General features: G+C 38.3%; 126 protein-coding genes, 1 other RNA gene, 2 pseudogenes and 1 riboswitch. Of the genes and pseudogenes, 108 read left to right on the plus strand and 21 right to left on the minus strand.

Features of this window, described 5'->3' with window-relative positions:
- The first annotated feature begins 438 nt into the window (after positions 1–438).
- From sigX to ACIQXV_RS05030, 4 genes are all read left to right on the plus strand, one after another.
- Positions 439–990 (plus strand): RNA polymerase sigma factor SigX, encoded by a 552-nt coding sequence (gene sigX, locus ACIQXV_RS05015; RefSeq protein ID WP_402957132.1) that lies wholly within the window; start codon positions 439–441, stop codon positions 988–990.
- On the plus strand, positions 965–2,155 hold the full coding sequence (locus ACIQXV_RS05020) for a hypothetical protein (RefSeq protein WP_402956610.1): 1,191 nt from the start codon (positions 965–967) through the stop codon (positions 2,153–2,155). The genes sigX and ACIQXV_RS05020 overlap by 26 nt, the downstream gene beginning before the upstream one ends.
- 176 nt (positions 2,156–2,331) lie before the next feature.
- Entirely contained in the window at positions 2,332–3,078 is a 747-nt protein-coding gene (locus tag ACIQXV_RS05025) for a peptidoglycan DD-metalloendopeptidase family protein (protein ID WP_402956612.1), read from the plus strand.
- 111 nt (positions 3,079–3,189) lie between these two features.
- Positions 3,190–3,322, plus strand: a riboswitch (FMN riboswitch).
- Between the two features lie 159 nt (positions 3,323–3,481).
- Positions 3,482–4,066, plus strand: coding sequence for an ECF transporter S component (locus ACIQXV_RS05030; RefSeq protein ID WP_402956614.1), 585 nt, complete (start codon positions 3,482–3,484; stop codon positions 4,064–4,066).
- A gap of 115 nt (positions 4,067–4,181) precedes the next feature.
- On the opposite strand, the gene ACIQXV_RS05035 is transcribed toward ACIQXV_RS05030, so the two are convergent.
- Complete coding sequence (locus ACIQXV_RS05035) at positions 4,182–4,430, minus strand: ferredoxin (protein ID WP_024030326.1); 249 nt, start codon at positions 4,428–4,430, stop codon at positions 4,182–4,184.
- A gap of 261 nt (positions 4,431–4,691) precedes the next feature.
- Here ACIQXV_RS05035 and ACIQXV_RS05040 point away from each other — a divergent pair, with 261 nt between their 5' ends.
- The 5 genes from ACIQXV_RS05040 (at position 4,692) to ACIQXV_RS05060 (ending at position 9,116) form a co-directional block, all read left to right on the plus strand.
- Positions 4,692–5,729: a YpbB family protein gene (locus ACIQXV_RS05040; protein ID WP_402956616.1), complete on the plus strand. Its 1,038-nt coding sequence runs from the start codon at positions 4,692–4,694 to the stop codon at positions 5,727–5,729.
- Complete coding sequence (locus ACIQXV_RS05045; protein WP_402956618.1) at positions 5,729–7,237, plus strand: RecQ family ATP-dependent DNA helicase; 1,509 nt, start codon at positions 5,729–5,731, stop codon at positions 7,235–7,237. The genes ACIQXV_RS05040 and ACIQXV_RS05045 overlap by 1 nt, the downstream gene beginning before the upstream one ends.
- Entirely contained in the window at positions 7,234–7,842 is a 609-nt protein-coding gene (locus tag ACIQXV_RS05050) for a CPBP family intramembrane glutamic endopeptidase (protein WP_402956620.1), read from the plus strand. The genes ACIQXV_RS05045 and ACIQXV_RS05050 overlap by 4 nt, the downstream gene beginning before the upstream one ends.
- A complete protein-coding gene (locus tag ACIQXV_RS05055; RefSeq protein ID WP_402956622.1) occupies positions 7,835–8,569 on the plus strand; it encodes a LysM peptidoglycan-binding domain-containing protein in 735 nt (244 codons plus the stop codon). The genes ACIQXV_RS05050 and ACIQXV_RS05055 overlap by 8 nt, the downstream gene beginning before the upstream one ends.
- A 91-nt stretch (positions 8,570–8,660) precedes the next feature.
- Complete coding sequence (locus ACIQXV_RS05060; protein ID WP_402956624.1) at positions 8,661–9,116, plus strand: DUF2663 family protein; 456 nt, start codon at positions 8,661–8,663, stop codon at positions 9,114–9,116.
- A 31-nt stretch (positions 9,117–9,147) separates the two neighbouring features.
- Here the strand turns inward: ACIQXV_RS05060 and cotJC are convergent, their stop codons facing one another.
- Genes cotJC through ACIQXV_RS05075 form a run of 3 tightly spaced genes read right to left on the minus strand, consistent with a single transcriptional unit; the run spans position 9,148 to position 10,265 of the window.
- Positions 9,148–9,717 (minus strand): spore coat protein CotJC, encoded by a 570-nt coding sequence (gene cotJC, locus ACIQXV_RS05065; protein WP_402956625.1) that lies wholly within the window; start codon positions 9,715–9,717, stop codon positions 9,148–9,150.
- 60 nt (positions 9,718–9,777) lie between these two features.
- On the minus strand, positions 9,778–10,038 hold the full coding sequence (locus ACIQXV_RS05070) for a spore coat protein CotJB (protein WP_402956627.1): 261 nt from the start codon (positions 10,036–10,038) through the stop codon (positions 9,778–9,780).
- On the minus strand, positions 10,035–10,265 hold the full coding sequence (locus ACIQXV_RS05075) for a spore coat associated protein CotJA (RefSeq protein WP_402956629.1): 231 nt from the start codon (positions 10,263–10,265) through the stop codon (positions 10,035–10,037). The genes ACIQXV_RS05070 and ACIQXV_RS05075 overlap by 4 nt, the downstream gene beginning before the upstream one ends.
- A 147-nt stretch (positions 10,266–10,412) precedes the next feature.
- On the opposite strand from ACIQXV_RS05075, the gene ACIQXV_RS05080 reads away from it, so the two are divergent.
- From ACIQXV_RS05080 to fni, 15 genes are all read left to right on the plus strand, one after another.
- Positions 10,413–11,048, plus strand: a complete 636-nt coding sequence (locus ACIQXV_RS05080) for a CBS domain-containing protein (protein ID WP_402956631.1) — start codon at positions 10,413–10,415, stop codon at positions 11,046–11,048.
- A gap of 56 nt (positions 11,049–11,104) precedes the next feature.
- The gene (locus tag ACIQXV_RS05085; RefSeq protein WP_402956633.1) at positions 11,105–11,473 is read left to right on the plus strand and encodes a hypothetical protein; all 369 of its coding nucleotides are present in this window, start codon (positions 11,105–11,107) and stop codon (positions 11,471–11,473) included.
- A gap of 23 nt (positions 11,474–11,496) precedes the next feature.
- Positions 11,497–12,285 (plus strand): metallophosphoesterase, encoded by a 789-nt coding sequence (locus ACIQXV_RS05090; protein WP_402956635.1) that lies wholly within the window; start codon positions 11,497–11,499, stop codon positions 12,283–12,285.
- A gap of 75 nt (positions 12,286–12,360) precedes the next feature.
- Positions 12,361–12,945, plus strand: coding sequence for a genetic competence negative regulator (locus ACIQXV_RS05095; protein ID WP_402956637.1), 585 nt, complete (start codon positions 12,361–12,363; stop codon positions 12,943–12,945).
- Between the two features lie 218 nt (positions 12,946–13,163).
- Positions 13,164–14,441, plus strand: a complete 1,278-nt coding sequence (locus ACIQXV_RS05100; RefSeq protein WP_402956639.1) for a Glu/Leu/Phe/Val family dehydrogenase — start codon at positions 13,164–13,166, stop codon at positions 14,439–14,441.
- A 90-nt stretch (positions 14,442–14,531) separates the two neighbouring features.
- Entirely contained in the window at positions 14,532–15,503 is a 972-nt protein-coding gene (locus ACIQXV_RS05105; RefSeq protein WP_402956641.1) for a YpdA family putative bacillithiol disulfide reductase, read from the plus strand.
- 6 nt (positions 15,504–15,509) lie between these two features.
- Positions 15,510–16,466, plus strand: coding sequence for an asparaginase (locus ACIQXV_RS05110; protein ID WP_402956643.1), 957 nt, complete (start codon positions 15,510–15,512; stop codon positions 16,464–16,466).
- 139 nt (positions 16,467–16,605) lie between these two features.
- Positions 16,606–17,295 (plus strand): glutamic-type intramembrane protease PrsW, encoded by a 690-nt coding sequence (gene prsW / locus ACIQXV_RS05115; RefSeq protein WP_402956645.1) that lies wholly within the window; start codon positions 16,606–16,608, stop codon positions 17,293–17,295.
- 112 nt (positions 17,296–17,407) lie between these two features.
- Positions 17,408–18,289 (plus strand): spore cortex-lytic enzyme, encoded by an 882-nt coding sequence (gene sleB, locus ACIQXV_RS05120; RefSeq protein ID WP_402956647.1) that lies wholly within the window; start codon positions 17,408–17,410, stop codon positions 18,287–18,289.
- A gap of 14 nt (positions 18,290–18,303) precedes the next feature.
- A complete protein-coding gene (gene ypeB, locus ACIQXV_RS05125) occupies positions 18,304–19,653 on the plus strand; it encodes a germination protein YpeB (RefSeq protein WP_402956649.1) in 1,350 nt (449 codons plus the stop codon).
- Between the two features lie 95 nt (positions 19,654–19,748).
- On the plus strand, positions 19,749–19,931 hold the full coding sequence (locus ACIQXV_RS05130) for a YpfB family protein (RefSeq protein WP_402956651.1): 183 nt from the start codon (positions 19,749–19,751) through the stop codon (positions 19,929–19,931).
- A 122-nt stretch (positions 19,932–20,053) separates the two neighbouring features.
- Positions 20,054–20,734 (plus strand): (d)CMP kinase, encoded by a 681-nt coding sequence (gene cmk / locus ACIQXV_RS05135; protein ID WP_402956653.1) that lies wholly within the window; start codon positions 20,054–20,056, stop codon positions 20,732–20,734.
- On the plus strand, positions 20,731–21,312 hold the full coding sequence (locus tag ACIQXV_RS05140) for a lysophospholipid acyltransferase family protein (protein WP_402956655.1): 582 nt from the start codon (positions 20,731–20,733) through the stop codon (positions 21,310–21,312). The genes cmk and ACIQXV_RS05140 overlap by 4 nt, the downstream gene beginning before the upstream one ends.
- Positions 21,313–21,474: 162 nt before the next feature.
- Positions 21,475–22,614, plus strand: coding sequence for a 30S ribosomal protein S1 (rpsA, locus tag ACIQXV_RS05145; protein ID WP_402956657.1), 1,140 nt, complete (start codon positions 21,475–21,477; stop codon positions 22,612–22,614).
- 11 nt (positions 22,615–22,625) lie between these two features.
- Positions 22,626–23,684, plus strand: coding sequence for a type 2 isopentenyl-diphosphate Delta-isomerase (gene fni / locus ACIQXV_RS05150; RefSeq protein WP_402956659.1), 1,059 nt, complete (start codon positions 22,626–22,628; stop codon positions 23,682–23,684).
- A gap of 38 nt (positions 23,685–23,722) precedes the next feature.
- Here fni and ACIQXV_RS05155 read toward each other — a convergent pair whose 3' ends face one another.
- Positions 23,723–23,863 (minus strand): YpzI family protein, encoded by a 141-nt coding sequence (locus tag ACIQXV_RS05155; RefSeq protein ID WP_402956661.1) that lies wholly within the window; start codon positions 23,861–23,863, stop codon positions 23,723–23,725.
- Positions 23,864–23,971: 108 nt separating this feature from the next.
- On the opposite strand from ACIQXV_RS05155, the gene ACIQXV_RS05160 reads away from it, so the two are divergent.
- The 29 genes from ACIQXV_RS05160 to ACIQXV_RS05300 all read left to right on the plus strand — a co-directional run bounded on the left by ACIQXV_RS05160 (position 23,972) and on the right by ACIQXV_RS05300 (position 49,341).
- Positions 23,972–24,580: a YphA family membrane protein gene (locus ACIQXV_RS05160; protein WP_402956662.1), complete on the plus strand. Its 609-nt coding sequence runs from the start codon at positions 23,972–23,974 to the stop codon at positions 24,578–24,580.
- 169 nt (positions 24,581–24,749) lie between these two features.
- Positions 24,750–26,060 carry a ribosome biogenesis GTPase Der gene (der, locus tag ACIQXV_RS05165; protein ID WP_402956664.1) on the plus strand — a complete coding sequence of 437 codons (1,311 nt, stop codon included), beginning with the start codon at positions 24,750–24,752 and terminating at the stop codon, positions 26,058–26,060.
- Positions 26,061–26,082: 22 nt separating this feature from the next.
- Positions 26,083–27,138, plus strand: coding sequence for an NAD(P)H-dependent glycerol-3-phosphate dehydrogenase (locus ACIQXV_RS05170; protein WP_402956666.1), 1,056 nt, complete (start codon positions 26,083–26,085; stop codon positions 27,136–27,138).
- A 237-nt stretch (positions 27,139–27,375) separates the two neighbouring features.
- Complete coding sequence (locus ACIQXV_RS05175) at positions 27,376–27,561, plus strand: DUF2768 domain-containing protein (RefSeq protein ID WP_402956668.1); 186 nt, start codon at positions 27,376–27,378, stop codon at positions 27,559–27,561.
- A gap of 31 nt (positions 27,562–27,592) precedes the next feature.
- Positions 27,593–28,303 (plus strand): hypothetical protein, encoded by a 711-nt coding sequence (locus ACIQXV_RS05180; protein WP_402956670.1) that lies wholly within the window; start codon positions 27,593–27,595, stop codon positions 28,301–28,303.
- 305 nt (positions 28,304–28,608) lie between these two features.
- Positions 28,609–30,087 carry a stage IV sporulation protein A gene (gene spoIVA / locus ACIQXV_RS05185; protein ID WP_402956672.1) on the plus strand — a complete coding sequence of 493 codons (1,479 nt, stop codon included), beginning with the start codon at positions 28,609–28,611 and terminating at the stop codon, positions 30,085–30,087.
- Between the two features lie 360 nt (positions 30,088–30,447).
- On the plus strand, positions 30,448–30,720 hold the full coding sequence (locus ACIQXV_RS05190) for an HU family DNA-binding protein (RefSeq protein WP_007084878.1): 273 nt from the start codon (positions 30,448–30,450) through the stop codon (positions 30,718–30,720).
- 152 nt (positions 30,721–30,872) lie between these two features.
- The gene (gene folE / locus ACIQXV_RS05195) at positions 30,873–31,439 is read left to right on the plus strand and encodes a GTP cyclohydrolase I FolE (protein ID WP_024030637.1); all 567 of its coding nucleotides are present in this window, start codon (positions 30,873–30,875) and stop codon (positions 31,437–31,439) included.
- Between the two features lie 35 nt (positions 31,440–31,474).
- Complete coding sequence (gene mtrB / locus ACIQXV_RS05200; protein ID WP_402956675.1) at positions 31,475–31,711, plus strand: trp RNA-binding attenuation protein MtrB; 237 nt, start codon at positions 31,475–31,477, stop codon at positions 31,709–31,711.
- Positions 31,712–31,931: 220 nt separating this feature from the next.
- Complete coding sequence (locus ACIQXV_RS05205; protein ID WP_402956677.1) at positions 31,932–32,753, plus strand: heptaprenyl diphosphate synthase component 1; 822 nt, start codon at positions 31,932–31,934, stop codon at positions 32,751–32,753.
- A 3-nt stretch (positions 32,754–32,756) separates the two neighbouring features.
- Complete coding sequence (locus tag ACIQXV_RS05210) at positions 32,757–33,458, plus strand: demethylmenaquinone methyltransferase (protein WP_402956679.1); 702 nt, start codon at positions 32,757–32,759, stop codon at positions 33,456–33,458.
- Positions 33,459–33,505: 47 nt separating this feature from the next.
- Positions 33,506–34,468 carry a heptaprenyl diphosphate synthase component II gene (gene hepT / locus ACIQXV_RS05215; RefSeq protein ID WP_402956681.1) on the plus strand — a complete coding sequence of 321 codons (963 nt, stop codon included), beginning with the start codon at positions 33,506–33,508 and terminating at the stop codon, positions 34,466–34,468.
- Positions 34,469–34,597: 129 nt separating this feature from the next.
- Entirely contained in the window at positions 34,598–35,044 is a 447-nt protein-coding gene (ndk, locus tag ACIQXV_RS05220; protein WP_402956683.1) for a nucleoside-diphosphate kinase, read from the plus strand.
- Positions 35,045–35,200: 156 nt separating this feature from the next.
- A complete protein-coding gene (gene aroC, locus ACIQXV_RS05225; RefSeq protein ID WP_402957134.1) occupies positions 35,201–36,373 on the plus strand; it encodes a chorismate synthase in 1,173 nt (390 codons plus the stop codon).
- The gene (gene aroB / locus ACIQXV_RS05230) at positions 36,373–37,443 is read left to right on the plus strand and encodes a 3-dehydroquinate synthase (RefSeq protein ID WP_402956685.1); all 1,071 of its coding nucleotides are present in this window, start codon (positions 36,373–36,375) and stop codon (positions 37,441–37,443) included. Before aroC ends, aroB begins: the two co-directional genes overlap by 1 nt.
- Positions 37,444–37,460: 17 nt before the next feature.
- Positions 37,461–37,832 carry a chorismate mutase gene (aroH, locus tag ACIQXV_RS05235; protein ID WP_402956687.1) on the plus strand — a complete coding sequence of 124 codons (372 nt, stop codon included), beginning with the start codon at positions 37,461–37,463 and terminating at the stop codon, positions 37,830–37,832.
- 38 nt (positions 37,833–37,870) lie between these two features.
- Positions 37,871–38,959, plus strand: coding sequence for a histidinol-phosphate transaminase (gene hisC, locus ACIQXV_RS05240; protein WP_402956689.1), 1,089 nt, complete (start codon positions 37,871–37,873; stop codon positions 38,957–38,959).
- Between the two features lie 37 nt (positions 38,960–38,996).
- Positions 38,997–40,103, plus strand: coding sequence for a prephenate dehydrogenase (locus ACIQXV_RS05245; protein ID WP_402956691.1), 1,107 nt, complete (start codon positions 38,997–38,999; stop codon positions 40,101–40,103).
- A 21-nt stretch (positions 40,104–40,124) separates the two neighbouring features.
- A complete protein-coding gene (gene aroA / locus ACIQXV_RS05250; protein ID WP_402956693.1) occupies positions 40,125–41,414 on the plus strand; it encodes a 3-phosphoshikimate 1-carboxyvinyltransferase in 1,290 nt (429 codons plus the stop codon).
- A gap of 119 nt (positions 41,415–41,533) precedes the next feature.
- The gene (locus tag ACIQXV_RS05255) at positions 41,534–42,430 is read left to right on the plus strand and encodes a hypothetical protein (RefSeq protein WP_402956695.1); all 897 of its coding nucleotides are present in this window, start codon (positions 41,534–41,536) and stop codon (positions 42,428–42,430) included.
- 27 nt (positions 42,431–42,457) lie between these two features.
- The gene (locus ACIQXV_RS05260) at positions 42,458–43,711 is read left to right on the plus strand and encodes a tetratricopeptide repeat protein (RefSeq protein ID WP_402956697.1); all 1,254 of its coding nucleotides are present in this window, start codon (positions 42,458–42,460) and stop codon (positions 43,709–43,711) included.
- 43 nt (positions 43,712–43,754) lie between these two features.
- Positions 43,755–44,321, plus strand: a complete 567-nt coding sequence (locus tag ACIQXV_RS05265) for a ReoY family proteolytic degradation factor (RefSeq protein ID WP_402956699.1) — start codon at positions 43,755–43,757, stop codon at positions 44,319–44,321.
- A 115-nt stretch (positions 44,322–44,436) separates the two neighbouring features.
- A complete protein-coding gene (locus ACIQXV_RS05270; protein WP_402956701.1) occupies positions 44,437–44,901 on the plus strand; it encodes a YpiF family protein in 465 nt (154 codons plus the stop codon).
- A 141-nt stretch (positions 44,902–45,042) separates the two neighbouring features.
- Positions 45,043–45,552: a QcrA and Rieske domain-containing protein gene (locus tag ACIQXV_RS05275; protein ID WP_402956703.1), complete on the plus strand. Its 510-nt coding sequence runs from the start codon at positions 45,043–45,045 to the stop codon at positions 45,550–45,552.
- A gap of 3 nt (positions 45,553–45,555) precedes the next feature.
- Positions 45,556–46,230 (plus strand): menaquinol-cytochrome c reductase cytochrome b subunit, encoded by a 675-nt coding sequence (gene qcrB / locus ACIQXV_RS05280; RefSeq protein ID WP_098530418.1) that lies wholly within the window; start codon positions 45,556–45,558, stop codon positions 46,228–46,230.
- A 58-nt stretch (positions 46,231–46,288) separates the two neighbouring features.
- Positions 46,289–47,062 carry a menaquinol-cytochrome c reductase cytochrome b/c subunit gene (locus ACIQXV_RS05285; protein WP_402956705.1) on the plus strand — a complete coding sequence of 258 codons (774 nt, stop codon included), beginning with the start codon at positions 46,289–46,291 and terminating at the stop codon, positions 47,060–47,062.
- An 83-nt stretch (positions 47,063–47,145) separates the two neighbouring features.
- Complete coding sequence (gene lhaT / locus ACIQXV_RS05290; protein WP_402956707.1) at positions 47,146–47,742, plus strand: lipoprotein heptaprenylglyceryl N-acetyltransferase LhaT; 597 nt, start codon at positions 47,146–47,148, stop codon at positions 47,740–47,742.
- A gap of 62 nt (positions 47,743–47,804) precedes the next feature.
- Positions 47,805–48,590 carry a sporulation protein YpjB gene (gene ypjB, locus ACIQXV_RS05295; RefSeq protein ID WP_402956709.1) on the plus strand — a complete coding sequence of 262 codons (786 nt, stop codon included), beginning with the start codon at positions 47,805–47,807 and terminating at the stop codon, positions 48,588–48,590.
- 70 nt (positions 48,591–48,660) lie between these two features.
- Complete coding sequence (locus tag ACIQXV_RS05300) at positions 48,661–49,341, plus strand: zinc metallopeptidase (protein WP_402956711.1); 681 nt, start codon at positions 48,661–48,663, stop codon at positions 49,339–49,341.
- Between the two features lie 28 nt (positions 49,342–49,369).
- On the opposite strand, the gene ACIQXV_RS05305 is transcribed toward ACIQXV_RS05300, so the two are convergent.
- Positions 49,370–50,239 carry a YitT family protein gene (locus tag ACIQXV_RS05305; RefSeq protein ID WP_402956713.1) on the minus strand — a complete coding sequence of 290 codons (870 nt, stop codon included), beginning with the start codon at positions 50,237–50,239 and terminating at the stop codon, positions 49,370–49,372.
- Between the two features lie 197 nt (positions 50,240–50,436).
- Between ACIQXV_RS05305 and ACIQXV_RS05310 the strand changes: the two are divergent.
- From ACIQXV_RS05310 to ACIQXV_RS05395, 18 genes and pseudogenes are all read left to right on the plus strand, one after another.
- Positions 50,437–50,633, plus strand: a pseudogene (locus ACIQXV_RS05310) (nucleoside triphosphate pyrophosphohydrolase family protein).
- A 5-nt stretch (positions 50,634–50,638) separates the two neighbouring features.
- Positions 50,639–51,442: a 4-hydroxy-tetrahydrodipicolinate reductase gene (gene dapB / locus ACIQXV_RS05315; protein WP_402956715.1), complete on the plus strand. Its 804-nt coding sequence runs from the start codon at positions 50,639–50,641 to the stop codon at positions 51,440–51,442.
- Between the two features lie 11 nt (positions 51,443–51,453).
- Positions 51,454–51,873, plus strand: a complete 420-nt coding sequence (mgsA, locus tag ACIQXV_RS05320) for a methylglyoxal synthase (protein WP_402956717.1) — start codon at positions 51,454–51,456, stop codon at positions 51,871–51,873.
- On the plus strand, positions 51,863–52,573 hold the full coding sequence (bshB1, locus tag ACIQXV_RS05325; protein WP_402957135.1) for a bacillithiol biosynthesis deacetylase BshB1: 711 nt from the start codon (positions 51,863–51,865) through the stop codon (positions 52,571–52,573). Before mgsA ends, bshB1 begins: the two co-directional genes overlap by 11 nt.
- Before the next feature lie 2 nt (positions 52,574–52,575).
- Entirely contained in the window at positions 52,576–53,703 is a 1,128-nt protein-coding gene (bshA, locus tag ACIQXV_RS05330; protein WP_402956718.1) for an N-acetyl-alpha-D-glucosaminyl L-malate synthase BshA, read from the plus strand.
- A 10-nt stretch (positions 53,704–53,713) separates the two neighbouring features.
- Complete coding sequence (locus ACIQXV_RS05335; RefSeq protein ID WP_402956720.1) at positions 53,714–54,913, plus strand: CCA tRNA nucleotidyltransferase; 1,200 nt, start codon at positions 53,714–53,716, stop codon at positions 54,911–54,913.
- On the plus strand, positions 54,898–55,875 hold the full coding sequence (locus ACIQXV_RS05340) for a biotin--[acetyl-CoA-carboxylase] ligase (protein ID WP_402956721.1): 978 nt from the start codon (positions 54,898–54,900) through the stop codon (positions 55,873–55,875). The genes ACIQXV_RS05335 and ACIQXV_RS05340 overlap by 16 nt, the downstream gene beginning before the upstream one ends.
- A 244-nt stretch (positions 55,876–56,119) precedes the next feature.
- Positions 56,120–56,956, plus strand: a complete 837-nt coding sequence (panB, locus tag ACIQXV_RS05345; RefSeq protein WP_402957136.1) for a 3-methyl-2-oxobutanoate hydroxymethyltransferase — start codon at positions 56,120–56,122, stop codon at positions 56,954–56,956.
- The gene (gene panC / locus ACIQXV_RS05350) at positions 56,953–57,801 is read left to right on the plus strand and encodes a pantoate--beta-alanine ligase (protein ID WP_402956723.1); all 849 of its coding nucleotides are present in this window, start codon (positions 56,953–56,955) and stop codon (positions 57,799–57,801) included. Before panB ends, panC begins: the two co-directional genes overlap by 4 nt.
- 35 nt (positions 57,802–57,836) lie before the next feature.
- Positions 57,837–58,220, plus strand: coding sequence for an aspartate 1-decarboxylase (gene panD, locus ACIQXV_RS05355; RefSeq protein WP_402956725.1), 384 nt, complete (start codon positions 57,837–57,839; stop codon positions 58,218–58,220).
- 167 nt (positions 58,221–58,387) lie between these two features.
- A complete protein-coding gene (dinG, locus tag ACIQXV_RS05360) occupies positions 58,388–61,189 on the plus strand; it encodes an ATP-dependent DNA helicase DinG (protein ID WP_402956727.1) in 2,802 nt (933 codons plus the stop codon).
- Positions 61,190–61,235: 46 nt separating this feature from the next.
- Positions 61,236–62,087 carry a ComEC/Rec2 family competence protein gene (locus ACIQXV_RS05365; protein ID WP_402956729.1) on the plus strand — a complete coding sequence of 284 codons (852 nt, stop codon included), beginning with the start codon at positions 61,236–61,238 and terminating at the stop codon, positions 62,085–62,087.
- A gap of 126 nt (positions 62,088–62,213) precedes the next feature.
- On the plus strand, positions 62,214–62,384 hold the full coding sequence (locus ACIQXV_RS05370; RefSeq protein ID WP_402956731.1) for a YpmA family protein: 171 nt from the start codon (positions 62,214–62,216) through the stop codon (positions 62,382–62,384).
- A 14-nt stretch (positions 62,385–62,398) separates the two neighbouring features.
- Entirely contained in the window at positions 62,399–62,872 is a 474-nt protein-coding gene (locus tag ACIQXV_RS05375) for a cell wall elongation regulator TseB-like domain-containing protein (RefSeq protein WP_402956732.1), read from the plus strand.
- A gap of 32 nt (positions 62,873–62,904) precedes the next feature.
- Positions 62,905–64,092, plus strand: coding sequence for a pyridoxal phosphate-dependent aminotransferase (locus tag ACIQXV_RS05380; RefSeq protein WP_402957138.1), 1,188 nt, complete (start codon positions 62,905–62,907; stop codon positions 64,090–64,092).
- Between the two features lie 141 nt (positions 64,093–64,233).
- On the plus strand, positions 64,234–64,932 hold the full coding sequence (locus ACIQXV_RS05385; protein WP_402956733.1) for a DnaD domain-containing protein: 699 nt from the start codon (positions 64,234–64,236) through the stop codon (positions 64,930–64,932).
- A 58-nt stretch (positions 64,933–64,990) separates the two neighbouring features.
- Positions 64,991–65,653 carry an endonuclease III gene (gene nth / locus ACIQXV_RS05390; RefSeq protein ID WP_402956735.1) on the plus strand — a complete coding sequence of 221 codons (663 nt, stop codon included), beginning with the start codon at positions 64,991–64,993 and terminating at the stop codon, positions 65,651–65,653.
- Positions 65,646–66,002, plus strand: coding sequence for a YpoC family protein (locus tag ACIQXV_RS05395; protein WP_402956736.1), 357 nt, complete (start codon positions 65,646–65,648; stop codon positions 66,000–66,002). Before nth ends, ACIQXV_RS05395 begins: the two co-directional genes overlap by 8 nt.
- A gap of 32 nt (positions 66,003–66,034) precedes the next feature.
- Here ACIQXV_RS05395 and ACIQXV_RS05400 read toward each other — a convergent pair whose 3' ends face one another.
- Both ACIQXV_RS05400 and recU read right to left on the minus strand, forming a co-directional pair.
- Positions 66,035–68,587: a transglycosylase domain-containing protein gene (locus tag ACIQXV_RS05400; protein WP_402956738.1), complete on the minus strand. Its 2,553-nt coding sequence runs from the start codon at positions 68,585–68,587 to the stop codon at positions 66,035–66,037.
- 47 nt (positions 68,588–68,634) lie between these two features.
- Positions 68,635–69,237 (minus strand): Holliday junction resolvase RecU, encoded by a 603-nt coding sequence (gene recU / locus ACIQXV_RS05405; protein WP_402956740.1) that lies wholly within the window; start codon positions 69,235–69,237, stop codon positions 68,635–68,637.
- 196 nt (positions 69,238–69,433) lie between these two features.
- Here recU and ACIQXV_RS05410 point away from each other — a divergent pair, with 196 nt between their 5' ends.
- The 3 genes from ACIQXV_RS05410 to ACIQXV_RS05420 all read left to right on the plus strand — a co-directional run bounded on the left by ACIQXV_RS05410 (position 69,434) and on the right by ACIQXV_RS05420 (position 71,472).
- Positions 69,434–70,411 (plus strand): DUF2515 domain-containing protein, encoded by a 978-nt coding sequence (locus ACIQXV_RS05410; protein ID WP_402957139.1) that lies wholly within the window; start codon positions 69,434–69,436, stop codon positions 70,409–70,411.
- A gap of 349 nt (positions 70,412–70,760) precedes the next feature.
- The gene (locus tag ACIQXV_RS05415) at positions 70,761–71,030 is read left to right on the plus strand and encodes a hypothetical protein (RefSeq protein WP_402956742.1); all 270 of its coding nucleotides are present in this window, start codon (positions 70,761–70,763) and stop codon (positions 71,028–71,030) included.
- Positions 71,031–71,112: 82 nt separating this feature from the next.
- Positions 71,113–71,472: a DUF1798 family protein gene (locus ACIQXV_RS05420; protein WP_402956744.1), complete on the plus strand. Its 360-nt coding sequence runs from the start codon at positions 71,113–71,115 to the stop codon at positions 71,470–71,472.
- 36 nt (positions 71,473–71,508) lie between these two features.
- On the opposite strand, the gene yppF is transcribed toward ACIQXV_RS05420, so the two are convergent.
- Positions 71,509–71,718, minus strand: a complete 210-nt coding sequence (yppF, locus tag ACIQXV_RS05425) for a YppF family protein (protein ID WP_402956746.1) — start codon at positions 71,716–71,718, stop codon at positions 71,509–71,511.
- A gap of 187 nt (positions 71,719–71,905) precedes the next feature.
- Between yppF and ACIQXV_RS05430 the strand changes: the two genes are divergently transcribed.
- Positions 71,906–72,463 carry a YppG family protein gene (locus ACIQXV_RS05430; RefSeq protein WP_402956748.1) on the plus strand — a complete coding sequence of 186 codons (558 nt, stop codon included), beginning with the start codon at positions 71,906–71,908 and terminating at the stop codon, positions 72,461–72,463.
- Between the two features lie 54 nt (positions 72,464–72,517).
- Here the strand turns inward: ACIQXV_RS05430 and ACIQXV_RS05435 are convergent, their stop codons facing one another.
- A complete protein-coding gene (locus tag ACIQXV_RS05435) occupies positions 72,518–73,003 on the minus strand; it encodes an Hsp20/alpha crystallin family protein (protein ID WP_402956750.1) in 486 nt (161 codons plus the stop codon).
- A 112-nt stretch (positions 73,004–73,115) separates the two neighbouring features.
- Positions 73,116–73,814 carry a Crp/Fnr family transcriptional regulator gene (locus ACIQXV_RS05440; RefSeq protein ID WP_402956752.1) on the minus strand — a complete coding sequence of 233 codons (699 nt, stop codon included), beginning with the start codon at positions 73,812–73,814 and terminating at the stop codon, positions 73,116–73,118.
- Positions 73,815–74,006: 192 nt separating this feature from the next.
- Here ACIQXV_RS05440 and ACIQXV_RS05445 point away from each other — a divergent pair, with 192 nt between their 5' ends.
- The 8 genes from ACIQXV_RS05445 (at position 74,007) to ACIQXV_RS05480 (ending at position 83,295) form a co-directional block, all read left to right on the plus strand.
- Complete coding sequence (locus tag ACIQXV_RS05445) at positions 74,007–76,310, plus strand: DEAD/DEAH box helicase (protein WP_402956754.1); 2,304 nt, start codon at positions 74,007–74,009, stop codon at positions 76,308–76,310.
- Entirely contained in the window at positions 76,301–77,566 is a 1,266-nt protein-coding gene (locus tag ACIQXV_RS05450; RefSeq protein ID WP_402956756.1) for a ribonuclease H-like domain-containing protein, read from the plus strand. Before ACIQXV_RS05445 ends, ACIQXV_RS05450 begins: the two co-directional genes overlap by 10 nt.
- A 412-nt stretch (positions 77,567–77,978) precedes the next feature.
- A complete protein-coding gene (locus tag ACIQXV_RS05455; protein ID WP_402956758.1) occupies positions 77,979–78,368 on the plus strand; it encodes a CotD family spore coat protein in 390 nt (129 codons plus the stop codon).
- Between the two features lie 127 nt (positions 78,369–78,495).
- On the plus strand, positions 78,496–79,053 hold the full coding sequence (locus ACIQXV_RS05460) for an SLOG family protein (RefSeq protein ID WP_402957140.1): 558 nt from the start codon (positions 78,496–78,498) through the stop codon (positions 79,051–79,053).
- Between the two features lie 136 nt (positions 79,054–79,189).
- The gene (gene gpsB, locus ACIQXV_RS05465) at positions 79,190–79,492 is read left to right on the plus strand and encodes a cell division regulator GpsB (protein WP_402956760.1); all 303 of its coding nucleotides are present in this window, start codon (positions 79,190–79,192) and stop codon (positions 79,490–79,492) included.
- A 79-nt stretch (positions 79,493–79,571) separates the two neighbouring features.
- Positions 79,572–79,972, plus strand: an RNA gene (rnpB, locus tag ACIQXV_RS05470) — RNase P RNA component class B.
- Between the two features lie 175 nt (positions 79,973–80,147).
- Positions 80,148–81,296: a THUMP domain-containing class I SAM-dependent RNA methyltransferase gene (locus ACIQXV_RS05475; RefSeq protein WP_402956762.1), complete on the plus strand. Its 1,149-nt coding sequence runs from the start codon at positions 80,148–80,150 to the stop codon at positions 81,294–81,296.
- A gap of 73 nt (positions 81,297–81,369) precedes the next feature.
- Positions 81,370–83,295, plus strand: a complete 1,926-nt coding sequence (locus ACIQXV_RS05480; RefSeq protein ID WP_402956764.1) for an ATP-dependent DNA helicase — start codon at positions 81,370–81,372, stop codon at positions 83,293–83,295.
- A 50-nt stretch (positions 83,296–83,345) separates the two neighbouring features.
- Here ACIQXV_RS05480 and ACIQXV_RS05485 read toward each other — a convergent pair whose 3' ends face one another.
- Together ACIQXV_RS05485 and ACIQXV_RS05490 are read right to left on the minus strand one after the other, a co-directional pair.
- Positions 83,346–83,648: a metal-sulfur cluster assembly factor gene (locus tag ACIQXV_RS05485; protein WP_402956766.1), complete on the minus strand. Its 303-nt coding sequence runs from the start codon at positions 83,646–83,648 to the stop codon at positions 83,346–83,348.
- Between the two features lie 13 nt (positions 83,649–83,661).
- Complete coding sequence (locus ACIQXV_RS05490; protein ID WP_402957157.1) at positions 83,662–83,835, minus strand: hypothetical protein; 174 nt, start codon at positions 83,833–83,835, stop codon at positions 83,662–83,664.
- Between the two features lie 19 nt (positions 83,836–83,854).
- Here ACIQXV_RS05490 and ACIQXV_RS05495 point away from each other — a divergent pair.
- The 3 genes and pseudogenes from ACIQXV_RS05495 to ACIQXV_RS05505 form a co-directional block, all read left to right on the plus strand.
- Positions 83,855–83,983: pseudogene (locus tag ACIQXV_RS05495) on the plus strand (DUF2249 domain-containing protein); the annotation flags it as partial.
- Positions 83,984–84,207: 224 nt separating this feature from the next.
- Positions 84,208–85,710: a carboxypeptidase M32 gene (locus ACIQXV_RS05500; protein ID WP_402956768.1), complete on the plus strand. Its 1,503-nt coding sequence runs from the start codon at positions 84,208–84,210 to the stop codon at positions 85,708–85,710.
- Positions 85,707–86,618, plus strand: coding sequence for a DMT family transporter (locus tag ACIQXV_RS05505; protein WP_402956770.1), 912 nt, complete (start codon positions 85,707–85,709; stop codon positions 86,616–86,618). Before ACIQXV_RS05500 ends, ACIQXV_RS05505 begins: the two co-directional genes overlap by 4 nt.
- Before the next feature lie 73 nt (positions 86,619–86,691).
- On the opposite strand, the gene ACIQXV_RS05510 is transcribed toward ACIQXV_RS05505, so the two are convergent.
- Genes ACIQXV_RS05510 through ACIQXV_RS05520 form a run of 3 tightly spaced genes read right to left on the minus strand, consistent with a single transcriptional unit; the run spans position 86,692 to position 89,006 of the window.
- Positions 86,692–88,359, minus strand: a complete 1,668-nt coding sequence (locus ACIQXV_RS05510) for a b(o/a)3-type cytochrome-c oxidase subunit 1 (RefSeq protein WP_402956771.1) — start codon at positions 88,357–88,359, stop codon at positions 86,692–86,694.
- Positions 88,359–88,835 carry a cytochrome c oxidase subunit II gene (locus tag ACIQXV_RS05515; RefSeq protein ID WP_402956773.1) on the minus strand — a complete coding sequence of 159 codons (477 nt, stop codon included), beginning with the start codon at positions 88,833–88,835 and terminating at the stop codon, positions 88,359–88,361. The genes ACIQXV_RS05510 and ACIQXV_RS05515 overlap by 1 nt, the downstream gene beginning before the upstream one ends.
- A 21-nt stretch (positions 88,836–88,856) precedes the next feature.
- A complete protein-coding gene (locus tag ACIQXV_RS05520; RefSeq protein ID WP_402956775.1) occupies positions 88,857–89,006 on the minus strand; it encodes a cytochrome c oxidase subunit 2A in 150 nt (49 codons plus the stop codon).
- A gap of 645 nt (positions 89,007–89,651) precedes the next feature.
- On the opposite strand from ACIQXV_RS05520, the gene ACIQXV_RS05525 reads away from it, so the two are divergent.
- The 6 genes from ACIQXV_RS05525 to ACIQXV_RS05550 all read left to right on the plus strand — a co-directional run bounded on the left by ACIQXV_RS05525 (position 89,652) and on the right by ACIQXV_RS05550 (position 98,460).
- The gene (locus ACIQXV_RS05525) at positions 89,652–90,740 is read left to right on the plus strand and encodes a type III polyketide synthase (protein WP_402957142.1); all 1,089 of its coding nucleotides are present in this window, start codon (positions 89,652–89,654) and stop codon (positions 90,738–90,740) included.
- Positions 90,741–91,310, plus strand: a complete 570-nt coding sequence (locus ACIQXV_RS05530) for an isoprenylcysteine carboxyl methyltransferase family protein (protein ID WP_402956777.1) — start codon at positions 90,741–90,743, stop codon at positions 91,308–91,310.
- A gap of 341 nt (positions 91,311–91,651) precedes the next feature.
- Entirely contained in the window at positions 91,652–95,323 is a 3,672-nt protein-coding gene (locus ACIQXV_RS05535) for a dynamin family protein (RefSeq protein ID WP_402956779.1), read from the plus strand.
- Between the two features lie 14 nt (positions 95,324–95,337).
- Complete coding sequence (locus ACIQXV_RS05540) at positions 95,338–96,159, plus strand: sulfurtransferase (protein WP_402956781.1); 822 nt, start codon at positions 95,338–95,340, stop codon at positions 96,157–96,159.
- Positions 96,160–96,248: 89 nt separating this feature from the next.
- Positions 96,249–97,118 (plus strand): 5'-3' exonuclease, encoded by an 870-nt coding sequence (locus ACIQXV_RS05545; protein ID WP_402957143.1) that lies wholly within the window; start codon positions 96,249–96,251, stop codon positions 97,116–97,118.
- Positions 97,119–97,236: 118 nt separating this feature from the next.
- Positions 97,237–98,460, plus strand: coding sequence for an ATP-grasp domain-containing protein (locus tag ACIQXV_RS05550; protein ID WP_402956783.1), 1,224 nt, complete (start codon positions 97,237–97,239; stop codon positions 98,458–98,460).
- Between the two features lie 58 nt (positions 98,461–98,518).
- Here ACIQXV_RS05550 and sspL read toward each other — a convergent pair whose 3' ends face one another.
- Entirely contained in the window at positions 98,519–98,653 is a 135-nt protein-coding gene (gene sspL, locus ACIQXV_RS05555) for a small, acid-soluble spore protein L (protein WP_402956785.1), read from the minus strand.
- An 88-nt stretch (positions 98,654–98,741) separates the two neighbouring features.
- On the opposite strand from sspL, the gene ACIQXV_RS05560 reads away from it, so the two are divergent.
- Both ACIQXV_RS05560 and ACIQXV_RS05565 read left to right on the plus strand, forming a co-directional pair.
- Positions 98,742–99,233: a divergent PAP2 family protein gene (locus tag ACIQXV_RS05560; RefSeq protein WP_402956787.1), complete on the plus strand. Its 492-nt coding sequence runs from the start codon at positions 98,742–98,744 to the stop codon at positions 99,231–99,233.
- 44 nt (positions 99,234–99,277) lie between these two features.
- Entirely contained in the window at positions 99,278–99,547 is a 270-nt protein-coding gene (locus ACIQXV_RS05565; RefSeq protein ID WP_402957144.1) for a DUF6123 family protein, read from the plus strand.
- A gap of 85 nt (positions 99,548–99,632) precedes the next feature.
- Here the strand turns inward: ACIQXV_RS05565 and ACIQXV_RS05570 are convergent, their stop codons facing one another.
- A complete protein-coding gene (locus tag ACIQXV_RS05570) occupies positions 99,633–100,052 on the minus strand; it encodes a reverse transcriptase-like protein (RefSeq protein WP_402956789.1) in 420 nt (139 codons plus the stop codon).
- A 173-nt stretch (positions 100,053–100,225) separates the two neighbouring features.
- Here ACIQXV_RS05570 and ACIQXV_RS05575 point away from each other — a divergent pair, with 173 nt between their 5' ends.
- Positions 100,226–100,882: a reverse transcriptase-like protein gene (locus tag ACIQXV_RS05575; RefSeq protein WP_402956791.1), complete on the plus strand. Its 657-nt coding sequence runs from the start codon at positions 100,226–100,228 to the stop codon at positions 100,880–100,882.
- Positions 100,883–100,902: 20 nt separating this feature from the next.
- The gene (locus ACIQXV_RS05580; RefSeq protein ID WP_402956793.1) at positions 100,903–101,088 is read left to right on the plus strand and encodes a zinc-finger domain-containing protein; all 186 of its coding nucleotides are present in this window, start codon (positions 100,903–100,905) and stop codon (positions 101,086–101,088) included.
- 61 nt (positions 101,089–101,149) lie between these two features.
- On the opposite strand, the gene cspD is transcribed toward ACIQXV_RS05580, so the two are convergent.
- Positions 101,150–101,350, minus strand: a complete 201-nt coding sequence (gene cspD, locus ACIQXV_RS05585) for a cold-shock protein CspD (protein ID WP_402956795.1) — start codon at positions 101,348–101,350, stop codon at positions 101,150–101,152.
- A 279-nt stretch (positions 101,351–101,629) separates the two neighbouring features.
- On the opposite strand from cspD, the gene ACIQXV_RS05590 reads away from it, so the two are divergent.
- The 3 genes from ACIQXV_RS05590 (at position 101,630) to mntR (ending at position 104,837) form a co-directional block, all read left to right on the plus strand.
- Positions 101,630–101,911, plus strand: coding sequence for a hypothetical protein (locus ACIQXV_RS05590; protein ID WP_402956797.1), 282 nt, complete (start codon positions 101,630–101,632; stop codon positions 101,909–101,911).
- A gap of 240 nt (positions 101,912–102,151) precedes the next feature.
- A complete protein-coding gene (locus ACIQXV_RS05595) occupies positions 102,152–104,320 on the plus strand; it encodes a DNA topoisomerase III (protein WP_402956798.1) in 2,169 nt (722 codons plus the stop codon).
- A 94-nt stretch (positions 104,321–104,414) separates the two neighbouring features.
- The gene (gene mntR / locus ACIQXV_RS05600) at positions 104,415–104,837 is read left to right on the plus strand and encodes a transcriptional regulator MntR (protein ID WP_402956800.1); all 423 of its coding nucleotides are present in this window, start codon (positions 104,415–104,417) and stop codon (positions 104,835–104,837) included.
- 35 nt (positions 104,838–104,872) lie between these two features.
- Here mntR and ACIQXV_RS05605 read toward each other — a convergent pair whose 3' ends face one another.
- Both ACIQXV_RS05605 and metA read right to left on the minus strand, forming a co-directional pair.
- A complete protein-coding gene (locus ACIQXV_RS05605) occupies positions 104,873–105,085 on the minus strand; it encodes a DUF3892 domain-containing protein (protein WP_402956802.1) in 213 nt (70 codons plus the stop codon).
- A gap of 115 nt (positions 105,086–105,200) precedes the next feature.
- Entirely contained in the window at positions 105,201–106,109 is a 909-nt protein-coding gene (gene metA / locus ACIQXV_RS05610; RefSeq protein ID WP_402956804.1) for a homoserine O-acetyltransferase MetA, read from the minus strand.
- Between the two features lie 154 nt (positions 106,110–106,263).
- Here metA and ACIQXV_RS05615 point away from each other — a divergent pair, with 154 nt between their 5' ends.
- From ACIQXV_RS05615 to ACIQXV_RS05655, 9 genes are all read left to right on the plus strand, one after another.
- Positions 106,264–107,946 carry a formate--tetrahydrofolate ligase gene (locus ACIQXV_RS05615; RefSeq protein WP_402956805.1) on the plus strand — a complete coding sequence of 561 codons (1,683 nt, stop codon included), beginning with the start codon at positions 106,264–106,266 and terminating at the stop codon, positions 107,944–107,946.
- Positions 107,947–107,963: 17 nt separating this feature from the next.
- Positions 107,964–108,494: a hypothetical protein gene (locus tag ACIQXV_RS05620; protein WP_402956807.1), complete on the plus strand. Its 531-nt coding sequence runs from the start codon at positions 107,964–107,966 to the stop codon at positions 108,492–108,494.
- Between the two features lie 120 nt (positions 108,495–108,614).
- Positions 108,615–109,463: a DegV family protein gene (locus ACIQXV_RS05625; protein WP_402956809.1), complete on the plus strand. Its 849-nt coding sequence runs from the start codon at positions 108,615–108,617 to the stop codon at positions 109,461–109,463.
- Between the two features lie 92 nt (positions 109,464–109,555).
- Positions 109,556–110,206 carry an HD domain-containing protein gene (locus tag ACIQXV_RS05630; protein ID WP_402956811.1) on the plus strand — a complete coding sequence of 217 codons (651 nt, stop codon included), beginning with the start codon at positions 109,556–109,558 and terminating at the stop codon, positions 110,204–110,206.
- On the plus strand, positions 110,203–112,092 hold the full coding sequence (locus ACIQXV_RS05635; protein ID WP_402956813.1) for an ABC-F family ATP-binding cassette domain-containing protein: 1,890 nt from the start codon (positions 110,203–110,205) through the stop codon (positions 112,090–112,092). Before ACIQXV_RS05630 ends, ACIQXV_RS05635 begins: the two co-directional genes overlap by 4 nt.
- An 83-nt stretch (positions 112,093–112,175) precedes the next feature.
- Positions 112,176–113,309 (plus strand): conserved virulence factor C family protein, encoded by a 1,134-nt coding sequence (locus ACIQXV_RS05640; RefSeq protein WP_402956815.1) that lies wholly within the window; start codon positions 112,176–112,178, stop codon positions 113,307–113,309.
- A gap of 56 nt (positions 113,310–113,365) precedes the next feature.
- Positions 113,366–113,800, plus strand: coding sequence for a BrxA/BrxB family bacilliredoxin (locus tag ACIQXV_RS05645; protein ID WP_402957145.1), 435 nt, complete (start codon positions 113,366–113,368; stop codon positions 113,798–113,800).
- Positions 113,801–114,041: 241 nt separating this feature from the next.
- Positions 114,042–114,632 carry a YpjP family protein gene (locus ACIQXV_RS05650; RefSeq protein WP_402956817.1) on the plus strand — a complete coding sequence of 197 codons (591 nt, stop codon included), beginning with the start codon at positions 114,042–114,044 and terminating at the stop codon, positions 114,630–114,632.
- A gap of 107 nt (positions 114,633–114,739) precedes the next feature.
- Entirely contained in the window at positions 114,740–115,321 is a 582-nt protein-coding gene (locus ACIQXV_RS05655; protein ID WP_402956819.1) for a TerD family protein, read from the plus strand.
- Positions 115,322–115,343 lie beyond the last annotated feature (22 nt).

Consider the following 115,343-nt stretch of genomic DNA (forward strand, 5'->3'; position numbering starts at 1 on the left):
GACAGGCATACTACGAGCCGGCGAGAAGGTTGTTCTTTAACCTTCTTGACGGATTGGCTTATGACCCCGAGCCCCTAGACGCTGCAGCTGGATACATTTAAAAGCGAAAGCGTCTTGCCCAGGGGCGACAGGCATAAGACGAGCCGGCGAGAAGGTTGTTCTTTAACCTTCTTGACGGATTGGCTTATGACCCCGAGCCCCTAGACGCTGCAGCTGGATACAATTAAAAACGAAAGCGTCTTGCCCAGGGATATAAAAGCTCATCCATCATTGGATGAGCTTTTTCAGGTATTTAGGACTTAAATGGATTTCCAGCAAATACCTTCCTTTTTGGTCCCAAAAAGGCTATATTTAATAGTATGGTGCGGACGGTAGAAAATGGATGAAACTTTTTATACATATACATCGACTAATATTAATGAACGGGGAGGGGAATTGATGGACTCCGTTTTCGATGAACTATATCAAAAATATCATCATGACGTTTTTCAATTTCTATTTTATATGGTTAGAAACAAAGAACAAGCCGAGGACCTGGTTCAAGAAGTCTATATTCGAGTATTTAAGTCCTATCATCGTTTTGAAGGGAAAAGTAGTGAAAAAACATGGCTATTTTCGATTGCTAGAAATGTTGCCATCGACTTTTTCCGGAAACAAAAGGGTTGGAAAGAAAGAATGCTCGAAAAATTTGATTGGACAACGAATCAAGTAAAGGATGAATATCCGATACCGGAAGAAATTACTGTACAAAAGGAAGAAATCAGATGGATATACAAATGCCTCGAGTATTGCACGCTGGACCAACGGTCTGTTATTATTTTGCGCTATTTACAGGATTTGTCTATTGCTGAAACAGCCCAGGCTTTAGGGTGGACGGAAAGTAAGGTTAAAACAACACAACACCGCTCCTTGAAGGTTTTGAAGAAGCATATGGAAATGTTTTTTGAAAAGGAGGGATTAATTAGTGAAAAAGTCAGAGTGGAGCGATAGAGAGCTCGAAGAATTATTAAGGCAAATGCCAAAAATGCAAGATCATCGCGATCCTCGTGACATTTACCAAAATCTTTCTTTAAAAAAGCGCAAAACAAAACCATGGCTGTTACCGGGCATCGCTGCTGCAGCTGCCTTGCTTCTTTTTTTCATCTTAGCTCCTAAATTAATGGATGGGACAAATTTCACCTATGATCAAGCACGAGAAGAAAAATCATCAGCAAACAAGGAAACGCAGCTTGCTGATAGAGATTCAGCAGTTGATTTGAAGAAAGAGGATGCTTCATCAAAGGAACAAACTTATTCGGGAACAGCAAAGACAGACTTAATGAAAGCTGAAAGCATAAAAACGGCTGTTTATGACGATGATGTGGCAGGTGGAACCGTATTTACCTATTGGATACCAGATCCACAAGCGCAAATACTTATTCCTGTTTCCACAATCATTCATGATACCCAAGATCAATCATGGCTTACACTATATACGAAGAACATGGCAAATTTAAAAGAAGTGGAATGGGGATTATCGGATTTATACCCTTTAAATGTGACAATGGAGCTCGATAAAAATAATAGCAGTGTTATGGTGGATGTTCCTTCTGACCATCAGTACGGACAAGGGTCAGCCAATGAAACTAGTTTTATAAATGTATTAAAAAAGGATATATCCTCCAATAGTAATATTAAGAAAATAAAGTTTTCGACGAAAGGTGTACCAGGAATCGAATTGGGGAATTATGGTCATTTAGAAGAAGCGGATGTTGTTCTCGAGAAAAAACATGCCTTTTTATTTTATTATCCCGAAGGCAGTGACATTCCTTTTCTAACACCATCAGTAGAAACATTTAACGACATTAATACGGCATTAGAGGCAATGAAGACCGATAATGCCGAATTGGGTCTAAAAAGTTCTCTGCTGCCCTTAATGCCGTTACATGATGTGTCAGTCTCTGACAAAACATTAATTTTATCATTAAAAGGAAATTCAAGTGTGCAAAATAACCAGCAGACTTCTTCTTCTATTGAAGCATTGCTTTTAACAGCGAAGGAATTCGGACTAGAAAAAATGGTCGTTAAGGATTCTGCTATACCAACCATCGGTCCTTTCGATTTATCAAATGAAATCAAGGTGCCGATAGCGCCAAATTTCCGAAATATACAATGAATATTTCCAATCAACCCATAGTGGTTGATTTTTTTTTGAATAAAATTGCTGAAGACTCCAAATTATAACAAGTATGCTCAGAGTCACTCTCCAAAAGCAGCGAATGTTCTAAACGTGAACTAACGAACATATGGTGTGGAGGAGAGGACAAGATCTATAAGGAGGAAAATGAAAGAATGCGTGACTACATAAAGAGATTATTAATTGCCGTTATTATGGCGCTTTGTGTCAGTTTATTATTTTTAGGCGGCAAACATTCTGAAGCGGCGGGTATAAAGGAACATAAAGAAATGAATGATCACTGGATATGGCCCGCAGACGGTGTCATTTCCGATACATACGGAACGAGGCATGGACAACATAAAGGTATTGATATTGCGGGAAAATTGGACACTCCTGTTCTGGCCGTTGATGACGGCGTGATAGTTAAGTCCTATTATTCTAATACATACGGTAATGTAGTTTTTATGAAACACCCTAGTAATTTTGTAAGCGTTTATGCCCATTTAAACAAGCGGACAGTATCGGTTGGCCAAACAATTAAACAAGGTGATGTAATCGGGAACATGGGAAGAACAGGACAAGCTACTGGAACACATCTTCATTTTGAAACCCACCAATTAGAGTGGAGATATGATAAGAAATATGCAATGGACCCAGAAAAGTTGTTGGGTAAGGCTGATGTTGGCGAATCGGTACAAGGTGGCATCGCAAGTGCCGGTGATAATGTGTTAGTGGTAAGTTCCCACCCGCAAACGGATGAAGGTACATCAGAATCGAACAAAGAAAAATATATCGTTAATCAAGGGGACACATTGTTCTCGATTGCACTGCAAAAAAACGTTTCTGTAGATAGGATAAAAGCAATAAACAACCTTACGTCTGATCTTATTAAACCAAACCAAATCTTAACAGTTCCGTAATACACTGGAAACCCGCTGAAGATTGTCAGCGGGTATTTGTATTTACTAAAAAAACCTTTTACTTAACAAAAAGGAATTTCTTTAGTATAATAAAGTTGTAATTTAATATCGATCTATCTTCGGGGCAGGGTGAAATTCCCGATCGGCGGTATTAGAGCAATGCTCTTGAGCCCGCGAGCCTTTTTAGGCAGGATTTGGTGCGATTCCAAAGCCGACAGTATAGTCTGGATGGGAGAAGATGGAGGTTCTGCAAACGTTCAAAAAATGCTGGTGCATTGGACGTTTATTAAGCGTGCCTTGTAAGCTCCCTCAAGTAATTTATCTTGAGGGATTTTTATTTATCGGGCCGTCTAGTGCTGAACCTCTCTTCCTTACGCGATGGATCAAAAAAGGAGAGAGGAAGATGAAGGAAATGAAGAAAACAAAGAAAATATCGGTAAAGGCTTACGTCACAATTGGAATGCTGAGCAGTATAGCATATCTTTTAATGCTATTAAATTTCCCGCTGCCGCTATTCCCAAATTTCTTATTTGTCGATTTTAGTGACATCCCAGCATTAATTGCCGCTTTAATTTTTGGGCCGATTGCAGGAGTATTAGTTGAACTTTTTAAAAATGTTTTAAATTATATTGCGACAGGAAGCCAAACAGGAATTCCGGTTGGCCATATTGCCAATTTCCTTGCGGGTATAGTGTTTATCCTGCCAACGTATTTTGTATATAACAGACTCAAAACTAGAAAGGGTATGACAATGGCGTTAATTGCCGGCACTGTCACAATGGCTGTTGTAATGAGTATTTTAAATTACTTCTTCATTTTACCGGCCTATACAGTCCTTATGGGTTTTCCTGATATGCGCAACCTAGTTGTACCTGCTGTCTTACCGTTTAACATACTAAAAGGAGTAATCATGTCTGCAATCTTTATGCTGCTGTTTATTCGGATGCAGGCTTGGATTAATAAATTGTCCACCGTAAAAGGTGCATAAAAAGCAGCAGGAGCAGCTTCATAAAGGCTCCTGCTGTTTTTTATTATATAAAAATAAAAAACCCCGCTTGTAAAAAGACGGGGTAGTAGCTTAAAAATATTTTATTGACAAAATATTATTCGAATTTTGTTGGATTACCATCAAATGCTTCGTCGGCAACTTTGATTGAATCTGTTGGACAGCCTTCAAATGCATCCATCATGTCATCGATTAATACATCTGGAATTTCAACGATTCCCTCGTTGTCGTCAAGTGTTACAAATGCAATACCTTCATCATCATAATCATAAATATCTGGCGCTGCTGCGCCGCATGCACCACATGCAATGCAAGTTTCCTTATCAACAATCGTGTACTTTGCCATGAAAAAAAACCTCCCAGTAAAATAACAAATATTATTCAAACTCGTTTCCCATTATAAAAATGGAAACGCATTACTCATATCTATTGTAAAACTGTATGGTCAACTTTTCAATAGAAAAATACTATTAAAACTGTGGTTTGTATATTTGATTTTCTTAAACTTCCACATTTATGGGCAACAAGAACCCCCATTTCATGTTAAAATAAAAACAGAAAAAACGGAGAATTTGTCGATGTTATGTAGAAAAGTGGTGGACCATATATGTTGAAATTAGAAGCCATCATTCTTTATTGTTTAAAACAAATTAATCGTGAACGGACGATCTATTCCATCTATCACCTTTTAAATGGAAAAAAGTCATCACAAACCATCCAAGATGCTCATTTATTTTCTTTAAAGAATTATTTTGGGATTTACGAACCTTTAACAAGAGAATCCTTTGATGAAATCATTCATTCAATGTTCGAGGAAAAGTGGATCGACCATTGCGGTGAACAACAGTACCTTTTAACGGAATTGGGAAAATCAAAATTAGAAAACAATCCACTCCCAACGTATATAAATGGATGGAGCTATCATCCATTTACCTCATTGTTTTGGGAAAGACTGTCGTTATTTATTCAAGTAACTTCGAATCTTGTTTTTGGCGAAACAAGCTATCTTCCTATTCAAAAAAATAAAGATGTTCATCTGTGGTTGAAATCTGCTTTAAAGGAAATCAAGGTACCAAGGAAAGAGATAGGGAGCATTGTAAACTCTGAATTGATAGAATGTTTCAATGAGACTAAGGAAATCGATCCCTCCGTTTTGGTGTTTCGGTTAACTGGTTTTCAGCAAATTGGCCTAACTCCAATACAGATCGTAAAGAAATTAAATATGAATATCCACGATTACCATATCGGATGTATTCATACACTTCATTATTTGATAAATATGATTATGCAAAATCCGAACCGTTTTAGCCTGTTAACAATTCTTACCCAAGACTTTCATCAACAAGATGAATTAACACATTCATCTAGGAAAACATGGAAGCTATTAATGCAGGGTTATTCTCCTGATATGATTGCTAAGTTCAGGCATTTGAAATTGAGTACAATAGAAGACCATCTTGTTGAATTTGCTTTACATGTCGATCATTTCTCAATAGATCCTTATGTGGATAAAGAATTACAGGTGAAGATAGCAGGAATTTCTCGGAGTACCGGAACGAAGCAGCTTAAGCTGATAAAGGACAAATTGACGGCAGCAACTTATTTTCAAATAAGGTTAGTGTTGGCAAAGAATGGTGATAGATAATGGAATTAGAAACACTTTTACAAAAACATTTTGGGTTTGAATCATTTAAAACAGGTCAGAAAGAAGTCATTTCATCGATTCTTGCCGGACAGCATACATTGGCCATGCTCCCCACAGGAACTGGGAAATCCTTGTGCTATCAACTTCCGGGGTTAATCTTAAAAGGGCATATTTTGATCATTTCTCCGCTTCTTTCCTTAATGCAGGATCAAGTCGAGCAGTTTAAACGGTTTGGTGAGAAAAGGGTCATTGCATTGAATTCATTTCTTTCACCGGCAGAAAGAAATAATGTACTCCTTCATTTAAAGGAGTATAAGTTCATCTTTATTTCTCCTGAAATGCTGAGGATTCCTTTTATCATGAGGATGCTGAAGCAATTAACCATTTCGTTATTTGTGGTCGATGAAGCTCATTGTATATCACAGTGGGGATTTGATTTTCGCCCGGATTATTCTAAGTTAGGTGACATTCGTGGAAAGTTAGGGAATCCCTTAACACTTGCACTTACTGCGACCGCTACTAGAAAGGTACGCCAGGACATTATCGATTCGCTTGGATTTGAAGAAATGGTAAAAATAGAATCATCTACTGATCGGCCGAATATTGCTTTTTATGTTGAAAAATTACAAAATTACCACGATAAACAAAACCGGGTAATTGAACTTGTTTCAAGGCTCCAAAAGCCAGGAATTATTTATTTCTCAAGTAAAAAGGCTGCTGAACAAATGGCGGTCATGCTAGAAGAAAATGGAATCTGTCGGGCGATGGCATATCACGGCGGATTGGATCAAAATACAAGAATATTAATTCAGCAGCAGTTTATTCATGACCAGCTGGATGTCATTTGTGCCACGAGTGCCTTTGGGATGGGCATAAACAAAGAAAATATTCGTTTTATTATTCACTATCATATGCCGATGCAAATAGAATCCTATCTTCAGGAAATCGGCAGGGCAGGCCGTGATGGCAACCCAAGTGTAGCTATTACTTTATCCTCACCAGGTGATGAACAGCTTCCCATTCAGCTAGCAGAAGGGGAGTTGCCATCGGAACAGCAGATTGATTGGTTATTTGCAAAAGTGAAGGATGAGGGGTTACTAAGGGATGGCAGGATAGAATTAACTAATCGATTAAGAGAGCTGGGCGGTTTTACAGAGATTCAGTGGAGAATGATCGAGGACTTAGTTATGAATTCACCCCAAAAGGTTCGTTCCCCTGAAATGCTTAAGTCGACCATTAAGGAATTTGTTAACGAAAGATTAGAAATAAAAATCAAAAATATTTTTCGAATGAAAAAATGGTTGGAATGTACCACATGCAGACGAGAATTTATCTTACGATATTTTGATGAAATATTGCTAAACAAGCATTCTTCATGCTGCGACCGTTGTGGACTGCAATTAACTGATTATCTATCTACCGTAAAAACATCGCTGTTTAAAAGAAGTGAAGAGAAGTGGAAGGATTATCTTGCCAAAATTCTAATCAATAGTGAGTTGAGTGAATGAAGAAGAAGTATAATGAATTAATCGCAAGTTTAACGGATAAAGAGCTCCTTTATCATCTATATTTAACACAAATCATTCTTTTAGCCATCTCGTTTATTTTAGGTTTTCTGTTATATGACCATTTCTCGTATTTAAATTATATTCACTTAGATGACATAGATCTTGTTACAATTGGTATACCTGCAGGTGTTGCTGTTGTTATCATGGATATTGGATTAATGAAATGGCTTCCAGCTTCCTTTTATGATGACGGGGGATTGAACGAAAGAATTTTTAAAAATAGACATGTGATTCACATCCTTGTAATTGCTCTATTTGTTGCCTTTAGTGAGGAATTACTTTTTCGAGGAATCATTCAAACAAAAGTGGGACTCATCCTAGCCAGCATCATTTTTGCTATTATCCATTATCGTTATCTTTTTAATTGGTTTTTATTTTTAAATATTGTTTTACTAAGCTTTTTTATTGGGCTTGTTTACGAATGCACTGGAAATTTAGCTGTAACCATAATGATGCATTTTGTTATTGATTTTCTTTTAGGTATGTATATAAAATTTAAACGTTCAACAATTGACAATGAACAGGAGGGAGAGCTCCGTGAATAAAGAAGAACCATACAGGGACCAAGCGGAAAGATTAAAGCAGCGAATTCAAAAAATAAATGATAGCGTTGAGGACGGTGATAGTGACAAATTACCTCCGAGAGAGCGCGTGCACCGTCAAAAGAAAAAGAAAACGAAATGGAAGCTAAAATATCCAATCATTCGGCTATTAGTCTTGTGCTTTATCCTCCTTCCCATCATTATTTTTAGTGTGATTTCCTATCGTGATAGCGGGAAAAAAATCAATGGGACGGAAAAGACTTCCGGAAATTCAGTGGGATATGAAACAATTAATATTGAAAAGACGCAACAAGAAGACGAAAACATTTCTGAGGAACAAAAAGAAACCAATCAGGAGAACATTGATTTGAGTGAAACTGAGGAAAAAAGCAGCGAGTCTAAGGAGGCAGCAGTACAACCTGTTACAAGCAATCATTCCGATACATCCGTTCAATCACCCAGTTCAAATAACGACTCTGCCAATAAGCAGGTTCCTGATAAAAACAGTCAGCAACAAACCACGGATGTAAAAAGTGAAACAAATACAAATTCTACCGCACAAACAAGGAAGATAATCTATCATACGGTTAAACCACAAGAAACACTTTTTAAGCTAGCGAATAAGTATTACCAATCCCAAAAAGGGATCGATATTATAAAGAAAGAGAATAAACTTCAGAGTGAAAATATTTATGCTGGTCAAGTCTTAAAAATACCTCTAAACAACTAGCCGATCTCAAGATCGGTTTTTTGTTGATCTTAAAAACATAATTTGTGGGACAAGGTCATAAATATATAAGGAGAAATGGAGGCGATAATAAATGGATTCTCCAATCCAATTACTTGAACATACAGATCAAGCAACGAAACAAATGTTAGAAAATGTAAGGAAGAGGAAGGACAAGTTCGATAACCTGAAAAAATGGCATTATATTTCAATCTATTTAACACTATTTTTTGCCTTTATTTTCTTCGTGTATTTCTATTTCAACATTGCTGGACACCATTCTTATTCATTTTTAGCGATTATTTCTGTTGCATTAAATGATACATTCAATATGTTTGTGTTAACCATGACTCTTATTGGATTAGGTGCAATGAATTTGTTAAAACAACAAAAGGAGAAAAAGGAAAAGGAATATCAGGAATTAAGGTGCGAAATTGTCGACCGCAGTAAGGATTTATGGAAAAGGGAAGAGGAATGGAAGAACCGCCACATTGTTTTTGAAATCATGAAAAAACAGTATGATATTAACCTTTATCACGAAAAGAAATAAGAAGCAGGATTCAGGCTGCTTCTTATTTCCTTTAAAAGATTTTCTTTTTGCCGCGTTCATCTTTTAAAATTTCCACGGCTTCTCGGAATCTAAGTGAGTGGATAATTTCGCGTTCGCGTAAAAATCGAAGGCTATCATTGATATCAGGATCATCACTTAAGTTAATCAACCACTGATAAGTAGCCCTAGCTTTTTCTTCTGCTGCAATGTCTTCATATAAATCGGCAATCGGATCCCCTTTTGCGGTAATATAGGTAGCTGTGAAAGGTGCTCCTGCAGCATTATGGTAGTATAAGGCACTATCATGGTCTGCATAATGAGCCCCGAGCCCTGCCGCTTTTAATTGCTCTGGAGTGGCATCCTTCGTTAATTTATACACCATTGTAGCAATCATTTCGAGGTGGGCAAATTCTTCTGTGCCAATGTCTGTCAGAAGCCCAATTACTTTATCGGGAATCGTATATCTTTGGTTTAAATACCTCAGTGCAGCCGCAAGCTCTCCATCAGCACCGCCATATTGCTCAATTAAGTATTTTGCCAGTGTTGGGTTACATGTACTTACGCGTACAGGATATTGTAATTTTTTTTCATAAACCCACATATACCTCGGATCCCTCCTTTTTTACTTCAATAACTGTCCAGCTCCAAGGCGCTTCCGTTATTAAACTTGCCACGGCCATGGGGTATCATCCCAATTCCAAGGATAACCGGAGTAACTATTGCCAAATTGCATTAATGGGCCAAATTGACTTTCAAATTCCTTTTTTAACCGTTTTCTTTCTTTGGCATAATGGTTAAATTGATGGATGGCCTCAAGGTCATCATTATGTGTATCTAAGTATAGGGTTAACTCGACTAAAACAAAGTCGACGGTTTGAAGCTGCTCCATTAATTGATAATATTCCGCAGGCACCTGTTTCATGTCGGCTCCCCCCCTTGGGCTTTTTCAAAAGGGGTGTAGTAAGGATCATAAAGGTCTTTCCAAAGCGTACCTGCTCTGAGTGCTTCTAGTGGTGTGAATTGTGGAAGATTCGGTGGTTGAAACCCCATATATAAATGAGGCGGGGTAGAAAAGGTTTTTGTGGTAATTGGATTACAAGGGTCAAACGGACTCACATAAGGATGATACGATTTATGATGAGTATTCATAGTAGCCCTCCCTATATTTTAGCATCCATTAATCATATGATATTTTTCGTGTAACATGACATAAATCTTTAATATATTAAAGGATTTTTTGAGGTATTGTCGAAGTATAATGAAGAAGTAAGGATTATTACTATGAGGTGATGGGAATTGTTCGTAAAAAATATCATGATACCCAAGCATGAATGTTTTACAGCACAAGCTGATATAACACTAAAAGCTGCTTTGGAATTATTAGAAACGTATCAAATTGATGGATTACCCGTTTTACAAGGAGATAAGTACGTAGGAGTTGCGACAAGATATAACATTTATGAAAGTTATTTTCTTTCGAATCAACAAAAAGATGAATATCTGGCATCTACCTGCGTTAAAGAAGTTGCTACACATCAAGATAAGTTTTTACAAGGTGGAGAATTATTCGAAAGAACACTTCTAGATTTGAAGGATTTCCCTTTATTAGCTGTTGTGGATGAGCACAAAAATTTCCTTGGGGTTGTCACACGTTCTGATGTAATCAGTTCATTCGAAAGTGCGTTTGGAGTTAACCGTCCAGGAGTTAGAATTGCCTTTACATCGGTTGAAACGGAAGGAAGAATTGCCCGCCTTTCGGAAATTGCCCATCAATTCCATGAACATATCATTTCTCTTGTAACCTTTGATGAAACAGATAAACTTGTACGTAGAATTGTGATGAAAATTGAAAAGAAAGATAATATTGACCGGTTTACTAAGAAGCTTGAGGATCATGGATTCCGTATTTTAAGTATTCAAGAGGACGAATAAATGAATTAGGGAAAGATTGAATTTCCTTCTCATACATTGTATGGGAGGGGTTTTTTATGTTTAAAAGATTAGGGATGCTCTTTATTGTCTTTATATGCGGATATTTACTAATCGAATGGATAGCGATTACACATCCATTTGTGCTTTCCGAATTTTTTATTTCCTTTATAGTTAATCCATTAAAATTTTTTGCAGCTTCAACAGCATTTTTTATTGGGGTTCTCTGCAATGGTAAACTCATTCGAGAATTAATACATAAGCTCGGAAAAGCATGGAAGAAGCACATTCAAGGGGGGGTTCAACTATTTTTGGAGTGTATTGGACTATTTATCGTCTTTATCTTCCTTTTCCAATTGGGCTGGGTGCACACACTTGTCTTTTTTAGTTTAAGCATGCTTTATGGTATGATTTCCGTAGAACTTTAGTTAGGAAAAGGGGAAAAGAGAATATGAGTTTGTTCTGGGTTGGTCTATTCATATTAGCGGGGGGGCTCCTCTTGCTTTTATATATGGTACGAGAAGCATTTTTAAATAAAGTGATAGAACATGAATTATTCTTTTCAGACTTTCCAACCTCATTTGGCAAGGTGACGATTTTCTTTATTTCGGATATTCATAGGCGGACCATTTCAGATAAGGTTATTAATGGTGTAAAGGGAAAGGCAGATTTCGTCGTCATTGGAGGGGATTTAACGGAGAAAGGTGTTCCGTTTGAAAAGGTGAAAACAAATTTATTGAAATTAAAGCAAATTGGTCCAGTTTATTTTGTGTGGGGTAACAATGATTATGAAGTAGATTTTCATAAATTGGATGCCATTATGCTTGAGTTAGGTGTAAAGGTTTTAGATAATACTGCGGTGACTTTCGAGTCAGGAATCGGGGAAAAATTATGCTTACTTGGTGTAGATGACATGGGTCAGAACCGCGATCGGCTGGATTTAGCGCTTTTCGATGCGGAAGAGAAAAGTTTCAAAATATTAGCCAGCCATTTTCCAAAAATCACGAAAAAAACTCTTTCTGAGCACGAAATTCGCTTAGTGATAAGCGGACACACTCATGGGGGGCAAATACATATCTTGGGTTATAGTCCACATAAAAGAGGCGGAATTGAAAAAATAGGAAATACAATACTTTTGATTAGCAATGGTTATGGAACTACGGCCCTGCCTTTAAGGCTGGGGGCGCCTGCTGAATCACACCTCATTACCCTTAAGAATGGAACAGAAGTGTTAGGATAATGTAGACAATTCACCAATAGAACCCTTAGGCATACACTGAAAACAAGAGTCATGTCACGGCAGGGGGCAAAATGCATGCGCTTAGAACGCTTAACGGCCAATAAAATAAAAATTTTTTTAACCTCTGATGATTTGTTTGAAAGAGGGCTTTCCAAAGAAGATATTTGGAAGGATTCAAGTAAATGGAATCAACTCTTTCATGACATGCTAGAAGAGGCAAGCGAGGAATTCGATGTTGATATCCAGGGTTCTGTAGCAGTTGAAATTTTCTCCCTTCAGGCACAAGGGATGATCTTGATTATTACGGTTGACGAAGTAAAAGATGATGATGAATTGCTCTATGATGGATACATTGAAATGCAGGTAAGGGTTGAAGGCTGTGAGGAACTCTTATATGAGTTTGAAGAATTTGAGGATATTATTGACCTTTCAAAAAGGCTATCCTGTATAGATATATTTGGTGGGAGCCTATATTCACTCCAGAACTGCTATTACCTTTTGATGGACCAAGTAGACGCTGCTAAAAAAGAAAGGGCAGCCTGCATCTTATCTGAATTTGGGAACCCTTCGATTCTAAGCCCCTATGTGCTTGCAGAATATGGGAAACCAATTATTGAGCATAAAACAGTGGAAACCATATTGCATTTTTTTAATAAGTAATCGTAGATTTCAGAAGGGGCCAGAGCCCCTTTATGTTTTTTTAGGGCGGCTATATGAATATTATATATTTTGTGAAAATCAGACTGGCAGCGTTTACATATTTACTCCGAAATTTAACTAAATGTGTGGTTTTCATCTTGCATAAATCAATTAAACGTGTATACTTGTGACTGAAAGCGGACAACATTCGTAAAAGAGATTTCTTAGGAGGATTACAAATGGTAGCCGAAAATAGTACAGATAAGACTAATCAAGTGGAAAAGAATGATGTGTTGAAATCAACACAAACAGTTATTCATAAAGCCCTTGAGAAGTTAGGTTATCCTGAAGAGGTATACGAGCTCTTGAAAGAGCCGTTACGTATGATGACAGTGAAAATTCCAATTAGAATGGATGACGGATCTACAAAAATATTTACGGGATACCGTGCACAGCATAATGATTCAGTAGGGCCAACAAAGGGCGGAATTCGTTTTCACCCAGGGGTAACTGAAACAGAAGTGAAAGCCCTTTCGATTTGGATGAGCTTGAAATGCGGCATCGTCGATCTTCCGTATGGCGGTGGTAAGGGTGGTATCGTTTGTGATCCGCGTGATATGTCCTTTAGAGAGCTTGAAAGATTAAGCCGTGGATACGTAAGGGCAATCAGCCAAATTGTAGGACCAACGAAGGATATTCCAGCACCAGACGTGTTTACAAATTCACAAATCATGGCCTGGATGATGGATGAATATAGCCGAATCGACGAATTTAATTCTCCTGGTTTTATAACAGGAAAGCCGCTTGTCTTAGGAGGTTCACACGGACGTGAATCAGCAACAGCCAAAGGTGTGACAATCTGTATCCGCGAAGCTGCAATAAAGAAGGGCATTCAAATTGAGGGTGCAAGGGTTGTAGTTCAAGGTTTCGGTAACGCCGGCAGCTATTTATCAAAATTCATGCACGATGCCGGGGCAAAAGTAATCGGTATTTCCGATGCCTACGGTGCATTACACGATCCAAATGGTCTTGATATTGATTATCTTTTAGATAGACGAGACAGCTTTGGAACAGTGACAAAATTATTTAATAATACAATAACAAATAAAGAATTGCTTGAACTTGATTGCGATATTCTCGTTCCAGCTGCGATTGAAAATCAAATTACAGCTGAAAATGCTCATAATATTCGCGCCAGCATTGTTGTAGAAGCAGCAAATGGTCCAACCACTTTAGAGGCTACTGAAATTTTAACGGAACGTGGCGTCCTGCTTGTTCCGGATGTATTAGCATCAGCAGGCGGTGTAACAGTTTCTTACTTTGAGTGGGTCCAAAATAATCAAGGTTATTATTGGACTGAAGAAGAAGTGGAAGAGAAGCTTGAAAAAATATTAGTTAAGTCTTTTAAGAATATTTATGATACTGCTCAAACACGACGTGTTGATATGCGGCTTGCTGCCTATATGGTCGGGGTAAGAAAAATGGCAGAAGCAAGCCGCTTCAGAGGCTGGATTTAAGTACTTTCCATTGAATTATAATAAAAAAACTCCTATCATATACAAGGTAGGAGTTTTTTATTTGTAATCCTAATAAGGAGTGTAACTAGCGTGCAATCAGAAAACATTATTATAATTGGCGGCGGTCCTTGTGGTTTAGCTGCTGCTATTTCATTACAGGAAATGGGGAAAAAGCCTTTAATCATAGAAAAGGGGAATGTGGTTAATTCCATTTATCATTATCCAACACATCAAACCTTTTTTAGTACTAGTGAAAAATTAGAAATTGGCGGGATGCCATTTGTAACCGATAGTTATAAGCCGAAAAGAAACCAGGCACTTGTCTATTATCGGGAAGTAGCGAAGCGAAAGCAGCTTCGTATAAACGCATTTGAAACAGTCATAAAAGTGATAAAACAGAATCAACAGTTTGATGTTTATACCGATAAAAATACGTATTGTGCAAATTATTTAGTCATCGCAACAGGTTATTATGATCATCCGAACTTTATGGGCGTTCCCGGTGAAGAGTTACCAAAGGTTTTCCATTATTTTAAAGAAGCCCATCCTTATTATGATAAGGATGTATGTGTAATCGGAGGGAAAAATTCCAGTGTCGATGCCGCACTTGAACTTATTAAGGCGGGAGCACGGGTAACTGTTTTGTATCGCGGTGAGGAATATTCTCAAAGCATCAAACCATGGATCCTTCCTGAATTCGATTCTTTAGTGAAAAATGGTACTATAAGCATGGAGTTTCGTGCAAATGTTAAAGAAATAACGGAAAATCAGGTTGTTTATGTAAAGGACGGAGAACAAAAAACAATTAAGAATGACTTTGTTTTTGCTATGACCGGCTATCATCCCGACCATCAATTTTTAAACAAAATGGGTATAGGAATCGATGAAGAAACGGGAAGGCCGCTATTTAATCCAGAGACAATGGAGACGAATGTTAAGGGGATTTATATCGCGGGTGTCATTGCGGCTGGAAACAATGCGAATGAAATCTTCATTGAAAATGGCCGCTTTCATGGCGGACAAATTGCGAGTTCGATTAAAGAAAAAGAAGCAAAAGGATGATTATGGATGAAAAAGGTTGTGCTTTTAACAACAGGCGGTACGATTGCAAGTAAACCAAATAAGGATTCTGGAAAATTAGCCTCAGGGGCCATAACAGGTGAAGAGCTTGCGGCAATGTGTAATCTGCCAAAAGACATTGAAGTGATTGTAGATTCCGTTTTTCAGAAAGCAAGCATTCATATTACTTTTGAGGATTTAGTTTTTTTAAAAAACAAAATTGAGGATTACTTTAAAGATGAAGCAGTTTCCGGTGTCGTTGTTACCCATGGTACTGACACGATGGAAGAAACAGCATATTTCCTGGATTTAACGATTAATGATTATAGACCAGTGGTGGTAACGGGCTCGCAGCGGTCTCCAGAAGATTTAGGAAGCGATGTATATATAAACTTAAGGCACGCTATTTATTCGGCTTGTTCAAGTGATTTAGAGATGTCAGGGACTGTCGTTGTCTTTAATGAACGTATATTTGCGGCCAGATATGTAAAAAAAGAACATGCATCCAATATTCAAGGCTTTAATGCATTTGGATTTGGCTACCTTGGTATTATTGATAATGATCGTGTCCATGTCTTTCAGAAACCTATTAAAAGAGAACATTATGAATTAAAATCATCTATCCCGCAAGTTGAAATTATTAAATGCTATATCGGCGCAGATGGGAAATTTATCAAAGCAGCAATTGAAGCAGGCGTTGGTGGGATTGTCTTAGAAGGAGTAGGAAGAGGCCAGGTGGCTCCTAAGATGATGGAAGAAATTGAAAAGGCTATTAAAAAAGGAATAAAACTTGTTATTACAACAAGTGCAGAAGAAGGTTCAGTTTACACAACCTATGATTACGAGGGAAGTGCCTATGATCTTTATAAGAAGGGCGTTATCCTCGGCAGTGACAATGACTCGAAAAAGGCAAGAATCAAATTAGCTGTAGCAATGGCAAGTGGTATGGAGAAGATCAGCTTTTAAATTTCAAGCCGCTTCTTTATTAATCAATTTCATATGGAAGATATGATCTAGGTAACATATTATATGGAATGAATCTTTCATTTTCTTTATGTTGTTTCCATGTTACGATAAAGGAAAAGGATTGGAAAAGAGGTTCATCATGCTGGGAATTTTATCTGCCGGAGTTGCCCCCGGTCTGGCTTTACTAAGTTATTTTTATTTAAAAGATGAATACGAACCAGAGCCAATTTCCTTTGTTTTTCGGACGTTTATTTACGGAGCGCTCTTGGTATTTCCAATCATGTTTATCCAGCATGTCCTTGAAATAGAGCATTTGCTCAAATCGGATCTTTTTGATGCGTTTCTTAGCTCTAGCCTTCTTGAAGAATTTTTTAAATGGTTCATTCTTTTTTATGCTGTTTATCAGCATGTAGAGTTTGATGAACCATTTGATGGAATTGTATATGGAGTAGCTGTTTCCCTTGGTTTTGCCACAGTTGAAAATATCTTTTATCTAATAGCAAACGGGATTGAACATGCGATGACACGTGCGTTATTGCCGGTTTCAAGCCATGCCCTTTTCGGAGTAATTATGGGCTTTTATCTTGGAAAAGCCAAGTTCACCGATGGAAATAAAGAAAAATGGATTATATTCTCTCTGCTTTTACCAATTATTTTACATGGCTCTTATGATTATATCTTAATTTCACAAGAAAATTGGCTGTTTATTATTTTTCCGTTTATGATTTTTCTTTGGTGGTTTGGCCTAAGAAAAGTGAAGAAAGCGAAAATAATGAGTGCCAATCATTTTAAAAAACAATATCCAGTACAAAAAACCCTTCATTCCTGATTATTCCTGATGAAGGGTTTTTTTATTTAATCTTCTTTAAATGGAATAAAAACACCAATTAAACAAAAAATAGGGTTACTGCTAAAAAGATTCAAATGGGGGTTATAATTCCATGATAAAGAAAAACATCCTAATCAAATACTTCATTCTCTTCTTTCTCTGTACTGTGCCAATATCTTTTTTGGAGGGTCATGAGGTACATGCCTTCTCCAAGCAGATAATCCAAAAGGGAGCTGTTGGTGATGATGTCATTGAGCTGCAATCCAGACTCCAATATCTCGGCTTCTATAACGGGAAAATTGATGGAGTTTTTGGATGGGGTACGTATTGGGCTCTTCGAAACTTTCAATATGAATTTGGGCTGCCAATTGATGGGCTGGCAGGTGCGACAACAAAAGCCAAACTAGCCAAAGCCAGCAAATACAATGAGCAGTTTGTAAAAAAGCAAATTAATGCCGGTAACAAGTTTACTCATTATGGCGGAGTCGATCAAAACAAGCAGAGTGCCCCAAGTCCTAAGGCGCCAGCAAACAAAGCACCAGTAAATAAAGCGCCGGCAAACAATGCAGCACCTAAGCCGGCGGCACCGAAGAGTCCTGCACCAAAAAAGCCAACGGCAGCAAACACGCCTAACGGTTATACGCAAAATGATATCCGCTTAATGGCGAACGCTGTTCATGGAGAGTCAAGGGGTGAACCGTATATAGGCCAAGTTGCGGTCGCAGCGGTTATTTTGAACCGAGTAAATAGCGCATCATTTCCTAACACCGTTTCTGGGGTAATATTTGAACCAGGAGCCTTTACAGCCGTTGCAGATGGGCAGATTTGGCTGACACCGGATGAATCTTCAAAAAAAGCGGTATTAGATGCCATTAATGGATGGGATCCAACAGGTGAGGCAATTTACTATTTTAATCCTAATACAGCCACTAGCGGTTGGATATGGGGAAGGCCCCAAATCAAACGTATTGGTCAGCATATTTTTTGCAAGTAGAGAGGTGACTAGAATTGATTAGAGGAATATTAATAGGTGTATTAGCTGTGGGTGTCGCGGGAACAGCTTACTGGGGCTACCAGGAGCACCAAGAAAAAAATGCAATACTTTTAAATGCAGAAAACAACTATCAACGGGCATTTCATAACCTGTCCTACCGAACGGATATCTTACACGATAAAATTGGGACAACCCTTGCCATGAATTCTAAGGATACCCTGTCACCATCATTAATTGAAGTATGGAGGCTTACATCGCAGGCACATGGTGATGTTGGACAACTGCCATTAACATTATTACCGTTTAACAAGACAGAGGAATTTTTGGCGAATATTGGAAACTTCAGCTACCGTACCGCCGTCAGAGATTTAGGGAAAGAGCCATTAACGGATAAGGAATATGATACATTAAAAGTACTGTATAAGCAGTCGGGTGACATTCAGAACGAACTCCGAAATGTTCAGCATATGGTATTAAAAAATAACTTGCGCTGGATGGATGTCGAGTTAGCACTTGCATCCGGTAAAGAAACAACCGACAACACCATCATTGATGGCTTCAAAACAGTTGAAAAAACAGTTTCCGGCTATGAGGAAACCGACTTTGGGCCTACATTTACAAATATGCAAAAAAAGGATGAAAATTTTAAGAAAATAAAAGGAAAAACCATTTCACGCCAAGAAGCCACCCAGATAGCAAAAAAATATATGAAGTTTGATGGAAATGCACAGGTGAAAATCACAGAAAACGGAAAAGGCTCTGACTATGGTTTTTACAGTGTTTCAATCAAAAATAAACAAACTGGCCAAGAATCAAGCATGGATATTACTAAAAAGGCCGGACATCCGATTTGGTTTATTAAAAACCGTGAAATAACGAAACAAAATCTCAGTCTAAATGAAGCTGACATTAAAGCTGCTGCTTTTTTACAGGAAACAGGCTTCAAAGATTTAGAGGTTTTTGAGAGCACACAATACGATAATATTGGCGTATTCAATTTTGTTACGAATATAAACGGGGTTAGAATTTATCCTGAAGCAGTGAAGGTAAAAGTAGCGCTGGACAATGGAGATATTATCGGGGTATCTGCTGAGGAGTATCTAACTTCTTTCCAAACTCGAACAATTGATAAACCGGCGATTACACTGGAACAAGCGCGTGCAAAGGTAAATCCTAACTTAAAAGTGATGGAAGACCGTCAAGCAATGATTATGAACGATTTAAATGAAGAGGTATTATGTTATGAGTTCCTTGGGACAATAAACCATGATACCTATAGAATTTTCATTAACGCAAAAACTGGATTTGAAGAAAAGGTAGAAAAGCTGAAAAATGCTGAGGCTATTTACGAGGATGTTCTGTAAGGAAAAGCAAACTGCTTTTCCTTTTTTACTTCAGATTAGAATAAAAAAAGCAATGGCTCGGATACTATATCTATATAGTAGGTGGAGTGATGAGTATGAAAAGAGTTGAAAGGTTTCTAATTAAGGTGGTAATTGTACAGTTTGCATTTCTATTTTTATCCCAATTATTTTTTCATCAACTGGATGTCTTTCCACAAATAAAACAACTGACTAAATATGAAGGTGTTAATGAAAATATATTTACTGAAATTCTCCAAACCTTTCAAGGGGGAGAGTAATAAAGCAGGACTTCCTGCTTTTTTTTATTGATTAGAATGTTAAAAAGAGGAGGCATTTTGATAACTTGTGGTAAAATAAAAGAAGACAACAAATGAGACAACCATACGTATTAGGAGGATTTATGGAAAAGAAATTATCAATAGCAATTGACGGCCCTGCTGCAGCCGGAAAGAGCACAGTTGCAAAAATTGTGGCAGAGAAACTTTCTTATGTGTATATCGATACGGGTGCAATGTATCGGGCTTTGACATTTAAAGCAATCGGTAACCATCTGAATCTAGAAGAAGAAGCACCACTTTTAGACACACTATTATCTACTGATATTAAACTTCTGCCATCTGATAGAGGCCAATTAGTATTCCTTGACAATAAAGATGTAACAAATGAGATTCGTTCAGCAGAAGTAACCAATTCTGTTTCGTATGTTGCCAAGCTTCAAAAAATCCGCGAAGAAATGGTCAGAAGACAGCAAGCGTTCGCCACAGAAGGCGGTGTTGTGATGGATGGACGGGATATCGGAACACATGTATTGCCGGGTGCAGAAGTAAAGGTATTTTTACTTGCGAGCGTTGAGGAAAGAGCTGAAAGGCGACATATAGAAAATGTAGAAAAAGGATTCCCTTCTGATTTAGAAAAGTTAAAGGAAGAAATTGCACGTAGGGATAAAATTGATTCAGAGAGAAAGGTTGCTCCTTTAAAAAGAGCCGATGATGCAATTGAAATAGACACAACCTCTTTGACCATTCCTGAAGTTGTCGAAAAAATTATGGCTCTGGTGTACGAAAGGATTGGGGAAGTGTGACGTTTTATGATTTTGCAAGGTCAGTGGTTTATACTATTTTTAAACCGTGGTACAGAGTAGAGGCTATTGGGGTAGAAAATATTCCAAAAGAAGGCGGAGTACTTCTTTGTTCCAATCATATTCATAATTTTGATCCTATAATTGTCGGAATCATGGCACCTCGGCCGATTCATTATATGGCGAAGGAGGAAGTTTTTCGCGTTCCCGTACTTGGCGGTATCGTTAGAAAATGCAACGCCTTCCCTGTAAAAAGGGGCTTTAGCGACAGGGAAGCTCTTAGAACAGGGTTAAAAATCCTTAAAGATGGTAATGTTTTTGGTCTTTTTCCGGAGGGAACAAGAAGTAAAAATGGAGAGTTAGGCAAAGGACTTTCGGGAGCAGGATTTTTTGCCTTAAGAACAGAGGCAGATGTTATCCCTTGCGCAGTTATTGGTCCATATAAAAGTTTCCATAAATTAAAGGTAGTTTATGGAAAACCAATTGATATGGACCAAATGCGAAAAGAAAAAGCATCCGCCGATCAGGTTACTGAATTAATTATGTCAGAAATTCATAAACTAATAAAGGAGCATCAATAGGTTCTGCTTGACAAAATAGACTATTTATAAGAAGTTAATAAAAAGAGATTTTTTTTGAATATTCTTTGCTTTTGAAGTTTGTTTTATATGTAGTGACTGCTGTGCGGCATTCACCAGATCATATATAGATTTTTGGAGTAAATGGATTAAGGAGGAATACATATGTCGGAAGAATTAAATCAAGTAGAAGTGAAAAGCTTTGAAATTGGGGACAAAGTAAACGGACAAGTTACTAAAGTAGAAGAAAAGCAGGTACTGGTATCTGTTCAAGGCAGTAAATTAGATGGGATTATCCCTATTAGTGAATTATCAAGCCTGCATATTGAAAAAGCATCCGATGCAGCATCCGAAGGTGATGTGTTAGAGCTAGAAGTTTTAAAAGTAGAGGAAGATGCATTAATCCTTTCAAAAAGGAAAGTGGATGCAGAAAAGGCTTGGGAGAGCTTAGAACAACAATTCCAAAATGGAGAAGTTTTTGAAACAGAAGTAAAGGACGTTGTTAAAGGCGGACTTGTTGTGGATCTAGGAGTCCGTGGATTTGTTCCAGCATCCCTTGTTGAAGCCCATTTTGTGGAGGACTTCAGCGATTACAAAGGCCGCATGCTTTCCTTTAAGATTGTTGAACTTGATAAAGAAAAAAATCGCCTTATCCTTTCGCATCGTGCAGTGGTGGAAGAAGAAAAAGGCAAGCAAAAACAAAATCTACTTGAAGCACTAAAAGTTGGCCAAGTAATTGATGGTACAGTTCAAAGAATTACCGATTTTGGAGCATTTGTAGATATCGGCGGCATTGATGGTCTAGTTCATATTTCTCAATTATCATATGAACACGTAGATAAGCCATCAGATATTGTTCATGAAGGCCAGCAAGTCAATGTGAAGGTATTAAGTGTGGACCGCGATAGTGAAAGAATTTCTTTATCCATAAAAGAAACACTTCCGGGACCATGGACCAATATTTCTGAAAAAGCACCTAAAGGCAGTATTTTGGATGGAACAGTAAAAAGATTAGTCTCATACGGTGCTTTTGTGGAAGTTTTCCCTGGTGTTGAAGGTCTTGTTCATATTTCTCAAATTGCCAATAAGCACATTGGAACACCGCATGAAGTACTTAAAGAAGGTCAAGTTGTAAAAGTAAAAGTTCTGGAAGCCAATGAACATGATCAACGTCTATCATTAAGCATAAAAGAATTGCTTGAGAAAGAGGAAGAGGAAAACCTCCATTATGAACTTCCTGAAGAATCAAAAGGCTTCCAGCTTGGTGAAGTTATTGGAGATAAATTAAAGAATCTAAGAAAATAATGGTGATTTAAGTGACAAGATCTGAACGAAAATGGGATCATATTCGCTTTGCCATAGAAAATAGGCAAAACCGTTCAACAGTTTTCGATGATATCAAATTTATTCACCAGAGCTTACCGAATATCAGTGTGAATGATGTTCGATTAGATCACTCAATTGGCGAACTTTCTTTAAGTTCGCCAATTTTTATCAATGCGATGACTGGCGGCGGTGGAGAAAAAACGTATCGGATCAACAAAAAGCTAGCTATTGCTGCCAAAAATAAAGGGTTAGCTATGGCTGTAGGTTCGCAAATGTCTGCTTTAAAAGATAAGGGTGAACGCTATACATATGAAGTCGTTCGAAAAGAGAATCCACAAGGGATTATTATTGCCAATTTAGGCAGTGAAGCAACATTGGAGAATGCCAAAATGGCAATTGAAATGATTGCGGCAAATGCCCTTCAACTCCATTTAAATGTGATTCAAGAACTGACCATGCCCGAAGGAGATCGAGATTTTACCGGTGCCTTAAAAAGAATTGAGACCATTGTTACTGGGGTAGATGTTCCCGTAATTGTGAAAGAAGTAGGTTTTGGGATGGGGATGGAAACGGTTGAAGCACTTTCATCCGTGGGTGTCACTGTGGTTGATGTCGGCGGTGCCGGGGGAACAAATTTTGCAGAAATTGAAAATAAGCGCAGCGAAAAAACTTTATCATTTTTTAATGAATGGGGCATTCCTACGCCAATTTCCATCATTGAAGCAGCATCTATTTCTGAAAAAATTTCCATCATTGGCTCGGGTGGTTTTTTGACAGGACATGACATTGCGAAGGGTATCGCTATGGGGGCAAGTGGGATCGGCATGGCAGGAATTTTCTTGCGGATTCTTGTTGAACAAGGATTAGAAGCATTACATAAAGAAATCGACACACTCCATAATGAATTAATTATGATAATGACTGCTTTAGGAGCAAAAACCATTTCTGAATTAGAAAAAGCGCCGCTGATCATATCCGGTGAAACCTATCATTGGCTGAATCAACGCGGCATAGATACAACAAAGTATAGCTGTCGTTCCATTAAATAAAAAGCTCTCGCCATGGCGAGAGCTTTTTATTAACTTTATCATCTTTTCCCGTCATTTAATCCCCTTGCTTCTTCCGGGCTTGAAAGCTTGGTTGCACTAGGGTAGTGCAATGCCTGATCACGATCTGATTCCACTCTTCTACTCGCTTTTAACTTTTTTTCTTGGCGGTCTTTTCCCATTCATCCACACCTCCTCTTAATAAGATGAATCACAGTGGAAATATTATTCAAGGAAGTATGAAAGTACATAAAGATTACCAATAATGAGAACATTAGGAGGTGAGTGAAATGGAAGGGGCAATGTTTTATTGGATTTGTTGGTCACTTTGGGTTTACCTTACATTTTTATTAAATAGGGGAAATCCATATCGGTTTAAACTGTCCGCTATTATTCTTATTCTGTTACTATTATCTAATTTTCAGTTGAAGGTTGGAATCTTTGAAGTACAGGCTGGTGGTTTATTTTTATTAATCACATCTTATTTATTCATTAGCCAGGAAAAACGAGGGGCAATGATCTATTATTTTATTTGTTCATTTATCATATCAATGGCCTATGTGACCTTCCATCTATTCGAAATATTTGATCCTATTTGGATTATCTTTAAAAAGGAATGGATGATGGCAATTGTCTTTGGCTGTCTAGCTATCCTTTTGCAAAAGACATTAAAAGGGCGATTGCTGATTATGATTTGCGGAACCATGCAGGGTGAATTTCTATATGCCTTTATTTTAAATAAATTTCCCTTTCCACATCCAATCGGAGCCTTAGAATACCTGGATGTTTGTTCCTTGATTGCTGCTTTACTAGTTGGATGGAGCTTACTTGAAAATGCTGGGCCAATCATACAAAATCATATTCATTTTTTTGAAAAAGGAAAGCAAAAATCCTCATAAATTTGATTCTTGTTATGCTTTCCATTGCGAGAAAGGATTATCATTGATAAAATAATAAAGTTAGGCCCTTCTCGTTGACAGAAGGGTTTCTTTACTTAATAAGAACTTTAATGGGAAAATGCTAACTAAACAATATGTTTTAATATAAAGAGAAAGGATGGCGATTATAATGGTAAAACCAGTTATTGCCATAGTTGGACGACCCAACGTAGGAAAATCAACGATTTTTAATCGCATTGTCGGTGAACGCATTTCTATCGTTGAGGATATTCCAGGAGTAACCAGAGATCGTATTTATAGTTCAGGTGAGTGGTTGACACATGATTTTAATGTCATCGATACCGGTGGAATTGATATTGGTGATGAACCTTTTCTAGAGCAAATTCGTCAACAGGCAGAAGTGGCGATTGATGAGGCAGATGTGATTATCTTCTTAACAAATGGACGAGAAGGTGTAACTGCTGCGGATGAAGAGGTTGCGAAAATACTATATAAATCTAAAAAGCCGATTGTACTAGGGGTTAATAAAATTGATAACCCCGAAATGCGCGAACAAATTTATGATTTTTATGCTCTTGGTTTTGGCGAGCCCATTCCTGTTTCCGGATCACATGGACTGGGTCTTGGTGATTTATTAGACGAGGCAGCAAAACACTTTCCAAAAAACAAACCATTGGATTATGATGATGATGTGGTCAAGTTCTCTTTAATAGGACGGCCAAATGTCGGAAAGTCATCACTTGTTAACGCGATTCTGGGCGAAGATCGTGTAATCGTCAGCAATATTGCCGGAACCACCCGTGATGCAGTCGATTCACCGTATACGTACAATGGGCAAAAATATGTCATCATTGATACAGCAGGTATAAGAAAAAAAGGAAAAGTGTATGAAACTACAGAAAAATATAGTGTTCTCCGCGCTCTAAGAGCGATTGAACGTTCCGATGTCGTACTTGTGGTCATCAATGCCGAAGAAGGAATCATTGAGCAGGACAAGAAGATTGCCGGATATGCTCACGAGGCGGGGCGCGCCATAGTCATTGTGGTAAATAAATGGGACGCTATCGAAAAAGATGAGAAAACAATGAAAGAGCTAGAACAAAAGATTAGGGAACATTTCTTATTTCTTAGCTATGCTCCAATTGTGTTTTTATCTGCCAAAACGAAAAAGCGGATTCATACCCTTATCCCGATGATTAATACAGCAAGTGAAAATCACTCCATGCGGGTTGAAACAAGTGTGTTAAATGATGTAATTATGGATGCGGTCGCCATGAATCCGACACCAACTGACAAAGGGAGACGCTTGAAAATTTATTATGCTACACAAGTAGCGGTCAAACCCCCTACATTTGTTGTCTTTGTCAATGAACCTGAATTATTGCATTTCTCCTATGAGCGTTTTCTAGAGAATCGAATTAGAGACGCTTTTGGATTCGAGGGAACCCCTATTAAAATTTATGCGCGAGAAAGAAAATAAAGATAAGGCAGGTGTACTTTTCATGCAGGATAAAAATGCAGCCATAGCCGTTGTAGGCGCTGGAAGCTGGGGAACAGCACTAGCCATTGTGCTGGCAGATAATGCTCATGAGGTTCGTCTATGGAGCCATAATGAAGACCAGGTGAAGGAAATCAATGGATTTCATACAAATAAAAAATATTTACCTGAAATTATACTGCCAGAATTAATTGTTGGCTATGCTTCATTAAGTGATGCTTTAGTGGGGGTGGAAACAGTTATTTTAGCTGTTCCTACAAAGGCTATTCGCGAAGTTCTTGGGAAAATCCGTGCAGTACATGGAGATCCCATCTCAATTGCCCATGTTAGTAAAGGAATTGAGCCAGATACCCTGTTACGAATAACCGAAATGATTAAGGAAGAAATGCCCGAAGATCTCTTAAAGGACGTTGTTGTCCTATCAGGTCCAAGTCATGCTGAAGAGGTTAGCCTTAGGCACCCCACAACGGTAACGGTTGCTTCAGAAAATATGGAAGCTGCTGAAAAGATCCAGGATTTATTCATTAACCATAATTTTCGCGTATACACGAATTCTGATGTAATTGGAGTTGAAATCGGCGGGGCCTTAAAGAATATCATCGCGTTAGCTGCAGGCATAACAGATGGGCTTGGTTATGGTGATAACGCCAAGGCAGCCTTAATGACCCGTGGTTTAGCGGAAATAGCCCGTCTTGGCACAAAAATGGGTGCGAATCCGTTAACATTTTCTGGATTAACAGGAATTGGCGATTTAATTGTAACATGTACTAGTGTCCATTCAAGGAACTGGAGAGCTGGTAATTTGCTTGGTAAGGGAAAAACCCTTGATGAAGTTCTAGACAATATGGGCATGGTCGTCGAGGGTGTGAGGACAACTAAGGCGGCTTATCAGCTGGCTAAAAAGTATGACGTTACAATGCCAATCACATCTGCGCTTTATAATGTTTTATTTAACGACAAGAACCCTAAGGACGCAGTGGATGTGTTAATGGCTCGAGGGAAAACCCATGAAATGGAAGATTTGGTGAATGTGCTGGATGAAAAAAATACTGAAGACTAAAAATGTGCTTTTTCATGAATAAATTAGGCGTTCGTATGATACGCTTTTGATATTATTTGCATACAATGCAACGAAGCATCCTGGTAGTATGACGCTGGAGAATGGGTTATTTAGTCCTATTGACTGAAGTAGAGAATTCGCCCCTCTTTACTTCAGTTTTTTTGCTTTTGGTTGATTATTTTTTTGAAATAGGAATACCTGTGTTATAATTAATTTTCGAAAAAGGGGGAATGATGTTTGTCACCAGGTATGGTAAAAATGTGGATATCAATTGCCGGTATGGCTCTTATGTTTCTTGCTATCATAACCATTTATTTAAGCAGGTATAAGTTAAAAGGGGTATTCCGGGTTATAACAGCGATTATTGCTTATGTATTTTTAATTGTGTCTGGATTGACCCTGCTGCTTGTATTCCTCGGATAACTGGATTAATTACATAGATAAAGGTGATTTTATGAAAAAAAAATTGCTGGGCTATTTTCTTGTTTTAACAGCTATGCTGTTATCGGGATGTATGTACCCAAAGGAAGATTTAGCACAGAACCAAATTCCTTATAAAGATCAAATCCAATCAGTTCAAACTGCTGTTGATGATTTTAAGAAGGACAATGGCGGCATCCTGCCAATAAAAACAAAGGAGTTAGGTACGCCTATTTATCAAAAATATCCAATCGAATTTAAAAAAATTGCGCCGCAGTATATAGCTGAGCCTCCAGGAAATGCATTTGAAAGCGGCGGGATTTTTCAATATGTACTTGTTGACGTGGAAACGAATCCAACTGTTAAATTATTTGACTTAAGGATGACAGAAACCATTCGTGATGTTAAATTAAGAATAAAATCAAATGGTTTTCCGCCTTATAAAAAACAAATTGCCAAAAATGTGTTTTCACTGGATTATAAACAATTAGGGTTTGAAAAGCCGCCGTATGTTGTCAGTCCATTTACCAATCAAAACCTCTCAATGGTCATAACAGGCGATGCTGAGGTATACGTAGATTATCGACCAGATCTTTATCAAGCACTAAAGAAAACAAACGCAGTTTTGAAACCGGGTGAAGATATTCGCTCCATTTTAGTGAATGACTCCATGTTTGTTCCTGCATATTCCTTGCCTTACACGGTTGATCCAAAAACGAAAGAGCCTGTATTTTTAGAAGAATAGGCATAACCCTTTTCCTATGAAATATATTGTAGGAGAAGGGTTTTTTATGCTGAAAAATATTACCGTGATATGGCTTTATTTTCTTTTCTTCTCCATATCCGTGACCCATAGTCAGAAACCCTCCATAAAATCAAATTTTCAGCGAAATACAGATATCAGATTCCTCTAAAAAATATCGATAAGGGGGTAAAAAATTTTAGAAAAGTGTCATAACAAGATAGGACAACGTCATAAACATATATTGTCCAAAAATACCAAAATGGATGAATTTATCCCACTTTAGTCTATGATCAGGAGGGGATCACTTGGAAAAGGTTGATATTTTTAAAGATATTGCCGAAAGAACTGGCGGTGATATTTATCTAGGGGTAGTAGGTGCTGTACGAACTGGAAAGTCAACATTTATTAAAAAATTTATGGAGCTTGTTGTTTTACCGAATATAAACAGTGAAGCTGAAAGATCGCGGGCGATTGATGAGCTGCCGCAAAGTGCAGCCGGAAAAACGATCATGACAACCGAACCGAAATTCGTGCCAAATCAGGCAGCCACTGTTCATGTTGATGAGGGTCTAAATGTAAATATTAGACTTGTTGACTGTGTTGGCTACACAGTTCCAGGCGCTAAAGGCTATGAGGACGAGAATGGACCAAGAATGATTAATACACCTTGGTATGAAGAGCCAATTCCCTTTCATGAAGCAGCTGAAATTGGCACAAGAAAAGTAATCCAAGAACATTCCACCATCGGGGTAGTTGTCACAACGGATGGAACAATTGGAGAGATTCCTCGAAGTAACTATATTGAAGCGGAAGAAAGAGTGATTGATGAGCTGAAGGAAGTTGGCAAACCATTTATCATGGTTGTTAACAGTGCTCAACCATACCATCCTAGCACTGAAACACTTAGGTCAAATTTAGCAGACAAATATGATATTCCAGTCATCGCAATGAGTGTAGAAAGCATGCGTGATAGCGATGTCCTCAATGTCCTTCGAGAGGCACTTTACGAGTTCCCAGTACTTGAGGTCAATGTGAACCTTCCGAGCTGGGTAATGGTGCTTAGAGAAAACCATTGGCTCCGTGAAAGCTATCAAGAGGCTGTAAAAGAGACAGTAAAAGATATCAAGAGATTACGAGATGTTGACCATGTTGTCCAGCAGTTTGGTGACTTTGAATTCATTGAGAGAGCTGGATTAGCTGGAATTGAGATGGGTACAGGGGTAGCTGAAATTGATTTAATTGCTCCGGATGAATTATATGATGATATTTTAAAAGAAATCGTAGGGGTAGAAATCAGAGGAAAGGATCATCTTCTTGAACTAATGCAGGATTTTGCCCATGCAAAAGCGGAATATGATCACATCGCCGATGCCTTAAAAATGGTGAAACAAACTGGCTACGGGATAGCCTCGCCAACACTGGCTGATATGAGCCTTGAAGAACCGGAAATCATCCGCCAAGGAGCAAGATTTGGAGTGAGACTTAGAGCGGTGGCTCCATCGATTCATATGATAAAAGTCGATGTAGAGTCGGAATTTGCCCCAATCATTGGCACGGAAAAACAAAGCGAGGAACTAGTCCGCTACCTAATGCAGGACTTCGAGGACGATCCATTATCAATTTGGAATTCTGATATCTTCGGGCGCAGTTTAAGTTCCATTGTCCGAGAGGGGATTCAAGCTAAGCTTTCCCTAATGCCGGAAAATGCAAGATATAAATTAAAAGAAACATTAGAAAGAATCATAAACGAAGGATCAGGCGGTTTAATCGCCATTATCCTATAGGTTGTAGACTCCCATCGGAGTCTTTTTTTTTGCTAAAGCGACAAAATCCCATCCAAAAAGGATAAATTTAGTAGAATTTTGATGAACAAAAGAAAAGATTACCATAATTTCATGAAATCTTCTTGATAAGCTGTATTGATTATGATAATCTTTTAACAGAATTACGTTATAGTGCTTTAAACCTTTATTTCATAGGGTTTTTAATAAAAAATAGATTTATTTCACTGAAGTAGTCAATTTTCATTACTTTGGTAATAAAACCTCGCTATGACGTATAGAAATTAGAAAATTTGTTTAGAAATGTAGATAAGTAATCTTATTTACGAATCTGCAGTCTTTCTTTGGGAGGAGGTGAAAGGCATGAACAAGACAGAACTTATTAATGCAGTTGCTGAAGCTAGCGAGCTTTCAAAAAAGGACGCTACAAAAGCAGTTGATGCTGTTTTTGATGCGATTTTAGATGCTTTAAAAAATGGTGATAAAGTACAATTAATCGGTTTTGGAAACTTTGAAGTACGCGAGCGTGCAGCACGTAAAGGCCGTAACCCGCAAACAGGTGATGAAATCGAAATCGCTGCTAGCAAAGTTCCAGCTTTCAAACCAGGCAAAGCGCTTAAAGACGCAGTAAAATAATTACATAATTTATTGCTTTAAGCGGCAGGCTGAAGCAAAAAGGTCATGGAAAAAGTCCATGGCCTTTTTTCTTTTTTGCCTGTGATGAAAAGATTATGCTAATATGTATTTGTCGTCTATACTTGATAGATCTACTCTAGGAGGAATTCAGTATGTCAGAAGTAAATCGTGCCCAAATCGAAGAGGCGGTACGTTTAATATTAGAAGCAATCGGAGAAGACCCAAATCGTGAAGGTCTCCTTGACACACCAAAAAGAGTGGCAAAAATGTATGAGGAAGTATTCAGTGGATTAAATGAGGATCCAAAACAGCATTTTGAGACTATTTTTAGTGAAGACCATGAAGAGTTAGTGTTGGTTAAGGACATTCCTTTTTATTCGATGTGCGAACATCATCTAGTTCCTTTCTTTGGCAAAGCGCATGTGGCCTATATTCCACAAAACGGTCGTGTTACAGGCTTAAGTAAATTAGCACGGGCAGTTGAAGCAGTTGCCAAAAGACCCCAACTGCAAGAGAGGATCACTTCGACTATTGCAGACAGCATGATGGATAAGCTAGATCCACATGGGGTAATGGTTGTGGTCGAAGCTGAGCATATGTGTATGACCATGCGTGGTGTTAAAAAACCTGGATCAAAAACTGTGACTACTGCAGTTCGGGGCGTTCTTGCAGATGATGCCATTGCCCGTTCGGAAGTGCTTTCGTTAATAAAATATTAGTATCGACTATTTCTAACATATTTGGAGTGATAATATTGGAAAAACGTAATCAGCAAAATAGTGATTATGTGGTCATAAAAGCCATTGACGATGGTGTCAGTGTAATAGGTTTAACCAGAGGTACAGATACAAGATTCCATCATTCAGAAAAGCTTGATAAAGGTGAGGTTCTTATTGCTCAATTTACTGAGCATACTTCAGCAATAAAAATTAGGGGAAACGCAAAAATTCTAACCCAATTTGGTGAACTAGAAAGCGAAATGAAGAAATAAGGTAACCTGCTCTAATCAGCATGGATAAAGCAAAGTCTTAAAGTGATGATTATGATAATTATTTTGTGAATTCCTGCCCATTTGATGCCTTTTATGATATAATGGTGTCTGCCTTGTGTTTAAGATTGAAGGGTTGTTATTTTCTTTAATTCATGGGCATGAAATTTTCTTAAAAATAGAAAATAAAGATACATAAAGATATTACTTCGGGGAAGCAAGGGTGATTAGAGTGCAGGATATTCGACAAAAATTTACAAGCATTAAGGAGCAGATCGATGTAAGGGTTTCTGACTCATACTTGCTCGAATATATTGAAACCCCAATTATTGATGAAGATAAGCTTCTTATCCTCATTTCAATAATGGATCGACTCGAATTGTCATTTAGCGAAATCCAGAACTATGCATTGTCAACCATGTTAATACAAATTGCCCTTGATACCCATGAACATATTTCCAATGACTCTAAAGATGAAAAAAATCGTCAATTAACAGTTCTTGCAGGTGATTATTTTAGCGGCTTATATTATAAACTCCTTGCCGAGTCGGAAGATATTATGATGATTAAATCACTTTCAAAAGGGGTAAAGGAAGTCAACGAAAATAAGATTTTTGTTTATCAAAGTAAACTTGAAGGAATAGAAAAACTCATGGCGTGTATCATGCGGATTGAAAGTTCCTTACTTACCAAACTCTCTGATTATTTTAAAGTAGATTTATGGAATGATTTCCTTGCTAATTTGTTATTATTTAAACGGTTACTAAATGAAAAAAAACAATACTTTCATTCTGAAAGCTCGGTATTATTTGAATCATTGAAGAAAATGATCTTTCCCAGTAATGAATCGAAATTGGAAGAATTAACCGCTGACCAACGGGATCATTTAGTACAAATTTGCGACCACTATCTGGAACTTTCGAAACAAGTGATTGAAAAAGGTTTAAAACAGATTCCTTACTTAAATGACTTACTTGAGAAAAGGATAAAGTTGTTGTTGAATCAATATCAGCCATATGCAAAAACTTTTGTGGAAGAAGGGTAAAACATGCAGCAATCGAAAGAACAGCGCGTTCACAATGTGTTTGAAAAGATATCTGATAACTATGATAAAATGAATTCAGTTATTAGTTTTCAGCAGCACATCAAGTGGCGGAAGGACACCATGAAAAAAATGAATGTTCAGCCTGGTTCAAAAGCTCTCGATGTATGCTGCGGAACGGCCGATTGGACAATTGCCCTAGCTGAAGCAGTAGGTTCAAATGGTGAAGTAACTGGGTTAGACTTTAGCCAAAACATGTTAAATGTCGGAATTGAAAAGGTTAAAGGTCTGGGCCTTCAGCAGGTTAAATTAATCCATGGCAACGCAATGGAACTTCCCTTTCCTGATAATAGTTTTGATTATGTTACGATTGGCTTTGGCTTAAGGAATGTCCCAGATTACCTGCAGGTATTGAAAGAAATGTATCGGGTTGTAAAGCCGGGTGGTATTGCTGTCTGCCTTGAGACATCACAGCCTACTCTAATCGGATATAAACAGCTTTATTACTTTTACTTTCGTTTCATTATGCCGCTATTCGGAAAATTGCTAGCCAAGAGCTATAGAGAATATGCATGGCTTCACGAATCAGCACGTGATTTTCCGGGTATGAGGGAGCTTGCCAAAATGTTTGAAAAAGCTGGCTTCAAGGATGTGAAATACAAATCGTATAGCGGTGGTGCGGCTGCTGTTCATATTGGCAAAAAATAATTAAATCATTGAAACTGAAGACAGGATGAAAAGCTGGGTGAATACAAATGAAATTAAAAATGATGTATTCATTTTTGAATTCGGATATTAACATAATTGAAAAAGAGTTGGAAGAGACAATCCAACCTGAGTCTCTTCTTTTGAAACAAGCATCCATGCATACATTACAAGCCGGAGGAAAAAGAATTCGTCCTGTTTTTGTTTTGCTTGCGGGTAAATTTGGTCAATATGATATACATGTAATGAAAAATGTTGCCGTTGCCCTCGAACTTATTCATATGGCGTCACTTGTCCATGATGATGTAATCGATGATGCTGATCTTCGCAGGGGTCAGCCAACAGTCAAATCAAAATGGGATAATAAAATCGCGATGTATACCGGCGACTTTGTTTTTGCCCTTGCTTTGGAATTAATGACAAATATTGAAAAATCTGCTGCACATAAAATATTAGCAAATACAATTGTTGAAGTGACTGTAGGGGAAATTCAGCAAATAAAGGACAAATTCCGTTTTAATCAAAACCTTCGGGATTATCTTCGCAGAATCAAAAGAAAAACGGCCTTGTTAATTGCTGTCAGCTGCCAATTAGGTGCAATTGCTGCAGGGGTTGACGAGTTTTTCCATAAGAAGCTTTTCCGTTTTGGATATTACGTGGGAATGTCCTATCAAGTTATCGATGATATTTTGGATTTCACCTCTACCGAAAAAGCACTTGGGAAGCCGGCCGGAAGTGATCTTTTACAAGGAAATATTACGGCCCCAGCCCTTTATGCGATGGAAAATGATGTGGTCCGAGCGGAAATTGAAAAGGTTCATGAGAATATGGTTCCTGAGGAAGTCTTAAAAATAATTTCCCTTATAAAACAATCAGGCGCTATCGAAAGATCATATGCTTTGAGTGATCGCTATTTAGAAAAAGCTCTAGCTGTATTAGAAGAATTACCAGAAAATAAAGCTAAAAAAACACTTCGTGATATTGCGAAATATATTGGCAGACGAAAATTCTAGCATACATAGGTCCGTACCAAGGACTTTAGATATTCCATGTTGCTAAATATTCAAAAAAGTGATAACATTTTCCATGGATTGCTCTCGAGGGCAACAATCAATATACATAATCAATTAGGAGTGGAATTCATGGAAAAAACTTTTTTAATGGTAAAGCCTGACGGCGTACAGCGTAATTTAATCGGTGAAATCGTTGCACGATTTGAAAGAAAGGGCTTCCAATTAGTTGGAGCTAAATTAATGAATATTCCAACTGAACTCGCTGAAGAACATTATGGTGAGCATAAGGAACGTCCATTTTTTGGTGAATTAGTAGATTTCATTACATCCGGTCCAGTATTCGCAATGGTTTGGCAAGGAGAAAATGTCATTGCAACTGCTCGCCAAATGATGGGCTCTACTAATCCAAAGGATGCGGCACCTGGTACAATTCGCGGTGATTTTGGACTAACCGTAGGTAAAAATGTTATTCATGGCTCTGATTCGAAAGCAAGCGCAGAGCGAGAAATCGGCTTGTTTTTTAAGGATTCTGGCGTAGTAGAGTATGCTAAATTAGTTAACGAATGGATTTATTAATCTAACATGAAAAAGGCGCTTGTATATACTTATACAAGTGCCTTTTTTGTAATCGTATACAAAAATTTTCTGAATTATTATACTATGATTATTGAGCGTGATATGATATATTGATACATAATTCTTTAATGAGTTGAAGGGGGAACGAGTATGGGAATGAGATACTTAACGGCTGGAGAATCCCATGGACCACAGCTGACAACAATTTTAGAAGGCCTGCCGGCTGGAATGCCGCTAGCGGCTGCGGAAATAAATGATGGGCTGGCTAGACGTCAAAAAGGCTATGGCCGAGGAAGACGCATGCAAATAGAGAAGGATACTGCAGAAATTGTTTCAGGTGTCCGTCATGGAAAAACACTTGGTTCGCCAATTGCTTTAGTTGTCAAAAACAATGACTGGAAGCATTGGACAACTATCATGGGAATTGAAGAGATAGAAGAAGGACAAGAAGATGAAATCAAGCGCAAGGTAACACGGGCAAGACCGGGTCATGCTGATTTAAATGGTGCGATTAAATACGGCCATCGTGATATGAGAAATGTCCTAGAACGTTCATCAGCAAGAGAGACAACTGTTAGAGTGGCAGCTGGTGCCGTTGCCAAAAAGCTTTTATCCTTGGTTGGTGTTGAATTAGTTTCACATGTAGTCGAAATTGCGGGGATCAAAGCCAATGTAGATCCTGCACTTACAACAGAGGCCTTAAAGGAAAGGGCTGAAAATTCTCCCGTTAGAGTGGCTGACCCAAAAGTGGAGCAGGAAATGATGAATGCGATTGATGAAGCTAAGAAAAACGGTGACTCCATTGGTGGAGTAGTAGAAGTTATTGCGACAGGGATGCCGGCTGGTGTTGGAAGCTACGTCCATTACGATCGTAAATTAGATGGGAAATTAGCAGCTGCAATCATGAGTATAAACGCATTTAAAGGTGTGGAAATTGGCATTGGTTTTGAAGCAGCAAGAAAGCCTGGAAGTGAAGTACATGATGAGATTGCCTGGGACAAGAAAGTAGGCTATTACCGAAAAACAAACCGGCTTGGCGGGTTTGAAGGTGGTATGACCACAGGGATGCCGATTGTTGTCAGAGGCGTAATGAAACCAATCCCAACACTTTATAAACCATTAATGAGTGTTGATATTGAAACGAAAGAGCCGTTTGCTGCAAGCGTCGAACGTTCTGACAGCTGTGCAGTACCTGCTGCAGCAGTTGTGGCAGAGCATGTTGTTGCTTGGGAGCTTGCGAATGCCCTTGTTGAACAATTTTACAGTGACCGCTTTGATACATTTGCCGATGAAATAAATAAGCAGCGTGAATATGCGAGGGAGTTTTAATGGAAACCGTATTAATCGAAACAGAGTCCAAAAAATATCCTGTCTTTGTTGGGGAAGGTATTATAAAAGAACTTAATGCTTTTTTATCTAAACATTTTTCTAACCTAACAAAAATACTTATTATTACAGACCAAACTGTTGCCGGGCTCCACCTTGAAAAGTTGCAGTCTGTTCTTAAAACATGGAACCCCGTTATTTTTACAGCACCTAGCGGTGAAAAGGCAAAAACCTTTGAAGTTTTTTATGAGGCCCTATCAACCGCACTTGAGAACCGGCTTGATCGGAATTCTGTCATTCTTTCTTTTGGTGGTGGTGCGGTAGGGGATTTGTCAGGTTTCGTTGCTGCTTCCTTTATGAGAGGAATTCCTTTTATTCAAGTTCCTACTACCATCCTAGCACATGATAGTGCTGTTGGCGGAAAGGTGGCCATCAACCACCCGCTTGGAAAGAATATGATTGGGGTTTTTTATCAGCCTGAAGCAGTATTTTATGATCTTGAGTTTTTAAAAACGCTGCCGATTCACGAAATCCGTTCCGGGTTTGCTGAGGTTATTAAACATGCACTTATTGCCGATCCCAATTTCTATCATTGGTTAAAAACGGATGTTCATGATTTAAATTCTTTAACATTAGAGCAATTATCGGATATTTTAGTAAAAGGGATAAGGATTAAAAACGAATTTGTTTCACAGGATGAGAGAGAAACTGGTGTCCGTGCATATTTAAATTTAGGGCACACGCTTGGTCATGCAATTGAATCAGAAATGGGCTACGGGAATTTTACCCATGGTGAAGCAGTGATGATCGGGATGGTTTTTGCATTAAAATTAAGCAATGAATTGCTGGGGCTAGCGTTTCATTTAAATGAATTTACCGATTGGGTTAAGAGATTGGGATATGAAACAAACATACCCGACCAATTATCTTTTGAAAGCCTGATTGGCAAAATGAAACAGGATAAGAAGTCCGTTGGCGAGTCTATTCGATTTGTGTTACTGAATGAAGTGGGGCAGCCAAGGCTTCAGGAAATATCCGAAACAGTTTTATTGAATGAACTTAACAGTTTTTAATACAAGGGGGATTTTTCATGATCAGAGGGATGAGGGGAGCAACGACGGTTAGCGCAAATACAGAAGAAGCCATTATTTCTGCCACAGAGGAGCTTTTGGCTCAATTAATTGAGGTTAATCATATTCAACCTGATTCCGTCGCCTCCGTATTGATTTCATCCACAGAAGATGTTAATGCCGCCTTTCCGGCCAAGGCATTAAGGAAGTTTGCAGGATGGACATATGTACCTGTCATGTGCATGCTAGAATTACCTGTTCCTAATTCTTTGGAAATGTGCGTTAGGATCATGATGCATGTGAATACAAGCCTGCCACAGGAAGAAATCGTTCATGTTTATTTAAAGGAAGCAAAGGTGTTAAGACCTGACCTTGGCAGTAGTTTAGTCTAAAAAAGAAAACAAATCAAAACACGTATGGAGTGGGGAAAATGAGATGGAAAGAGAGAGTTTTAGCACTGACTCCCTATCAACCAGGAAAATCAATTGAGGCGGTCAAAAAACAGTTTAAGTTGGATCAGATTGTAAAGCTGGCATCGAATGAAAATCCTTTTGGATGCTCAGAACAGGCGCTTTCAGCTCTCCAATCCTATCAAACAAGTTTGGCATTGTATCCAGATGGCTACGCTACCCATTTAAGAGAGACACTTGCAGCATTTTTGCAGGTTGAAGAGGCCGAACTAATATTAGGGAATGGCTCCGATAATCTAATCCAAATGATTTCAAGGGCGCTACTGCATCCGAATGCCAGTACCATTATGGCGACACCTACCTTTTCTCAATACAGGCACAATGCAGTGATTGAAGGGGCAATCATAAAGGAGATCCCACTAGTCAATGGAAATCATAATTTAGATGCCATGCTTAAAGCAATTGACGAGACAACAAACATTATTTGGGTTTGCAGTCCTAATAATCCTACGGGTACATATATACCAGAAAATAAATTAATTCCATTTTTAGAACAGGTGCCTTCACATATCCTGGTCGTGCTTGATGAGGCTTATTATGAATATGTAGTGGCAGAAGATTACTATGATGCCATCAGTCTGACACGTAAGTATGAAAACCTTATTGTACTTAGAACATTTTCTAAAATATACGGACTTGCTGCACTAAGGGTTGGATATGGGGTGGCGAACAGCTCCATCATTAAAGCGCTGGAACCGGCAAGGGAACCGTTTAATGTGAATTCTTTAGGCCAATTAGCAGCGAGTGAAGCGATCAAGGATCAGAATTTTGTCGAATCTTGCCGAGAAAAAAATAGACAAGGATTGACACAGTTTTATGAATTCTGTGAGCATCATCAGCTTGAATTTTACCATACTCAGACCAATTTTATTTTAATTGATTTTAAAGTTGATGGAGATGAGATTTTTCACTATTTACAGGCGCGAGGTTATATCGTACGCTCCGGAAAAGCCCTTGGTTTCCCGACAGCGGTAAGAATAACGGTTGGCTCTTCTGAACAAAACGAAGGTGTTCTTAAGGCATTGAGAGAATTTCTAGAAGCGAACTGAGGAGAGCGGTTCGCTCTAATTAGGGGGATTTAAAAAATTGAATGGCCGGGTTTTTGTTATTGGTTTAGGATTAATTGGCGGTTCCTTAGCGTTATGTATCAAGAAGGAACATAATGACGCAGTAATCATTGGATTTGATATAAATAGTGAACAGGCGAGACTTGCAAAAATGCTGGGTGTCATAGATGAAATAGCGGGGAATATCTATGATGGTGCGATCGATGCGGATGTAATCATCATTGCAGCACCTGTAACTGAGACGGAGCAGCTTTTACAACTCCTTGCAGATCTTCCACTTAAATCAGAAGTAATCGTGACAGATACCGGCAGCACGAAGAGTAAAATTGTTGGAAGTGCCTCTAGATTAAAGCAAAGGGGAATTACATTCATCGGTGGCCATCCAATGGCAGGATCACATAAAAGTGGTATTTCTGCCGCAAAAGAAATTTTATTTGAAAATGCTTTTTACCTGTTGACACCAGAGGAACAAATTGATGATACAAAGGTAGAAACATTAAAAGAATGGTTGGTCGGTACAAATGCGAAATTTTTGACGATTACACCAGAAAATCATGACTATCTTACAGGGATTGTCAGCCATTTCCCGCATATCATCGCAGCGGCGATTGTTCGGCAAACTGAAAAGCTTTCAGAAGCAGAAGGTCTCATTCCGCGTCTAGCTGCTGGCGGATTTAGAGATATCACGCGAATTGCTTCAAGCAGTCCTGGGATGTGGAAGGATATTTTGCTGCACAACCGCGATATATTAATTGAACTGCTTGATAAATGGCAGGAGGAAATGAATGGGGTTAAAAGACTTCTTGAAAAAGAAAATAGTGTTGCAATCCTCGATTATTTTCAGCAGGCTAAGCAATTTCGCGATGGATTGCCACAGAAAGAAAAAGGGGCAATTCCGGCTTTTTATGATTTGTTTGTTGATATCCCAGATTATCCAGGTGTTGTTTCTGAAATTACAGGGTATTTAGCAAAGGAAAAGATAAGTATCACAAATATTCGTATTCTTGAAACACGTGAGGATATCATTGGAGTTTTAGTTATAAGTTTTCAAACAGATGAGGATCGGCAAAGAGCAGAAAAATGTATTGGTACCTATACCAGCTTTGCAACAACAACCGGTTCTTAAATTTTAAAAAAGGTGATTTTGATGACATCATTAAAACTAAAGACTAATATATATGGTTTAGTTGGTGAGGTAACCATTCCAGGTGATAAATCCATCTCACATAGGTCCGTTATGTTCGGATCGATTGCTCAGGGCGAAACAACGGTTACCAATTTTTTGCCTGGGGATGATTGTTTAAGTACAATATCGTGCTTTCGAAAGCTCGGGGTAACAATCGAGGAATCCGGCGGTCAGCTTCATATTTTCGGAAATGGTTTTGAGGGACTAACAGAACCTGATGAATTATTGGATGTAGGCAATTCCGGGACTACGATCCGTTTATTAATGGGGATATTAGCGGGGAGACCATTTTTTTCCACTTTAGTGGGTGATGAATCAATTGGAAAGAGGCCGATGACAAGGGTAACGGGTCCATTAACAGAAATGGGTGCAAAGCTTGATGGCAGAAAAAACGGTGCCTATACCCCTATTTCAATCCGTGGTGGTCAGTTAAACCCTATCCATTATGAACTTCCGGTAGCTAGTGCACAGGTAAAGTCTGCGTTAATTTTAGCAGGGCTTCAAGCAGATGGAGTAAGTACTATTATCGAACCAGCAGAAACACGCGATCATACGGAAAGAATGATTCGTCAATTTGGTGGTGAAATCAACAAAGATAACCATGTGATTACTGTCAAAGGCGGTCAAAAACTGACAGCTTCCACTGTTCATGTTCCTGGGGATATATCTTCTGCAGCCTTTTTCCTTGTAGCTGGGGCAATTATTCCTGAAAGTGAAATTGTTCTCAAAAATGTCGGACTAAATCCAACTAGAACCGGAATTATTGAGGTATTAAAGAAAATGGGTGCAGATTTAGAAATTGTTCAACAGAATGACAACTCATTTGAACCAGTCGGCGACCTGATCATTAAGACTTCCAATCTTAAAGGTACCGTTGTTGAGGGGAAGTTAATTCCAAAACTAATTGATGAAATTCCGATTATTGCCCTTATGGCAACACAGGCAGAAGGAAAAACAGTAATTAAAGATGCTGAGGAATTAAAGGTAAAAGAAACCAATCGAATTGATACCGTTGTCCAAGAATTAAAAAAATTAGGGGCGTCCATTGAAGCCACCGATGATGGGATGATTATCTACGGAAAAACTAAGTTAAGCGGTGGTACTGTTTCTAGTCATGGCGATCACCGAATTGGTATGATGCTTTCGATTGCAGCACTTTTATGTGAGAATAATGTAGAACTTGAGCAGTCCGAAGCGATATCAGTCTCATACCCGAACTTCTTTTCCCATTTAAATAGCCTTATCCACTAAAAGCTGCATATTTTTGCAGCTTTTCTCATTTATAAAATAATTTGATTTTGGTTGAATGTCATAGTTTTCAGGTTTTTTGCATAGCTTGTCTTAAAGAAGGGAAATGGGTGGTAGGGACGATGTATATCATTGAAAATGCCAATATTCTTAAAGACACAGTGCTTAGTACATGTTCGTTATTAATTAATGAAGATCGAATAACTGCCATTCAAACAAGGTTCAAGCGGTATCAATTAATAAAGATGAACGCTGAACCGTATATTATGACCCCGTCATATGTCCTTTTAAATTCAAAAATACCATTTCAAGGAACATTTCTAGATTTAAAGTCCAATTTAGTTGAAAACTTTTTGTTAAAAGGATGTACCACTTTATTTACTTATGCTACTATTTCATACGAAAATGAACTAACAAAAAAGCTACAAGAAATGCAAACGGCATTAATAAGCAGTCCTATTGATTTTATTATCGGTGTTAAAATCCCTATACGTTTAATTACACCTTCCTTTATCAGAAGTTGTAAAAAGCTAAAAATCCCAGCCATTTTTGTTGAGCTTCAGAGTCTAGACGAGTTAGAGAACATACCTTGGGGATGGATAAGGGAAGCCATGTTTCCATTTAACAGTCCATTCATACCATTAATTTCTTCCACACAAAAGAAGGAAGCGAAGGCCACAATGTCGAAATGGAATGATATCATGGTAAAAGAAAAAATCCCAGCGTTATACGAGGCGATTGAAGAAAATCAACCATTGCCGATTCCGATCTTAAACAAAATCGGATTATACCCGCATAAATGCAGTCTGATGAACGGTAGTGAATTAAGTTATAATCTTTATGAAAAGGGAAGAGAAATCAAGAATGTTGATGAAGCAAGTTTATTTCATTATCATAGTGATAGACTTGTAGTTACAGTTCACAAAGGAAAGGTTGTCCGCACAGGGAATAGGGTTTTATTTAAACCTGGAAATGGAGAACATGTAAAGGTGAGAACCCCATCTTATTTTTCTTTGTAAATCAAGGGGAACGAGAGGAATAGGTCAATGGATCGAGTAAATAAAATTATCAATATGTTAGAAGACGGTCAACATAAAGAGGCCTTAATTGAATATAATATTGTATTAAAAAACGGCAGCCATGAAGAGAAATTTCTTCTTAGTGAAGAATTATTCCAATATGGATTTTTGGAGGAAGCGAAGGCATTAGTCGAAAACTTATTAGGAATTTACCCTGAAGAGGGAGAACTTCTTGTCCTGCTAGGTGAGATATTAGTGGAAGCAGGAGATGAAGAGGAAGCAATCCTAGTCTTAGAAAAGATTTCGGAACAGGATGTTCATTTTGGACAGTCATTACTATTGTTAGCAGACCTATATCAAGTCCAGGGCCTTTATGAAGTATGTGAACGAAAGCTTTTGCAAGCAAAAGCATTATTACCTAATGAGGTCATTGTTGATTTTGCTTTAGGAGAGCTGTACAGTGAGCAAGGCGAAATAATGAAGGCAATGAATGCTTATGAGAAGGTTTTAAAAGAGGAATTCGAAATTGCCGGTGTCAATATACAAGGGAGGATGGCAGATTTATTAAGTGCCTCCGGGGCTTTTGAAGAGGCTCTTACCTATTATGATAAGGCACTGGATGAAAAGTTAGAGATTAACACACTATTCGGTTATGCATTTACAGCGCTACAGGCTGGATATAATCGGACGGCGATTGAAAAGTTCAATGAATTAAAAGGGCTTGACCCGGAATATCATTCACTTTATTTACATCTAGCTTTAAGCTATGAACGGGAAGAAGAGCTTGAAAATAGTTTACTCGCTATTAAAGAGGGCCTTAAACAGGATGAATTTAATAAAGAATTATTTTTCTATGGCGGGAAAATAGCGTTAAAACTCGGAACAGTGGATGAAGCTGAACAATATTTTCGAGAGGCACTTGCCATAGACCCAGGCTTTATCGAAGCAGCTCTTACGTTAAATAAGCTCTTTTTTCAGCAAGAAAGATATGAGGATGTTATTGAGCTGATATCCCAACTTGATATTGCAGAAGAAGAACCACAGATTTTATGGGATTCGGCCCTTGCGTACGATAAACTTGAAGAATTTTCTTACGCATTAGACAAATATGAAAGTGCATATACTTTTTTTAAGAATAATGAAGCCTTTCTGCAGGATTACGGATATTTTCTAATTGAGGAAGGAAAAACAGCCCGGGCTGCCGAAATTTTTAAACAGCTGCTTATTGAAGATCCAACAAATGTCGAGTATTTGGATTTGCTTGAACGTATAACTGATTAAAAAAGAATAAAAAAAGCTGATTATGCAGAGGAGGGAAACTATCATGGCAACCCCTGTTTCTGTCAACGAGAAGAAGGACTTTATACGCTGGTTTTTAAATCATTATCAATTAAAAAGAAGAGAATGTGTGTGGATTCTAAATTACTTAATGAGCCACGATCAACTAATGGAAAAGGTTCATTTTGTTGAGCAAGCACAGTATTGTCCGCGCGGATTGATTATGTCAACACATTGTGTTGATAAAGTACCATTTCGTTTTTATAAAGAAAATGTCATGACGACAGATGCCGAAAAATCCTTTCATGATATTCGGCTCAATCGAGACGAGGATATATTTATTCAATTAAATTTCCATGCTTCCAATCAGGCACATCAGTATGCGGCTGTTCTCGAGGAAAATCCATTCGTCCCCAAACATTTACAAGTCAATGAAAAGGATGGAATCATTGCGGAACAATTACTGCAACACAGTATTGAACGTTTTCAACGTGAAAAGCTACTTCAATTAATCGATGAAGCTCTGGATCAACAAAATCGCGAAGCGTTTCAGATGTTAACCGAACAATTAAATAAACTAGCAGTGATTGAACAAAAAGGAAGTTTGCGATAAGCTGGCTTCCTTTTGTTTTGCTTTTCAACTTTAAGTTTCACAACATCTTTTATTATTTTAGAAGATAATGATATTATTGAAATAGTGAATAGAATGAAAAGGATTGATGCATAAAATGAAGTGGATTCCTCAAGATATAGAGACATACCTAAATGCAAAGGAGTATGTGGACACAGCTGTTGTGCCTTTATATTCGGTATCAGTCAGAGGTGAGATGAAACAATCAGCTGCAACCGCTGAATTTATCACACTGTTAACGGGTCATTTAGAAAGGCAGTTTACAGGAAGAATATTATTATTTCCTCCATTTACATATCTAAAAGATGAAACAAGTGAAAAGGTATTGACGGATTTGTTGAAATGGGAGGAAAATATTGCGAAGAGTGAATTTAAGCATGTATTTTACATAACATCTGAGCTTGATTGGCGTATGCATGAGGGAAAACTAGCCGGGTCGTTAATATGGCTTCCTTCCCTGCCGCTTGAACAGATGAATGATTCTCAAAAAATCGAGATGATTGATAGCCAAGTAAAGCAGCTTTTAATTCTCTTTACGCAAAAATGGCATGAAAATGAGTAAAATTCTCCAGATTATATGTTTTTAAAATAGTATGATATTGACCTTACTTACAGATTGATATATCATTGTTATGTCCTAGTTTTATATGTGTTTAATAAATGTCCGCTGGACTTAACTTCGTGAATAGAGGGGGGGATAAGCATGAGTAAAGAGCGCGTTTCAAGACGACAATTTTTAAGCTACACGTTAACAGGTGTAGGCGGATTTATGGCGGCAGGTATGTTAATGCCAATGGTACGTTTTGCTGTGGATCCTGTATTAAAGGCAGAGGCTGGTGGGGATTTTATTGCTACAAAGCAAAAGGTTTCTGAGTTAACTACTGAGCCAGTTCGGGTTGACTTTACCTTCAAACAAAAGGATGCATGGTATGAGTCAGAAGTTACCAATACTGCTTGGGTTTATCGTGATGATAAGACAGATAAAATTGTAGCCCTATCACCAGTATGTAAACATTTAGGCTGTACGGTTAACTGGAACACCGATAAGGAACATCCAGGTCAATTCTTCTGTCCATGTCACTATGGCCGATATGAGAAAAATGGTAAAAACATTGCTGGTACACCACCGCTGGCACCGCTTGATGTATATCCATTCAAAGAAAAAGACGGTTTCCTTTATTTAGGGAAAGCTGAACCACGGAAGGAGGCGTAATCATTGTTAAACAAAATTTACGACTGGGTAGATGAACGTTTAGATATTACGCCTTTGTGGCGCGATATCGCAGACCATGAAGTACCTGAGCATGTTAACCCTGCGCATCATTTTTCAGCGTTTGTATACTGCTTTGGTGGCCTGACATTCTTCGTAACAGTCATTCAAATTCTTTCTGGTATGTTCTTAACGATGTACTATGTACCGGATATTAAAAATGCATGGGAATCAGTTTATTATCTTCAAAATGAAGTTGCTTTTGGACAAATTGTCCGCGGGATGCACCACTGGGGTGCGAGTTTAGTACTTGTAATGATGTTTTTACATACATTACGCGTCTTTTTCCAAGGTGCTTATAAAAAGCCTCGTGAATTGAACTGGATTGTCGGAGTACTTATTTTCTTCGTCATGTTAGGATTAGGTTTTACTGGTTATTTATTACCTTGGGATATGAAAGCGTTGTTCGCAACAAAAGTTGGTCTGCAAATTGCTGAGGCCACGCCATTCATTGGAAGTTACGTTAAGGTATTACTTGCAGGTCACGAGCACATCGTTGGCGCTCAAACATTAACCCGGTTCTTTGCTATCCACGTGTTCTTCTTACCGGCAGTTTTATTTGGGCTAATGGCGGCGCACTTTATTATGATTCGTAGACAAGGTATTTCCGGACCGCTTTAAAAATAGTTTAGATCTTTAATTTGTCAATACTCTATGGAAAAAGGAGGGGGATTGCTCAATGCATCGCGGTAAAGGTATGAAGTTTGTTGGTGACTCACGTGTTCCTGCACCTGAATCACGTAAAACGATGCTTCCAAAGGATTACTCAGAATATCCTGGTAAAACAGAGGCATTCTGGCCTAACTTCCTTTTAAAAGAATGGATGATAGGTGCCGTATTTCTTGTCGGCTATTTATGTTTAACAGTTGCACATCCGGCTCCGCTTGAAAGGATTGCGGATCCGACTGATACAGGTTATATTCCATTACCAGACTGGTATTTCTTGTTCTTGTACCAATTGCTGAAATACTCATATGCATCTGGTCCATATACAGTTGTTGGAGCAATGATCATGCCGGGACTAGCTTTCGGAGGCTTATTATTAGCGCCGTTCCTTGATCCTGGGCCGGAGCGCCGTGCTAGAAAGCGCCCGCTTGCTACTGCATTCATGCTTCTAGCATTGGCTTCTATCGTATTTTTAACTTGGCAATCAGTTGCAACACATGACTGGGCTGCTGCGGAGCGTCAAGGTAAAATTGTTGCAAAGGTTGATATTGATAAGACTAGCGATGGATACAAAATTGCTAATGATAATACATGTCTAACCTGTCACGGCGATAGTTTTCAAGGTGGTGCTGGTGCACCTACACTAATCGGTACCGGCTTATCAGCTGATGAGGTCGCAAAAATTGCTAAAGAAGGTAAAGGCGGCAAAATGCCACCGGGAATCTTCAAAGGTACTGACGAAGAGCTTAAGAAGCTATCTGAATTTATTTCAGGCCTTGGTAAATAATGAAAAGATAAAAGCTGACGAAGAGATCGTCAGCTTTTTTATTCATACTGTTATTCCTTACAAAGATGAAAAGAGGTGTATTTGTGGGTTGGATTTACCCTTTACTAGCAAATCGATCCATTCTTAAGGTTTTACTTCTTGTTAACATTGCGGGAACTGTTTATGGGTATTATTGGTATGGATGGCAGCTTAAAGAAACCCCGGCTATTTTTCTTGCTTTTGTTCCTGACAGCCCGACCGCCAGCTTATTTTTTGTTTTTGTCCTCATTGCATTTTTATTGCGAAAACATTGGCCAATAATTGAAGCCCTCGCCATTGTAACTCTATTTAAATATGGAATATGGGCCGTTGTGATGAACATTCTTGTTTATTTTGTCCAAGGAGAACTTGATTGGATCGGGTATATGCTAATTTTTTCTCATTTCGCCATGGCAGTGCAAGGGATCTTATATGCACCATTTTACAGGTTTAAATGGTGGCATTTAATTGTCACAGCCATTTGGACACTCCATAATGATGTCATTGATTACGTCTTTTTCATGTTGCCCAGCTACCACATGCTTGACCGCTATACACCGCAAATTGGCTATTTTACCTTCTGGCTTTCTATTCTTTCACTCGGCATTGCATATTATTTTGCAATTAGGCCAAAAAGGTTTACACTAAAAATAAATAATTGAAGATGGTCTAACCTTGTCCAACCCTACATACATTTTATTAGTAATGAAAGGGGGGACAAGGATTGAAAATCAGATGGTTATTTTTTTTAGCAATTATCATTATGCTCACTCCCATAACTGTTAATGCCGAGCAACAATCGCCAATGGAGAAGCTGGATGATATCTCCGATGAAGCACTCCAAATGGTGAAGTTTCAAAGATATGAAGATGCAAAAAAATTGCTTGATTATTTTTCTGACCAATTTACAAGCATTTCTGGAACTTCCAAGCCGTTATCAATGGATGAGGTTAGAATTGTTCATACTTCTCATGATGAAGCGATGGAAGCAGCCGTTAGTACCAACATGAAATATGAGGAAAGAATAAATAAACTGACAAAATTTCGTCTTGTTATTGATGCATTAGCCAAGAGTCATCAGCCTTTATGGACAGAAATGGAAGAACAAATAATGACCGCTTTTCACCAAGCGAAAGATGCAGCGGTTACTAGTGATACGGCACAGTTTCATACAAACTTTAACACCTTTTTATCATTATATAATGTCATATATCCAAGTATGAAAATAGATGTACCTGTAGAAAATATTCAAAGAATAGATGCGCGGATAGATTTTATTAATGAATTTCGTTCCCAAATCGTCAATGATCCAAAAAGTCAGCAGGAACTGGAAGCACTTGATACAGATTTGAAAAATCTTTTTGCCAATATGGAAGAGGATGAAGCAGACCCTTCGCTATGGTGGGTCATTATTTCAACAGGAAGTATTATTATCATGACATTATCTTATGTAGGCTGGAGAAAGTATCAGGGTGATAAAGGTCAGAAAAAAAATCGGTCCAGAGACTAAAGGATTGTTGCATCTAATCGGCTGTACATGAAAGTAATAACACCACGAGCTAGCTGATTTGGAGGTCAATATGTATTATCTTATTTATTTTGCCATTATCGTTTTAATCCCATTATGGGCACAAATGAAAGTGAAAAATACGTTTGCGAAATATTCTCGGGTATCAGTAGCAAACTACCGTAGGGGTGCAGAGGTTGCCAGGGGAATCTTAGATGCAAATGGCTTATTTAATGTTGGAGTCGAAGAAGGCCGCGGGTTTCTAAGTGACCATTATGATCCAAGAAGCAAAACAGTCCGTCTGTCTCCGGAAAATTACCATGGGCATTCGATTGCAGCAGCTGCTGTTGCTGCCCACGAATGTGGACATGCAATCCAGGACGCAGAAGGATATGCTTTTCTTAGATTTCGTCATTTGTTAGTTCCTGTTGCCAATTTTGGTTCGAATGCTTCATGGATTTTGATTATGATTGGCATCTTTGCACATATAAGTGGAATGCTGTTACTTGGAATCATTTTTATGGCTGCAGCTGTCCTCTTTCAAATCATTACATTACCTGTTGAATTTAATGCATCCAACCGTGCAATGAATCAAGTTGTTTCTCTTGGATTAATAGGGAATCGGGAAGAAAGGGAAGCTAGGAAAGTATTAAATGCCGCTGCCTTAACGTATGTAGCTGCTGCAGCAGTAGCCGTTCTTGAATTATTAAGACTAGTTCTAATCTTTACAGGTATGAATAGAAATGAAGATTAAAAAAGCAATGTCCACTGACGTTGCTTTTTTAATCTTGTATAGGCATTTTGTTTTCATCTAGTGTAAACCCTTCTCCGTGAACATCATGCACGACAGAAACGGAAATAAAGGCATGCGGGTCAACAGAAGTGATTAAGTTTTTTAGGCGGATTAATTCGTTTTTGGCAACAACACAATATAAAACATCACGTTCATTTTTTGTATAGGAACCATAACCGCGTAGTGCGGTAACGCCGCGTTCCATTTCTTCCATAATTTTATTGGCGATTTGTTCGTTTTTTTCAGAAATAATCATCGCTCCTCTAGCGGAGTATGCCCCTTCCTGCATGAAATCAATTACTCTCGCACCGACAAAAACGGCTACTAGTGTATACATGGCTTGTTTATAAGAAATGTAGGTGAGTGAAAGTGTAATAACACAGGCATCAAATAAGAACATTGTTTTACCCATGTTCCAACCTGCATATTTTTGGACAAGTCTTGCAATAATGTCGACTCCCCCTGTAGTACCTCCAAAACGGAATATAATGCCTAAGCCAATCCCAGTAAAGACACCGGCAAACAAAGCAGCTAAGGTTAAATCATGCTGCAGTGGCATGTTGATTGGATACCGCTGAAAAATCCAAAGAAAAATCGATACACCAACTGTTCCTATAATGGTATATAAAAAAGTATTTTTCCCCAAAAGCTTCCATCCTATAAAAAATACAGGAATATTTAGGATTAAGTTTGTATAGGATGGATCCCATTTGAACAATCCATAGAAAAGCAGTGTAATACCAGTGAATCCACCTTCGGCAAGTTTATTCTGCATATTAAAATTGACAAGTCCAAATGACATGATTGCTGTGCCTAATAGGATAAACAAGATGTTTTTAAATTTAAGTCCAAATAGCATTTGCCTTCCTCCTCTGCCATATTTTTCACTATATGGCGGTCTTTATTATAGCGAATTAATGGAACTAGAGCAATCAGAAGTGGAAAAGGGCCAGAATGAAACGAAAACATTTGTAAATCAACGAATATTTAGCTAACATAAAAAAGGAATAACTAGATTAGAATTTGGCCGATTGAAAAAATGAGGTGGGAAATAAATTGACAAGTAGGAAATCGATAAAGGATCTGCAGTTGGAAGTCGATACATACATAAGTCAGTTTAAGGAAGGTTATTTCAGTCCCCTGGCAATGCCTTAAACATTGATTTGGAAGAGGCACATAATTATGTCATGGCAAAATTTAATACAAGGGACAAAAACCGTTGGACAAGAATTGAAAATGATAAAGCGGAGTGAGTAATATGGAAACCATAAATATAATCATTGCCGGGCCCCGCGGCCGTATGGGCAGTGAAGCAGTGAAATTAGTAACAAATACAGAAAACTTTAAACTGGCTGCAGTCATTGATCATAAACACGATGGGATGATGCTAAGCGATATAGCTGGCTTCCAAGCCATTTCCAATGTTCCTGTTTATACAGATATAGAAAAGTGCTTGCAGGCTGTTGAAGCAGACGTATTAATTGACCTTACGACACCGGAAGTAGGCATGCACCATGCCAAAATAGCACTCACATATAATGTTCGACCGGTGGTGGGTACTACTGGTTTTTCACCAGAGGATTTAGAGGATTTGCAGCAAATATGTGATGAAAAAAAGTTAGGCTGTATTATTGCACCAAATTTCGCCATTGGTGCCGTTTTAATGATGAAATTCTCACAAATGGCTGCAAAGTATTTTCAGGATGTCGAAATTATTGAAATGCACCATGACCAAAAGCTAGATGCGCCGTCCGGTTCCGCAGTAAAAACGGCGGAAATGATATCCGCAGTAAGAGAATCTAAACAGCAGGGTCACCCGAATGAAAAAGAAACAATGACAGGGGCAAGGGGAGCTGACTTTAATGGTATGCATATTCATTCTGTCCGCTTACCAGGACTTGTTGCCCACCAACAGGTTTTATTTGGTGCTGATGGCCAAACATTAACGATTCGACATGATTCCTATCATCGAGGTTCCTTTATGTCAGGAGTAAAGGTCGCTGTCGAAACAGTCATGAAGCAAAATGCCTTTGTATACGGACTTGAAAATATATTAGGATAGGAGTCAATTTTATGAATATCGCATTAATCGCTCATGATCAAAAGAAAACTGACTTAGTACAATTTGCTACTGCTTATCAGACCATTTTCGCCAAGCATACCCTTTTCGCAACGGGGACAACTGGATTAAGAATTAATGAAGCTACAGGATTGAACATAACGCGCTTTAAATCCGGTCCGCTCGGCGGGGACCAGGAAATTGGTGCCATGATTGCAAAAAATCAAATGGATGCGATTTTCTTTTTTCGGGATCCATTAACGGCCCAGCCGCATGAACCAGATGTGACTGCTCTAGTAAGACTTTGTGATGTCTATTCTATTCCTCTTGCCACCAATATGGGGACAGCTGAATTACTAATAAGAGGTCTGGAGATGGGTTTATTGGAATGGAGAAATGTCGTTCATGAGAATGGTGAAGGAAATGGACAATAAGCAATTACATATTCTTGCATTTGGTGCCCATGCCGATGATGTCGAAATCGGCATGGCCGGAACTATTGCAAAATTGGCTTTAGAAGGAAAGCGGATTGGCATATGTGATTTAACAGATGCTGATCTTTCATCAAATGGGAATGTTATGTTAAGAAAAAAGGAAGCTTTAAGTGCAGCTGAAATTTTAGATGTGCAAGTTCGAACCTCACTAGGTTTTCCTGATCGAGGTTTATTTTTAAACGATGATTACATAAGAAAAATTGCTGATGTCATTCGCTCATATAAGCCTAAAGTCGTGTTTGCTCCTTATTTAGAAGATCGTCATCCAGACCATGGCAATTGTGCCCGTCTTGTGGAGGAAGCGGTATTTTCTGCGGGAATAAAAAAGTATAATACTGAAGAATGTAATGAGCCGCACCGCGTTGAAAAATTGTACTTTTATATGATCAATGGTTTTCATAAACCTGATTTTACCATTGATATTTCACCATTCATCGAGAAAAAGCTAGCGGCCTTACGTGCCTATAAAAGTCAATTTGAATTTTCGGAACAGCAATACAATACACCGCTTGTTAATGGCTATATTGAAACAGTGGAGGCACGTGAAAGAATGTTTGGAAAAATGGTGGGAGTAACCTTTGCTGAAGGTTTCAAAACAAAGGTTCCAATCCTTTTGAAGGATGATTTGATAGGAGAATAAAGATGCAGAAACTTAAAATTGGGATTACTTGCTATCCTACTGTTGGCGGTTCGGGGGTAGTGGCGACAGAATTAGGAAAAATGCTTGCTGAAAAGGGACATGAAATACACTTCATTTCCTCGAGCCTTCCCTTTCGGCTAAATAAAATGTATCATAACATTTATTACCATCAGGTAGAAGTGAATCAATACTCCGTTTTTCAATATCCGCCTTACGACATTGCCTTAGCCAGTAAAATGGCAGAGGTAGCAAATCGAGAAAAATTGGATATCCTCCATGTCCATTATGCAATCCCTCATGCAGTTTGCGCTATTTTAGCAAAGCAAATGTCCAACAGGGATTTTAAGATTGTCACAACCTTACATGGAACAGATATTACTGTCTTAGGCTACGACCCATCCTTAACAGATGCGATTAAATTCGGGATTGAAAAGTCAGATGCCGTTACGGCAGTATCCAATGCATTGGTTACACAAACATATGAGCTCATTAATCCAGATCAACATATCGAAACGGTCTATAATTTTATTGATGAACGGATCTATCATAAAAGTGATGCAGCTTCGTTAAAGTCGCAATTACAGATTAAAGAAGAAGAAAAAGTGATTATTCATGTTTCAAATTTTCGACCTGTTAAAAGGGTTCAAGATGTTGTAAAAACATTCGCAAAAATCTCTGCTATCATGCCGGCAAAATTACTGCTGGTAGGTGATGGACCCGAAATGACCATCGTTTGCAAAATGGTCAGAAAGCTTGCAATCGAGGATCAGGTAATCTTCCTCGGAAAACAAGAAAATCTTGAAGAATTGTATTCCATTAGTGATCTCATGTTGTTATTGTCGGAAAAAGAAAGCTTCGGACTCGTTGCACTAGAGGCAATGGCTTGTGGTGTCCCTTGCATTGGGACAAATGTTGGCGGTATCCCTGAAGTGATACAACAAGGTGAAACCGGATATATTTGTGAGGTAGCAGATATTAAGGATATTGCGGGAAAAGCCATTGCTCTTTTAACCGATAGCAAGCTTCATCAACAATTTTCCAGTCAGTCTTTAATTACCGTAAATAAAAAATTTAAGGCTAAACAAATCGTAGAACAATATGAGCAGCTTTATTTTAGGCTGCTGAAGTAAGGTGAAACAGATGATAGAACCATTTTTATCAGCCATACCCGTCTTAAAGAGATTAGTGGATGCAGGATTTGAGGCTTATTTTGTTGGCGGCTCAGTAAGAGATTATCTTTTGAATAAGCAGATTAATGATGTTGATATTGCCACTTCCGCAACACCTGAAGAAGTAAAAGAAATTTTTTCAAAAACCATTGATATCGGAATTGAACATGGAACTGTCCTTGTCTTAGCCAATCATAAATCTTATGAAATTACCACCTTTAGGACAGAAGGGGAATATCAGGATTTCCGAAGACCGAAAGAGGTCTCATTTATTCGGAATCTTATTGAAGATCTAAAGCGCAGAGATTTTACCATGAATGCGATGGCCATGGACCTGCATGGAACGCTCATTGATCCGTTTAATGGTCAAATAGCCATTAAGAAAAGAGTGATTGAAACAGTTGGTTCCGCAAAAGAACGTTTTCAGGAAGATGGATTAAGGATGATGAGAGCGATTCGATTTGTCAGCCAGCTCTCCTTTTCAATAGATACTGAAACACTTAAGGCTCTAGCAAATCTTGTCCCATTGCTGACAAATATTGCTGTAGAACGAAAAAGAGCAGAGTTTGAAAAAATGCTTGTTGGGGAAAATTGTAACAGTGCAATGAAGATTTTACTTGAAACAAATTTATTTTCTTTTTTACCAGGTCTAGCCAAAAAGGAAAAGTTGATTGAAAAATTACTAAACCTGGAATATTTTGGCCTTAATAAAAGAGAAATGTGGTCATTACTTCTCTATTGTTTGAATTTGAAGGAAAAATCGATAGAGGAGTTTTTACGGAACTGGCGACTTCCTATTAAAGAAATAAAAGATATTCAGCATATCTTGTTTTTTGTTAGGAAAAGGCTTGAACAGGAATGGTCCGCTTATGATTTATATACCGCAGGAAGTGACATCATTACCTCAACTGAAAAGATATACAACGTTATAAAAAGCGTAAACGGGATGGAATCAACTCGACGATGGCTTGATCTATACCAGAAGCTCCCGATCAGGCAACGTTCCGAAGTAACTGTAACGGGCGTCGATTTAATGGAATGGTTTAATCAACAGGGCGGTCCGTGGTTAAAAGAAACCCTATTAAAGATTGAACAAGCGATTGTAGAAGAGAGAATTAAAAACGATAAACAATTGATTAAGGAGTGGCTAATGACGTGCAGTCAGAAATAAGAAAAAAACTGCTCGATTCCTTTACAAATGCCGGCGAAATATTTTTATCTGGACAGCATCTAGCTGAATTGATTGGCTGCTCTAGAACGGCAGTTTGGAAGCATATTGAGGAATTAAGAAAAGAAGGCTTTGAATTAGAGGCGGTTAGAAATAAAGGATATCGGATTGTAAAAACACCTGAAAGAATAACGGCCGATGAAATTAGATTAGGATTAGCAACTAATTTTATTGGAAGAAACATCCATTACGAAGAAAGTGTGGAATCTACTCAAAAAATTGCTCATCGCTTATCAAATGAGGATGTCCCGGAAGGTAGCGTCATTATTGCTGAAGAACAACTGTCCGGGAAAGGGAGAATGAATCGTGCATGGCACTCTCCTAAATATAGCGGGATATGGATGAGTCTTATTCTTAGGCCAAACATTCCCCTAACAAACGCTCCCCAATTGACTTTGCTAACTGCCGTGGCGATTGTTCAAGCAATGGTAGAAGAAACAGGACTGCAGCCTGAAATAAAATGGCCTAACGATATTTTATTGAATGGAAAAAAAGTGACAGGAATTCTAACCGAATTACAGGCTGAAGCCGATCGTATCCATTCGATTATTATCGGGATCGGCATTAATGTAAATCAAAAGAAAGAAGATTTCCCAAGCGAGCTTCAGGAAAAGGCTAGCTCTCTTTTTATCGAGAGTGGAAAGCTTATCTCCCGTGCTGGATTAATCAGATCTATTTTTAAGCATTTTGAAAAACTATATTTACTTTATTTAGAACAAGGCTTTTTCCCAATTAAGCTTTTATGGGAAGGCTATGCTGTCAGCATCGGAAAAATATTAAAAGCAAGAACCTTAACAAATGTCATTGAAGGAAAAGCGCTTGGAATTACCGATGAAGGGGTATTAAAATTGGAGGATCGGACCGGTGTCGTTCACCATATATATTCTGCCGACATAGAGGTTTAGATTGCTTGCGCTTTTCTTATTATTCTTGTTATAATTTCCTTGGGCAGTATCTTCCTAGAACTGCACCTTTTTGTACCAATCACATAATTGAAAAGGTTTCTGCCTAGATCCGTATAACGGACCGGGACAGAGGGATGGAACATGCAAAAGAGTAACTGAGATCCTCTGCCTTCAGAAGGATCTTTTTTATTTGCTCTGCAAATTCGTTTTATCACCTCTCCCAATTTTAAGGAGGGAAAAAATGATGAAGCAAACAACGGATTTTTTAAAAATGAAGGAAAACAATGAAAAAATTGTTATGTTAACCGCTTATGATTTTCCATCTGCTAAGCAAGCTGAACAAGGTGGAGTAGACGTCATTTTAGTCGGGGACTCTCTTGGGATGGTTGTACTTGGTTACGACTCTACTATTCCTGTGACGATAGAAGACATGATTCATCATACCAAAGCAGTTAAACGAGGAGCAAAGGAAACGTTTATCGTAGCTGATCTGCCATTTTTGACCTACCATTTATCTGTTAAGGATACATTAATCAACGCCGGCAGGCTACTTCAGGAGGCAGGAGCCCATGCTGTTAAACTTGAAGGCGCAGACGATGTAGTGGATAAAATCGCGTCGCTCACAAAAGCAGGTATCCCTGTTTGTGGACATTTAGGGCTGACACCACAATCCGTTGGGGTGTTAGGCGGCTATAAAGTACAAGGTAAAGATGCGTATGCAGCCAAAAAATTAATAGAAGATGCGAAAAAAGTTGAGGAAGCTGGCGCATTCGCTATTGTTCTGGAATGTGTACCGAAACAGCTTGCAGAAGAAGTTGCGAGGAAGATTTCTATTCCAGTGATTGGAATTGGAGCAGGGCTTAATGTGGATGGTCAGGTTCTTGTCTACCATGATATTTTAGGCTATGGTGTCGACCGGGTACCAAAGTTTGTGAAGCAATATCATGCAGTCAATCCATTTATGATCGAATCGATTCAAGCCTATTCTTCTGAAGTGAAAAATAAACAATTTCCTGAAGATAAACACTCTTTTACAATGAAGGAAGAGGAACTGAAAGTACTTTATGGAGGAAAGAAATGAAGGTTATTACTGACATCAAGGACATGCATGCTGAAATATTGAAACAAAAAGGGGTGGGGAAAACGATTGGCTTTGTCCCTACGATGGGATTTCTGCATGAAGGCCATTTAACACTCCTAAAGCAAGCCAGAAAAGAAAATGATATCGTCGTCTTAAGTATTTTTGTTAATCCGCTGCAATTTGGCCCAAATGAGGATTTTTCAACCTATCCTCGCGACTTTGAACGCGACCAGGCATTGGCGGAAGCAGAAAAGGTAGATTACGTTTTTTATCCGTCAGTAGAGGAAATGTATCCTTACAAACCTTCAGTTAAGGCAGTTGTACAAGACCGAACAGACGTATTATGCGGCGAGTCGCGTCCCGGTCATTTTGACGGTGTCGCAACAGTCCTAACAAAACTATTTAATATCATGACCCCAACCAGGGCTTATTTTGGGAAAAAGGATGCCCAGCAAGTGGCTGTCATTCATGGATTAATCGCTGATTTCAATTTTCCTATCGAGTTAATTGCTGTAGACATTGTTCGTGAAGCGGACGGGCTTGCGAAAAGTTCACGCAATGTTAATCTATTACCAGGGGAAAGACAACAAGCAGCAGTCCTTTATAGAAGCTTGCAAAAAGCAAAAAATGCAATTGATCTTGGTGAGCGGAATCCTGAAAGTCTAATAAACATGATCAAGGAAATGATCAGTAGTGAATCTACAGGACAAATTGATTATGTTGAAACATTATCTTACCCGCAATTAAAACCATTGGAAAAATTAGATAGTACCATTATCATTGCACTTGCTGTAAACTTTTCTAAAGTTCGTTTAATAGATAATTTCATCATTCAAATAGATTAAACTAAAATGCAATGACAGCAGGGGAGGAATACACATTGTTTCGTACGATGATGAATGGCAAAATCCACCGGGCAACCGTTACAGAGGCTAATTTAAACTATGTTGGCAGTATAACGATAGATGAAGATATTTTAGATGCTGTAGGAATGATGTCAAATGAGAAAGTCCAAATTGTAAACAACAACAATGGCGCCCGCCTGGAAACGTATATTATTCCTGGAGAGAGAGGCAGCGGTGTTATTTGTTTAAATGGTGCAGCAGCTCGCCTTGTACAAGAAGGGGATATTGTGATCATTATTTCTTATGCACTTGTCGCAGAAGAAATGGTACAAATGCACACTCCAAAAGTAGCTATTATGGATGAAAATAATAAAATTAAAGAACTCATCTACCAAGAACCTGCACATACGATTATGTAAAAAGTAAACAGGGGTCCCCAATTACTGGGGGCCTCTTCACCTTTTTCATGCATTTTTAATTTTCTTAAGACAATGCTAGAAAAGAAATCATTCAAGGATTGTTTTCTTTTCCTTTTTTTGATCTTTGTGATACCGTTTAAGGAACGATGGTTTGGGGTGTAAATGAAATGTTAAATAAATTTGTTGTAATTGATTTGGAAACTACAGGAAACATTCCCAAAAAGGGCGATAAAATTATTCAATTTGCTGCTGTAGTTATAGAAAACGGACATATTACAGAAAAATTCTCGTCGCTCACCAATCCTCAAAAAACGATTCCAGCATTTATTGAAGAATTGACTGGTATTAATGATGATATGGTTAAGGATGCACCGTTGTTTACTGAAATTGCAGAAAAGGTCATATCTTTGTTGGATGGGGCCTATTTTGTTGCCCATAATGTATTATTTGATTTATCTTTTCTTCAAGAGGAATTGATCCAAGCTGGCTGCGAAGGTTTTTTTGGTCCTGTTTTAGATACGGTGGAAATGGCAAGAATCCTCTACCCTACCGCAGATGGCTATAAACTTTCCGATTTAGCCGAGAAAGAGAATCTAAATCATGATCGGCCGCACCAAGCAGATAGTGATGCACATGTTACTGCTGAATTATTTCTTATCATGTTAAAACGACTATCAACCTTGCCACAAATAACGATTGATCAGCTTACACAGTTAGCAGGGGGACTAAAAAGCGATCTTCAACAGCTGATTGATGAAATAGTTGAAACAAGGTCGGAAAGGCAAGAGGAAATACCCAAGTCTATTGAAATTTTTAAGGATATTGCATTAAAGAAGAGTTCCGAAGAAGAAGAATTAGAAGCAGTGGATAATGATGTTCAGTATCCTTCAAGTGAAGAAGAAAAAATTGAGGTCATTAAACATGGCTTTCAATTCTTTGAAAAGCGATCTGGCCAATTTCTGATGATGGACAGCGTCTATGAATCATTTCAAAATCAAAGGCATACTTTAATCGAAGCTGGCACAGGAGTAGGTAAATCGCTTGGTTATCTTGTTCCCATTGCGTACTTTTCAAAACAACATAAACTTCCAATAATCGTAAGTACACATACGATTCAACTGCAGGAACAAATTCTGAAAAAAGAAATCCCGCTTTTGGCAAAAATCCTGCCTTTTAAAATCAGCACTGTTCTTCTAAAAGGCAGAAACCATTATTTAAGCTTAGAAAAATTCCATCGGACGTTGATGGATGAAAACGATAATTATGATACTACTTTAACAAAAATGCAAATTCTTGTTTGGCTGACTGAAACAGAAACCGGTGATAAGGATGAATTGAATCTTTCAAGCGGAGGCCTCATTTATTGGAACAAAATCAAGGATGAACCAACTGTTTTTGCACCAAATCAAGGGTGGCAAGAGAAAGACTTTTATCTTAAAGCAAAGAGCAACGCACAAGGTGCTGATATCATTATTACTAATCACTCATTATTATTAAGTGATCTTAAAGGTGAAGGATCTATTTTGCCTGAGGCTGATTATGTTGTTATTGATGAAGGTCATCACTTGGAAAAAACAGCAGGCCAATTTTTTGGCTATTCATTGGATTATCTATCCTCTCGGCTGCTTATAGGTCAATTTGGACTCTATGAACAAAAACAGCTTTTTTATGAATTGGAGGGACTGCTTTCTTCCATCCCATTACAAGGGAATAAACTGATGCATGCATTTGAGTTGAATCAAATGGTAATGGACCTTAATTATGAAATGGATGAATTCTTTAAACTAATTGCCCATTTTGCGAAAACAAAGCTTACAAACATAAAGGGATTTAATCGAATCAAAGTGCGCTTTTCTCATACCGATAGCGGGAAGGAAATAAAAGCGCTTATTCATAGTGCAGAAAGGTTAGCCTTTTTACTCAAAGATCTATTCTCAGCCATTGTCGACCGCCTTGAATGGATCAAAAAAGAGAAACAATCGTTAATGAGTGAAGAAGAGAATAAAATCGAAGAAATCTTTACATTCGTCAATGAACTTGGTGAGCTCCGAAATACAGTGATTAGCTGCTTTATTAAAGAATCGAAGGATGTAAAATGGATTGAAATGGACACGCGCTCACCGCAAAATATTACAACTTTTATCGCCCAGCCTGCTTTTGTGGCTGACCAGCTCAAGGAGAAATTTTTTCACTCAAAAAAGGCGGTTGTGCTAACATCAGCCACTTTATCAATCAATAAATCGTTTGATTATATCATGAAAGAACTTGGACTTGACCCTGTTTCAACTGATCAAATGACGATATCTTCTCCTTTTCAATACAAAGACCAGGTTCAGCTTTTCATTCCTGAAGACTTACCGGAAATAAATACTGTGACATTAGATGATTATGTGATTGCGATTACCGAACATATCATCACAATAGCTGAGGCAACAAAAGGTAGAATGTTAATCCTTTTTACAGCATATGACATGCTAAAGAAAACGTATGAGTTAATTAAGGAAAGCGGATTTCTTAATGAGTACGTCCTCATTGCGCAAGGAATTACGAGCGGCAGCCGTACAAGGCTGACGAGGAATTTTCAGCGCTATGATAAGGCCATTTTACTAGGGACCAGCAGCTTTTGGGAAGGGGTGGATATACCCGGTGAGGATCTCTCCTGTCTTGTTATTGTAAGGCTTCCATTTAGTCCGCCTGATGAACCGCTGACAGAAGCAAAATGCCAATTGATAGTAAATCAAGGCGGTAATGCCTTTACCGAATACTCGCTGCCTGAAGCAATCCTCCGCTTTAAACAAGGATTTGGCCGATTAATTCGGACGGAAAAAGACCGTGGGATCATGTTTGTTTTTGATAGAAGGATTGTAACAACCAAATACGGTAAATCCTTTTTAAAATCAATACCCGCTATCCCAATAAAAAAAGGGACAATGGATGAATTAGTGAAGTTTATTCATACTTGGTTATGATAAAAATTTGGAAAATTACACATGCTAAATAATAGGAGGCGTGTGTATGAAAATATTGCTTATGATAATAGCCATATTTATTCCAAGCACCTTAATTGCAAAGGCCGAAACGTCTATATCTAGTCAAGTTGAGAAAATTGATTTAAATATTAAGGAGCATGAAGCCGCGGTGACGTTTTTGGGCCTTTCTACAGGAGAAGCGACACTTGTCCAAGGACCAAATAATGAAAATATTTTGATAAACGCTGGCGGGAAAGGAACGAAAGCAGAATTAGAAGGCTTGCTTTCCGTTTATAATGTAAAAAAAATTTCTACCTTAATCCTAACAAATGATGAACAGGAACTGTCGTACAAAAAAATTAACCAATTAATTACGAAATATAACATAAAAGAAATCATCACTCCACCAGAATTTTTGGTTCGGTTAGAAAAAAATTTAGATCCATCTCTTCCAATTTCGTTTATTTCATGGGGAGAGGGTACAAGAAAAGAAATTCTCTCTGAGATGACTGCTGAAGTTCAATTCGTCGGAAATGGACCAAATGAAGGAATGGATTTAATGCTAAATTTTTTCAAGCACAATATTTTTTTGATGACTTCATTCAGCCATCGTGCTGAACAAACATTTTTATCGAAAAACCTTAAAGATGTCAATGTTTTTAAGATTCCTATCAATAATATGGAAGCATCCTTCTCAGATCAATTAATTCAAAATCTTAATCCGCAAGTATCAATTCTTTTTACAGAGAAGGGACATCAACCGAAAACAGATTTACTTCATGATTTGCATGGTATATGGTCAGAAGTGTATTTTACAAAAAAACACGGGACGGTAACAATTAAATTTACTGAATCCAATTATGAGGTCATCACCATCCCTGTAGAGGTGGAGGAATAATTCCTAACGTTCATGAAAAAATTCATTTAATTTAGTTAAGATTTGAGCATATCGTGTTTTATCCTGTTATAATAATTAAAAAGATTCTGCACAAGTAGCGTTATGGTAGAAGAAGGAGAAGTATGAATGGAAAGTAAAATTGAAGTTTTATCAACAGTAAAAATCCAATACAGTTCAGATTTATATAAAATTGTTGATGCCCTTAATCGAACTTTAAAACAAAAGGACCTCATGTTTGGACTGGCACTTGACCAAAAAGACCAAAATAAAGCAGTATTCACCATATATCGTACATAAAGAAGTGAAATGAAATGAAAAAATGGATTGTTTTTCTCGTATTGTTCGTAGTCGCCATCATTGGAATGTTAATAAAAGTATATTTTTCTTCAGTAGAACCCGTAAAAGCTGCGGAACAAAAAGCTGTCACGCTTGCGAATAAAGAGGTTCAAATGAAAGAAGTGCAAGATTTTCATATTTACAATGGATTAGAGACAATAAATGTGATTGAAGGGAAAAATAAAAAAGGTGAGAAAATCATCGTATGGATCCCTGATAAGAGTAAAAAGGTTATTGTCAAAAAAGCCAAAAATGGATTATCAAAAGAAGAGGCTATTCAAAAACTATTGCAAGAAAAAAAACCTAAAAAGATTATTTCAGTGCGGTTGGGAATGGAAAAAAATATTCCATTATGGGAAATTTATTATCGTTCTGAAAATAATTTAATAAATTATTATTATGTTCACTTCGAAACTGGTGAGTGGCTAAAAAAAATTGAAAATCTATAGAATGGTTGGAGAACGGAGGAAAAGGAATGGCAGTGAAACTAGCAGACCGGGTGATGGCACTTACACCTTCATCAACGTTAGCCATTACGGCAAAAGCTAAAGAATTAAAGGAACAAGGGGAAGATGTCATCGGTTTAGGAGCGGGTGAACCTGACTTTAATACACCACAGCATATATTAGATGCTGCCTTTCAATCAATGAACGCTGGGTATACAAAATACACTCCTTCCGCAGGATTGCCTGCATTAAAACAAGCGATTATCAAGAAGTTTGAACAGGATCAAGGATTAACCTTTAGGCCTAATGAAATCATTGTAGGGAATGGGGCTAAACATGTTCTTTATACTTTATTTCAAGTTCTCTTAAATGAAGGTGATGAGGTTATCATTCCATCTCCCTATTGGGTAAGCTATCCAGAACAAGTGAAATTAGCAGGCGGTGTCCCTGTTTATATCGAGGGGCATGAACAAAACCAATTTAAGATTTCACAGGAACAATTAAAACAAGCTATTACTGCCAAAACAAAAGCAGTCATTATTAATTCGCCTAGCAATCCTACAGGGGTCTTATATACAGCTGAAGAACTTTTGGAATTGGGCAAAATTTGTCTTGAGGAAGATATTCTCATTGTCTCCGATGAAATATATGAAAAACTTGTATACTTTGGTGCAAAGCATGTTTCGATCGCAGAACTTTCACCGGAACTCAAAGAACAAACCATCGTTATTAATGGTGTTTCCAAGTCCCATTCGATGACAGGGTGGAGAATTGGCTATGCTGCGGGAAATAAACAGATAGTAGAGGCGATGACAAATCTTGCTAGTCACAGTACATCAAATCCAACAACAACTGCTCAATATGCAGCTATAGCCGCCTACAACGGCCCGCAAGAGCCAGTTGAAGAAATGCGTCAAGCATTTGAAAAAAGATTAGAAATCATTTATGATAAATTGGCTGCCATTCCTGGAGTTACTTGTGTGAAGCCGCAGGGGGCCTTCTATTTGTACCCAAATGTTAAGCAGGCAGCAGAAATGACTGGATTTAATCATGTCGATGACTTTGTGGAAGCCCTGCTTGTAGAAGCAAAAGTAGCGGTTATTCCAGGGTCTGGATTTGGAACACCAGATAACATTCGTCTATCATATGCAACATCGCTTGAACAGCTAGAAAAAGCAGTAGTAAGAATTCACCAGTTTGTAGAATCAAAGATTCAAGGATAATGGTCATATAAGAATTTCTTTTTTGATTGAACAACAAAAAGTCTGCATTGCAGGCTTTTTAATTTCCTTTCCAATTCTGGATGCCTAATTCTCTTACTCGAATCGATGGTTCGTGTTATACTAATCAGGAGGTGTCCTTTGATGAAATCAAATATTTTAGCATGGATCCATGAAGGGAATATTACTATTCCGGCGTTATTGTTCTCGGAATATCGTAACTTAAATTTAAACGAAACTGAACTTGTTCTTTTATTGAATATTCTTACTTTCATAGAAAAAGGGAATGAATTTCCTACTCCTGAAGAGCTTTCTGCACGGATGACTGTTTCCATTTCGGATTGTAATGAAATGCTCAGAAGGCTGATCCAAAGAGGATTTATTGAAATCATTGATCAATATTCGCATGATGGAATTCGTTTTGAGAAGTACTCAGTGAAATCGTTATGGGAAAAACTTATTGACCAGTTCATGATAAATAATAAAGCCACTAAAGAAATTGATAAACAAGCTGAAGAAACTAATCTTTATACTTGTTTTGAGAAGGAATTTGGCCGGCCCTTATCTCCGTTTGAATGTGAATCCCTTGGGATGTGGATGGATGATGATCACCATGATCCTGTCATCATTAAAGCTGCCCTTCGTGAAGCGGTTATGTCCGGAAAATTAAACTTTCGCTATATTGATAGAATCCTTTTTGAATGGAAGAAAAATGGAATAAAAACCATCGAACAAGCGAAAAACCATGGCCTTAAATTCCGTCAAAAGCAAACGCAAAAAGTAAATGTCAAGGATGATGTTCATCATCCTGCAGTCCCCTTTTATAATTGGTTGGAGCAATAAGCAGCGGGAGAACCTTCTCTCGTTTTCTTTTATTTTTGTAGCATGTGAGGTGATAGGTTTGCTGAATAATACACAAATCCGTTATTGTTTAGATGAAATGGGTAAAATGTTCCCAGAAGCCCATTGTGAGTTAAACCATTCGAATCCATTTGAATTGATCATAGCCGTATCGTTATCGGCGCAATGTACCGATGTGCTTGTTAATAAGGTGACCAAGGAATTATTTAAAAAATATAAAACACCACAAGATTACTTAATGGTTCCGCTTGATGAGCTTCAAAATGATATCCGATCCATCGGACTTTACCGAAATAAAGCTAAAAACATACAAAGTCTTTGCCGGATGGTTCTTGATGAATATGACGGGGAGATCCCAGTGGACAGGGATGAGTTGACTAAGCTGCCGGGTGTAGGAAGGAAAACGGCCAATGTTGTTGTCTCGGTTGCCTATAACATTCCCGCAATCGCAGTTGATACACATGTAGAGCGTGTGAGTAAACGTCTCGGGATTTGCCGCTGGAAGGATTCCGTTTTAGAAGTGGAAAAAACCTTAATGAAGAAGGTTCCGAAAGAGGAGTGGTCGGTAACCCATCACCGCTTGATCTTTTTTGGCCGCTACCATTGTAAAGCTCAAAATCCCCAATGCTCAAGCTGTCCATTATTAGAGTTATGCCGAGAAGGCAGGAAAAGGATGAAAGGTAAGGTTATTGTCAATGGATAATCCAGCTGAGAACGTTTCTACTTTACTGAAAGAATGGGAAGACGTTAAGATACGACTTGAGCAATTATTTCGTGAACGTGACCAGAAAAACGCTAAAGGATGGATGGAAAAGGGGATTGCCTTATTCATTCAATTTTTATATTACACAAATGAAGAGTCAAGCACACCCAGTGATTCGATACCCTTTCAGCAGTTTTATTTTAAACCGGTTAATATTGAAGAAAGATTAGGCTTTATTATGGCTAGGCCCGGATTATACCATTCATACCGACAGCTTTCGGAGCTAATGGTCGAACAAGAAAAGCTATTCGTAAAAAAGACAATCGTAAAAAAATCGTCTAGGCCCTAATCCTAGACGATTTTTTTATCGATATAATATTTTTAAGTTCCCGGTGGTGATTCCGGTCCCTGCCCTTCAGAAGGGTTTCCAGGAATGGTAGCGGGAGGGAGTGTTCCTCCTTGATCGCCGCCATTGCTATTGCCATTGCCGTTGTTATTGCCGTTCCCATTGTTATTGCCGTTACCATTACTGTTCCCGTTACCATTGCCGTGTTGCTCTTCTTGGTCTTTTTCTTTCTCAGGCTTTGGAATTTCAATGGATGTTGAAACAGAGTCACTCTTTTTATCACCGCTGAGCGCCACGATGGTAAAGGTATATTTTTCGCCGGGATTTGCTGGAATTGTCAAGCTGTTTTCGGTTTGAACGGTATGTTTCGGACCGGATCCGTTATCAACGTTAATATCAAATTGAATATTTTCGTTTGCAGCATTATTATAATCCCACGTTAAAACGATATTCTTATTTGCTTCATCATATTTAGCCGTTGGATTGGCAGGTGCCTCAAGCTTATTATATTTTTCAGAAACCCTTTTAGGCGCATGCCCTTTTACGGCATATTCAATACTCACTTCACTATCTGGTGTAAATTCACTGGCCAGAACTGCGGGCATCGAGCCCTTTTCAACTCTGACCTTTTGAACACTATTTGGCATGGTGAAATCAGGTGTATCGATATCCTTTGATACATAAGCCATTAAATTTTTAAATAGTAATTGGGCGATTCTTTGATCCTCGACCCTTGTTATTGGCGTTTTCCGATTCTCATATCCTGTCCAAATGGAAGCCGTGTAATTAGTTGTTAAGCCAGTGAACCATGCATCTGGTACTGCACTCTTATTGATGTTCCACTTTTGCATTTCATCAGCTGTATAGTTTGTCGTTCCTGTTTTTCCGGCAATCGGAAGACCAGGTACTTTAGCTCGTGTTCCGGTACCAGGAGAAACAAGAACACTCTTCATCATATCAGTTATCATAAAGGCAGTAGAATCCTTCATCACGACTTTTGGTTCCGGTGTATTGCTTAGTACAGTACCGTCACGGAGTGTAATTTTCTTGACAGCATGTGGTTTTGTGTAAAAACCGTTATTTCCAAATGCACTATAAGCCCCCGCCATTTGAAGCGGGGATACACCCGTTTCAAAGCCGCCGATTGCGTAGGATTCATAAATTTCTTTCAAAGGAATACCAAGACTTACGGCAAAGTCCTTCGCTTTATCCAAGCCAACCTGCTGCAGGGCTTGAACTGCAGGGGTATTTCGAGATAATTGCAAGGCAGTTCTAATCGTCATAGGCCCTTTATATGATTGATCCCAGTTACCAAACTTTTTCCCGGAGGAATAGGTAATTGGCTTATCTTCAATCATTTCATACGTACCCCAATTTAAATATTCAATCGCTGGGCCGTAATCAAGGACAGGCTTGATCGTTGATCCAGGCTGCCTCCTAGAGTCGATTGCATAGTTAAATCCGCGCTTGACTTGTTGGTTCCTTCCGCCGCCAATCGCACGGATTTCCCCTGACTTTGTATCCAAGAGGGCAATCCCCGCTTGGAATGCCTCATCGGGGTAGTTAACGATATCAGATGAATTGAGCATATTATAAACATAGGTTTGGGCATTTTTATCTAATGTCGTTTGGATTGTCAACCCATCTGTAAAAATATCAAAATCAGTTGTTTCTTTAACTTCATCAATAACAGCATCGACAAAGGAATCGAAGGGTTTTTCATCAACCTTACGCTGGTCTTCTTTCAAAACAGTCGATGCAACAGAAACCTGTTTAGCATCTTCCATTTCTTGTTTTGAAATAAATCCATGTTGCTCCATTAACGTTAAGACAATATTTCGTCTTTTTTCTGCTAAATCTGGATGTGTGAAAGGATTATAATTATTCGGGCTTTGCGGCATCCCGGCAATTTGCGCAGCTTCAGCCAGTGTTAAATCCTTTAACGGTTTTCCGTAATAGATTTTTGCTGCAGTGGCGAGTCCATGACTGTTTTGCGATACATATACCTTGTTTACATACATTTCAAAAATTTGATGTTTTGTGTATTTTTGTTCAAGTTCATATGAAAGCCATGCCTCTTGAACCTTCCGTTTTAATGTCTTTTCTTGTGTTAAAAATGCATTTTTGACCACCTGTTGTGTGATCGTACTGCCGCCTTCCGCACCGAAGCCACGCTGGAAATTAGCCAAAACAGCACCGCCGAGACGAATGGGGTCTATCCCATGGTGTTTGTAAAATCGATAGTCCTCGGTCGCTAATACTGCATTTTCAAGTACCTTTGGTATATCTTTATAGTTTACATATTCGCGATTAACCGCACCAACTTCAGTAATCAGGTTTTGATCTTTATCTAAAATCTTTGAAGGGATTGGATCTTTTAATAATTTCGGATCAAGTTTTGGAGCATCCTTTACCATAAAGGCGAAAGCACCAACTCCTGCCAGGATACCAACGATCCCAAGAACAACAAGACTAAGAAAGATTTTCTTGAAAATCCCACCGGATTTTTTCTTGGCTTTTGTTTTTGGCTTGCCTTTGGATTGGAGTTTCTTTCGGCGCTCCTCTCTTGATTGATATTGTTCAGACATTATAAAATTCCTTCCTTTCTAACCTTCTCTCATTTATCAAAAGAAGCTTAAAGTGTATCTATTATTTTAATATAGTCAATTCTTGGCTGAAATCCAAGTGGAATGTGATGACCTTTCAGTTCAATTTCCTCTTTTGTAATGGATTTTCTGCCCCCATTCAGCATTCTTTCCCAATATACCAGTAAGTGCTTAGCTTCAAGCAAAAAAACCTGCTCAAATCGTGTAAAACGGAGAATTACAAAGCAAATACCTCCCTGATTCATCACTTCTTCCATATGCTGCACTTGGTGTTGATGGAAATTTTTTAATGGAAAAGAGGTGGGGTTTTGTGTTTCCTTTGCTTCAAAATCAATATATTTTCCTTTATAAACTCCGTTATAATCAGTCGTCGAAGCTAGTTTAAAATAGGCCTCTTTAATAACAGCTGCACTTCGATTTGGATAATCCACCTGGACAATTTGAACCGGCGTTGGTTTCTTGTGGATGACTGCTATTTTTCTTTCTCGGTAGAATTCATTTGTTTCATTTAAATCTTCCTCAAGTGTCATACCCCTATTACTATAGGAACCATTTTTTTTATTTTTTATCTTAATGTCAGTCACAGGTTCTTTTGGTTTATACTTTTTTCCATTTGGATAGTTAAGATTCATGTTTTGCACCTCTCAAACTATTCCTTATCATATCAAATCTTGGCAAGATTGGGGTGTATAAAATACATTCGTTTACACACTCTAATAACAATTGTACCGCGAATGCCAAATTTAAGCATGATTCATTTTTCGTAAAACGGGTTGAATCCATATTACTCAAACTCTACTAAACATGTAAGGGAAGATAAATATGAATATGAATCATCTTACAATACAGGAACAAACAATCATCCGTCAAATTCTATCTGAAACGAATAAAAAAAATATTGATAATATCTCGAGAACGGATGCCTACTTTACTTTTTTTAAAAAGAATCCGGAAATTATTTGGTCCTTTCTTGCAAGTATGGTTTCAAGAAATGGGGGATGGAATATGTGTGATCTTGAAGGATCCATTTTCCCCCACCTTTTAGATGCCAAGATCAGAAAACAACTTTTTCTTACATATGAGCGGGCCAATTGGCTCATTTTCCATGATGTATTCCCACAGTTATTGCTCTATCAATATTCGACGAAAATAAATCGCCCAATGTTTCATTTACTTCCCTATTTCAATGTTTCAGTCTTTATTCAAAAAGAATGGAAGCGGTATTGGAAGGAAAACGATCGAAAACGGCTGACGACAGCATTGATCATTAATGAGCAAAATGTGATTCAAACTCCTGTCATTGAACATCCCGTCTATAATAAAAAGGTATTTCATTCCATGTTTTTTTCCTTTCAAGACTGGCTTCATTTTAGTTGTGTCCTGTTCCCAACATGTGGAGGGGAAGTTTATGGCGCTAGTGTAAATGGCTTTAAATCTCTCTCTAAGAGGATTAACTTAGGGAAGAGACTGGCAAGTATACTTTTCCATCCTAGGCTGTTTCCTTGTTTTCTGGAATTTGCTGAAAAGACCCCGCATACGGGTTCAAGATATGATTACGAACAATATTTTAAAATAAGGAGCGTTCGCAAAACACCGCTGCTCCGCACAAGCTTTCCTGTTATAGCCCATCACCGGCATACGTATGAGGATTGGAGCAAACATCGAAATGTATCTCCTGCTTGGTTGTATGTCTCCGCCCGCCATCGTCACCCCATTCATCTTACAGATTGGTACTTTGCGAAATCAAACCAGCTTCAATTTTTACTTGCGCTTCAAAAAGTGTTTGAGTTGAAAAAGTGGGAATGACAAAAAGCAAGGGATGGGAACCCTTGCTTTTGTCTGTATTGTTCATTATGTAGAAGGACGATCTGGACCTTCCATTTTTTTATCACCGTAGCCTACTCTTTTTTCTGCTTCAGATTGTGTTTGTTTATTGGTTTGTTTTTTCTTTTTTGACATCAAAACCACCTCCAATACTAGCTTGTGCGCTTTTCTATTTTTTCATGCGAAATTATATTTTTGTCGAAATGTAAAAAAGTGGGGTGCAAATTGACACTTTCTTTGGCGAACTTCTTCTAGTTTTGTCAAGTGTGAAGGAAGCTAGTAAAAGAAGAAGAATTATACCTTATAGAAAATCGCGAGGAGGGTTTTATAAATGAATAAGCCATTGTCCGAAAAGGAAAAACTGCTTACAATGCTGACAGGAATATACGATCAATTAGAAGAATTGGAGTCAGTTCTCGAAGCATCATTCTCCGACCTTCGCAATAGTTTGAACAGGGAGGAACAAGGAAAATTAACTGTACCTGTTCAAAAACTATCTGACATTGAAAAGAAAATAGCCAATGTAAACCAATCCGAGGAAATTTCTGATTCCAGCCTGAACCAAGTTTCAAAATCATTAAAACTTGAATTAGGTTTTTAATTACAGCTAAAATGATACTATTGAATGAGAGTAGCAGACAAAACTTTGCTACTTTTTTATTTTTGATTTAGAAAGGAATACAATGATGTCTGAAAAAATTCTCCACCTAACAGAAAAACTTTTACAGTATAACCATTTATTTTTGAAGTACTATCAAGAGGGAAGAGAGACAGGAATTAAACATGATTTTCATGATTTCATTAAACCTTTTGCGAATGAAGTAAAGGAAATAAATGATGAGTGGAAAAGAGCAATGAAAAAATGGCTTTCCGTGACAAATTATAAACATTTGCATTTGAAGCAAATCGACACGACATCCGAACATATCGAACAGCTCTCAATTCAAGCGTTTTTTTCAGAAACTAGCAAAACAAGGTTTTTAAATTCCCAACGTACGGTTGAATTTTTTCTGCATGAAATAGTAAAAGAAGTTACTAAATAGAAAAGAGATGCCATACGTGCATCTCTTTTTACATAGTTAAGAATGTTTGATGAGGGAGTTTTCATTTTCGGTATTAGGTATTACCGCGCCTTGATATTCAAGTTCACGGACAAGAAGGCGATATTCTTTAATGCTAATTTCATTATGAATGTACGCTTTCTTAGCAAAATCCATTAATGCATTAACGTCATCAGTGTTGTAATCCCGACTTTGATTAAATTTGCTTTTTAATTCGCGAATGTCCATAAATAGCTCCTCCTTCATCATTTTTCCTATCGTACCACGAAATAAATGGATTTTTAGTTTTTATAATATTGAAACTTTAGACAAAATTCCTCATAATTAGACATTGACAATAGTTTTAAAATAATCACCTTTCATTTCAAACCTTCATAATCTGTAATAGAGATATTTGTGGAGGAGATGTTTGCCCATGTTTGGTAAGAAAAGACCAAATCATTACGTTAATTACGGATACTCGGGGCAAATGATGCACCAAGTTCCAATGGATCAACAATGGAATCAGCAGCATTTTTTAAATCGTAATCAACCAATTCCATATCAATCGATGCTCCCAAATTATGATTGGATGGCCTTCCAACAACAAAACCCTTACTACCCGCAAGGTGTGCAGCCGTATGCTCAAAACTATCAACCTGGATCCATTCCGCAAAATGTGCCATACCCAAATCAGCAGAATTCGCAAAAGGATTCACAGTTTCTTTTTCAAAACCCGCTGCAGCCTAAGGATGATATGATTCAACAACAGGCCTATATGCCAATGAATGGGTATCCCATGATGAACCCGTACCCAAAACAAAGTATGCTTTATAAGCAGCCTGGCGGAATGAAATCAATAATGAATTCCTTCAAGTCACAGGACGGATCTGTCGATTTAAATAAAATGGTCAATACAGCTGGTACAATGATGAATGCAGTCAATCAAGTTTCATCCCTTGTCAAAGGTTTTGGAGGATTCTTTAAAGCGTAAATAGAAAAGACGGCTATCAAAGCCGTCTTTTTAACATGTACTTGATATTGTCTGTTAATCTTCAATTTCAATTACTTTTCCTTTCACTTGGGGGATGCGGATTTGTAATAAGCCATCACGGTAGGTTGCCTTCACCATTTTTTCATTTATTGCATGTGGAAGGGAAATGGTTCTTGATGATTGTTGTCGAATAAATTTACGTTGGAAAACTTGGGTTTGGTCGTTTTCTTCCGTTTCTAACTCATTATTTTCAACAGAAATGGTTACATAGTTCCCAGTAATATTTAAATTGATTTGTTCTCTTTTTACTCCTGGAAGTTCTGCTGTAATAATATATTCCTTTCCTGTTTCAACTGTTTCTACGGGAAAACCTGCCGAAACAGGAAATGGAGTTTTGAAAAGATCATCAATCGATTGTAAAAATCCTCGGACCGGTTTTTCAGTGAAGAAATCGTTCATCGTTTTTACTAAATCACGAAATGGTTCAGGTATCTGCTTTTTAGGGTTATTTTTATCACTCGGAATCATGGATGACATCATTATTCCCTCTCTTTCCATTATTTCACTTTTTATCATATGCGGATGAACCTGGATAAGTGCCGTCAAATTGCTTAACAAAAACACCGCAGCATCCAGCGCTGCGGTGTTAAAGTTAAATTAAGTTAATTTCCTCCATAAGAATTTCAACATCGACAATCATGTTTCCATCCTCATCTACTTCGATTAACTCATCTTTTTTCATTTTTGTTAACGTTCGGCTTATCGTTTCTCTTGTTGTTCCAATCATATTAGCAAGATCCTTGTTGGTGAATTCTGACTTGAGAAGGATCGTGCCATCCTCTTGCTCCATCCCATGTTTTTGCGCAAGCCTGATGAGAAGCTTAACGATTTGTTCATATGTGTTATTAAGAATTTGTTCTTCAAGTCGATCTTGCAAATCGACGATTTTCTCACCAAGTACCTTAAATACCTTGATGCAAAGCTCAGGATTTTCAAGTAGCACCGATTCAAATTTTGATATGGGAACAGCAATAAGTGTTGACGGCTCAAGTACTTCGGCATATGCAGGATAATCACCTTTTCTGAAAAAGCCTACATGCGGAAACTTTTCACCTTTTTTTGCGATGGCAACGATTTGTTCTTTACCATTAACATCACTTTTGTAGATTTTGATTTTTCCATCATAAATAAAATAAACATTCTCCAACGGATCACCTTGAAGAAAAACATGGCTTTGTTTTTTCCAATCTCTCGTAATTGCGATATCAGCAATCTTCGTCATTTCAAAATCGTTTAATTCTCGAAAAAGGGTGAAAACTGCGAGTACCCTTTTAATTTCTTCTATTTTCATTCAATCACCTTCAAATTTATTTCAGTTATCATCTATTGTAACAAAAATTTCGGCAATAGTTTCATTTCATTCATGTTATTTTGCAAAAATGTGATTGGAAGAATGTTCCGGTTCCTTTAAAATAAAAAATTTTGTCTTTTTCCTTTAATAACGAACGTTTATTCGCTAAAATAATAGTATGAGGTGAGGAAGATGAAGTTAAGAAAAAGCCTTCAAGAAATATTGAATGAATTAAAAATAAATGATGAATTTAAAGAGAATATTGTCACGTGGCAGACAATTGAGGAAAAGCCGGCTAATGTGGTGCCGTTTCCAATAGACTTACATCCGCTTTTAAAAAAATCCCTTCATAGTAAAGGAATTGAACAGCTGTATACGCATCAAAAAACAGCTTATGAGAAAATTACTGAGGGGAAAAGTATCGTAGCGGTAACCCCGACGGCCTCAGGGAAAACACTTTGCTATAATCTCCCAGTTTTGCAAACTATTCTTGCAAATCCCGAGTCTAGAGCCCTTTATATGTTTCCAACTAAAGCCCTAGCCCAGGATCAAAAGAGTGAAATAAACGAAATAATTCAAGCTGCGGGTGTTGATATTAATAGCTATACGTATGATGGGGATACACCGGCTACTATCCGTCAAAGGGTGCGAAGAGCCGGGCATGTCGTCATTACTAATCCAGATATGCTTCATTCCGCCATATTGCCGCATCATACAAAATGGGTATCACTATTTGAAAATTTAAAATTTGTCGTTATTGATGAGCTCCATACGTACCGTGGTGTATTTGGCAGCCATGTTGCAAATGTGATTAGAAGACTGAAACGAATTTGCCAATACTACGGCAGCAATCCAGTATTTATTTGTACATCCGCAACGATTGCAAACCCGTTAGAACATGCTGAAACCTTAACGGAAGAAAAAATGTGTTTGATAGATAATAACGGTGCCCCTAGCGGGACAAAGCATTTTCTCTTCTATAATCCGCCAATTGTCAATAAGCCGTTAAATATCAGAAGAAGTGCCACCCTTGAGGTTCGAAAAATTGCCGGTGAACTATTAAAAAATAAAATTCAAACGATTGTGTTTGCGAGAAGCAGGGTTAGAGTTGAAATCATTCTTACCTACCTGCAAGAATTAGTGAAAAACCAATTAGGTCCAAAATCAATCATGGGATATCGTGGCGGATACCTTCCTACAGAAAGAAGAAAAATTGAAAAAGGCCTGCGTTCAGGAGATATTTATGGCGTTGTCAGTACGAATGCACTTGAGTTAGGTGTCGACATTGGTCAGCTGCAGGTTTGCATTATGACAGGCTATCCTGGGACAATTTCCAGTGCGTGGCAGCAAGCCGGCAGAGCCGGAAGAAGGCATGGGGAAGCCCTGGTCATAATGGTGGCCAGTTCAAGTCCACTGGATCAATATATTATTCAAAACCCGGATTACTTTTTTAATAAAAGCCCAGAAACAGCGAGAATTAATCCTGATAATCTTATTATTTTAATTGATCATATGAAATGTGCGGCCTATGAGCTCCCATTTAAGATGGATGAGCAGTTTGGGAATGTGGAAACGGATGAATTGCTTGAGTATTTAACAGAGGAGCGAATCCTTTACCGTAATGGAGATAAGTGGTATTGGATGAATGATTCTTTCCCGGCACATAACATTAGCTTACGCTCTGCTTCACAGGAAAATGTCATTATCGTTGATCAATCAGATGTGGCAAATGTAAAAGTCATTGGTGAAATGGATCGCTTTTCTACGATGACGCTTCTCCATGACGAAGCAATTTATTTACATCAAGGTACCCAGTTCCAGGTAGAAAAACTGGATTGGGAGGAGAAAAAGGCATATGTTCGAGAAGTAGATGTCGACTATTATACCGATGCTAATTTAGCTGTTCAATTAAAAGTGTTAGAGGTAGACAAGCTTCTGCCGCTTGCGGAAGCGGAAGTCGGCTATGGGGATGTTAGCGTTAGGACGATGGCTACAATTTTTAAAAAAATAAAATTCGAGACACATGAAAACATTGGGTCAGGCCCGATTCATCTTCCAGAAGAGGAGCTTCATACGAGTGCAGCATGGATTTCATTGAATAAGCCGCTAGCAGAATTGGGACATGAGCGATTGGAGCAGGGGCTTGTTGGAGCGGCCCATGCCCTAAATCATATTGCTCCCCTTTTTGTAATGGCTGACCCACAAGATATTCATGTCATCCCGCAAGTGAAAGCTGACCATAATGAAAAGGCTTCGATTTTCTTTTATGATCGATATCCAGGTGGAATTGGTTTAAGTGAAAAAATTTATAGCGGGATATCGGAAGTATTTACTGAAACGAAAAAAATGATTAATCGGTGCCAATGTGAGTTTGGGTGCCCCTCATGTATTGGCGCAGACACTGTAGGTGAAACGGCCAAAAAAGATGCCTTGAAAATTATTGATACGTTCTTACACCCTTCCAACCCGGATAAGGAAGTGCTGCAATGTCATTAAAAGGTAAGTTGAATCGCTTAAAGCCTCATTTATCAGTCAATCGTGCGCCTGAACAAATTGATCATTATTCTAAGCCACACTTGATTGAAGTGCCATTCCGCGAAAAATGGGAAGAAAAGAGTGTTTTACCGTATTTTATGGATAATGATTATTGCCTTATAAGGGAAGTGAAATATCCCCTATCGCAGCAGCATGGGCACTATTACTTTCGAGACCTTTTAACCGCTGTGAATATTTGGAATAAGCAGCCATTTAGTCACCCCTTATCCGCAGAAGGACATCAAGTAGAGGAATTATTCTTTTTTGATACAGAAACAACCGGACTTGGCGGCGGGGTAGGAAACACGATTTTTATTCTTGGCTATGCCAGTATTTCCGGTGATCAACTAATCGTTAGACAGCACATCTTGCCGCATCCGGGTGCAGAGGTTCCTTTATACCAAAGTTTCTTGGAAAAAGTGAATTATCGCACGCTAGTCACGTACAATGGAAAATCGTTTGACTGGCCGCAAGTGAAAACAAGACATACACTTGTAAGAGAGCATGTACCAAAGCTGCCGGCGTTTGGGCATTTTGATCTTTTTCATGCAGCAAGAAGGCTTTGGAAACATAAATTAGACCGGATGAAATTAGCAATTGTTGAAAAAGAGGTTCTAGGGGTGGAAAGAGTAGATGATATTCCCGGCTTTTTAGCCCCGATGATCTATTTTGATTTTATTGAAAATAAACATCCTAAAGGCATGCTTGGGATACTAAAACATAATGAAATTGACATTTTATCGCTCGTTACCTTATATACCCATCTAACTTTTCAACTTTGCGGGATAGATCGGAATCAAACACGGCCTGAAATCTATGAAGTTGGGCGTTGGTTTGCCACATTGGGAGAAAAAAAAGAAGCGGAAAAAGTTTTAAGTAAACTTGCCATAGGTATGGATGCTACCGCCTACCAGGCAAAGCTCCTTTTGGCTTATCAACACAAAAAAGAACGCAATTGGGAAATTGCGAGAAAATTATTCCATGAAGTTGTTGAATGTGAAGACGACCTAATGAGGGTAGAAGTATTTCTGGAGCTTGCAAAAATTTATGAGCATAGACTTATAGATTACCAGCTTGCAATTCATAACTGTCAAAAGGCGATTTTTCTGTTAACACAATCTAAAAACCAAATTAATATGAAAAGTCACATTACATTAGAACAGTTTGAAACAAGACTAAAGCGGTTAGAACGAAAATTTGCTAAATTTCCCGTGTAAGCGCAAAATTCGCCAAAATTACTTATATAAATGATTTTTTCGGCATTGTTCGATTAATTGTCACAAAATCTTAATAAATTTTTATTAAAAACCAGTATTTCCATATTGTCTATCCAAGTTGAAAAAGGTAAAATGTGAAATTGGATTGAGAAAAAACGACTTTAAAACCTTATGGAGCTGGTATTATGTATAAAGCGATTTTATTCTTATTTTTTATTGTCGTCTGTTTGACTGCCGTCGTTTTTACAAGCTTAAAAGATAGCTTTTATTCGATGTTATAAGGAAATCAGATGCAAGCCGTTAGCCCTAATAAATTTGATGAGCGAAAAATAGGTATTTTCCTTAGTACAAGAATAGCTCCTTCAACATAGGCTGTTAATGTAAACAGAATATTTGAAGGGAGAGTATAAAAATGTTTCTAGGATCTAATTTTGCGCCACCAATCGTCCACCCCACACAAGAGTTTGTGAACCATACGTTCTCAACAACGGTGGTGCCACATATTCATCCAACACACACAACTACGGTTAATCACCATATGTACCAGCATAAACATTATTGTCCGCATACAGAATCATGCTGTGAAGATGTATGTAATCAGCATATTAACTGCTGTAACCCTTGTGCACCAGGCTTTGGTATGGGAGGACCGGGTTATGGCGCAGGAGGCCCAGGTTTTGCAGGAGGCCCAGGTTTTGCAGGAGGCCCAGGTTTTGCAGGAGGCCCAGGTTTTGCAGGAGGCCCAGGCTTTGCAGGAGGCCCAGGCTTTGCACCAGGACCATTTATGGGTCCCCGACGGTAAATATTGAGATGTTAATTGCAAGGGCTTCATTGCCCTTGTTTTTTATTGTTATTTACTTTATGATATGCTTTTTTTAATAAAATGTTTGTCCTATTTTAAAAAATTTAACGTAAGGAGAAAGTTTTTGATTAAAGTGCTGACCATATCGGGTTATAAACCGTTTGAATTAGGTATTTTTAAAAAAGATCATCCATCTGTTTTTATTATTAAGGCCGCTCTCAAGAAGTCATTACTGCCTTTAATCGAGGATGGATTAGAATGGATTTTGATTAGTGGTCAATTGGGGGTAGAAATGTGGGCTGCTGAAGTTGTATTTGAATTGCAGAGAGAATTCCCACATTTAAAGCTGGCAGTTATTACTCCGTTTCTTGATCAGGAAGTATCATGGAATGAAGGAAACAAAGAATGGTACGAGTCTATTCTGGCTAGGGCGGATTACATTGATTCTGTTTCAAAAAGGGGATATGAGAAACCTTGGCAGTTTCGGTTAAAAAATCAATTTTTTATCGAAAAAAGCGATGGTCTCCTTATTCTTTTTGATCAAGAAAAGGAAGGAAGTCCAAAATATTTGTATGAGATGGCAATCCAATATCAAAAAAAACAAACCTATTCCATTGAGTTGATTACTTTTTACGACTTACAAATGATTGTGGAGGAAGAACAATATAAACAGTCTGATTTTTAAGGAATGTTTAGCTAGTTTATTCATATAATGAAATGATTTTACGATCTTTCATTTTTAAAAACAAAAGAAAATTGACAAAAGGACTTATTTTTGAAAAAATAATAGGTAACGATTGGCTAAACTTGAGGTGATTTGAATGTTGGCTGATAAAGTAAAATTAACAGCTAAGGATATTTTAGAAAAAGAGTTTAAGACCGGTGTCCGAGGTTATAAACAAGAAGATGTCGATAAATTTTTGGATTTAATCATTAAAGATTATGAAACGTTCCATCAAGAAATAGAGGATCTGCAGCAAGAAAACTTACGGCTGCGTAAACAGCTTGAGGACTCGTCAAAAAGACAGCCGGTGGCACAACCAGCTGGGACGACAAATTTTGATATTTTAAAACGGATATCCAATTTAGAAAAACATGTTTTTGGCAACAAATTGTACGATTAACAGTTTGTTCCTGGATTTCCTAATAAAAACCATTGAATAATCAGCAGGAAATACATATAATAGAAAAGTATCATTAATAACGTTCGGGTAATCGCTGCAATGAGCTTTACGCGAATTGTTGAGGAAAGTCCATGCTCGCACGGGCTGCGATGCCCGTAGTGTTCGTGCCTAGCGAAATCATAAGCTAGGGCAGTTGGGTTTATACCCAGCTGACGGCCGGGAAAATACCTAAGTCCTTAAGGGATATGGTATGAATACCTATAAAAGTGCCACAGTGACGTAGCCTTTCTAGAAATAGAAAGGGTGGAACGGGTAAACCCCACGAGCGAGAAACCCAAATAATGGTAGGGGCGCTTTCTTTGAGGAATTGAACGAGGAGAAGGACAGATTCCAATGCGAATCTGTAGATAGATGATTACCACCTAAGTACGAGACTAATTGTCGTTTGCAGTACTATGGTACAGAACATGGCTTACAGAACGTTATTAATGGGAATGTATGCTGGATATTTAACGGCTCTCCTGAGATGGAGAGCTTTTTTATTGGTAATAATTGCATTCCTTTGCTGGAATTTGTCAATAATGAAAGCGAATAAACAATCGTTCATGGAAATTATTTTCATACATACAATTGAATCATAAGATAGGGTGAAGATATGGGTAATTATCAAATAATAGCTACGGCAGCGATGGGGTTGGAAGCCTTAGTTGCTAAAGAGGTAAGATCGCTAGGATACGACTGTGAGGTTGAAAATGGAAAGGTTACCTATACCGGGGACGAAGCTGCCATTGCCCGCAGTAATTTGTGGCTTAGAACAGCTGACAGAATAAAGATCAAGGTTGGTGAATTTAAGGCCTTTACTTTTGATGAATTATTTGAAAGAACAAAAGCATTGCCTTGGGAAAAGTTCCTGCCTGAAGATGCAGAATTTCCCGTGATCGGTAAATCTGTAAAATCAAAGCTTTTTAGCGTTTCAGATTGTCAGGCAATCGTCAAGAAAGCTGTTGTTGAACGTCTGAAACAACATTATAAGCGGAGTACGTGGTTTGATGAAAATGGTGCCCTGTATCGGATTGAAGTAGCCTTGTTAAAGGATGTCGCGACTATTACGATTGATACGAGTGGTCAGGGGCTTCATAAGCGAGGCTACCGCATTGACCAAGGTGAGGCTCCGTTAAAGGAAACACTTGCAGCTGCCCTTGTGATGTTAACCAATTGGAAGGCAGACCGTCCGTTTATCGATCCTTTCTGCGGCTCTGGTACGATTCCTATTGAAGCTGCGATGATTGGTCAAAATATTGCGCCAGGCTTTAACCGGGAGTTTGTATCGGAAGGTTGGAATTGGATCTCTCCAAAGGTATGGAATGAGGCTCGGAATGAAGCTGAAGACTTAGCGAATTATGATCAGCCCATAGACATAACAGGCTCTGATATTGATCATCGGATGGTAAAGATCGCTCAAGAGAATGCCTTTGAGGCCGGGTTTGCTGATTTAATTCATTTTAAGCAAATGCAGGTGAGAGACATTTCAACAAGTAAGGAGTACGGGGTTATTGTCGGAAACCCCCCGTATGGTGAAAGACTAGGGGATAAAAAAGCTGTCGAGCATATGTATAAGGAAATGGGACAGGCATTTAGTAAGCTGGATACTTGGTCGATTTATATCTTGACATCGAATGAAGAGTTTGAGCAGTTTTATGGGAAACCGGCAACGAAGAAACGAAAGCTGTTTAATGGATTTATCCGAACAGATTTATATCAATATTGGGGAAAACGTCAGCCACGCGAAGATCAGCCAAACTAGATTATATGTTTATGGAAAAAAATTTGATGACGAGTGCTAATTAGCGGCGCTCTTCTTTTTTTGGAGGGAGATTATGCAGAATCGGATGCCGTTTGATGTTTCCAAAACTGAATCCTTTTATGACAAATTAGGTGAATGGATTGGCGACCTATTTTATGATATTTTGCCTGAAGCCGGCTTCGAGCTGAGGGATGAACAAATTTACATGGCTTTTCAATTGGAGAAAGCCTTCAAAGATAAAAAAGTAATGTTCGCTGAAGCAGGAGTTGGAACAGGGAAGACGATTGTTTATTTGCTTTACTCCATTATGTACGCAAGGTACACAAATAGGCCTGCTGTGATAGCCTGTGCCGATGAGACCTTAATTGAGCAGCTTGTTAAAAAAGAAGGCGATATTGCAAAGCTTGAGCATGTCCTTGGATTGAATATTGATGTTCGGTTGGCAAAATCACGGGATCAGTACCTGTGTTTAAAAAAGCTTGATCAGGTTAAAAATACCGATTTTTCAGATGAGATTTCCGATATTTATCAACAGCTGCCGGATTTTACCCACATGGGCGGCTCGATGCAGTCTTTTGAAAAGTACGGTGACAGACGAGATTTTCCTAATTTGTCTGATGAAATATGGAGCAGCGTCAATTGGGACACGCTTCAGGATTGTTTTTCCTGTGAAAAGCGCCATCGATGCGGTCTGACGTTGCACAGGGAATATTATCGACATTCAACGGATTTAATCATTTGTTCACATGATTTTTATATGGAGCATATTTGGACAAAGGAATCGCGTAAGCGGGAAGGGCAGCTGCCATTGTTGCCAGAGCATTCTTCCGTTGTTTTTGATGAAGGACACTTGCTTGAGTATGCTGCGCAGAAGGCTTTAAGCTACCGTTTTACCGATTATACGTTAGATACCTTGCTTACTAGGTTAATGGAAAATGAAGTGCGCGAGAAGACTTTGTACACGATAGAGGACGCACTGTTAGATAATGAAGCATTCTTCGATGCCATTTCACAATTCTCTGCACATGCGAAAGGCTCCGAAAAACAAATCATTACCAAGCATCCATTAGTTTTGAAGACATGCAGGAAGCTTCTTGCAACCTTGCAAGTTCTTGAAGAAGAGCTTGTTTTTGAAAGTGAGTTATATGTCATTAATGAATATGATTTAAAAATTGTTGAAGAGTATTTGGAGCAAATCACCTACTCGTTATCGCTTTTTCTGCAAGAATTGAACGGAATTACTTGGTTTGAAGAAAGTGGAGGAGAACGGACGCTTGTCATCATGCCGAAAATGGTCGAAGAGGTAATGCAGGAAGAGGTTTTCTCACAGAAAAAGCCGTTTATTTTTTCGTCTGCAACACTGTCGAATCAAAAGTCGTTCGACTATATAGCTAATAGTCTAGGTGTGAAGGAATACTTATCCTTTTCGGTTGCATCACCATTTGCTTATGATGAAAAGATGAAAGTCTACCTCCCACGGTTTGCAAAAGGAAGCATGAAAGATAAAATTAATTATCTTATCAAAGCGGTTAAGCAATCAGAGGGAAGGGCACTTATACTGCTAAATAATAAAGAAGAGTTGTCACATCTTAAGCAGAAACTGTCAGGAGTAATTTCTTATCCAGTTTATTTTGAAGGAGACGAAGAGATCAGCACACTTGTTTCGAAATTTCAAAATGAGGAGCATGCCATTCTATGTTCTATCCATCTTTGGGAAGGTCTTGATATTCCCGGAAGATCACTTGAAAATGTTCTAATTTTTTCACTTCCTTTCCCGCCAAACGATCCCGTTTTTACCGCTAAGAGAGATGGGGTAGAAAATCCATTCGCAGAAGTAGACTTACCCTATATGCTCCTTCGGCTGCGTCAGGGTGTAGGACGATTAATTCGGAGTGAAAAGGATCAGGGAACGGTTCATATCATGATAGATGAAGATATCGATTCTAACGTACTACAAAAGGTTACAGAAGCTCTTCCAACCGTGCCAAGAGAAGCCTAAATAATAATAAAAAAACGGAAGCGCTCTAAAACGAGTGCTTCCGTTTTTTACTATCTCATCCCTAAAAGGCTTTTTCCTGCCACTGACATTTTATCAGGTGACCAAGCAGGCTCCCAGACAAGATTGACCTCGACATTTCTCGTTTCCTCCATCCCTTCCACACAATAGCGGACACCTCTTGTAATGCTGTCATGAAGCGGGCACCCAGGCGTTGTCAGGGTCATCGTTATGGTAATATCTGCTTCATCAGTAATGCCAACTCCATAAATTAAGCCTAAATCAACAACGTTAATATTTAACTCTGGATCGTACACGCTTTTTAACTCTTCAAGGATTTTTTCTTCTAAACTCATGATAAACACCTCACTATTTTTTTAGAACTCTTAGAATACTGATTGCTATAATGATAAACATAATCGAAAGAACAAACTGTCCGATATTAAAAAGCATGACTGTTTTAAATGCCAGTGCAAAAAACACAATGACAACTGCAGTAATAAAGATCAAAAGGACAGGGGTAATGATTTTTTCATTCATCATTTCTTTCAATGAAGGAACTGGCGAGACAATGATGATTGTGAACGACCATGATCCAAGACCACTGTTATATCAGTTCATGATGGAGAGACCTGAGCAATTCTCTTGGGAATACCTTGAAGAAGGTCCGGAAACATGGAAAGTAGCTATTAATTTCCGGTACAAGTGTATTTGCTTAATACGAAGTCACTTAACCCTCTCTAACCATTTTACGACGAATATTTTATTTTCCAGGAAGCATCCTCTTTTCCCTATAAATATTTTACAACAGAAATCCTTTTCTGTTGTTTTTTTATCTCAATTTAAATCGTCCAATAACCATTTTTTCAGAAAAGTGTGATAAAATTTACCTGTTAGTTAAAAAGGGGGATTTCGATGAATGGTACTCAATTTGAAAAGGAATTTTTAGATTATGTAAAGAAAATGTCTGCTTACAATGAAGCACTGGGATTAATTTATTGGGATCTTCGAACAGGCGCTCCAAAGCAGGCGTTGGAGCAGCGGTCAGAAGTGATCGGCATGTTATCTTCCGAAGTCTTTAAAATGTCCACTTCCGAGGAGATGGCAGCATACATAGCAAATTTAACAAAACAGCCGCTGTCCGAAAGGACCACTAAAATCCTTGAAGAATGTAAAAAGGAATATGAACGAAACAAGAAAATCCCAGCTGAGGAATACAAAGAGTTTGTCATACTCCAATCAAGGGCTGAAAGTGTTTGGGAGGAAGCCAAAGAAAAGGCTGACTTTGCATTGTTTAGTCCATACCTAGAAAAGCTGGTGGCGATGACAAAACGGTTCATCAGCTATTGGGGTCATGAGGAAAAAAAGTATGATGTATTATTAGATATGTACGAACCTGGGATGACGATGGAAGTGTTGGATCAAGTCTTTGGGGAGCTAAGAGAAAAAATTGTCCCGTTGGTCAAACAGATTTCGGAGTCTACACACAAGCCCCAAACAGACTTCCTATTCGAAAAATTCCCAAAGGAAAATCAGCGCGAATTCAGTTTGAAAATCCTTGATAAAATGGGGTATAACTTTACTGCTGGAAGACTAGATGAAACCGTTCACCCCTTTGCAATCGGATTGAATCCCGGTGATGTCCGTGTGACAACAAAGTATGATGAAAACGATTTCCGTACCGCTGTTTTTGGGACGATTCACGAAGGCGGTCATGCTTTATACGAACAAAATGTTTCAAAAGATCTGATTGGTACACCGCTTTGCTCCGGAACTTCAACCGGAATTCATGAATCGCAGTCGCTATTCTATGAGAATATTCTAGGAAGAAGTTTTTCATTTTGGAATGATAACTACGAACTACTGAAAGAATATGCAAATGGTCAGTTTGATCATGTTGGAATAGAAGAATTCTATCGAGCTATTAATGAGTCTAAGCCTTCGTTCATTAGAATTGAAGCAGACGAATTAACCTACCCACTCCATGTGATTATTCGCTATGAAATAGAAAAAGGGTTATTCAACGATGAAATCGAAGTGAAGGACCTGCCAAAGATTTGGAATGACAAGTATGAAGAATACTTAGGGATTCGTCCTGAAAATGATGGAGAAGGTGTTCTACAGGATGTCCATTGGGCTGGAGGAAGCTTCGGTTATTTCCCATCTTATGCCTTAGGGTATATGTATGCAGCGCAATTCAAGCATAAAATGCTCGAAGATTTTCCAAACTTTAATCATTTCGTTGAGGACGGAAATTTACTTCCGATTAAAGAATGGCTAACGACAAATATCCATCAATATGGAAAAATGAAAAAGCCGCTTGAAATCTTACAAGATGTTACAGGTGAAGGCCTAAATGCAAAATATTTAATAGATTATCTATATGAGAAATTTGGAAAGGTTTATCAGTTAAATTGAAGAAGGCCATCCCTATTCTATTTATTGCACTCAGTGCATCATTATGGGGGATTATTGCAATCTTTGTAAGGAAACTTACAGAGGTAGGTTTTACCCCGATGGAAATCGTTACAATTCGGGTTGTCACAGCGGAGATATTGCTTGGAATAATTGGGGGTATAAAATACCCGGCACAAATGAAAATCAAAATCTTTGATATCAAACTATTTATTGGAACTGGTATTTGCAGCATTGTTTTATTTAACTGGTGCTATTTTACTGCTATTAATCAAATGAATTTATCACTTGCAGTAATTTTATTATATACAGCACCGGCATTTGTTACAATTTTATCCTATTTATTGTTAAAAGAAAAAATGGATCAAACTAAAATACTAGCCGTTATAGCAACAATTGTAGGGTGCGTGTTAGTTGCAGGTGTCAATCTAAATGCGGCGGCATCCATTCGGCCCATTGGGATCCTGACAGGTCTTGGTGCAGGATTTGGATATGCCCTCTACACTATATTTGGTAAGTTTGCATTAAGGAAATATTCTACTTTTACGGTTACATTGTATACCTTTTTTATCGCATCGATCACATTACTGCCTGTGACACGTCTTTGGGATAAATGGAGCCGGCTTGTGAGTGGTGATGTGCTCTTATATGGAATCGGTCTAGGGTTGTTTCCTACGGTAATTGCTTATTTATTGTACACGAAAGGACTTGAAAAAGTAGAAGGAAGTAAAGCATCTATCATTGCCACCGTAGAGCCAGTAATTGCTACTATATTAAGTGTTTTTCTTTATAAGGAAGGTTTTGGATTCATTCAAGCAATCGGATCAATTGTGATTCTTTTATCGGTTCTGTTTATTAATCGTTCTAAAAAAAGCAATAGGAAGATATATAGTAAAAAGGCTTCAATCTAGGATTAAAGCCTTTCAAACTTAAAACATATTGACTTTGAGAATTGTTCAATAAACGGGGCTTCCGCTTTTCTTGTTACCATTTACTCCAGGTTTGGAATCCTTTTGAGCCTGGAGGGGCATTTTGGATGATATCGATAAACGGTATCGTGTAAGCGAAAAGAATAAGAGCCGCTGTAATACCTAGCCATAATTTCCAGTTTTCGAATACCATTGGTGCTTTTTCTTCGAGATTCTCAGCTTCAGCAACTGGGAATTCTTCTTCCCCTTTTGGCGCAAAGAAAGCAAGGTTAACGAAGATGATCAGCACTAAAATTATTCCAAGGAATAATATCGATCCTCCAACTGCCTGAGCGATTTGATATGGAATCCACTCAGCTGCTTGCTTTGCACCGCCGTAAGTAGAGAAGGCAGAACGTCTTGGACCTCCAAGCAGACCTTGAATATGCATTGCACCAGACATGAAAGCCATGCCGATGAACCAAACCCATGCCTGGATGATCCCTAATTTATTCATCGCTTTTGTTAATTTACGTCCTGTTAAGTGTGGTACTAACCAATAAGAAATTCCAAAAAACGTTAGAACAACAGATGTTGCTGCAGTTAAATGGAAGTGGCCTGTAATCCAAATAGTGTTATGGACAACTTGGTCCATTTGGTTAGAAGCATTGATAATCCCACCGGCACCGGCAGGGATAAAACTAGCCATACCGATAAAAGGAACTGTAAAACGGGCATCACCCCATGGAAGTACTTTAAACCAGCCAAAAAGACCTGTGGCCCCCTTGGAGCGTCCATATCTTTCAAATGTTGCGAATAAAGAGAAAGCAGTCATTAGCGATGGAATAATGACCATGAACGTAAGGATTACCTGGAAAAACTTCCAAGCTGGATCAATTCCTGGCTCTGTTAATTGGTGGTGGAAACCAACCGGAATAGAGAAGAGCAGGAATAAAATAAAGGACAAACGTGCTAATGAATCTGAGAATATTTTTCCGCCAATAATTTTTGGAATAATAGCATACCAACACATATACGCTGGCAGTAGCCAGAAATACACTAATGGGTGACCAAAATACCAGAACAATGTACGGCTGACTAGTACATCTACTGTGTCAACTAATCCAAGTGACCATGGAAGTAATTGGAATAAAACAGTTGCAGCCACACCCAATGTAGCGACAATCCAAAGAACCGTATTAATAACAGCCATAAAGCTTAATAATGGGCTTGGTTTTCCCGGATTGTTCTTACGCCATCTTGCATACGTCATGATTTGTGCTGCACCGTCAATCCAGCTGCCGACAACAACAAAGGTTAAGCCTAAGTAAAAAATCCAGTGTGCTTTAAGCGGCGCATAAAATGTATAAAGAACAGATGCTTCTTTGAGTAGAACCATTGTAGCTGCCATTAATGTACCGATTAACATGACCCAAAAGCCAATCCAGCCAGTTAGCCTAGCGGCATTCGAATGTTCGCCGGCAGTTCTGCTCACGGCAGCATATTGAAATCCCATAATAAAGAAGGTTGTTAACACAAGTCCCATTAATACACCATGGACAGTTAAGATTTGATAATAATCAATTCCCCAAGGAAGTTCCCATTTTCCGGAACGGACAAGGGTTTGCAGGAGCCCCATTAATCCGCCCAAAGCAAGGGCTGAAAAGGCTACAAAGAAGTGTGCCATGGAAAGCTTTGCATCACGAGGGTCAACTTTTACTTTTGCAGCTGCATTGTTAACCATTATTTTACCACCTCAATCATCGAACTCATTAAATGGTGCCCGGCACCACAGTATTCATTACAAACAATTAAATATTCGCCTGCTTTGTCAAACGTTGTCGTATATTCACTGACATAACCAGGTTCAAGCATCATATTAATATTCGTCCCGGCCACTTCGAAGCCATGAATGACATCCTTTGTGGTGGCAATGACTTTAACTTTTGCCCCAAGCGGCACTTCCACTTTAGCCGGATTATAAGAGAAAGCGGATGCAACATAAACTAATTCATAATCCCACTCTTTTCCGTCAACATTGTGAAGACCCGGTTCGTTAAAAGGTTTTGTTTGATCTACTTTTTCAGGATTTATAGTTGTTAAACAACTCGGCGGTTTGTTGCCTAGATAGAAGGCGCTAACACCTACGACTGTCAAAAAAATGACAAGGCAGCTAATACCGAAAGTCAGCCAAATCTTTTCAAGTTTATGCATATGCATAATTTTTTCCCCCTTCAATCATTAAAAACGTTCTACAAATAGGTAGTAAACGGTTACCCAGGTGACAATAATAAACGCTCCCAATAAGAAAACGGATGCTAATGTCCCTTTGAGCGAAGATCTGTCTTCTACTACTGTTTTTTGTTTTGTTTTCAGTTCCGCTTTCGCCATCCCTCAAGACCCCCTTCAGAAAATTGGATTAAATAAATAAGTTCTCTTTCATAATACAAAACAATCGTAAAAGTAAAATACGAAATTTCAAAGTTCACAAATTGTTCATTCCTTAGGTATCTACTATGTTAATGGTAAAAACTTGATATAACAGTGATTTATATCACAAATAAACCGGAGTAAATGTGAAGAAAATGTGAACTATCACACCTTACCTGTGATAAAAGTAATTGAATAATGGTTCAATCACAAAGTCACACTCTGGAATTTCAAAAATAAGATAAAAATATACTCCCTAATTTCCTTTGGAAGTGAGTGGTCTTTTTGGAAAAATACTATTGCGAACAATGTCGCCTTCTATATAATAAAGTGGAATATTGCAAAGTTTGCGGATTATTGGCAAGTAACAAAATAATGATTGAAGTTCAAAAGCAATCTGAAAAGTAATAATGAAATTGGAAATGATTATGTAATGAAGGAAATCATAATCCGCGATATAATTTAAGTGCACAACAACAACCTTCAAAACGTTTGCTTCCCAGTAATAGGGAAGCTTTTTTTTTGCATCTATACATGATCAATTCCTCGAATAATTCTCTAGATCTCTGGAAAAAATACCCTTACATATGTGGAAGGAGAATGATGATGCCTGCCATTCTTTCTGTTTCAGAGGTTATTCCGCCATTTGAAATTCCCCAAGACCAAGCATCTATGTTTGCGAAAGAGCTTTTTGCTGATGTATTTAAGGATATAGAAAGGTTGTTAAAAGCCTTTCAGAATGGGCAAATTGAAAAAAGACATTTTGTCAAAAATATTGAATGGTTTAAAGAGAATCATTCATTTGAAGAGAAGAACAGGGCCTATATTGAATCTGCTGTGAAACTTGGAAAAGAAGCTATTGTGAAATGCTTAAATAATGACAACTTTCTTAAGGAAAATATTCCATACGAAGAGATTGACGCGATTTTTTTTATTTCGTCAACTGGCATCTCAACCCCAAGTATTGAAGCGCGAATTATGAATCAATTGCCTTTTAACCCGCATACACAGCGGGTGCCGGTATGGGGACTCGGCTGTGCCGGTGGTGCGGCGGGATTATCAAGAGCATTTGAGTATTGTTTAGCGTTTCCAAAGGCCAGAGTCATCGTTCTATCCGTCGAGCTTTGCAGCTTAACGTTTCAGAAAAATGACCTTTCCAAAAGCAATCTAATTGGAACATCTCTTTTTGCCGATGGAATTGCCTGTGCATTGGTTTGCGGTGATGATGTTAATGTAGAGGAGTTAAGCAAGAAGGCTGCATCACCTTCGATTATCGCGACTCAATCGACACTTATGCCTGATTCCTTGGATGTGATGGGCTGGGAATTGAGAAATACAGGATTATTTGTTGTTTTTTCCAGGGATATCCCACAAATTGTCGAAGGTTGGCTTAGACCAAATGTTAGGGATTTTTTAGCGGAACACAAAATTGAACTCGAGCAAATAGATTGTTTCATTGCCCATCCCGGCGGAAAAAAAGTATTGGATGCCTATGTGAAGGCATTAGATATTCCTTCTTCCATGAATGAAATATCATTGGAGGTTTTAAAACAATATGGAAATATGTCCTCAGCAACGATATTTTATGTATTAAAACGATATATGGAGATGGACATCCCGAAAAATGCTATTGGTCTCGGAACCGCACTTGGACCAGGTTTTAGCTCAGAATTACTGTTATTGAGGTGGAATTAAATGGATGACCTCTTTCCCTTTATACTATTCATTAGTTTTATCATCCTTCAACGTGTGGTCGAACTTTTTGTTGCAAAAGGAAATGAAAAATGGATGAAGCAGCAAGGAGCAGTGGAGTTTGGTGAAAAGCACTATAAGTATATGGTCATGATGCATGTGCTGTTTTTTGTCGTATTAATGGTTGAGAAGGTTTTGTTGGAACGGGGACTTTCCCGAGTTTGGCCATTCGTACTTTGTTTATTTTGTTTTGCCCAGTTTATCAGAATTTGGGCAATCGCATCCCTCGGAAAGTATTGGAATACAAAAATTCTTGTCTTAGCAGGTGCCCAGGTGGTTAGAAAAGGGCCATACCGTTTTTTAAAGCATCCGAATTATTTTGTGGTAACGATTGAACTGTTTGTTGTGCCCTTACTGTTTAATGCATATTATACAGCTTTTCTTTTTACAATATTAAACGTGATCATGCTGATGATTCGAATTCCTGAGGAAGAAAAAGCACTTAGCGCATTAACAAAGTATGAAGGTGTCTTTCAAGATTGCAATCGCTTCATTCCAAGGATTGTTAAATAAATGTGACAGTTCCACATGGAGTATTGAAAATGATTATCATTCGTGCTAGAATAAATTCAACGATGAAAATCATTCTCAGGTGAGAGTCTGATAAGGAAGGTGTTACATATGGCTTTTGCTTTTGCCGGCGGCACGATTATTATTTATGCATTTGTCATGAAGCACGTCTTAAAAAATGTTACCCAATAAGGAAAAGTTTATTTAATTGGCCAAGGTCCTAATCCTTGGCCTTTTTGTTGTTAAAAAATTGTTTATGTCAAAAGGAGTGTCAAGGTAGGAAAAGTTAGAATTATCGTATAAAATAAAAAATATTACTAAGTTGTTAAGGGGAATAATGAAAAATGGTGCAAACAGCTACTCAGAAAGAAACTATACAAACTTTAAAACGTAAGATCGTTTCGATATATGAATATTTAATTGATCATCATGATCCAAAGCAGGCCGAAAAGGTAAAACAGCTTGCCAAAAAGGTAGAAAATAGAGAATTCCTGATTGCGTTCTGCGGTCATTTTTCCGCAGGAAAATCAACGATGATCAATCAAGTTGTCGGGGAAAAATTACTGCCTTCGAGCCCGATTCCGACTAGTGCAAACTTAGTTAAAGTTAAATCCGGTGATGATTATGCTAAGGTTTTTTTCAAAAATGAAAAGCCTAGGCTTTATTTAGCTCCGTATGACTATGAATTAGTTAAAAATTATTGCAAAGACGGAGACAAAATCGAGGAATTGGAAATTAGCCATAGCGACTCCAGTTTGCCTGTCAATACGGTCATAATGGACACACCCGGGATCGACTCTGCTGACGATGCACACCGGATCGCAACAGAATCGGCCATCCATCTAGCTGATTTAATATTTTACGTAATGGATTATAATCATGTCCAAGCAGAGTTGAACTTTTTATTTACAAAGGAATTAACGGAGGCTGGAAAAGAAGTATATTTAGTCATTAACCAAATCGATAAACACAAAGATGAGGAATTAAGTTTTTTAGACTTTCAAAAAAGTGTTGTCGATTCGTTTGCCTCATGGGGAGTAAAACCGGCACGGATTTTTTACACTTCATTGAAGCAGAAAGATTATCCTTTTAATGAATTCCAACAGCTTCAGGAATATATAGCTGAAAAATTGGCCGCTAAGGATCATCTGCTCGTTCCATCGATCTTTCATTCATTAAGAAAAATTGCCCAAGATCACCTAAGCGTGGCAAATAAGCTGGAAGAAGAAGAGCTTGCACCAATACTTGAAATAATAAATGAATTAACAGAGGAAGAAAAACAAGATTTATCAAATTCCTATCAAGAACTCACATCCAATCTAAACATAATTAGCGGAGGAACTGGTGAAAAGGAAAAGAAATTTGATCAGAATATAGCCCAAATCATGAAAAATGCTTATCTCATGCCGTTTCAAACAAGGGCATTAGCTGAAAGCTATTTGGAATCGTGTCAGCCCGAATTTAAAATAGGGTTCCTGTTTTCTAAGCAAAAAACCTTAGAGGAGAAGAATAAGAGATTAGATAATTTTTATCATGATCTTTTAGAAAAAACAAAATCACAGCTTGAGTGGCATCTACGTGAATTTTTGCTTCAAACCTTAAAGGAAACAGAACTTAGTCAGGCCGAGCTCCAAGCCTTAGCGCAATCTTTTTCGATTTCTATCCCTAACGACTTATTAATAAATACAGTAAAGTCAGGTGCACGTGTGACGGGTGATTATGTTCTCCATTACACAGAGGATCTCGCTACTGAGATTAAAAGAATCGCCAGAAATCAATTAGCTGATTTTAAAGCAGGCTTTTTAGAAGCCTTAAAAAATCAAACTGCTAAGGTAACAAAACAGTACGAAAAAGAATTTAACAAAATTGAAAGATACGTGAATGCATTTGAAGTGTTAAAAAACCATGAAAAAGCCATTTTTTTACGAGAAAAAACGATCGATGATCTCCTTATTGAATCTGAAGAACTAAAGGAAGATGTGTACCGACTTTTTGTTCAAGAAGAGGAAGAATATGTTGTAGTCAATTCTATTGGGGAAACTTCCACTTTTAAACAGGAAAAAGACAATGTTGATAAGACGAATGAAGGACCCTTCGTTCTTGAAAATCGGGTAAATGACAGCGGTAACGGTGGAGTCCGATTGAGGAATACCACTGAGCGCCTCTATCATGCATCAGAACTAATTATACCACTTCCTGGTTTTCAGAAACTTGCAAAGGAATTAATCGATAAAGCAGAAAGATTGGAAAATAAGGGTTTTACGGTTGCGTTGTTTGGTGCCTTTAGTGCCGGGAAATCCTCTTTTGCCAATGCCCTAATGGGGGAAAAGGTATTGCCTGTATCGCCAAATCCCACGACTGCTGCAATCAATAAAATTAAGCCTGTTTCAGCTGAACATCCGCATGGAACCGTAATGGTGAAGTTTAAAGAACGTGACACCATGCTTGAGGAGGTGAACCGGTCCTTAAAGGTTTTTGACTTACATGCCGGTGATTTCGTTGCAGCCGCAAAAATAATCGATCAAATCTTGTTTGATAAAGGGCAAGAAGGAGTGCTGGAGAAAACTCATTTTGCTTTTTTGCAGGCATTTAAAAAAGGATTTACCTCCTTTGCAGAATTACTTGGAACCGTAAAGGAAACAGATCTAAACGAATTTCATGAATTTGTCGCAAAAGAAGAAAAATCCTGTTATGTCGAATGGATTGAGCTTTACTTTGATTGTGAGTTAACTCGGAAAGGGATCACTCTTGTCGATACCCCTGGTGCTGATTCTATAAATGCCCGGCACACTGGTGTGGCCTTTGATTATATTAAAAACTCAGACGCAATCCTTTTTGTTACTTATTACAATCATGCTTTTTCAAAAGCAGACCGCGAATTTTTAATCCAGTTGGGACGTGTAAAGGAATCGTTTCAAATGGATAAAATGTTCTTCATTATTAATGCGATTGATCTCGCCGAAAATAAAGAAGAACAGGAAACGGTAGCAGAATATGTTGCGGAGCAGTTAATGAAATATGGAATCAGAAATCCTCATCTCTATCCATTATCAAGTCTGCTCGCCTTAAGTGAAAAGACGAATTCAAATACTCATGTTACTTCAGGAATGAACCGGTTTGAAGAGAAGTTTTATCATTTTATTTCCAATGACTTAACGGAAATGGCGATTTCCTCGGCAAAAAATGAGTTGACTCGGGTAAATGAACTGGTTAGCAAGCTCATTCAAAGTTCTAAAGAAAGTAACACTGTAAAAGCGCAAAAACGATCCGAGTTAGAAATGCAAAAGGCGATGATTAAGGCATTAGTGGAAAAACAAACCGTCGAGCCATTACAGAAGCGTTTACACATGGAAGCAGAAGAATTAATTTTTTACATTAAGCAAAGAGTATTTCATCGTTTCGGTGACTTTTTTAAAGAGGCATTTAACCCATCAACACTTCGTGACGACGGACGGAACTTGAAAAAGGCGATTCAAACGGCAATTGATGATTTTCTGGAAAGCCTCGGCTATGATTTTGCGCAAGAAATGAGGGCGACAACTGTAAGAATAGATCGGTTTATTGAAAGAATTCTTACTGATTATCAATCCGTTCTCACCCGGAATCTAATAGAAATCAACCAAGACCTTTCCTTTTCAGCATTTGAAAAAGGCGATGGCGAGAAAATTGATTTTCCCACTGGCTTTAAGGATGCAGATCGTCAGTTGTTCGTAAAGGCCTTGTCGTATTTTAAAAACCCAAAATCCTTTTTTGAAAAAAACGAAAAGAAACTCATGAGTGATGAACTTTATAACGTTTTACAACTATTGGCGGACGATTATTTACAGCATGAAGCGAGACGTCTAAATCGACATTATGATAGCGAATTGAAGAATGATTTCAACCGTTTAGTAGGTCAAATGAATGAGCAAGCCGATGATTTCTATTTAAGTCTTCTTTCAGCTTTAGAAGGCGGAGTTTCAATCGAACTGTTAACTGAAATAAAACAAAGACTTACAGAAGAATCAGCTAACTGAGGGGGAACTATTGCATGAATCATGTTAGGGACAAGGAATGGTTATTGAAAAATTTAAACCAAAATAAGGTAAGAATTGCGGATTGTCGATTTTCATTGGCAGAACCCAAAAAAGGAAAACAGGACTATTTAAACGATCATGTTCCTGGTGCGGTTTTCTTTGATTTAGAACATGATTTGTCAGGTTCAGTTGGTAATCATGGGGGGCGGCATCCATTGCCTGCTGTAGATGAATTGGATGTGAAACTAGAAAAGGCGGGTATAAGCAACGACACAATCGTCATCGCTTATGATAACGGGGAAGGTTCATATGCCGCTCGTTTTTGGTGGCTCCTTCAATACCTTGGCCATCAACAGGTATATGTGCTTGACGGCGGATATAAAAGTTGGCGGGAAGGGAATCATCCTGTAACAGGTGATATCCCAACATTTGAAAAAGCGAATTTCCAAGTCAAGCTTAGGTCTGAATTACTGGCAGACGTTGAGGAAGTAAAAGAAGCAGTTGAAAAACAAACCAAGATCTTAATCGATTCCCGCGAAGAAAAGCGTTATCTTGGTTTGGAAGAACCAATTGATAAAAAGGCCGGCCATATCCCAGGTGCAATTAATAAGCCATGGATGAACGGGCTAAGGGATAATAAATATTTACCAGTTGTTGAACAAAAACATCGGTTTTCAGATATTGATCCTGACAGCCAAATTATCGTGTATTGCGGCTCAGGGGTAACTGCTGTGCCAAATTTCCTCACCTTAAAAGAGGCAGGTTTTGAAAAAGTAAAACTATATGTTGGCAGCTTTAGCGATTGGATCTCCTATGAGGAAAATAAAATCGAATAATATTTCAGTTCATCTTATGTTATAATGTAACTCGTGTTGTTTTTAATATAAGGAGGACTAAAGAATTGGAAAATCAAAAGCCTTCACTAATGCTTGTCGATGGTATGGCCCTGTTATTCCGTGCCTTTTATGCTACTGCAGTTACTGGACAATTTATGATAAATTCAAAAGGAATTCCGACCAACGGGATTCATGGTTTTGTTAAACATTTATTTACAGCGGTATCTTCATTTAAACCAACACACCTTGCTGTTTGTTGGGATATGGGAAGTAAAACCTTTCGCACTGAATTATTTGCTGATTATAAAGGCAATCGCGGTGAGGCACCGGTCGAGCTGATCCCCCAATTTGATTTAGTAAAAGAAGTTGTCGCATCCTTTGATATTCCAAATATCGGATTGGCGGGCTTTGAAGCAGATGACTGTATTGGCACGATTGCCAAGCAATCAAAGGACTACGCTCATGTGTCTATTTTAACTGGGGACCAAGATATTCTTCAGCTCCTTGATGATAATATATCAGTTATTTTATTGAAAAAGGGCTATGGGAATTACCTTGTTCACACGCCGCAAACCTTCTTTGAAGAAAAAGGGATCACACCAAGACAAATGATCGATTTAAAAGCGCTAATGGGCGATCCAAGTGATAATTATCCTGGGGTGAAAGGTATTGGTGAAAAGACTGCTCTTAAGCTTTTACAGGAATTTGACCATGTTGAGGGCATCATCTCGAACTTAGATCGGTTATCAAAATCCAATAAAACAAAAATTGAGCAGGATTTAGACATGCTCCACCTTTCTAGAATGCTAGCGGAAATTAAATGCGATGTCCCCGTTAGCTGTGCATTAAAAGATGCAGGATTAAGAATTGAAAAAGAAAAAGCATTAAATAAATTGATGGAAATTGAACTTCGAGGAGTACAGAGATTGCTGCCGGTTGATGAAGCAATAATTTCCTGATGAAAAAGGTTGTCTCGATTTGAGACAACCTTTTTAATTAGGCTAAATTTCAAGAACTCTTGGTTTTCGTCCTAATAGGATAGTAGCAAGACCATAAATATAGGGATGAATGATGGGTATGGAAATAATAGTCTTTATCGGAAGTAACAAATCTGGGTCGAGCAGAGAAGCGCTTATTACTTCCACTAAAATGGGTTATTACACAATTCTTTTAACGAATAGGAAGGGATTCATAAAGCATAAAGAGGAATTCCCGGAAGTTCACGAGATGATTTATGAGGAAAATTTAAGTGACGAAGAAAAAATTCAATCCATTCTTTCGAGGATAGAAAAAGACAAAAAGAAAATTGCTGCTGTCATAAGTTTTATTGATCCATTTGTTTCATTAGCAGCGAGGATCGCCATTGGGCTAGGGCTTGTTCCATTATCAACCAATGCTTTAACGATTATGGAGAAGAAAACCCGATTTCGTGAACAGCTAAAAGCCAACCCGGTCACACCGCATTATAGCATTATCAAAAGTAATCAGCCCATTCATACCTGTGTCTTAGGTTTTCTAGATGAATTGCCGTTAGTCTTAAAATGTCCAACATCAAATGGTTCAAAGGATGTCATGTTAGCTTCAACCATTTCTGAGTTGAAAGATAGTCTGTCTTATTTAAGGAGAAAATACCCTGACACATCCTTATTAGCGGAAGAATATTTAGAGGGAACACAATATTTGATTGAGGTCATCGCATTTAAAGGTGAAATAACCATGGTAGCGGTTATTGAGCAAGAAATCCAACAAGGTGGTCGGTTTATAATAACGGGATATATTTACCCGGCTGCATTAACAGAAACCGAATATGACAAATTAGAAGCTGCTGTAACAAGTGTCATTAGCCAACTGGAATTAGTAAATGGCACATGTCATTTAGAAATGCGGCTTATTGATGGTGAGTGGAAGTTAATTGAAATTAATCCACGAATGTCCGGTGGGGCAATGAATCGAATAATCCAAGAGGGTACAGGAATTAATTTAGTAAAAGAAACGATTAAACTCTCCCTTGGAGAAGTGCCAGCATTGGAAAAAACAAAAACAACCCATGTGTATGCAAAGTTTCTTACAGTTAATACGAGAGGGAAATTACTAAAAGTGACAGGTGAAAATATTGCTTCTGCTTTTGAAGGGGTAGTAGAAGTATTTGTAAAGCCAAGAAATGGAGCAATCTTAACAATACCCTATTCGCTTGGCGATCGTTATGCGTATGTCATTGCTTCTTCTGAGACAACAGAACAAGCAAAACTCATTGCTTCCACTGCATCAATGGAAATAAAGTTTTACTTAGAACCTCTTTAGCTTAATACTAATGCTGGCTGTCACATCAAGGGGACAGCCAGTTTAGCTGCAAAAAGGTTTATTTCGTATTCTTTTTTTTTGCGGCATTTTCTAGTTTACTTTTCGGTTCCTCCGCAAATTCCGCGTCCTGTCCATATCCCTGTGGATTAACCCCATGCGCTTTCACACCGCGGTTATTACCTTTTTTGCTCATTTATAAATCACCTCCCATAACAGGTAGTATTTCCATTAGGAATAATACCACTCGGGCTTTCTAACAATAATGGGTGAGGTGATAAAAAATGAACAAAGGTGTTTATTTAGCCCTTTTTAGCATTGGTCTTGCCCAAGCAGTGAAAATACCTATTCATTATGTTAAAAAGAACGAATGGCGTCCCGAGCTGTTTTTTGGTACAGGCGGCATGCCCAGCTCCCATTCAGCCGGGGTTTCGACACTTACAACCTATATTGCCTTACAAAGAGGACTGCCAACCTTTGATTTTGCCCTTTCACTTGTTTACGGATTAATTGTCATGTACGATGCACAAGGTGTCCGTCGGCAAACAGGCGAGCTAACTTTAAAAGTAAACTCAATGAATGATTTAATTGAAAAAATTCATAAAGAAGAAAGTGTCGAATTTAAACAAAACTCTCCTAAAAAACTTAAAGAAATGTTAGGTCACCAGCCGGAAGAAGTGGTTGGCGGCGCATTACTTGGTATAGCTGTAGGGGTAATTGGCCATCTGTGTGCAAAAAAGAATAGAAAAGAGTCACTATTTAGGTTAAGATTTTAAAGGGGAATTTTTTAGATTTAGCGGGGGAGAGGGATGGGTTGTCAGTGCGAACAGTTGAAGAGTATTTGCACTACTTGCAAGGAAAAGGCTTTCAATTTCAAGATGATGCAATTGGCTTTATTTTCTTTGGGAAACACTATACAAATGCTGCCGATGAAATGATTAATACAGCGATAGAGCTGACGTTAAAAGCACAAAAGAGCTTCGATGGCAGTTTTTATATGTCCTTGCTGGAAACGTTTATTTCGAATAAACTCAAGACGAGGCAAGAAGCAATAAATTTTGTTAAGGAACAAGAATTGCTTGCGATATAAATAAAAACTCCCATCAGCAGGGAGTTTTTTAGTTAAGTTTCAAGTCCTTTATTTTTCTTAATAATATCAGCAAATATTGGTTTTTTCATGATGATGAATAAGGCTCCTCGCTTAAATTATTTTGTATCGCCAGTCGTGCCAGTTCATCAGCAACTTTGTTTTCAGCACTTGGGATCCATTTCATAAAAAACAAGTCGAATTTTTTTGTTAACTGTAATGCTTCAACAAGTAAAGGAGCATACAGCTTATTTTTGACAAACTCTTTTTCGACAGACCTATTCACTAATTCTGAATCCGTTCGAAACGAGACAACTGAATGGACGAATCCATAATTTAAGCATATGTTCAGGGCTTTAATAAAAGCATGAAATTCTGCTTCATGATTTGACATAATACCTAGCGGTATCGAATATTTTTCTGTTATGCCATTTGCTTTAATGAAAACCCCAGCTCCGCTTTGCCCGGGATTACCAGCACTCGCTCCATCAATATAGACCTCAATCAATGATGTTTCCTCCATTTTAATAATACTGAAAGTTTAACATATTTTAACACAGTAATTTAGTGATATTTTTTCTATTGCTCATGTGGGTATGATAATAAATATATATATTTATTTAGTAAATGAATAAGCTAATTGGTAAGAATAAGAAAATCATTCTTGAGAGGCTGAATACAATGAAATATAGATTAGAGTGGTACTATAAAGTTAAAAGTAGTGAAAAAGTCCAATGTTCCTCCGATTGGGTAGCCGGTGAATTAGCAGTTCAAATGGGAGAAGAACTTGAGGCAACTGGCAAGGTAATGGATTTGTATTTTTATGATGAAAAAGGGACATCTTGGATATTAAAGGAAATGAAAAAGTTGTTAACGGAAATCCAAGATGACCCCCATGAAATTACCGTCTATTTTGACGGGGGATTCCACAAGGAAACAAATCAAGCAGGGCTTGGGGCTGTGATTTTTTTTAAGCAGGGAAAAAAGAAATATCGCATCCGTGCCAATGAACGTGTTGAAGAAATGGAATCCAACAATGAAGCCGAATATGCCGCTTTTTATTATACATTAAATATTTTAGAAGATTTAGGTGTCCATCATCTCTCCTGTGAATTTAAGGGCGATTCACAGGGAGTATTAAAGCAGCTCGAAGGGGAATGGCCATGTTATGAGGAAACGCTTAACCGATGGCTCGACCGGATTGAGGTAAAAATGAAAGCACTGGGACTGCTGCCAAAATATACGGTCATTCCAAGAAAGGATAATAAAGAAGCAGATAAATTGGCTACCCAAGCATTAGAAGGAAAAGAAATCTTCGCCAAAACATTAATTCTTTAAAAAGTGGGTGCTAAGTAATAATGAAGCCTTCAACCAGAAAAGAACTTTTTATTCAAGTAGAAAGCTTGATGAATCAATATTGTGAAGGCTGTTTTCTACATCAGCAGCTAAAAAAAGAAGGCGGACGGAGATGGGCTCATCGTTTCTGTATTTCACAATGTACAGTAGGAGAAAGGCTGCAAGAGTATGGAAAAAAACTCAAATGAAAATTGGAAATAAAAAGGCTGGCGAAAACCGCCAGCCTTTGATTGGTCATTTTTATTTTGATTATAGTTTTACTAGGTTAGCAGCTTGTGGTCCACGGTTTCCTTCAACGATTTCGAAAGAAACTTCTTGACCTTCTTCTAATGATTTGAAGCCTTCGCCTTGGATCGCACTGAAATGTACGAATACATCGTCGCCGCCCTCAACTTCGATAAAACCAAAACCTTTTTCATTGTTAAACCATTTTACTTTACCGTTTTGCATGTACGTCTTCCTCCTAAGCCTTTCAAGACACCACAAAAGGTGCCAAAGATAAATATTATCATGCAGCAAATCAGCTTATATTGTTATTTGGTACATGATGCTTTAAATATACAATAATGAAAATGGACAGTCAAGGAAAGGCAGGCGGTTTTTTGCCGAAAACATGCAGGTTTCGAGAAATTAATAAAAAAGTCTGAATTTAACTTCCTTATTAACATAATTACGGCTCTTCCTCATATGTTAAATTAATAAATTTTTCATGATAGAGGTGGGGAAGCGATGTTCCGATTTTCAATTGAAGGGGAGGATTGGATTTTAAGGTTCTCACCGCAAGTTTTCATTGAAGAGGAAGAAAAGCAAGCAGTCTTAATGTCACTGCTGCAAATTGGTGATGATTTAACCGATTTTTCTCATGGTAATGCATTTATAATGTTTACAAAGAAAATTGGTGCCATTGTCTTTGATGTCGAAAGAATACCATCGTTAATATTAACTGTATCTAACATCGTTCCTAAGGAAAATTGGTATATTCAGGAATCACCGATTACTGATTTAAAGTAATCAATCATGAAAAATAATAGATGAAGTTTTAAGGGGAGGCCAATTTCATTATGGCTCCCCTGATTTAATTTGTTAGATAAATGGTACCTCGTAATCTTCGGAAAATTTTGTCATTAATTTGACAAATATTCGAGGCCTATTATTATTGGAATCCTGGCAGCTGCATTTTTTTATCTCTTTACGAAATTCAGTTCAAGTGGGAAAATGAATCCGGGATGCTGTAAAAAGGAGCAAATGAAAATGAAATTAATTATTGCCGAAAAGCCCGATCAAGGTTCAACATTAGCTTCTATATTTAAACATAAAAAACAAAATGGTTTTATCGAAATTTTTCCGAATGATACCTTTACAAAAGGTGCCTATGTCACCTGGGCAATCGGCCATTTATGCCAGCTTGTGGCACCGGAAAAGTATGAGCCAGGCTGGAAAAAATGGTCATTAGACAATCTGCCCATTATACCAGAACATTTCAAGTACGAAGTAACGAAAGATAAAGCAAAACAATTTGCTGTCATTAAGAAACTTGTTACAAACCCGGAGGTTACGGAAATTATCCATGCAGGTGATGCGGGGCGTGAAGGTGAATTAATCATCCGCAATATTTTAAGGTTAACAAACTGTAAAAAACCGATGAAACGACTGTGGATTTCATCGTTAACACCTAATGCAATTCGCGAAGGATTTTCAAAATTATTGGATGAAAATGAGACGAAAAGCTTATATTTTGAGGCCTATACCCGTGCCTGTGCGGATTGGGTAGTGGGAATGAATGGTTCACGGCTATATAGTTTGCTGCTGCAAAAAAAAGGATTTTCCGATGTGTTTTCAGTTGGCCGGGTACAGACACCAACGTTAGCGCTTATTGTTAAAAGAGAACTAGAAATCGAGAATTTTAAGTCCGAGCCATTTTGGGAAGTTATTGCTCATTTTGCCATCAATGGCAAAAAGTACAATGGAAAGTGGCAGAATGACGGAGAAACCCGCGTTAAGACAAAAGAAATGGCCGAAAAAGTTGCAGCTTTTTGCCGAGAAAAACCCGCGGAAGTGGCGGAGGTAATTTCTGAACGGAAAGAATTTTTACCGCCGTTTTTATATAATTTATCAGCGTTACAAGCGGAGGCAAATAGGCGCTTTAAATTTCCGCCCAAAAAGACGCTGGATGATCTGCAAAAACTCTATCAAAAAGGGTATGTTTCCTATCCCCGCTCCGATTCGCGGTATGTTACGAAAGAAGAGGCCAATACCTTCCCTGATATTCTGAATAAATTGAGCCATATCAAAGATTATTCACACTTTTTTCCATTACCAATCGCCTCAATAGCGGATAACAAACGATATGTAAATGAAAAGAAGGTTACCGATCACTATGCCATTATTCCTACTGAACAAATTCCAAATGTTGAGAGGCTGAGCCCTGACGAACGGATGATCTATGATTTAATCGTAACGAGTTTAATCGCAGCTCATTACAATAAAGCCATCACCGAATATACAACCGTGACCACATTAGTAGATGGCAGGGCAGCCTTTATCTCAAAAGGGAAGGTACAACTCGAAGAGGGCTGGAGAAAAGTTCTGAATCAAAAGGAACGTGAGGATGAACCCGAACTTCCTGCACTGACAAAGGGGGAGCAGGGAAAGACGGTAAAAGTCGATGTAAAAGAAAGCCATACGCAGCCGCCAAAGCGCTATACTGAAGGACAGTTGATCACATTAATGAAAACAGCCGGTAAGCATATAGATGATAAAGAGCTTGAGAAAGTATTAACAAGAACCGAGGGCCTTGGAACGGAAGCAACAAGAGCAGGGATTATCACAATGCTAAAGGATCGATTATACATTGAAGTGAAAAAGAATTTAGTTTATGCAACCGCAAAAGCAAAAATTTTAATTGAAGCCGTCGGACATGAAATCCTAGCTTCACCGGAAATGACCGCTAAGTGGGAACAAAAATTGAAGGAAATTTCAGATGGTTCTGCGGTCCCATTGCATTTTATGGATCAAACAAAAAAGATGGTACTACATTTAATCTCCTCTAGTATTGGCAAATCGGCCAATTGGTCCTTTTCTGAAGAAATTACCCAAAACTTTACTCCCGGTAAACAAACGACAAGGAGAAAAACGGTTACAAAAATAGGACCTTGTAAAAAATGTGATGGATCAATCATTGATAAAGGGAGCTTTTATGGTTGCAGTAATTATAAAAATAATCAATGTAATTTTACCATTTCCAAAAAAATCCTAGGGAAAAATATTACGCAGAAAAACGTGAAATTGCTGCTTTCGGAAGGTAAAACAGAAATGATTGAGGGATTTACAAACCAGGACAAAACCTTTAATGCAAGGCTTTTCCTTGACGAAAAGGAAAAAAGAGTAAAATTTTTATTTGAAGAACCAGCAGCAAAATAACCCACTATTGATTTCAAATAAGTGATAAAGAGCCTTGTCACTCCTATTTTTCTATAGTAAACTTTTAATGGAGTAATTTTTTGGAGGTTTCGGGATGCCAACACCTAGTATGGAAGATTATATTGAACAGATCTATATTTTGATTGAAGAAAAAGGATACGCTCGGGTCTCAGATATTGCTGAAGCGCTATCCGTCCATCCCTCCTCAGTAACGAAAATGGTACAAAAACTTGATAAAGATGAATATTTGGTCTATGAAAAATACCGAGGGCTGAGTTTAACATCAAAAGGTAATAAAATTGGTAAACGCCTTGTCTTTAGGCATGAATTACTTGAGCAGTTCCTCAATATCATCGGGGTTAAAGATGAAAATATTTATCGCGATGTTGAAGGCATCGAGCATCATTTAAGCTGGGATTCGATTGATCGAATCGGTGACCTTGTTCAGTTTTTTGAAGAGGATGAGAATAGGGTTGAACTATTGAGAGAAATTCAAAAACAAAATGAACAAGAATAATAAAGAAAGCACCTAGCAGCGATTGCTAGATGCTTTTAAAATAAATTCGGGTATTGGTCAAAGGACTGGTCGGGCTCCGGCATCAAGGACATATTTCCGTCTGTATCATGGATGGTCTGGACACCTTGGATTAGGCCATTTTCAGCCTCCATTAAGGCTTTACGATAAGAAATAATCCGCCCGCCGGAAGTAACAAAACTGATAATCTCTCCAAAATGATTGCGATGCACTCCAGCGATTGTTTCCATCTAAATTCCCCCTTTCCCGTATTATTCCTTTATTGTACGAATATTAAACAAAAAGCGGTAATCAGATGTTAGGAGAATAAAAAAATAAGCATCGGATGTAAACCGATGCTTATTGTTAACCCCACATATAAGGAGTTTCTTGATACACATAATAATTAAGCCAATTTGAAAAGAATAAATGTCCATGTGAACGCCAGCGATTGATTGGCGGCTGGGTTGGGTCATTGTTTGGAAAATAATTTTCAGGCATATGGATCGCGAGACCTTTTTGCAAATCTCTTTCATATTCCTGCGCAAGTGAATCAGATTCATATTCCAAATGTCCAGTGATCATGACATGCTTTCGATCTCGGGAAGCAATCAATAATGCTCCGGCATCTTCTGAGGCAGCCAGCAATTTTAATTCCGGTATTTTTAAAATAGCCTCAATCGATACATCCGTATAACGGGAATGGGGCGCATAAAAATGATCATCAAATCCTCGTAACAAAATATCATTTTGCTCGAAAATACGGTGGGCATAAATACCGGAACATTTTCGCTGTAATTCAAATTTACCAATACTATAATAATAATAAAGTGCAGCCTGCGCTCCCCAGCAAATATGTAATGTTGAGATTACATTTTGATTGGCCCAGTCCATAATTTCGGTTAATTCGGACCAATATTTTACCTGATCGAATTCTAATAGTTCCACAGGGGCACCAGTAATGATCATCCCGTCAAACTTATGATTTTTAATTTCCGGGAAGGTAGTGTAAAACTGCTGCAAATGCTGTTTGCTCGTATGGGTAGATTCATAGGATTTGGTTTTAAGAAAATTAACATTTACCTGTAAGGGTGTGTTTCCCAATAATCGTAATAGCTGGGTTTCCGCTTTTTCTTTTTCAGGCATTAAATTCAAAATCAGTATATTTAAAGGCCTTATATCCTGACTGGTTGCCCGTTCATTATCCATGATGAAAATATTTTCCTGCTCAAGAACCTCCCTCGCAGGTAAAAGCTTTGGTATGTTAATTGGCAAGTGATCCTCCCCCTTTTTAATTTCATTATAAACATTATTATAAATTCAGAAAAGATAATAATTTGTTCATAATTAATAATCGGAATGAAAACGCTTTTTTGGTATAATAAAGGAGTAGTTTAAAATCGGCTGAATGCGGGGGGTTAATGTGGCTATGAAAACATCAGTGAAGTCAGACATTGAAATTGCACAAGCATCAATAATGAAACCAATTGTGGAAATTGCAGAAAAAATCGGGTTAACAGAGGACGATCTCGAACTTTATGGAAAATACAAAGCGAAAATTTCCAATGAAGCACTAATCCAAATAAAGACTAAAAAGAGTGGAAAAATAATACTTGTCACCTCAATTAACCCTACTCCGGCGGGGGAAGGAAAATCGACCGTTACGGTTGGGCTGGGGGATGCATTTAATCGCATTGGAAAAAAAGCAATGATTGCCATGCGAGAACCTTCATTGGGTCCGACCATGGGAATTAAAGGGGGGGCAACTGGCGGCGGCTATTCACAAGTATTGCCAATGGAAGACATTAACTTGCATTTCACTGGAGACCTTCATGCGATTACAACGGCAAACAACGCCCTTGCAGCCTTAATCGATAACCATCTTCAGCAAGGAAATGAACTGAATATTGACCAGCGCCGGATTGTCTGGAAACGTGCTGTTGATTTAAATGATCGCGCATTAAGAAATGTGATTATTGGTCTTGGAGGCCCGCTTCAAGGCGTACCAAGAGAAGATGGATTCGATATTACGGTAGCATCGGAGATAATGGCGGTTTTATGTTTAGCAGCTGATTTGAAGGATTTAAAATTACGACTATCCCGAATGGTCGTTGCCTATAATGTTCATAAGGAACCTGTTACGGTCGGTGATCTTGGGGTTGAAGGTGCCCTAACCTTATTGTTGAAAGAGGCTATTAAACCAAATCTTGTTCAAACCATTGAACATACTCCAGCACTTATTCATGGAGGCCCGTTTGCTAATATTGCACATGGATGCAACAGTGTTATCGCTACAACTTCAGCAGCCAAGCTAGCTGATTATGTCATCACAGAAGGCGGCTTTGGAGCTGATTTAGGTGCAGAGAAGTTTTTACATATCAAATCTAGAAGTGCTGGGATTAAACCGGAGGCTGTTGTAGTCGTTGCGACCATTCGCGCTTTGAAAATGCATGGCGGAGTAGCTAAAACGGAGTTAGCTAACGAGAACATTCCATCCCTGACACTTGGGTTTGCTAATTTGCAAAAACATATCGAAACAATCAAAAGCTTCGGCTTACCAGTAGTCGTTGCCATTAATAAGTTTATCACTGACACAGATTTAGAGGTTCAAACATTATTAGAGTGGTGTGACAGAGAGAACGTTCCTGTTTCGTTAACGGAGGTTTGGGAAAAAGGTGGAGAAGGAGGCATTGAGCTTGCTCAGAAGCTGTTAGAAGTAATCGAAAAAGAAGAAAATAATTTCCATCCGTTATACGACCTATCTGATTCGCTTGAACAAAAGATTCAAACCATTGTTCAAACGGTTTATGGTGGTAAGGATGTTGATTTTTCACCAAAAGCGAAAAAACAATTAATTGATTTTGAAAAATTCGGATGGTCTAATTTGGCTGTCTGCATGGCGAAATCGCAATATTCCTTATCGGATGATCCAACAAAGCTAGGCAGGCCAACGGATTTCACCGTAACGATAAGAGAATTTAAACCATCCATCGGAGCCGGGTTTATTGTGGCGTTAACAGGCGAAGTAATGACCATGCCAGGACTTCCTAAAAAACCTGCCGCATTAAATATGGATGTGGATGAAAATGGGAATGCAGTAGGATTATTTTAAAGGAGTCGAGCTATTAAATGTTTGATCCAACAGCCTTCGATAATATGAAGGTCGTCATTGAAGGTGCCTTATATGATAATGATATTAGTGGAGAAATTGTCATCACAGATCGAAATGATTTAATGAATATGGCCAAAATGTCCCGACATTTTGATGTATCCTTCCAATTACCTAATCGCCCTGTCACGGCGAAATTTAAAATGGAATCGAGACTAGCTAATTTGGCTGCTGAACTTCTCTTACACGCAGTACAAGAGCAGCATGCTGGTTGTTTTGTGAGGCTCGAGTTTTCACTCGACTATGAAGAGGAGATCGATTTTCAAACAATAAAAGATATTCTTGAGGATACATGGGGGACAGATAGAAAAATTTCTTTGTCAGTTCATCAAGACCCATTAGATATGAATAAGACAAAATCTACACTTATTACAGTGGAATTTGACCGATTGATTACAGAAGACCAATTGGAAGACTTGGTTGAAATGATCAATTTCATGAAGTTAACCTTAGAACAACTATACATGCTTATTTTTGTTCAAATGGAGTAAAACCAGCTTTCATTAGCTGGTTTTATTTGTGTGATTAAATATTTACAGTATTGGAAATAAAGGGTACGATTATCCTAACTAGATTTTAAGACCTCATACTAAAAATAAGGGGAGATGACAGTGGTTAAAACGGCGTGGGTTACCGATAGTACGGCTTATTTAGATGATGAACTGAAAAGTCATCCCGATTTATATACGATTCCATTAACCGTTTTGCTTGATGGTGAGGAATATTCTGATGGAATCGACTTGACCCCCCAACAATTATTTGCGCGATTAAAACAGCTTAAAAACCCTCCGATGACATCGCAGCCCTCAGTCGGTGCGTTTCAAGCTTTATATCAACAGCTTGAGAAAGATTACGACCAAATTATCACCGTCCTAATCTCAGGAAAACTAAGCGGTACGGTATCTTCAAGTGAGCAGGCGGCAAAACTCGTCGATATTCCGGTTACAACCTTTGATTCACAAATCCTTACCTATCCAATGTCAGCATTGCTGAAAAAAGGAATGGAATTATTAGCAGCCGGTAACAGTATTGAAGCGATAATAGAAGAGCTAGAACAAATAAGGGAAACGAATGAGACATATGTTTTAGTTGGAAGCCTAGAACAGCTTCATCGAGGCGGAAGAATGTCCGGTCTGCAATTTTTCCTCGGCAGTATGTTAAACGTGAAACCGATTATTTCAATTGAAAAGGGAGCACTTGCGGTTAAAGAAAAAATAAGGGGAGAGAAAAAGGCTAAAGAAAAAATTCTTGATTACTTCCGATCCGCATATGAAAAATACCAAATTAAAGAAGTATATCTTTTATTCGGTTTACATGAGAGTCATACTGATGATTGGCGAATGGAACTAAAGGAACAATTCCCCCAAGTGGAGATTATTTGCTGTCCATTAGGAGCTGTAATCGGTGTTCATGCTGGTGAAAACACCCTTGGAATCAGTTGGTTTAATGGTTTGAAATAATAAACGAATAATAGATTCCGCGGATTCGATGTGATTTCCGCGGTTTTGTTATTTTATGATAAAATAGCAAGGATGAAAGTAGGTGTACACTATTGAAAAATCAAATCATCGATACAACCGAAAAGTTTGTCCGTAACGAATTAGGTGATGATGCTACAGGACATGATTGGTTCCATGTCGACCGTGTCCGTAATAATGCTTTACATATCTGCAAAAAAGAAATGACTGGTGATCCGTTTATCATTGAAATGGCGGCGCTTCTCCACGACATACCAGATGAAAAATTAAACGAAAGTGCTTTAGCAGGCAGGGCGAAATTGGATTCCTTTTTCCAAACGATTACACTCCCTGATAAGGACAGAACCCGTATTATACAAATCATTGAATCAATTTCATATAAAGGCGGAAGAAATAGGGCACTTGAAACAGTGGAGGCGAAAATTGTTCAAGATGCTGATCGTTTAGATGCGATTGGGGCGATTGGTATTGCCAGAGCGTTTGCTTACGGCGGCAAAAAAGGACAGCCTATCTACGACCCGTCAATCCATGTAAGGGAAGAAATGACAGTAGAAGAATATCGTAATGGAAAATCGTCAAGCATACATCATTTCTATGAAAAGCTATTGAAATTAAAAGATTTATTAAATACAGATACAGCGAGGAAAATGGCTGCAACCCGTCAGCAGATGATGCATGTATTTTTAAAACAATTTTACCAAGAATGGGATGGACAAGACTCATGAAAATGCTCACAGTGGAAAATGTTTCGAAAACATATGGTGAGAAACAGCTTTTTAACGATATTTCATTTACCATAAGCGAAAAAGAGCGCGTCGGCTTAATTGGAATCAATGGGACCGGCAAATCTTCCTTATTAAAAATTATTGCAGGGCTGGATGCGCCGGACGAAGGAAAGATCACCACCGGTAAAGATTATTCGATTTCGTTTTTAGATCAAAGGCCAGAGGTAGATGAAGATAAAACAGTATTGGAACAGGTTTTTCATGGTGAAGCGCCAATATTAAAATTGATGCGTCATTACGAAAAGACTTTATTAAACCTAAATATGTTTCCTAACGATGTGAAGGTTCAAGAGGAACTTTTTCAATTGCAAAAACAAATGGATGCATTAAATGCCTGGAATGCGAGCACGAATGCCAAGACCATTTTAATGAAATTAGGGATTGAGGATTTCACCCAAAAAATAGGGGAACTCTCAGGAGGGCAAAAAAAGCGGGTAGCTTTAGCACAAGTCTTAATTGCCGAGCCGGATTTACTGATCTTAGACGAGCCGACGAACCATCTCGATTTTGATTCAGTTAAGTGGCTCGAAGACTTCCTAAGTAAATATAGTGGCTCGATTTTACTTGTTACCCATGACCGCTACTTTTTGGACCGAGTAGCCAACCGCATGTTTGAATTGGATGGCGGTAATCTTTACAGTTACAAAGGAAACTATGCGGCCTTTTTAGAAGCAAAGGCGATTCGCGAGGAAAATGAAGCGGCCACGTTTGAAAAAAGAAAAAATCTTTTTCGGAGAGAACTTGAGTGGATGCGGCGTGGTGCTCAAGCGAGAAGCACGAAACAAAAGGCGCGAATACAGCGCTTTGAGGAGCTGGATGACAAGATTTCGGGTGGAAAGTCATCCGGAGAAAAACTGGATATTTCGTTAAATGGCAGCAGGCTTGGGAAACAGGTTTTTGAATTGAAGGATGCTTCTAAGCACTACGAAGAAAAAGTCATTCTATATCACATTAATTTACTCATTAAACCCGGTGATCGGATTGGGATCATTGGCAGGAATGGTGCCGGAAAATCAACATTATTAAATATCCTTGCGAAGAAAATTCCGCTTGATGAAGGCGAATTTATTATGGGACAAACTGTTAAAATCGCTTATTATACTCAGGAAAGCGAAGATATGGATGAGAATAAGCGGATGATTGAATATATTAAGGAGACCGCTGAAATTGTGGAAACCTCGGACGGTAAGAGCATTTCCGCGGCGCAAATGCTCGAGCGCTTTCTTTTCCCGGCCTATACACATGGGACGCCCATTCGCAAACTATCCGGAGGAGAAAAGCGACGTCTTTACCTGCTGAAACTGTTAATGTCTGCACCAAATGTCCTCTTATTGGACGAGCCGACAAATGACCTTGATACCCAAACATTAACCGTACTTGAGGACTATTTGGAAGAATTTCCTGGAGTCGTTATCACCGTTTCGCATGACCGTTATTTCCTTGATAAAGTAGCTGAACAGCTGTTGATACTCCGCGGAGAAGGTGTAATTGACTCTTTTTACGGAAATTACAGCGAACATCTTGAAAAAGAAATAGCCATAGATGCACAAAAAACAGTAATAAAGTCCACTCCACCATTCAAAGCTCCTGAAAAAGAAAAGAAGAAAAGGTTGACTTTTAAGGAGAAAAAAGAATGGGAAGAGATAGACGAGCTGATCGCCGCGACAGAGACCAGCCTAGAAGTGGTATCGGAAGAACTGGGAAGGGTAGGCAGTGATTTTACAAAGGCGCAGGAGTTAATGAAACAAGAAACAGCCTTAAACGAAAAGCTCGAGCAATTAATTGAGCGTTGGTCCTATCTCGCCGAACTTGCTGAAAACGAATAATGGTTCTTAAAGCATATCCAATGAATGAATCATTACCGATATGATAAACTTGTTAAAGAAATCATAAGAATAAGGTGATTGTGTTGAAAATTAAGGCTATAGAACCAACGCCAAGTCCGAATACAATGAAAATCAATTTAGATCAAGAGCTTCCAATCGGGAAGAGCCATAATTATAAAAAAGAAACGGCTATGGATGCACCGCCTGTCATCCAGTCCATTTTACAAATTGAGGGGATTAAAGGTGTGTATCACGTGGCGGATTTTTTGGCAGTGGAACGGAACGCGAAATATGATTGGAAAAAACTATTACCGCAAGTACGCCAGGCTTTTGGGGAAAAAGCTGAAGCAGCTTCCCTGGCGGCTAAAGTGGATGAACATTTTGGTGAAATAAAGGTTGAAATCCAAATGTTTAAAGACATTCCCCTACAAGTGAAGTTGACTGATAGTACGACTGAACGTAGATTTGGCATGCCGGAGGATTTTTTAAAGGCAAGAGAGCGGGCACAGCTTCCCGAAGATAATTATATTCTTTTGCGGAAATGGCAGAATCAAGGTGTCCGGTATGGTGATTTTGATCAAATTGGCCAGGAGGTTGTTGAGGAATTAGTCGCCGCTTATCCGATAGATCGACTTGATGCACTTGTCACAAAAGCACAAACAAACGATTCCACTTCCGGTCAAAAACCGAAACCGGTACGTAAAACAGTAACAATTGACAATCTAAACAATCCTGACTGGCGGGTTCGTTACCAGTTACTCGAGCAAATGGAAGATCCGGAACTGGACAATTTACCTGTCCTTGAAAAAGCTTTATCAGATGAGAAGCCTTCCATTCGCAGATTAGCGACTGTCTACCTGGGGATGTTAAAAGAGAAGGAAGTCCTGCCGCTTTTATATCGGGCCCTGAAGGATAAAACTGTCACCGTTCGGAGAACAGCCGGCGATTGCTTATCTGATTTAGGCTATCCGGAAGCAGCTGGTGAAATGTCTTTAGCATTACAGGATCCAAGTAAATTAGTGCGCTGGCGGGCAGCAATGTTTTTATACGAAGTGGGAGACGAAGATGCTATTCCAGCTTTAAAAGCGGCGGAAAACGACCCGGAATTTGAAGTAAGCATGCAAATCAAAATGGCGATTGAAAGAATTGAAGGCGGCGAGGAAGCGAAGGGCTCGGTATGGAAGCAAATGACCGAAGCTAGAAAGACAGACCAGTAATTTTGTAAAATAACAAACGTATAGTATTCTAAAAAAGAGAATTGGAGTGGATCATGATGTCAAATGCATATGAAGAATATATGAAACAAGTGGTATTACCTATGCGCACAGAGCTAACGAGTGCGGGTTTTGAGGAGCTGACAACAGCAGAAGACGTTGAGGATTTTATGGATAAGACTAACGGTACAGCACTTGTCGTGGTGAATTCAGTATGCGGCTGTGCAGCCGGGCTGGCTCGTCCTGCAGCCACACAGGCCGTGTTGAATAGTGAGAAGAAACCGGACCATCTTGTTACCGTTTTTGCGGGTCAGGATAAAGAAGCGACTGCCAAAATGCGCGAGTATTTCGAAGGTATTGAACCATCATCACCATCGATGGCGCTAATAAAGGGTAAAAAAGTCGTCCATTTCATCCCCCGCCATGATATCGAAGGCATGCCAATGGAAGCAGTTATGCAAAATGTAATGGTAGCATTGGAAGCACATTGCTAATTAAGATATCGTTTTCAAGATAATTGTAGAAAATCGTTAAATTTAATTTTGGATTTATTGAAAAAAACTGATCGCCACGTGCTTTCAGTTTTTTTAATTTTATGGAATCTGCAAATAAGTAAAAGAAAATTTTTGAAAATAGTTCAAACTGATTTTTCCATTTTTTCAAAAAAAGAAGTATAATATTTTGTAAGAAACCTAAATTAAGTATTTATCGATAGAATGAAGGTGTGAAATAGATATGAATAAGTGGCTTCGTAAATCGCTGTTTGTTATGGTTTCCATTTTAACATTTGGCCTTGTTACGCCAACACAATTAATGAATACAGTAAATGCTGAGAAACTTCAAGACAGAGATGCCTTCGAAGCCGCAGTAGAAAATAGTTACAATAAAACGAATAGATTTATCGAACAATCAGAGTTTAATAGAGAACAGTTTTTGGAAGAACTGATCAATCAGGCAGAAATCCAGTCCTATCAAAAATTTGGTACAAGAATTAAGCCGGTGATTGAAAATGAATTTCGTGAAATTATTTTGCCAAATATCGAAAAAGCATTGGAGGAAACAGCTTCCCAATTTCCGGAAGATTATATTAAAAATCTCACCATCACCGAGCAGCCAGGTGCAGGACATTCTGAGAAAATTTTTAATATAAAAAATGGAGAAACAGGAAAGGATATCTTACGTTTCCATGTAAGAAGAGATAACCCGCCAAAGGCAGGATATTGGTTCAATTTTCATTACCATACGTACCATGATGATTTTCAAAGTCATCAAGAACTAGGATCGATTTATTGGAATAAAAATACACCGCCAAAGTGGATGAGTTAGTATTTTAGATTTACGAATGAGCAAGGAAAAAATTTATTATAATAAAATGAAACCTTTTTAAGAGAAACTCGTAAATAGACTATTACCAAAATTGGAGGAATGAAATAATGGCAGTTAGTTTATCAAAAGGCCAAAAAGTTGATTTAACGAAAACAAATCCAGGGCTGACGAATGTTGTGGTTGGACTTGGCTGGGACACTAATAAATATGATGGTGGAAACGATTTTGACTTAGATTCATCTGTTTTCCTTTTAGGAGAAAGTGGCAAAGTGTCGAACGAAACAGACTTTGTTTTTTACAATAATCCACAGGGTGCAGGTGGCGCTGTTGTACATACTGGAGACAATCGCACAGGTGCCGGTGATGGGGATGACGAACAAGTAAAAATTGACCTTTCTACGGTTCCAGCAAACGTTCAGCGGATTGCTTTTACTATTACCATTCACGATGCTGATAGTAGAAATCAGAACTTCGGTCAAGTTTCCAACTCATATGCTCGGATCTTCAATGAAGCTACAGGTGAAGAACTAGTACGTTTTGATCTGGGTGAAGATTTCTCAATTGAAACCGCAATTGTTGTCGGCGAATTATATCGTCACAATGGGGAGTGGAAATTCAGTGCAATCGGCAGCGGTTATCAAGGCGGGTTAGCAGCATTAGCAACAGACTTTGGCTTATCAATCGCTTAATAATTTGAAAATAATAGACCCG

This window comes from Neobacillus sp. NPDC097160, assembly GCF_044762155.1.
Lineage (GTDB): Bacteria > Bacillota > Bacilli > Bacillales > Cytobacillaceae > Neobacillus.

Excerpts from the sequence above, each read along its gene's own strand:
- ACIQXV_RS05075 (WP_402956629.1), bottom strand. The coding sequence starts at position 10,265 with ATGAATACTCATCATAAATCGTATCATCCTTATGTGAGTCCGTTTGAC.
- ACIQXV_RS05645 (WP_402957145.1), top strand. The coding sequence starts at position 113,366 with ATGTCAAATGCATATGAAGAATATATGAAACAAGTGGTATTACCTATG.
- ACIQXV_RS05085 (WP_402956633.1), top strand. The coding sequence starts at position 11,105 with ATGTTTAAAAGATTAGGGATGCTCTTTATTGTCTTTATATGCGGATAT.
- ACIQXV_RS05270 (WP_402956701.1), top strand. The coding sequence starts at position 44,437 with ATGAAGTGGATTCCTCAAGATATAGAGACATACCTAAATGCAAAGGAG.
- sleB (WP_402956647.1), top strand. The coding sequence starts at position 17,408 with ATGATAAAGAAAAACATCCTAATCAAATACTTCATTCTCTTCTTTCTC.
- ACIQXV_RS05090 (WP_402956635.1), top strand. The coding sequence starts at position 11,497 with ATGAGTTTGTTCTGGGTTGGTCTATTCATATTAGCGGGGGGGCTCCTC.
- cotJC (WP_402956625.1), bottom strand. The coding sequence starts at position 9,717 with ATGTGGGTTTATGAAAAAAAATTACAATATCCTGTACGCGTAAGTACA.
- ACIQXV_RS05160 (WP_402956662.1), top strand. The coding sequence starts at position 23,972 with ATGGAAGGGGCAATGTTTTATTGGATTTGTTGGTCACTTTGGGTTTAC.
- hepT (WP_402956681.1), top strand. The coding sequence starts at position 33,506 with ATGAAATTAAAAATGATGTATTCATTTTTGAATTCGGATATTAACATA.
- aroB (WP_402956685.1), top strand. The coding sequence starts at position 36,373 with ATGGAAACCGTATTAATCGAAACAGAGTCCAAAAAATATCCTGTCTTT.
- mntR (WP_402956800.1), top strand. The coding sequence starts at position 104,415 with ATGCCAACACCTAGTATGGAAGATTATATTGAACAGATCTATATTTTG.
- ACIQXV_RS05275 (WP_402956703.1), top strand. The coding sequence starts at position 45,043 with ATGAGTAAAGAGCGCGTTTCAAGACGACAATTTTTAAGCTACACGTTA.
- ACIQXV_RS05525 (WP_402957142.1), top strand. The coding sequence starts at position 89,652 with ATGCCTGCCATTCTTTCTGTTTCAGAGGTTATTCCGCCATTTGAAATT.
- aroH (WP_402956687.1), top strand. The coding sequence starts at position 37,461 with ATGATCAGAGGGATGAGGGGAGCAACGACGGTTAGCGCAAATACAGAA.
- ACIQXV_RS05025 (WP_402956612.1), top strand. The coding sequence starts at position 2,332 with ATGCGTGACTACATAAAGAGATTATTAATTGCCGTTATTATGGCGCTT.
- ACIQXV_RS05155 (WP_402956661.1), bottom strand. The coding sequence starts at position 23,863 with ATGGGAAAAGACCGCCAAGAAAAAAAGTTAAAAGCGAGTAGAAGAGTG.
- ACIQXV_RS05400 (WP_402956738.1), bottom strand. The coding sequence starts at position 68,587 with ATGTCTGAACAATATCAATCAAGAGAGGAGCGCCGAAAGAAACTCCAA.
- ACIQXV_RS05035 (WP_024030326.1), bottom strand. The coding sequence starts at position 4,430 with ATGGCAAAGTACACGATTGTTGATAAGGAAACTTGCATTGCATGTGGT.
- gpsB (WP_402956760.1), top strand. The coding sequence starts at position 79,190 with ATGTTGGCTGATAAAGTAAAATTAACAGCTAAGGATATTTTAGAAAAA.
- ACIQXV_RS05530 (WP_402956777.1), top strand. The coding sequence starts at position 90,741 with ATGGATGACCTCTTTCCCTTTATACTATTCATTAGTTTTATCATCCTT.
- aroC (WP_402957134.1), top strand. The coding sequence starts at position 35,201 with ATGAGATACTTAACGGCTGGAGAATCCCATGGACCACAGCTGACAACA.
- ACIQXV_RS05545 (WP_402957143.1), top strand. The coding sequence starts at position 96,249 with ATGCTTGTCGATGGTATGGCCCTGTTATTCCGTGCCTTTTATGCTACT.
- dapB (WP_402956715.1), top strand. The coding sequence starts at position 50,639 with ATGGAAACCATAAATATAATCATTGCCGGGCCCCGCGGCCGTATGGGC.
- ACIQXV_RS05430 (WP_402956748.1), top strand. The coding sequence starts at position 71,906 with ATGTTTGGTAAGAAAAGACCAAATCATTACGTTAATTACGGATACTCG.
- sigX (WP_402957132.1), top strand. The coding sequence starts at position 439 with ATGGACTCCGTTTTCGATGAACTATATCAAAAATATCATCATGACGTT.
- ACIQXV_RS05575 (WP_402956791.1), top strand. The coding sequence starts at position 100,226 with ATGAAATATAGATTAGAGTGGTACTATAAAGTTAAAAGTAGTGAAAAA.
- yppF (WP_402956746.1), bottom strand. The coding sequence starts at position 71,718 with ATGGACATTCGCGAATTAAAAAGCAAATTTAATCAAAGTCGGGATTAC.
- ACIQXV_RS05445 (WP_402956754.1), top strand. The coding sequence starts at position 74,007 with ATGAAGTTAAGAAAAAGCCTTCAAGAAATATTGAATGAATTAAAAATA.
- ACIQXV_RS05285 (WP_402956705.1), top strand. The coding sequence starts at position 46,289 with ATGCATCGCGGTAAAGGTATGAAGTTTGTTGGTGACTCACGTGTTCCT.
- bshB1 (WP_402957135.1), top strand. The coding sequence starts at position 51,863 with ATGGACAATAAGCAATTACATATTCTTGCATTTGGTGCCCATGCCGAT.
- ACIQXV_RS05520 (WP_402956775.1), bottom strand. The coding sequence starts at position 89,006 with ATGGCGAAAGCGGAACTGAAAACAAAACAAAAAACAGTAGTAGAAGAC.
- folE (WP_024030637.1), top strand. The coding sequence starts at position 30,873 with ATGTCAGAAGTAAATCGTGCCCAAATCGAAGAGGCGGTACGTTTAATA.
- ACIQXV_RS05040 (WP_402956616.1), top strand. The coding sequence starts at position 4,692 with ATGTTGAAATTAGAAGCCATCATTCTTTATTGTTTAAAACAAATTAAT.
- recU (WP_402956740.1), bottom strand. The coding sequence starts at position 69,237 with ATGAATCTTAACTATCCAAATGGAAAAAAGTATAAACCAAAAGAACCT.
- aroA (WP_402956693.1), top strand. The coding sequence starts at position 40,125 with ATGACATCATTAAAACTAAAGACTAATATATATGGTTTAGTTGGTGAG.
- ACIQXV_RS05370 (WP_402956731.1), top strand. The coding sequence starts at position 62,214 with ATGGAAAGTAAAATTGAAGTTTTATCAACAGTAAAAATCCAATACAGT.
- ACIQXV_RS05455 (WP_402956758.1), top strand. The coding sequence starts at position 77,979 with ATGTTTCTAGGATCTAATTTTGCGCCACCAATCGTCCACCCCACACAA.
- ACIQXV_RS05550 (WP_402956783.1), top strand. The coding sequence starts at position 97,237 with ATGGAAATAATAGTCTTTATCGGAAGTAACAAATCTGGGTCGAGCAGA.
- ACIQXV_RS05620 (WP_402956807.1), top strand. The coding sequence starts at position 107,964 with ATGTTTGATCCAACAGCCTTCGATAATATGAAGGTCGTCATTGAAGGT.
- ACIQXV_RS05050 (WP_402956620.1), top strand. The coding sequence starts at position 7,234 with ATGAAGAAGAAGTATAATGAATTAATCGCAAGTTTAACGGATAAAGAG.
- ACIQXV_RS05180 (WP_402956670.1), top strand. The coding sequence starts at position 27,593 with ATGAAAAAAAAATTGCTGGGCTATTTTCTTGTTTTAACAGCTATGCTG.
- panC (WP_402956723.1), top strand. The coding sequence starts at position 56,953 with ATGAAGGTTATTACTGACATCAAGGACATGCATGCTGAAATATTGAAA.
- ACIQXV_RS05560 (WP_402956787.1), top strand. The coding sequence starts at position 98,742 with ATGAACAAAGGTGTTTATTTAGCCCTTTTTAGCATTGGTCTTGCCCAA.
- der (WP_402956664.1), top strand. The coding sequence starts at position 24,750 with ATGGTAAAACCAGTTATTGCCATAGTTGGACGACCCAACGTAGGAAAA.
- ACIQXV_RS05410 (WP_402957139.1), top strand. The coding sequence starts at position 69,434 with ATGAATCATCTTACAATACAGGAACAAACAATCATCCGTCAAATTCTA.
- ACIQXV_RS05305 (WP_402956713.1), bottom strand. The coding sequence starts at position 50,239 with ATGCTATTTGGACTTAAATTTAAAAACATCTTGTTTATCCTATTAGGC.
- dinG (WP_402956727.1), top strand. The coding sequence starts at position 58,388 with ATGTTAAATAAATTTGTTGTAATTGATTTGGAAACTACAGGAAACATT.
- ACIQXV_RS05615 (WP_402956805.1), top strand. The coding sequence starts at position 106,264 with ATGAAAACATCAGTGAAGTCAGACATTGAAATTGCACAAGCATCAATA.
- ACIQXV_RS05030 (WP_402956614.1), top strand. The coding sequence starts at position 3,482 with ATGAAGGAAATGAAGAAAACAAAGAAAATATCGGTAAAGGCTTACGTC.
- ACIQXV_RS05070 (WP_402956627.1), bottom strand. The coding sequence starts at position 10,038 with ATGAAACAGGTGCCTGCGGAATATTATCAATTAATGGAGCAGCTTCAA.
- ACIQXV_RS05590 (WP_402956797.1), top strand. The coding sequence starts at position 101,630 with ATGTTCCGATTTTCAATTGAAGGGGAGGATTGGATTTTAAGGTTCTCA.
- bshA (WP_402956718.1), top strand. The coding sequence starts at position 52,576 with ATGCAGAAACTTAAAATTGGGATTACTTGCTATCCTACTGTTGGCGGT.
- ACIQXV_RS05605 (WP_402956802.1), bottom strand. The coding sequence starts at position 105,085 with ATGGAAACAATCGCTGGAGTGCATCGCAATCATTTTGGAGAGATTATC.
- panB (WP_402957136.1), top strand. The coding sequence starts at position 56,120 with ATGAAGCAAACAACGGATTTTTTAAAAATGAAGGAAAACAATGAAAAA.
- ACIQXV_RS05100 (WP_402956639.1), top strand. The coding sequence starts at position 13,164 with ATGGTAGCCGAAAATAGTACAGATAAGACTAATCAAGTGGAAAAGAAT.
- ACIQXV_RS05260 (WP_402956697.1), top strand. The coding sequence starts at position 42,458 with ATGGATCGAGTAAATAAAATTATCAATATGTTAGAAGACGGTCAACAT.
- ACIQXV_RS05415 (WP_402956742.1), top strand. The coding sequence starts at position 70,761 with ATGAATAAGCCATTGTCCGAAAAGGAAAAACTGCTTACAATGCTGACA.
- ACIQXV_RS05580 (WP_402956793.1), top strand. The coding sequence starts at position 100,903 with ATGAAGCCTTCAACCAGAAAAGAACTTTTTATTCAAGTAGAAAGCTTG.
- ACIQXV_RS05540 (WP_402956781.1), top strand. The coding sequence starts at position 95,338 with ATGAATCATGTTAGGGACAAGGAATGGTTATTGAAAAATTTAAACCAA.
- ACIQXV_RS05490 (WP_402957157.1), bottom strand. The coding sequence starts at position 83,835 with ATGATGAATGAAAAAATCATTACCCCTGTCCTTTTGATCTTTATTACT.
- ACIQXV_RS05480 (WP_402956764.1), top strand. The coding sequence starts at position 81,370 with ATGCAGAATCGGATGCCGTTTGATGTTTCCAAAACTGAATCCTTTTAT.
- ACIQXV_RS05510 (WP_402956771.1), bottom strand. The coding sequence starts at position 88,359 with ATGGTTAACAATGCAGCTGCAAAAGTAAAAGTTGACCCTCGTGATGCA.
- ACIQXV_RS05190 (WP_007084878.1), top strand. The coding sequence starts at position 30,448 with ATGAACAAGACAGAACTTATTAATGCAGTTGCTGAAGCTAGCGAGCTT.
- ACIQXV_RS05635 (WP_402956813.1), top strand. The coding sequence starts at position 110,203 with ATGAAAATGCTCACAGTGGAAAATGTTTCGAAAACATATGGTGAGAAA.
- sspL (WP_402956785.1), bottom strand. The coding sequence starts at position 98,653 with ATGAGCAAAAAAGGTAATAACCGCGGTGTGAAAGCGCATGGGGTTAAT.
- ACIQXV_RS05500 (WP_402956768.1), top strand. The coding sequence starts at position 84,208 with ATGAATGGTACTCAATTTGAAAAGGAATTTTTAGATTATGTAAAGAAA.
- ACIQXV_RS05255 (WP_402956695.1), top strand. The coding sequence starts at position 41,534 with ATGTATATCATTGAAAATGCCAATATTCTTAAAGACACAGTGCTTAGT.
- ACIQXV_RS05485 (WP_402956766.1), bottom strand. The coding sequence starts at position 83,648 with ATGAGTTTAGAAGAAAAAATCCTTGAAGAGTTAAAAAGCGTGTACGAT.
- ACIQXV_RS05210 (WP_402956679.1), top strand. The coding sequence starts at position 32,757 with ATGCAGCAATCGAAAGAACAGCGCGTTCACAATGTGTTTGAAAAGATA.
- ACIQXV_RS05045 (WP_402956618.1), top strand. The coding sequence starts at position 5,729 with ATGGAATTAGAAACACTTTTACAAAAACATTTTGGGTTTGAATCATTT.
- ACIQXV_RS05395 (WP_402956736.1), top strand. The coding sequence starts at position 65,646 with ATGGATAATCCAGCTGAGAACGTTTCTACTTTACTGAAAGAATGGGAA.
- ACIQXV_RS05650 (WP_402956817.1), top strand. The coding sequence starts at position 114,042 with ATGAATAAGTGGCTTCGTAAATCGCTGTTTGTTATGGTTTCCATTTTA.
- ACIQXV_RS05450 (WP_402956756.1), top strand. The coding sequence starts at position 76,301 with ATGTCATTAAAAGGTAAGTTGAATCGCTTAAAGCCTCATTTATCAGTC.
- ACIQXV_RS05170 (WP_402956666.1), top strand. The coding sequence starts at position 26,083 with ATGCAGGATAAAAATGCAGCCATAGCCGTTGTAGGCGCTGGAAGCTGG.
- ACIQXV_RS05130 (WP_402956651.1), top strand. The coding sequence starts at position 19,749 with ATGAAAAGAGTTGAAAGGTTTCTAATTAAGGTGGTAATTGTACAGTTT.
- ACIQXV_RS05385 (WP_402956733.1), top strand. The coding sequence starts at position 64,234 with ATGAAATCAAATATTTTAGCATGGATCCATGAAGGGAATATTACTATT.
- ACIQXV_RS05095 (WP_402956637.1), top strand. The coding sequence starts at position 12,361 with ATGCGCTTAGAACGCTTAACGGCCAATAAAATAAAAATTTTTTTAACC.
- cmk (WP_402956653.1), top strand. The coding sequence starts at position 20,054 with ATGGAAAAGAAATTATCAATAGCAATTGACGGCCCTGCTGCAGCCGGA.
- prsW (WP_402956645.1), top strand. The coding sequence starts at position 16,606 with ATGCTGGGAATTTTATCTGCCGGAGTTGCCCCCGGTCTGGCTTTACTA.
- ACIQXV_RS05595 (WP_402956798.1), top strand. The coding sequence starts at position 102,152 with ATGAAATTAATTATTGCCGAAAAGCCCGATCAAGGTTCAACATTAGCT.
- ACIQXV_RS05435 (WP_402956750.1), bottom strand. The coding sequence starts at position 73,003 with ATGATGTCATCCATGATTCCGAGTGATAAAAATAACCCTAAAAAGCAG.
- ACIQXV_RS05420 (WP_402956744.1), top strand. The coding sequence starts at position 71,113 with ATGATGTCTGAAAAAATTCTCCACCTAACAGAAAAACTTTTACAGTAT.
- ACIQXV_RS05300 (WP_402956711.1), top strand. The coding sequence starts at position 48,661 with ATGTATTATCTTATTTATTTTGCCATTATCGTTTTAATCCCATTATGG.
- cspD (WP_402956795.1), bottom strand. The coding sequence starts at position 101,350 with ATGCAAAACGGTAAAGTAAAATGGTTTAACAATGAAAAAGGTTTTGGT.
- rpsA (WP_402956657.1), top strand. The coding sequence starts at position 21,475 with ATGTCGGAAGAATTAAATCAAGTAGAAGTGAAAAGCTTTGAAATTGGG.
- ACIQXV_RS05475 (WP_402956762.1), top strand. The coding sequence starts at position 80,148 with ATGGGTAATTATCAAATAATAGCTACGGCAGCGATGGGGTTGGAAGCC.
- ACIQXV_RS05440 (WP_402956752.1), bottom strand. The coding sequence starts at position 73,814 with ATGAAAATAGAAGAAATTAAAAGGGTACTCGCAGTTTTCACCCTTTTT.
- ACIQXV_RS05655 (WP_402956819.1), top strand. The coding sequence starts at position 114,740 with ATGGCAGTTAGTTTATCAAAAGGCCAAAAAGTTGATTTAACGAAAACA.
- ACIQXV_RS05365 (WP_402956729.1), top strand. The coding sequence starts at position 61,236 with ATGAAAATATTGCTTATGATAATAGCCATATTTATTCCAAGCACCTTA.
- ACIQXV_RS05515 (WP_402956773.1), bottom strand. The coding sequence starts at position 88,835 with ATGCATATGCATAAACTTGAAAAGATTTGGCTGACTTTCGGTATTAGC.
- hisC (WP_402956689.1), top strand. The coding sequence starts at position 37,871 with ATGAGATGGAAAGAGAGAGTTTTAGCACTGACTCCCTATCAACCAGGA.
- ACIQXV_RS05335 (WP_402956720.1), top strand. The coding sequence starts at position 53,714 with ATGATAGAACCATTTTTATCAGCCATACCCGTCTTAAAGAGATTAGTG.
- ndk (WP_402956683.1), top strand. The coding sequence starts at position 34,598 with ATGGAAAAAACTTTTTTAATGGTAAAGCCTGACGGCGTACAGCGTAAT.
- ACIQXV_RS05060 (WP_402956624.1), top strand. The coding sequence starts at position 8,661 with ATGGATTCTCCAATCCAATTACTTGAACATACAGATCAAGCAACGAAA.
- mgsA (WP_402956717.1), top strand. The coding sequence starts at position 51,454 with ATGAATATCGCATTAATCGCTCATGATCAAAAGAAAACTGACTTAGTA.
- ACIQXV_RS05265 (WP_402956699.1), top strand. The coding sequence starts at position 43,755 with ATGGCAACCCCTGTTTCTGTCAACGAGAAGAAGGACTTTATACGCTGG.
- ACIQXV_RS05535 (WP_402956779.1), top strand. The coding sequence starts at position 91,652 with ATGGTGCAAACAGCTACTCAGAAAGAAACTATACAAACTTTAAAACGT.
- ACIQXV_RS05110 (WP_402956643.1), top strand. The coding sequence starts at position 15,510 with ATGAAAAAGGTTGTGCTTTTAACAACAGGCGGTACGATTGCAAGTAAA.
- ACIQXV_RS05375 (WP_402956732.1), top strand. The coding sequence starts at position 62,399 with ATGAAAAAATGGATTGTTTTTCTCGTATTGTTCGTAGTCGCCATCATT.